This is a genomic window from Pseudomonas frigoris (assembly GCF_047758635.1).
GTDB lineage: Bacteria > Pseudomonadota > Gammaproteobacteria > Pseudomonadales > Pseudomonadaceae > Aquipseudomonas > Aquipseudomonas frigoris.
In genome coordinates this window covers 5,315,200-5,430,542 of the sequence record NZ_CP180479.1, presented here as the reverse complement: position 1 = coordinate 5,430,542, position 115,343 = coordinate 5,315,200, and the positions used below count along the sequence as shown (strand labels likewise).

General features: G+C 59.2%; 96 protein-coding genes and 1 pseudogene (1 of these 97 running past the window's edge). 52 read left to right on the top strand and 45 right to left on the bottom strand.

Going from position 1 to position 115,343, the window contains the following annotated elements:
* The first annotated feature begins 80 nt into the window (after positions 1 to 80).
* From ACMXYH_RS24915 to ACMXYH_RS24890, 6 genes are all read left to right on the top strand, one after another.
* A complete protein-coding gene (locus tag ACMXYH_RS24915; protein ID WP_415765272.1) occupies positions 81 to 1,463 on the top strand; it encodes a glutamine synthetase family protein in 1,383 nt (460 codons plus the stop codon).
* A gap of 179 nt (positions 1,464 to 1,642) precedes the next feature.
* Entirely contained in the window at positions 1,643 to 3,292 is a 1,650-nt protein-coding gene (locus tag ACMXYH_RS24910; RefSeq protein WP_415765271.1) for a phosphoethanolamine transferase, read from the top strand.
* 73 nt (positions 3,293 to 3,365) lie between these two features.
* On the top strand, positions 3,366 to 4,028 hold the full coding sequence (locus ACMXYH_RS24905; RefSeq protein ID WP_134418882.1) for a class I SAM-dependent methyltransferase: 663 nt from the start codon (positions 3,366 to 3,368) through the stop codon (positions 4,026 to 4,028).
* Positions 4,029 to 4,151: 123 nt separating this feature from the next.
* Entirely contained in the window at positions 4,152 to 5,285 is a 1,134-nt protein-coding gene (gene rnd, locus ACMXYH_RS24900; RefSeq protein WP_129441972.1) for a ribonuclease D, read from the top strand.
* Complete coding sequence (locus ACMXYH_RS24895; protein WP_415765269.1) at positions 5,282 to 5,575, top strand: YcgL domain-containing protein; 294 nt, start codon at positions 5,282 to 5,284, stop codon at positions 5,573 to 5,575. The genes rnd and ACMXYH_RS24895 overlap by 4 nt, the downstream gene beginning before the upstream one ends.
* 120 nt (positions 5,576 to 5,695) lie before the next feature.
* On the top strand, positions 5,696 to 6,628 hold the full coding sequence (locus ACMXYH_RS24890) for a D-2-hydroxyacid dehydrogenase (RefSeq protein ID WP_123366771.1): 933 nt from the start codon (positions 5,696 to 5,698) through the stop codon (positions 6,626 to 6,628).
* A 125-nt stretch (positions 6,629 to 6,753) separates the two neighbouring features.
* Here ACMXYH_RS24890 and ACMXYH_RS24885 read toward each other — a convergent pair whose 3' ends face one another.
* Positions 6,754 to 7,347, bottom strand: coding sequence for a nitroreductase family protein (locus ACMXYH_RS24885; RefSeq protein WP_033054040.1), 594 nt, complete (start codon positions 7,345 to 7,347; stop codon positions 6,754 to 6,756).
* A 166-nt stretch (positions 7,348 to 7,513) separates the two neighbouring features.
* On the opposite strand from ACMXYH_RS24885, the gene ACMXYH_RS24880 reads away from it, so the two are divergent.
* Both ACMXYH_RS24880 and ACMXYH_RS24875 read left to right on the top strand, forming a co-directional pair.
* Positions 7,514 to 7,963 (top strand): YcgN family cysteine cluster protein, encoded by a 450-nt coding sequence (locus ACMXYH_RS24880; RefSeq protein ID WP_007898698.1) that lies wholly within the window; start codon positions 7,514 to 7,516, stop codon positions 7,961 to 7,963.
* Positions 7,964 to 8,053: 90 nt separating this feature from the next.
* The gene (locus ACMXYH_RS24875; RefSeq protein ID WP_415765268.1) at positions 8,054 to 9,283 is read left to right on the top strand and encodes a hypothetical protein; all 1,230 of its coding nucleotides are present in this window, start codon (positions 8,054 to 8,056) and stop codon (positions 9,281 to 9,283) included.
* A gap of 101 nt (positions 9,284 to 9,384) precedes the next feature.
* Here the strand turns inward: ACMXYH_RS24875 and ACMXYH_RS24870 are convergent, their stop codons facing one another.
* The 4 genes from ACMXYH_RS24870 to ACMXYH_RS24855 form a co-directional block, all read right to left on the bottom strand.
* The gene (locus ACMXYH_RS24870) at positions 9,385 to 9,762 is read right to left on the bottom strand and encodes a YgaP family membrane protein (protein WP_134418884.1); all 378 of its coding nucleotides are present in this window, start codon (positions 9,760 to 9,762) and stop codon (positions 9,385 to 9,387) included.
* 90 nt (positions 9,763 to 9,852) lie between these two features.
* Positions 9,853 to 10,323, bottom strand: a complete 471-nt coding sequence (locus ACMXYH_RS24865) for an RNA methyltransferase (RefSeq protein WP_129441984.1) — start codon at positions 10,321 to 10,323, stop codon at positions 9,853 to 9,855.
* Positions 10,324 to 10,531: 208 nt separating this feature from the next.
* Positions 10,532 to 10,906, bottom strand: a complete 375-nt coding sequence (locus ACMXYH_RS24860) for a YajD family HNH nuclease (protein ID WP_056742523.1) — start codon at positions 10,904 to 10,906, stop codon at positions 10,532 to 10,534.
* 316 nt (positions 10,907 to 11,222) lie between these two features.
* The gene (locus tag ACMXYH_RS24855; protein ID WP_007898703.1) at positions 11,223 to 11,909 is read right to left on the bottom strand and encodes a spermidine synthase; all 687 of its coding nucleotides are present in this window, start codon (positions 11,907 to 11,909) and stop codon (positions 11,223 to 11,225) included.
* Positions 11,910 to 12,007: 98 nt separating this feature from the next.
* Here ACMXYH_RS24855 and ACMXYH_RS24850 point away from each other — a divergent pair, with 98 nt between their 5' ends.
* Positions 12,008 to 12,298 (top strand): hypothetical protein, encoded by a 291-nt coding sequence (locus ACMXYH_RS24850; protein ID WP_415765266.1) that lies wholly within the window; start codon positions 12,008 to 12,010, stop codon positions 12,296 to 12,298.
* Here the strand turns inward: ACMXYH_RS24850 and ACMXYH_RS24845 are convergent.
* Positions 12,295 to 12,768, bottom strand: coding sequence for a cyclic nucleotide-binding domain-containing protein (locus ACMXYH_RS24845; RefSeq protein WP_134418887.1), 474 nt, complete (start codon positions 12,766 to 12,768; stop codon positions 12,295 to 12,297). The two genes, ACMXYH_RS24850 and ACMXYH_RS24845, sit on opposite strands and share 4 nt — an antisense overlap.
* 210 nt (positions 12,769 to 12,978) lie before the next feature.
* Entirely contained in the window at positions 12,979 to 15,033 is a 2,055-nt protein-coding gene (locus tag ACMXYH_RS24840; protein ID WP_415765265.1) for a S9 family peptidase, read from the bottom strand.
* Positions 15,034 to 15,270: 237 nt separating this feature from the next.
* Here ACMXYH_RS24840 and ACMXYH_RS24835 point away from each other — a divergent pair, with 237 nt between their 5' ends.
* The 3 genes from ACMXYH_RS24835 to ACMXYH_RS24825 are packed head-to-tail and all read left to right on the top strand — an operon-like array spanning position 15,271 to position 17,132.
* On the top strand, positions 15,271 to 15,768 hold the full coding sequence (locus ACMXYH_RS24835; RefSeq protein ID WP_134422165.1) for an MFS transporter: 498 nt from the start codon (positions 15,271 to 15,273) through the stop codon (positions 15,766 to 15,768).
* Between the two features lie 32 nt (positions 15,769 to 15,800).
* Entirely contained in the window at positions 15,801 to 16,577 is a 777-nt protein-coding gene (locus ACMXYH_RS24830) for a class II glutamine amidotransferase (protein WP_415765264.1), read from the top strand.
* 12 nt (positions 16,578 to 16,589) lie between these two features.
* On the top strand, positions 16,590 to 17,132 hold the full coding sequence (locus ACMXYH_RS24825) for a DUF2937 family protein (protein WP_129441996.1): 543 nt from the start codon (positions 16,590 to 16,592) through the stop codon (positions 17,130 to 17,132).
* Positions 17,133 to 17,217: 85 nt separating this feature from the next.
* Here ACMXYH_RS24825 and ACMXYH_RS24820 read toward each other — a convergent pair whose 3' ends face one another.
* The gene (locus ACMXYH_RS24820) at positions 17,218 to 18,132 is read right to left on the bottom strand and encodes a LysR family transcriptional regulator (protein ID WP_415765263.1); all 915 of its coding nucleotides are present in this window, start codon (positions 18,130 to 18,132) and stop codon (positions 17,218 to 17,220) included.
* Positions 18,133 to 18,291: 159 nt separating this feature from the next.
* On the opposite strand from ACMXYH_RS24820, the gene ACMXYH_RS24815 reads away from it, so the two are divergent.
* The 4 genes from ACMXYH_RS24815 to ACMXYH_RS24800 all read left to right on the top strand — a co-directional run bounded on the left by ACMXYH_RS24815 (position 18,292) and on the right by ACMXYH_RS24800 (position 22,033).
* Entirely contained in the window at positions 18,292 to 19,578 is a 1,287-nt protein-coding gene (locus ACMXYH_RS24815; protein WP_415765262.1) for an MFS transporter, read from the top strand.
* Positions 19,579 to 19,656: 78 nt separating this feature from the next.
* Positions 19,657 to 20,409, top strand: a complete 753-nt coding sequence (locus tag ACMXYH_RS24810) for a 5-oxoprolinase subunit PxpA (protein ID WP_129442002.1) — start codon at positions 19,657 to 19,659, stop codon at positions 20,407 to 20,409.
* The gene (locus ACMXYH_RS24805) at positions 20,406 to 21,110 is read left to right on the top strand and encodes a 5-oxoprolinase subunit B family protein (protein ID WP_129442004.1); all 705 of its coding nucleotides are present in this window, start codon (positions 20,406 to 20,408) and stop codon (positions 21,108 to 21,110) included. The genes ACMXYH_RS24810 and ACMXYH_RS24805 overlap by 4 nt, the downstream gene beginning before the upstream one ends.
* Complete coding sequence (locus ACMXYH_RS24800; RefSeq protein WP_415765261.1) at positions 21,107 to 22,033, top strand: biotin-dependent carboxyltransferase family protein; 927 nt, start codon at positions 21,107 to 21,109, stop codon at positions 22,031 to 22,033. Before ACMXYH_RS24805 ends, ACMXYH_RS24800 begins: the two co-directional genes overlap by 4 nt.
* Before the next feature lie 131 nt (positions 22,034 to 22,164).
* On the opposite strand, the gene ACMXYH_RS24795 is transcribed toward ACMXYH_RS24800, so the two are convergent.
* Positions 22,165 to 23,343: a vWA domain-containing protein gene (locus ACMXYH_RS24795; protein WP_129442008.1), complete on the bottom strand. Its 1,179-nt coding sequence runs from the start codon at positions 23,341 to 23,343 to the stop codon at positions 22,165 to 22,167.
* A 33-nt stretch (positions 23,344 to 23,376) separates the two neighbouring features.
* Complete coding sequence (locus tag ACMXYH_RS24790) at positions 23,377 to 24,222, bottom strand: AAA family ATPase (RefSeq protein WP_415765260.1); 846 nt, start codon at positions 24,220 to 24,222, stop codon at positions 23,377 to 23,379.
* A 202-nt stretch (positions 24,223 to 24,424) separates the two neighbouring features.
* On the opposite strand from ACMXYH_RS24790, the gene ACMXYH_RS24785 reads away from it, so the two are divergent.
* Positions 24,425 to 24,655, top strand: a complete 231-nt coding sequence (locus ACMXYH_RS24785; RefSeq protein WP_076030093.1) for a DUF4160 domain-containing protein — start codon at positions 24,425 to 24,427, stop codon at positions 24,653 to 24,655.
* A complete protein-coding gene (locus tag ACMXYH_RS24780; RefSeq protein ID WP_134422157.1) occupies positions 24,643 to 25,146 on the top strand; it encodes a DUF2442 domain-containing protein in 504 nt (167 codons plus the stop codon). Before ACMXYH_RS24785 ends, ACMXYH_RS24780 begins: the two co-directional genes overlap by 13 nt.
* Here the strand turns inward: ACMXYH_RS24780 and ACMXYH_RS24775 are convergent.
* Entirely contained in the window at positions 25,143 to 26,219 is a 1,077-nt protein-coding gene (locus tag ACMXYH_RS24775) for a DUF748 domain-containing protein (protein ID WP_415765259.1), read from the bottom strand. The two genes, ACMXYH_RS24780 and ACMXYH_RS24775, sit on opposite strands and share 4 nt — an antisense overlap.
* 126 nt (positions 26,220 to 26,345) lie before the next feature.
* Here ACMXYH_RS24775 and cysK point away from each other — a divergent pair, with 126 nt between their 5' ends.
* The 4 genes from cysK to ACMXYH_RS24755 all read left to right on the top strand — a co-directional run bounded on the left by cysK (position 26,346) and on the right by ACMXYH_RS24755 (position 30,115).
* Positions 26,346 to 27,320, top strand: coding sequence for a cysteine synthase A (cysK, locus tag ACMXYH_RS24770; protein WP_283190170.1), 975 nt, complete (start codon positions 26,346 to 26,348; stop codon positions 27,318 to 27,320).
* A gap of 233 nt (positions 27,321 to 27,553) precedes the next feature.
* Positions 27,554 to 28,492 (top strand): aspartyl/asparaginyl beta-hydroxylase domain-containing protein, encoded by a 939-nt coding sequence (locus ACMXYH_RS24765; RefSeq protein WP_415765258.1) that lies wholly within the window; start codon positions 27,554 to 27,556, stop codon positions 28,490 to 28,492.
* A 483-nt stretch (positions 28,493 to 28,975) separates the two neighbouring features.
* Positions 28,976 to 29,140 carry a hypothetical protein gene (locus ACMXYH_RS24760; protein WP_165353262.1) on the top strand — a complete coding sequence of 55 codons (165 nt, stop codon included), beginning with the start codon at positions 28,976 to 28,978 and terminating at the stop codon, positions 29,138 to 29,140.
* Between the two features lie 111 nt (positions 29,141 to 29,251).
* A complete protein-coding gene (locus ACMXYH_RS24755; protein WP_415765257.1) occupies positions 29,252 to 30,115 on the top strand; it encodes a DMT family transporter in 864 nt (287 codons plus the stop codon).
* Positions 30,116 to 30,210: 95 nt separating this feature from the next.
* On the opposite strand, the gene ACMXYH_RS24750 is transcribed toward ACMXYH_RS24755, so the two are convergent.
* Positions 30,211 to 31,119: a DMT family transporter gene (locus ACMXYH_RS24750; protein ID WP_129442021.1), complete on the bottom strand. Its 909-nt coding sequence runs from the start codon at positions 31,117 to 31,119 to the stop codon at positions 30,211 to 30,213.
* A gap of 129 nt (positions 31,120 to 31,248) precedes the next feature.
* On the opposite strand from ACMXYH_RS24750, the gene aceK reads away from it, so the two are divergent.
* A complete protein-coding gene (gene aceK / locus ACMXYH_RS24745) occupies positions 31,249 to 32,967 on the top strand; it encodes a bifunctional isocitrate dehydrogenase kinase/phosphatase (RefSeq protein WP_149628922.1) in 1,719 nt (572 codons plus the stop codon).
* A gap of 363 nt (positions 32,968 to 33,330) precedes the next feature.
* Here the strand turns inward: aceK and ACMXYH_RS24740 are convergent, their stop codons facing one another.
* On the bottom strand, positions 33,331 to 34,356 hold the full coding sequence (locus ACMXYH_RS24740) for an IS110 family transposase (RefSeq protein ID WP_415764593.1): 1,026 nt from the start codon (positions 34,354 to 34,356) through the stop codon (positions 33,331 to 33,333).
* Positions 34,357 to 34,509: 153 nt separating this feature from the next.
* On the opposite strand from ACMXYH_RS24740, the gene hrpA reads away from it, so the two are divergent.
* Together hrpA and ACMXYH_RS24730 are read left to right on the top strand one after the other, a co-directional pair.
* Positions 34,510 to 38,421 (top strand): ATP-dependent RNA helicase HrpA, encoded by a 3,912-nt coding sequence (hrpA, locus tag ACMXYH_RS24735; RefSeq protein ID WP_415765256.1) that lies wholly within the window; start codon positions 34,510 to 34,512, stop codon positions 38,419 to 38,421.
* 357 nt (positions 38,422 to 38,778) lie between these two features.
* Positions 38,779 to 39,900 (top strand): beta-ketoacyl-ACP synthase III, encoded by a 1,122-nt coding sequence (locus tag ACMXYH_RS24730; RefSeq protein ID WP_415765255.1) that lies wholly within the window; start codon positions 38,779 to 38,781, stop codon positions 39,898 to 39,900.
* Positions 39,901 to 40,130: 230 nt separating this feature from the next.
* Here ACMXYH_RS24730 and ACMXYH_RS24725 read toward each other — a convergent pair whose 3' ends face one another.
* A complete protein-coding gene (locus ACMXYH_RS24725; RefSeq protein ID WP_415765254.1) occupies positions 40,131 to 41,462 on the bottom strand; it encodes a putative porin in 1,332 nt (443 codons plus the stop codon).
* A gap of 280 nt (positions 41,463 to 41,742) precedes the next feature.
* Here ACMXYH_RS24725 and ACMXYH_RS24720 point away from each other — a divergent pair, with 280 nt between their 5' ends.
* Positions 41,743 to 42,867: a GNAT family N-acetyltransferase gene (locus ACMXYH_RS24720; RefSeq protein WP_415765253.1), complete on the top strand. Its 1,125-nt coding sequence runs from the start codon at positions 41,743 to 41,745 to the stop codon at positions 42,865 to 42,867.
* Positions 42,868 to 43,003: 136 nt separating this feature from the next.
* Here ACMXYH_RS24720 and ACMXYH_RS24715 read toward each other — a convergent pair whose 3' ends face one another.
* The 4 genes and pseudogenes from ACMXYH_RS24715 to ACMXYH_RS24700 form a co-directional block, all read right to left on the bottom strand.
* A complete protein-coding gene (locus ACMXYH_RS24715) occupies positions 43,004 to 44,836 on the bottom strand; it encodes an ABC transporter ATP-binding protein (RefSeq protein WP_129442035.1) in 1,833 nt (610 codons plus the stop codon).
* Between the two features lie 82 nt (positions 44,837 to 44,918).
* Positions 44,919 to 45,476 carry a peptidylprolyl isomerase gene (locus ACMXYH_RS24710; RefSeq protein WP_415765251.1) on the bottom strand — a complete coding sequence of 186 codons (558 nt, stop codon included), beginning with the start codon at positions 45,474 to 45,476 and terminating at the stop codon, positions 44,919 to 44,921.
* Between the two features lie 3 nt (positions 45,477 to 45,479).
* A pseudogene (locus ACMXYH_RS24705) lies at positions 45,480 to 46,285 on the bottom strand (alpha/beta fold hydrolase).
* 14 nt (positions 46,286 to 46,299) lie between these two features.
* Positions 46,300 to 47,223 (bottom strand): LysR family transcriptional regulator, encoded by a 924-nt coding sequence (locus ACMXYH_RS24700; protein ID WP_129442037.1) that lies wholly within the window; start codon positions 47,221 to 47,223, stop codon positions 46,300 to 46,302.
* A 49-nt stretch (positions 47,224 to 47,272) separates the two neighbouring features.
* Here ACMXYH_RS24700 and ACMXYH_RS24695 point away from each other — a divergent pair, with 49 nt between their 5' ends.
* From ACMXYH_RS24695 to ACMXYH_RS24680, 4 genes are all read left to right on the top strand, one after another.
* Positions 47,273 to 47,587: a 3-phosphoglycerate kinase gene (locus ACMXYH_RS24695; protein WP_129442039.1), complete on the top strand. Its 315-nt coding sequence runs from the start codon at positions 47,273 to 47,275 to the stop codon at positions 47,585 to 47,587.
* Between the two features lie 259 nt (positions 47,588 to 47,846).
* Positions 47,847 to 48,446, top strand: a complete 600-nt coding sequence (locus tag ACMXYH_RS24690) for an FMN-dependent NADH-azoreductase (protein ID WP_134422147.1) — start codon at positions 47,847 to 47,849, stop codon at positions 48,444 to 48,446.
* A 365-nt stretch (positions 48,447 to 48,811) separates the two neighbouring features.
* A complete protein-coding gene (locus tag ACMXYH_RS24685) occupies positions 48,812 to 49,690 on the top strand; it encodes a carboxylate/amino acid/amine transporter (protein ID WP_415765250.1) in 879 nt (292 codons plus the stop codon).
* The gene (locus ACMXYH_RS24680) at positions 49,687 to 50,187 is read left to right on the top strand and encodes a MepB family protein (protein ID WP_415765249.1); all 501 of its coding nucleotides are present in this window, start codon (positions 49,687 to 49,689) and stop codon (positions 50,185 to 50,187) included. The genes ACMXYH_RS24685 and ACMXYH_RS24680 overlap by 4 nt, the downstream gene beginning before the upstream one ends.
* A 109-nt stretch (positions 50,188 to 50,296) precedes the next feature.
* Here the strand turns inward: ACMXYH_RS24680 and ACMXYH_RS24675 are convergent, their stop codons facing one another.
* A complete protein-coding gene (locus tag ACMXYH_RS24675) occupies positions 50,297 to 51,595 on the bottom strand; it encodes a mechanosensitive ion channel family protein (protein ID WP_415765248.1) in 1,299 nt (432 codons plus the stop codon).
* A 193-nt stretch (positions 51,596 to 51,788) separates the two neighbouring features.
* On the opposite strand from ACMXYH_RS24675, the gene ACMXYH_RS24670 reads away from it, so the two are divergent.
* Complete coding sequence (locus ACMXYH_RS24670) at positions 51,789 to 53,135, top strand: DEAD/DEAH box helicase (RefSeq protein WP_008153197.1); 1,347 nt, start codon at positions 51,789 to 51,791, stop codon at positions 53,133 to 53,135.
* 79 nt (positions 53,136 to 53,214) lie between these two features.
* Here the strand turns inward: ACMXYH_RS24670 and ACMXYH_RS24665 are convergent, their stop codons facing one another.
* Positions 53,215 to 53,490: a hypothetical protein gene (locus tag ACMXYH_RS24665; protein ID WP_415765247.1), complete on the bottom strand. Its 276-nt coding sequence runs from the start codon at positions 53,488 to 53,490 to the stop codon at positions 53,215 to 53,217.
* A 199-nt stretch (positions 53,491 to 53,689) separates the two neighbouring features.
* Between ACMXYH_RS24665 and ACMXYH_RS24660 the strand changes: the two genes are divergently transcribed.
* The 6 genes from ACMXYH_RS24660 (at position 53,690) to ACMXYH_RS24635 (ending at position 70,028) form a co-directional block, all read left to right on the top strand.
* Positions 53,690 to 55,396 carry a ShlB/FhaC/HecB family hemolysin secretion/activation protein gene (locus ACMXYH_RS24660; protein ID WP_415765246.1) on the top strand — a complete coding sequence of 569 codons (1,707 nt, stop codon included), beginning with the start codon at positions 53,690 to 53,692 and terminating at the stop codon, positions 55,394 to 55,396.
* 24 nt (positions 55,397 to 55,420) lie between these two features.
* Complete coding sequence (locus tag ACMXYH_RS24655) at positions 55,421 to 68,317, top strand: hemagglutinin repeat-containing protein (protein WP_415765245.1); 12,897 nt, start codon at positions 55,421 to 55,423, stop codon at positions 68,315 to 68,317.
* Between the two features lie 2 nt (positions 68,318 to 68,319).
* Positions 68,320 to 68,592 (top strand): hypothetical protein, encoded by a 273-nt coding sequence (locus ACMXYH_RS24650; RefSeq protein WP_415765244.1) that lies wholly within the window; start codon positions 68,320 to 68,322, stop codon positions 68,590 to 68,592.
* Between the two features lie 138 nt (positions 68,593 to 68,730).
* Complete coding sequence (locus ACMXYH_RS24645) at positions 68,731 to 68,994, top strand: hypothetical protein (RefSeq protein ID WP_415765243.1); 264 nt, start codon at positions 68,731 to 68,733, stop codon at positions 68,992 to 68,994.
* Entirely contained in the window at positions 68,991 to 69,221 is a 231-nt protein-coding gene (locus ACMXYH_RS24640; protein ID WP_415765242.1) for an Imm74 family immunity protein, read from the top strand. The genes ACMXYH_RS24645 and ACMXYH_RS24640 overlap by 4 nt, the downstream gene beginning before the upstream one ends.
* Positions 69,222 to 69,467: 246 nt before the next feature.
* Positions 69,468 to 70,028 carry a hypothetical protein gene (locus ACMXYH_RS24635; protein ID WP_415765241.1) on the top strand — a complete coding sequence of 187 codons (561 nt, stop codon included), beginning with the start codon at positions 69,468 to 69,470 and terminating at the stop codon, positions 70,026 to 70,028.
* 61 nt (positions 70,029 to 70,089) lie between these two features.
* Here the strand turns inward: ACMXYH_RS24635 and ACMXYH_RS24630 are convergent, their stop codons facing one another.
* Together ACMXYH_RS24630 and ACMXYH_RS24625 are read right to left on the bottom strand one after the other, a co-directional pair.
* Positions 70,090 to 70,362 (bottom strand): hypothetical protein, encoded by a 273-nt coding sequence (locus ACMXYH_RS24630; RefSeq protein ID WP_140684548.1) that lies wholly within the window; start codon positions 70,360 to 70,362, stop codon positions 70,090 to 70,092.
* Between the two features lie 340 nt (positions 70,363 to 70,702).
* The gene (locus tag ACMXYH_RS24625) at positions 70,703 to 71,437 is read right to left on the bottom strand and encodes a DUF899 domain-containing protein (protein ID WP_415765240.1); all 735 of its coding nucleotides are present in this window, start codon (positions 71,435 to 71,437) and stop codon (positions 70,703 to 70,705) included.
* Between the two features lie 177 nt (positions 71,438 to 71,614).
* On the opposite strand from ACMXYH_RS24625, the gene ACMXYH_RS24620 reads away from it, so the two are divergent.
* On the top strand, positions 71,615 to 72,007 hold the full coding sequence (locus ACMXYH_RS24620; RefSeq protein WP_415765239.1) for a transcriptional regulator: 393 nt from the start codon (positions 71,615 to 71,617) through the stop codon (positions 72,005 to 72,007).
* Positions 72,008 to 72,132: 125 nt separating this feature from the next.
* On the opposite strand, the gene ACMXYH_RS24615 is transcribed toward ACMXYH_RS24620, so the two are convergent.
* From ACMXYH_RS24615 to ACMXYH_RS24605, 3 genes are all read right to left on the bottom strand, one after another.
* Entirely contained in the window at positions 72,133 to 73,002 is an 870-nt protein-coding gene (locus tag ACMXYH_RS24615) for a DUF6279 family lipoprotein (protein WP_415765238.1), read from the bottom strand.
* A 79-nt stretch (positions 73,003 to 73,081) separates the two neighbouring features.
* Complete coding sequence (locus ACMXYH_RS24610) at positions 73,082 to 73,798, bottom strand: TorF family putative porin (protein ID WP_415765237.1); 717 nt, start codon at positions 73,796 to 73,798, stop codon at positions 73,082 to 73,084.
* Positions 73,799 to 74,016: 218 nt separating this feature from the next.
* Positions 74,017 to 74,205, bottom strand: a complete 189-nt coding sequence (locus ACMXYH_RS24605; RefSeq protein WP_017337097.1) for a hypothetical protein — start codon at positions 74,203 to 74,205, stop codon at positions 74,017 to 74,019.
* Positions 74,206 to 74,556: 351 nt separating this feature from the next.
* Between ACMXYH_RS24605 and ACMXYH_RS24600 the strand changes: the two genes are divergently transcribed.
* Complete coding sequence (locus ACMXYH_RS24600) at positions 74,557 to 75,393, top strand: CvfB family protein (protein ID WP_415765236.1); 837 nt, start codon at positions 74,557 to 74,559, stop codon at positions 75,391 to 75,393.
* 57 nt (positions 75,394 to 75,450) lie between these two features.
* On the top strand, positions 75,451 to 76,383 hold the full coding sequence (locus ACMXYH_RS24595) for a DMT family transporter (RefSeq protein ID WP_415765235.1): 933 nt from the start codon (positions 75,451 to 75,453) through the stop codon (positions 76,381 to 76,383).
* Here the strand turns inward: ACMXYH_RS24595 and ACMXYH_RS24590 are convergent.
* Positions 76,328 to 77,509, bottom strand: a complete 1,182-nt coding sequence (locus ACMXYH_RS24590; RefSeq protein WP_415765234.1) for an MFS transporter — start codon at positions 77,507 to 77,509, stop codon at positions 76,328 to 76,330. The genes ACMXYH_RS24595 and ACMXYH_RS24590 overlap by 56 nt on opposite strands.
* Before the next feature lie 103 nt (positions 77,510 to 77,612).
* Here ACMXYH_RS24590 and ptrR point away from each other — a divergent pair, with 103 nt between their 5' ends.
* Both ptrR and ACMXYH_RS24580 read left to right on the top strand, forming a co-directional pair.
* Positions 77,613 to 78,506 (top strand): putrescine utilization regulator PtrR, encoded by an 894-nt coding sequence (gene ptrR, locus ACMXYH_RS24585; protein WP_415765233.1) that lies wholly within the window; start codon positions 77,613 to 77,615, stop codon positions 78,504 to 78,506.
* 139 nt (positions 78,507 to 78,645) lie between these two features.
* Positions 78,646 to 78,774: a PA1414 family protein gene (locus ACMXYH_RS24580; protein WP_003184145.1), complete on the top strand. Its 129-nt coding sequence runs from the start codon at positions 78,646 to 78,648 to the stop codon at positions 78,772 to 78,774.
* 133 nt (positions 78,775 to 78,907) lie between these two features.
* On the opposite strand, the gene ACMXYH_RS24575 is transcribed toward ACMXYH_RS24580, so the two are convergent.
* From ACMXYH_RS24575 to speB, 6 genes are all read right to left on the bottom strand, one after another.
* On the bottom strand, positions 78,908 to 79,159 hold the full coding sequence (locus ACMXYH_RS24575) for an acyl carrier protein (RefSeq protein ID WP_415765232.1): 252 nt from the start codon (positions 79,157 to 79,159) through the stop codon (positions 78,908 to 78,910).
* A 54-nt stretch (positions 79,160 to 79,213) separates the two neighbouring features.
* On the bottom strand, positions 79,214 to 79,939 hold the full coding sequence (locus ACMXYH_RS24570; RefSeq protein WP_415765231.1) for an MBL fold metallo-hydrolase: 726 nt from the start codon (positions 79,937 to 79,939) through the stop codon (positions 79,214 to 79,216).
* Between the two features lie 85 nt (positions 79,940 to 80,024).
* Entirely contained in the window at positions 80,025 to 81,404 is a 1,380-nt protein-coding gene (locus ACMXYH_RS24565; RefSeq protein ID WP_415765230.1) for a sodium:solute symporter, read from the bottom strand.
* A gap of 164 nt (positions 81,405 to 81,568) precedes the next feature.
* A complete protein-coding gene (locus ACMXYH_RS24560) occupies positions 81,569 to 83,074 on the bottom strand; it encodes a purine-cytosine permease family protein (RefSeq protein ID WP_415765229.1) in 1,506 nt (501 codons plus the stop codon).
* Positions 83,075 to 83,128: 54 nt separating this feature from the next.
* Entirely contained in the window at positions 83,129 to 83,536 is a 408-nt protein-coding gene (locus ACMXYH_RS24555) for a YybH family protein (RefSeq protein ID WP_415765228.1), read from the bottom strand.
* Positions 83,537 to 83,545: 9 nt separating this feature from the next.
* Positions 83,546 to 84,496 (bottom strand): agmatinase, encoded by a 951-nt coding sequence (gene speB / locus ACMXYH_RS24550; RefSeq protein WP_149630953.1) that lies wholly within the window; start codon positions 84,494 to 84,496, stop codon positions 83,546 to 83,548.
* 367 nt (positions 84,497 to 84,863) lie between these two features.
* Here speB and ACMXYH_RS24545 point away from each other — a divergent pair, with 367 nt between their 5' ends.
* On the top strand, positions 84,864 to 85,757 hold the full coding sequence (locus tag ACMXYH_RS24545) for a LysR family transcriptional regulator (protein ID WP_007945995.1): 894 nt from the start codon (positions 84,864 to 84,866) through the stop codon (positions 85,755 to 85,757).
* A 4-nt stretch (positions 85,758 to 85,761) separates the two neighbouring features.
* Positions 85,762 to 86,358 carry a tRNA-uridine aminocarboxypropyltransferase gene (locus tag ACMXYH_RS24540; protein ID WP_134422128.1) on the top strand — a complete coding sequence of 199 codons (597 nt, stop codon included), beginning with the start codon at positions 85,762 to 85,764 and terminating at the stop codon, positions 86,356 to 86,358.
* 138 nt (positions 86,359 to 86,496) lie between these two features.
* On the opposite strand, the gene ACMXYH_RS24535 is transcribed toward ACMXYH_RS24540, so the two are convergent.
* From ACMXYH_RS24535 to ACMXYH_RS24525, 3 genes are all read right to left on the bottom strand, one after another.
* On the bottom strand, positions 86,497 to 87,876 hold the full coding sequence (locus ACMXYH_RS24535; RefSeq protein WP_415765227.1) for an HlyD family type I secretion periplasmic adaptor subunit: 1,380 nt from the start codon (positions 87,874 to 87,876) through the stop codon (positions 86,497 to 86,499).
* A gap of 9 nt (positions 87,877 to 87,885) precedes the next feature.
* On the bottom strand, positions 87,886 to 90,045 hold the full coding sequence (locus ACMXYH_RS24530) for a type I secretion system permease/ATPase (RefSeq protein ID WP_415765226.1): 2,160 nt from the start codon (positions 90,043 to 90,045) through the stop codon (positions 87,886 to 87,888).
* Positions 90,046 to 90,173: 128 nt separating this feature from the next.
* Complete coding sequence (locus ACMXYH_RS24525; RefSeq protein ID WP_415765225.1) at positions 90,174 to 91,532, bottom strand: TolC family outer membrane protein; 1,359 nt, start codon at positions 91,530 to 91,532, stop codon at positions 90,174 to 90,176.
* Between the two features lie 591 nt (positions 91,533 to 92,123).
* On the opposite strand from ACMXYH_RS24525, the gene ACMXYH_RS24520 reads away from it, so the two are divergent.
* On the top strand, positions 92,124 to 97,988 hold the full coding sequence (locus ACMXYH_RS24520) for a retention module-containing protein (protein WP_415765224.1): 5,865 nt from the start codon (positions 92,124 to 92,126) through the stop codon (positions 97,986 to 97,988).
* A gap of 171 nt (positions 97,989 to 98,159) precedes the next feature.
* Here ACMXYH_RS24520 and ACMXYH_RS24515 read toward each other — a convergent pair whose 3' ends face one another.
* The 5 genes from ACMXYH_RS24515 to ACMXYH_RS24495 form a co-directional block, all read right to left on the bottom strand.
* The gene (locus tag ACMXYH_RS24515; protein WP_415765223.1) at positions 98,160 to 98,519 is read right to left on the bottom strand and encodes a DUF6124 family protein; all 360 of its coding nucleotides are present in this window, start codon (positions 98,517 to 98,519) and stop codon (positions 98,160 to 98,162) included.
* Positions 98,520 to 99,239: 720 nt separating this feature from the next.
* Positions 99,240 to 101,180 (bottom strand): cyclic di-GMP receptor LapD, encoded by a 1,941-nt coding sequence (lapD, locus tag ACMXYH_RS24510; protein WP_415765222.1) that lies wholly within the window; start codon positions 101,178 to 101,180, stop codon positions 99,240 to 99,242.
* A gap of 22 nt (positions 101,181 to 101,202) precedes the next feature.
* A complete protein-coding gene (gene lapG / locus ACMXYH_RS24505) occupies positions 101,203 to 101,919 on the bottom strand; it encodes a cysteine protease LapG (protein ID WP_129442096.1) in 717 nt (238 codons plus the stop codon).
* 231 nt (positions 101,920 to 102,150) lie between these two features.
* Complete coding sequence (locus ACMXYH_RS24500; RefSeq protein WP_129442098.1) at positions 102,151 to 102,546, bottom strand: YbaN family protein; 396 nt, start codon at positions 102,544 to 102,546, stop codon at positions 102,151 to 102,153.
* A gap of 10 nt (positions 102,547 to 102,556) precedes the next feature.
* Complete coding sequence (locus ACMXYH_RS24495; RefSeq protein WP_008156162.1) at positions 102,557 to 103,144, bottom strand: YecA family protein; 588 nt, start codon at positions 103,142 to 103,144, stop codon at positions 102,557 to 102,559.
* Positions 103,145 to 103,557: 413 nt separating this feature from the next.
* Here ACMXYH_RS24495 and recQ point away from each other — a divergent pair, with 413 nt between their 5' ends.
* The 4 genes from recQ to ACMXYH_RS24475 all read left to right on the top strand — a co-directional run bounded on the left by recQ (position 103,558) and on the right by ACMXYH_RS24475 (position 108,477).
* A complete protein-coding gene (recQ, locus tag ACMXYH_RS24490; protein ID WP_129442100.1) occupies positions 103,558 to 105,684 on the top strand; it encodes a DNA helicase RecQ in 2,127 nt (708 codons plus the stop codon).
* Between the two features lie 119 nt (positions 105,685 to 105,803).
* Positions 105,804 to 106,238 (top strand): MarR family transcriptional regulator, encoded by a 435-nt coding sequence (locus ACMXYH_RS24485; RefSeq protein WP_129442102.1) that lies wholly within the window; start codon positions 105,804 to 105,806, stop codon positions 106,236 to 106,238.
* Positions 106,239 to 106,366: 128 nt separating this feature from the next.
* On the top strand, positions 106,367 to 108,157 hold the full coding sequence (locus ACMXYH_RS24480; protein ID WP_415765221.1) for a FimV/HubP family polar landmark protein: 1,791 nt from the start codon (positions 106,367 to 106,369) through the stop codon (positions 108,155 to 108,157).
* A gap of 32 nt (positions 108,158 to 108,189) precedes the next feature.
* The gene (locus ACMXYH_RS24475; RefSeq protein ID WP_076030130.1) at positions 108,190 to 108,477 is read left to right on the top strand and encodes a SelT/SelW/SelH family protein; all 288 of its coding nucleotides are present in this window, start codon (positions 108,190 to 108,192) and stop codon (positions 108,475 to 108,477) included.
* Here the strand turns inward: ACMXYH_RS24475 and ACMXYH_RS24470 are convergent.
* Positions 108,471 to 109,364 (bottom strand): DMT family transporter, encoded by an 894-nt coding sequence (locus ACMXYH_RS24470; RefSeq protein WP_415765220.1) that lies wholly within the window; start codon positions 109,362 to 109,364, stop codon positions 108,471 to 108,473. The genes ACMXYH_RS24475 and ACMXYH_RS24470 overlap by 7 nt on opposite strands.
* A 122-nt stretch (positions 109,365 to 109,486) precedes the next feature.
* On the opposite strand from ACMXYH_RS24470, the gene ACMXYH_RS24465 reads away from it, so the two are divergent.
* Entirely contained in the window at positions 109,487 to 110,512 is a 1,026-nt protein-coding gene (locus ACMXYH_RS24465; RefSeq protein WP_415764593.1) for an IS110 family transposase, read from the top strand.
* Positions 110,513 to 110,902: 390 nt separating this feature from the next.
* Here the strand turns inward: ACMXYH_RS24465 and ACMXYH_RS24460 are convergent, their stop codons facing one another.
* A complete protein-coding gene (locus tag ACMXYH_RS24460) occupies positions 110,903 to 111,667 on the bottom strand; it encodes a helix-turn-helix transcriptional regulator (protein WP_134421342.1) in 765 nt (254 codons plus the stop codon).
* A 136-nt stretch (positions 111,668 to 111,803) separates the two neighbouring features.
* Here ACMXYH_RS24460 and ACMXYH_RS24455 point away from each other — a divergent pair, with 136 nt between their 5' ends.
* Positions 111,804 to 112,619, top strand: a complete 816-nt coding sequence (locus tag ACMXYH_RS24455; protein WP_008156147.1) for a UDP-2,3-diacylglucosamine diphosphatase — start codon at positions 111,804 to 111,806, stop codon at positions 112,617 to 112,619.
* A 105-nt stretch (positions 112,620 to 112,724) separates the two neighbouring features.
* Here ACMXYH_RS24455 and ACMXYH_RS24450 read toward each other — a convergent pair whose 3' ends face one another.
* Complete coding sequence (locus ACMXYH_RS24450) at positions 112,725 to 113,315, bottom strand: HD domain-containing protein (protein WP_415765219.1); 591 nt, start codon at positions 113,313 to 113,315, stop codon at positions 112,725 to 112,727.
* A gap of 27 nt (positions 113,316 to 113,342) precedes the next feature.
* Positions 113,343 to 113,654, bottom strand: a complete 312-nt coding sequence (locus ACMXYH_RS24445) for a DUF962 domain-containing protein (protein WP_129442112.1) — start codon at positions 113,652 to 113,654, stop codon at positions 113,343 to 113,345.
* Between the two features lie 160 nt (positions 113,655 to 113,814).
* On the opposite strand from ACMXYH_RS24445, the gene ACMXYH_RS24440 reads away from it, so the two are divergent.
* Entirely contained in the window at positions 113,815 to 114,876 is a 1,062-nt protein-coding gene (locus ACMXYH_RS24440; RefSeq protein ID WP_218570135.1) for an AraC family transcriptional regulator, read from the top strand.
* Here ACMXYH_RS24440 and ACMXYH_RS24435 read toward each other — a convergent pair.
* Positions 114,833 to 115,343, bottom strand: the 3' end of a protein-coding gene (locus ACMXYH_RS24435; protein WP_415765218.1) for a TrkH family potassium uptake protein. 944 nt of this gene lie beyond the right edge of the window; 511 of the gene's 1,455 nt are visible here — the last part of the coding sequence; its start codon lies off the right edge, out of view; its stop codon occupies positions 114,833 to 114,835. The genes ACMXYH_RS24440 and ACMXYH_RS24435 overlap by 44 nt on opposite strands.

The window sequence follows — 115,343 nt, the reverse complement described above, 5'->3', positions numbered from 1 at the left end:
CTTACAGGTCCCGCGCTATACGCCGGGATCAAAGCGGCGACGCCTGTGCGTTTGCCTGACGCGGAAATAAGAGAATTCCCATGAGTGTTGCCACGACATCTTTCGCCTCCAAGCAAGAAGCCCTGACCTTTCTGGAACAGAACCCGGATATCGAGATGTTCGAGTTGTTCATCCTCGACAACAACGGTGTACCTCGGGGCAAGTTGCTGCACCGCGATGAATTGCTGGCGGTGTACGAAAGCGGGCGGCCATTGCCGAGCACCATTCTTGGCCTGACCATCAACGGCGATGACGTGGAAAACTCCGGCCTGGTCTGGGACGTTGGCGATATCGACTGCCGGGCGTACCCGATCAGCGGCAGTTTGACGCGCATGCCATGGCGGCTGATGCCTACGGCGGCGGTGCAGGTCAGCATGCACCCGAAGGAGGGTATGCCCGCGACGATTGCCGATCCACGGCATCTGCTGGCGAAAGTCATCGAAGGCTTGCAGGCCGACGGTTATTACCCGGTGATGGCGGCGGAGCTGGAGTTCTATCTGTTGGATCAGCAGCGCGACAGCAATGGTCGGCCGCAACCGGCGCGGGATGTCGATGGTGGACGACCGCGAGGCACTCAGGTTTATGGCTTGCGTGAGCTGGAGCAAATCGAACCATTTCTGGCCGATCTCTACAGCGCCTGCAAACTCCAGGGCATTCCGGCGCGCACGGCGATTTCCGAATACGCGCCGGGGCAAGTGGAAATCACCCTCGAACACCGCACCGGCGCCTTGCAGGCGATGGACGAAGCGGTGCGCTACAAACGACTGGTCAAGGGCGTGGCGCACAAGCACGGGATGACGGCGTGCTTCATGGCGAAACCGTTTGATGACTTGGCGGGTACAGGCATGCACATGCACGTCAGCCTGGCGGACAAGGAGGGCAACAACCTGTTCGCCAGCGAAGCCCCGGACGGCACGCCACTGCTCAAACAGGCGGTCGGCGGGATGCTCAGTACGTTGCTCGATTCATTGCTGCTGTTCTGTCCGAACGCCAACTCTTACCGTCGCTTCCAGACCAACAGCTATGCGCCGCTGGCGGCCACGTGGGGCGTGGACAATCGCACCGTGAGTTTGCGCGTGCCCGGCGGGCCGGCGTTCTCACGGCATATTGAGCACCGAATCTGTGGCGCCGACGCCAATCCATATCTGGCGGCTGCGGCGATTCTGGCCGGGATCCATCGCGGTATACGCGAACAACTCGATCCTGGTGTGCCGGTGGAGGGCAATGGCTACGCGCAGGCCACGGAACTGTTGCCGACTGACTGGTTGACTACGTTACGAGCGCTGGAAGGTTCGATCTGGGCTCGGGAAGCGTTCGGCGGTGAGTTCCTCGGCGTGTACCTGGCGGTAAAACGTGCCGAGTATCGACAGTTCATGGGGGAAGTCGGCGAGCAGGACTGGCGTTGGTATTTGAATCAAGCCTGAACAGAACCTGAAGCATTCTCAAATAAGTTGACCGTTTTTGCCTCGTGCCATGAGCCAACTAATCGTTGGCTTCTTTTTCACAAAAAATTGATGGTTGGCAGCCTACACTTAGTGATGTTACGGCCAATGAAATTTTCACATTTGGCGAAGGCACTTTTATTCAGGAACAGCCGATCATCATGTTGAAGATTAAAGCCGTGCGCCCCGAGTGGGTGACACTGATTTCCAGCGCCTTTCTATTGGCAGGATTCAATTTCGTTCTCTGGCAACACCTGTTTGAAATCACGGCCTCTGACGGTCAAGGCATCGTCATGCGTGTGGCATTCGGGGCGATGATCCTTGCTGCTTTCAACATTGTGCTGACCCTGCTGGCGTTCCGGCCGGTAATGAAGCCCGTTTTGACGCTGATCTTTATGGTCAGTGCCAGCGTCGCGTACTTCATGGGTCAATATGGCGTGCTGATTGACACCGGCATGTTGCGTAACTTTGCGCAAACTAATGCGACGGAAGTGCGTGACTTGCTGTCGTTGAAGTTGCTTGTTTATATCCTTGTGCTGGGTGTTTTGCCGTCGTTGTTGTTGTGGCAGATCCCGGTTAATTACCGCCGCTGGCACCGTGAGCTATTAAGTAAAGCACTGGTAACTGTCGCGTCGGTTGCCGTGATTGGTGGCGTTGCACTGGTTAACTATCAGGGCCTGTCTTCGTTGTTTCGCAATCATCATGAATTGCGCCTGATGGTCGTGCCAAGCAACTACATCGGTGCCTCTTTCGGCTTTCTGCGTGAACAGGTTGCCTCAGCACAACAGCCCTTTATGAAATTGGGTGAAGATGCCCAGCGAAATCCCGCCTGGCAAACCCATCAGCGCAAATCCCTGACCGTGCTGGTGGTGGGCGAAAGTGCCCGGGCCGAGAACTTCGGCATCCTGGGGTATAACCGTGACACCACACCCAAATTGAGTAAAGAGGCCGGCCTGATCGCGTTCACCGACGTGCATTCCTGCGGGACGGAAACAGCCGTGTCGGTGCCGTGCATGTTCTCCGACATGGGCCGCAAGAATTACAACGCCAGTAAGGCGAAGAACCAGGAAGGCCTGCTGGACGTACTCAAACGCGCGGGTCTCGACGTGATCTGGCGTGATAACCAATCGGGCTGTAAAGGCACTTGCGATAGGGTGACCGTCGACGACGTCAGTAACCTGAAAGACCCGGTGCTGTGTGCCAATAGTGAATGCCGCGATGAAATCCTGCTGCAGGGTTTGCAGCACTTCATCGATACCCTGGATAAAGACACGGTTCTGGTATTGCACCAGATGGGCAGTCACGGTCCGGAATACTTCAAGCGCTACCCGAAAGAGTACGAGCGCTTCACCCCGGTTTGTGAAAGTAACGCCCTGAATAATTGCAGTCGCGAAAGTATCGTCAATGGCTATGACAACACCCTGGTGTATACCGACCACGTGCTGTCGACCCTGATCGATTTGTTGCGCAACAATCAGGACAAAGTCGATACCGCGATGCTCTATTTGTCGGACCACGGCGAATCCCTGGGCGAGTACAACTTGTTCCTGCATGGCACGCCTTACATGCTGGCGCCGGAACAACAAAAGCATGTCGCGATGCTGGCCTGGTTTTCCGACAGCTATCAAAAGTCGTTCTCGGTGGACGCCAATTGCCTGCAACTGAGTCGCGACAAGCCCTTGAGTCAGGACAACCTGTTCCATTCGATGCTCGGTTTGCTGGAAGTCCAGAGCAAGGTGTACAAGCAGAATCTGGATATGTTTGCCGGATGTCGTGGTGCGGTGACCGACGGCGTGTTGGCCAAAAAGTGAGTACCTCAACCTTTTTTTCATGCCCCGGTCGCTAACTTGCGGCCGGCAGAGTTTCCCCCGAGAGCCATTGCACATGTCCGCTCAACCCCCATCTGCCATCGAGCTTGAGATCGCCCGGCGCTACGATCAGGAGCACGCCCGCGTCTGTCTTCAGCCGCGACCGCGTGGCTTGGCCGGGCGGTTGACGTTCTGGCGTGACGAGCAATTGGTGCGCAACGCGCTCAAGGCTGCCGGCGAACCGGGTCTGGTTCTTGATTTGGCTTGCGGTGTCGGGCGCTTCTGGCCAGTACTGGCCGAGCATGCAAACCGGGTGATCCTCGCGGCCGACCCGTCGCAGGACATACTCGATCATGCCCGCACTCACCATCCGCAGAGCCTGCTGAAACGGGTCAAGACCTTTCAGAGTTCAGCGTTCACCATCGGCTTGTCGGCGAATGCGGTTGACTGCATTTTTTGCATGCAGCTGTTTCAACACATCGCCTGCCCCGAGCATCGTTTGGCCATGCTTAAGGAGTTCCATCGGGTCAGTCGCGATACGGTGATTGTGGGGGTTCGGGTCGATGCTCATTTCAAAGGCCGGCGCACGGATGCACAGGGCGTTCCGGCCCGACCGTTGGCCAGCAAGGCCGACGTGGAAGCCGAGTTCAAGCTCGCAGGTTTGCGCGTGCTCAGTCATCAGGACTTCCTGCCCGGCTGTGCGCGGATGCGCGTCTACGTACTGCGTAAGGCCGGCTAGTCTCCGCTTGTCAGACATTTCTTGCTGTTTGGCAGGCATTTTCGCTAAAGCTCTTGTTCTGTGGAGGCGCGGAAAACGCCGGGGGCGATATATACTGCGCGCCATTCTTCAAGGGAGAGCCGTGTGGCCATCGATATTCACTGGATTCGCGACAACGATAGCCTCGGTCAGTTTTGCGCCGAGTGGCAGCAGCTGCCATTCGTTGCCCTCGACACCGAATTCATGCGGGTCGACACCTTTTATCCGATTGCAGGCCTGCTACAGATCGGCGATGGCGTACGCGCTTACCTGATTGACCCGCTGAGCATCGACAACTGGCAGCCTCTGGCCGCGTTGCTGGAAAACCCGGCCGTGGTCAAAGTCGTCCATGCGTGCAGCGAAGACCTCGAAGTCCTGCTGCGCCTGACCGGCAGCCTGCCGGCGCCGTTGTTCGACACTCAGTTGGCCGCCGCTTACCTGAACCTCGGTTTTTCCATGGGGTATTCGCGGTTGGTGCAGGAAGTGCTCGGCATCGACCTGCCCAAGGGCGAGACCCGTTCCGACTGGCTGCAACGTCCGCTTTCCGACACCCAAATCAGCTACGCCGCCGAAGATGCTTTGCACTTGGCGGAAGTTTTCGTACAGCTTCGTCCGAAGCTTTCTGACGACAAGTACGCCTGGGTCCTGGAAGACGGCGCCGAGCTGGTGGCCAACCTGCGCCGCGAAGTTGATCCGTATGAGGTCTATCGCGAAGCCAAGCTGGCCTGGAAGCTCTCCCGTGCCCAACTCGTCGTATTACGTGAACTGTGCGCCTGGCGCGAGCGCGAAGCCCGCGCCCGTGATCTGCCGCGCAACCGCATCGTGCGTGAGCACTCCCTGTGGCCGCTGGCGCGGACTCAGCCGGACAACCTCGGAGCGTTGGCGAAAATCGAAGACATGCACCCGCGTACCGTGCGTCAGGACGGCGAATTTCTGCTTGATCTGATCAAACGCTCTGGCAGTGTGTCGCCTGATCAATGGCCGCCTGCGGTGCCGGAGCCTTTGCCGGTGGACGCCGCCACGCTGGTCAAACAGCTGCGTGCGATCGGCCAGGCCGAAGCCGAGCGCCTGAACATTGCGCCGGAGCTGATGCTGCGCAAGAAAACCCTGGAAGCGCTGCTCAAGAGCGGCTATCCCAATGGTCCTTACCAATTGCCTGATTCGCTGCGTGGCTGGCGCCGCGAATTGATGGGCCAGGCGCTGCTCGACAGCCTGGCCACCGCCGGAGAACAGCCTTGAAACGTATTTGCTCCATTTATCGAAGCTTGAAGAAAAACGAGATGTACCTCTATGTGCTCAAAAGCGATGCACTGGAGCGCGTCCCGGAAAGTCTGATGGCCGCCTTCGGCAAACCGCATCACGCCTTCGACCTGGTGCTGACCCTCGAGCGTAAACTGTCGCGCGAGGACATCACCGTGGTGCTGGAAAACCTTGAGAAGCAGGGTTACCACTTGCAAATGCCGCCGGCCGAAGACGAATACATCGAACACTTGCCGGAAGAATTGCTGCGCCGCAACGACCCGATGTGACTGGCAGACAGGCTCTGTTCAGAGCCTTTATGAAACACTGGAATGATTTTGGCGAGGGCCAGGGCGATGGAGCGTTACTCCATCGGCGGCCGTCTGCACTGTTTTTGAAAGGTTTGAACCATGCGCGTTCTGATTGCTGAACACGACCACCCGGTGTACGCCCAGCTGTTGCGTCAAGCAGCGCCCGACCTGGAAGTGCTGACCAGCGGCGACTCCGCCGAACTGGCCAGCCAGGCCGCTGATTGTCCGATCTGGCTCGGTCAGCCGGACCTGCTGGCGACCTTGCTGCGTCAGGGCCACGAGCCACAATGGCTGCAATCGACCTGGGCGGGCATTACGCCGCTGCTGGCCGACGGCTTGCCTCGCCACTATCGCCTGACCCGGGCAGTGGGGATTTTCGGTCAAGTCATGGCCGAATACGTGCTGACCTACATGCTCGGCCACGAGCGCGAAGTGCTGCCGCGGCTGGTCAGCCAGGTCGAGCGCAAGTGGGACAGTCGCCAGGGCCAAAGCCTGGCCGGGCGTAAAGTGTTGATCGTCGGCACCGGTGACATCGGCCAGACCGTGGCGCAGTTCCTGGTGCCGTTTGGCGTCGAGTTGTACGGCATCGCCAGCGAAGCCCGTGAGCAGGCGCCGTTTGTCGAAGTCGGGGCGCTGGCTGATCTGCCGCGTCTGGTCGGTGAGGTGGATTACGTGATCAATCTGCTGCCGAATACGCCGAACACCCACGACCTGTACGACGCGGCGCTGTTCAAGCAATTCAAGCCGACCGGGTTGTTCATCAACGTCGGACGCGGCGTGGCAGTGGTCGATGCGGACCTGGTGGAAGCTTTGAAAGAAGGGCATCTGGCCGGTGCTGTGATCGACGTCTGTCGTCAGGAGCCGCTGCCGCAACGTCATCCGTTCTGGACCGCTTGGGGCCTGCTGCTCACTGGCCACAGCTCGGCACCGACCTCGCCATCGATGATGGTGAATCTGTTTGTCGAGAACCTGCGGGCGTATCAGGCGGGTGAGGCATTGCGCGGGGAAGTGGATTTCAATCGCGGTTATTGACTTCACCGCAATCAAAATGTGGGAGCGGGCTTGCTCGCGAAGAGGCCGGCACATCCAACATCAATGTTGACTGACAGACCGCTTTCGCGAGCAAGCCCGCTCCCACATTGGATCTTCATTGTTGGTTAGAGGGTGAAATCACCCTCGGCGGCCAACTCGCTCAGCGGACGACGCGGGCTCGGTTCTTCACGTGCTTGCAGGTAATCCGCCAGCGTCGCCTTGTCGCCCAGTTTGCCCACCGCTACCGCAGCGTGCAGCGCATAACCTTCTGGAATGTTCAGCTCCTTGCGGGTCAGGTCCTGGTCGAAACCGGCCATACCGTGGGTGTGCCAGCCGCTGATGCTCGCTTGCAGCGCCAGATGGCCCCAAGCGGAACCCGTGTCGAAGGTGTGCCACAAGGCCGGGGTCTCTTCGGTGGCGCCAGGCACCGCGAAGGTGGTTTTCGAGATAACGATTACCAGTGCCGAGGCGTGTTGCGCCCAGCTGCGGTTGAATTCGTTCAGCAGCCCCAGATAGCGCTCCCAGTTTGGCGTGTCGCGACGCGCATACAGAAACCGCCAAGGCTGCGAGTTGTAGGCCGATGGCGCCCAACGTGCAGCTTCGAAGAAGCTCAGCAGAGTTTCTTCGGAGATCGCTTCGCCGGTGAAGGCGCGGGGCGACCAGCGGTCGGTGAACTGAGGGTGGATGGCATAGTCGGCAACGCGTGGATTAGCACTCATCAGGAGATTCCTTGCTACGTTTGAAGGTGAGGGGCGACGCAAAACCCTACTGGGCGGCACAATAACTGACAAGCTCGTTTTTACCGGCAGTCGCCAACGCTTGGCCCACAAGGGCCTTGGCACTAGACTGGCGGCCTTTTCACCACCTGATGTTGATGCTTGAGCCATGGCCGCCAAAGTCGAACCGTTCTGGATACGCAAAACCCTCGATCAACTCGATCAAGAGGAATGGGAATCGCTGTGCGACGGCTGCGGTTTGTGCTGCCTGCAAAAGCTCGAAGATGAAGACGACAACAGCGTCTATTACACGCGTATCGCCTGCAAACTGCTGGACCTGAAAACCTGTCAGTGCACCGATTACCCGAACCGCCGCGATTTCGTCCCCGACTGCATCCAGCTCACACCGGGCAAGGCTGACGAGTTCAAATGGTTGCCGCCGACCTGCGGCTATCGACTGGTCAGCGAAGGCAAGGACCTGCCGCTTTGGCACCATCTGGTGTGCGGTGATCGCGATGCGGTGCACCACGAACGTATTTCCCAGTCCGGGCGCATGCTGGCCGAAGGCAGCGTGGCCGAAGACGATTGGGAAGACCATCTGATTTTCCGGGCGGGTTAATTCCCACTCAAAAAATCGGCAGTGATTACTAGAATTTGGGGCTGCTACGCAGCCCAGCGCGAGCAAGCTCGCTCGCCACAAGGAGTGTGTATGGCTGTGGGATTGCGGCTGGCGTTGACCTTTGGGCTTTTGGCTCTGAGTTCGCCCGTGTGGGCGGCGAAGAAGGTTGATCTGGATTACCACGTGCGCCTGTTGCCGCAAAGCGATCAGGCTGAAGTGCAGTTGACGCTCGCTCAGGGTTCGGCGGTACGCAGTCTGGATTTCGACCTGGGCGATGGTAGTCACTACAGCGATTTCAAGGCCGATGGCCAATGGCAGCTCACGCCGGGCAAGCAGGCCCGTGGTGTCTGGCGTCCGGCCGCCGACAAGGCCAGCCTGACCTACCGCGTACGCATCAGCCACGGGCGCAAGAGCGGCAGCTTCGATACGCGCATGACGCCAACTTGGGCGTTGATGCGCGGCGATGATCTGGTGCCGGCAGCCAAACTCGATCAGCAGGACGGCATTGAGCTGGTTTCACGCCTTGAATTCGAATTGCCCACCGGCTGGAAAAGCGTCGAAACCGCCTGGCCGCGAATCGGCAAGAACAAGTTCCGGATTGATAACGTCTCTCGATTGTTCGACCGGCCCACGGGCTGGATGCTAGCCGGCCACCTCGGCAGCCGTCGCACGCGGCTTGGGGAAACCGAGGTCACCGTCGCCTCACCTCTGGGCCAGGGCATGCGCCGCATGGATGTGCTGACGCTGCTGACCTTTGTCTGGCCGCAAGTGCAGGCGGTGTATCCCCGTCATCCCGTCAAACTGTTAATCGTCGGTGCCAACGACCCGATGTGGCGTGGCAGTCTGGGCGCGCGCGAATCGATCTATCTGAACACGCGTCTGCCGATGGTCAGCGAAAGCGGTACCAGTGCGCTGGTGCGGGAATTGGCGCAGGTGTTCGGACGGATCAACGATCACCAGCGCAGTGACTGGATCAGCGAAGGATTTGCCGAGTATTACGCCATCGAACTGGTGCGCCGCGCTGGCGGCATGAGTGATGAGCGGTATGAGAGTTTGCAGAAGAAGTTGGCCAAGGACAGCCAGAACGTCACGACCTTGCGCGCTGAGCAGGTCAGCCCGGCGCAGGTGTCCAAAGCGGTCGTGTTATTGCAGGAACTGGATCGCGAGATTCGCCTGAAGACCCGCAACAAGCGTTCGCTGGATGATGTGTTGCAGGGGGCGATGCATTTGGAGAGCGTGGATACCAAGGAATTTGTTCAGCTTGCCGAAAGCATCATTGGTGAATCGTCCAAGGTCCTCGATACCGAGTTACTTCAGTAATACCGCTATCGCGAGCAAGCTCGCTCCCACATTGGAATGCGGTCACCTGTGGGAGCGAGCTTGCTCGCGATGAGGCCCTTCGACTCACCACAATGTCTGGATCAAACCCCGGTTTTAGGCGACTTCAACGAATCATTACCGGTCACGGTAGCGGTATTGGTCGCCGCTTCAGCATTCGCCTTCAACCGGTTCAACTCTTCACCCGCCCGCTGAATCTTCGCCCGCACGTTGTTCATGTCCTGACGGCTTTTCTCCAGCAGGCTTTTCGCCGAACTGTGCCCGGTAATACCACGCGCCAGGGCCACACCGCCGATCGCCACTTGAATCAACCCGAACACGCCACCGCGACGCAGGCCCTTGCCGACCATCACCACACCGCCGGCCAGGGAAGCAATGCGTTCCCAACCCTCAACGTTTTGCTCAGTGTGAGTCTGGAACGGGGTGGATTCGATGCGTTCTACGCGATTGAGTTCGCTCATGATCTGTCTCCTGGCTGGAATGGCTTTCAAGAATAGATAATTAAGCTGACTGCCGAGGCGGGCGGCTTGTTCCATCGGATGTGCGTTGAATCAGCGAAACTTCGCCCCGGAGCGGGTGTTGAGTCCCTTGGACAGGCGGTCATAGAGCACGACGTTGACGGTGGCCGCCAGGTTCATGCAACCGGTGGTCGGGATGTAGACCACGTCTTCGCACCAGTCGCGAATCTCTTTATCCAGCGAGCCGTCTTCCGGGCCGAAGATGTACAGCGCGCGGTCCGGATGGGTGTATTCCGGCAGCGAACGGGCGCCGTCCACCAGTTCCACAGCGACCGGAACGCAGCCCAGCGGCAGGATTTTTTTCAGGTCGTCGATGCCGATCAGCGGAATGTCGTAGTGGACGCGCTTGGTGTCGGTGACGAAGTCGGCGGCGCGCTCATAACGTTTGCCGGTGTAGAACACGGACGCCACGCCATAACAGCCAGCGGCGCGCATCACCGAACCGACGTTCTCCGGTGATTTGGGGTTATACAAACCAATGCAGCTGTACCGTTTGTCTGCCACGAGCGGGTGCCTTCGGGGAAAAAACGGCGATTATACGGGGATTGGGGGAGGGGTGTTCGGTTTGGAGATTGGTGGTGTCTGGTCGGCCGTCTTCGCGAGCAAGCCCGCTCCCACATGGATCCTGAGTGTTCACAAATGTTGTGTTCACAGAAGATCCCCTGTGGGAGCGAGCTTGCTCGCGATGAGGCCAGGTCAGGCGCTGAAAATATTACTCGTCTTTCTTCATCAGGCCGGCCAACGCCGCAAACGGGTTATGCGTCGCCTTGGCGATTTTCGGCGAGCTCAGCGAGCCTTCACCAAAATACTGCTGGTCGGTGTACCGAGAGTGTTCATTGTCGTGGCAATACAGGCACAACAATTCCCAGTTCGAGCCGTCCTGCGGGTTGTTGTCGTGGTTGTGGTCGCGGTGGTGCACGGTCAATTCGCTCAGGCGCTTGCCGGAAAACTCACGAGCACAGCGGCCGCACACGTGCGGGTACATTTTCAGGGCTTTGTCGCGGTAACCCATTTCCTTGTCGCGCTGGTTGTCAGCAAGGATGCGGTCCAGTTTCGACGTGTTGGTCGGAGGCGTTGACGAACTCATGGGTTCACCTTTGTAAAAAGACTAATGACGGTTATGAGCCAAGTGTAGGGCCTGTCATCACTTATTTCCTAGGCCGCGCCGGGTCTGCTGTGGTGCAGGGCAAGGCGCGAGGAGTGTGGTTTGGTCATTCCAAACGAGCTCCGAGCAACGCAGCCCTGCACCACAGCAGGCCCGGCCCTTCGGGTTGTGTCTGAAAACGAGCCAGGCTGCGTTGCAGTCCTTGGCAAGGGAACGACCATTACCAGCGGACTGCGCCTTGCCTGGCACGTTTTCAGGCGCAACGCGGCCTAGGAAATAAGTGATGACAGGCCCACGCTCAGCCCTTGAGCTTCTCGGCAATCCAGATGGTGTGGCGGGTGCCTTTGTTGCCGTGGGCGAAGACCTGGACTTCCTCGGCCTTGAAGCCGGCCTTCTTCAGTTTGTCGGAAAACTGTCGGTCAGCGCTCGCGGACCAGACGGCCAGCACGCCTTTGGGCCGCAGGGCCTTGGCGCAGGCGCTCAGGCCGCCAGCGGAGTAGAGCCAGCTGTTGGCCTTCTGGGTCAGGCCTTCGGGGCCGTTGTCGACGTCGAGCATGATCGCGTCGAAACCTTGCGGCTCTGCCTGCAGGACTTTGGCCACGTCTTCCATGCGAATGACCGTGCGCGGGTCAAGCAGCGGGTTCCCGGCTTTCTCGCCCAACGGCCCACGGTTCCACTCCACCACCCCCGGCACCAGTTCGGCGACGACCACTTCAGCGGTCTTGCCCAGGTGCTTGAGGGCCGAGGCGAGGGTGAAGCCCATGCCCAGGCCGCCGATCAGCACGCGCGAATTCGGCCGGCCGGCCACTTTACGGCACGGGATCTCCGCAAGAGCGTCTTCCGATCCGTGCATGCGGGTGTTCATCAGTTGCCCGCCGTCGCCGCCCTGGATCTTGATGACGAAATCCTCACCGTATTCGAACAGGCACAAGGCACCGCCATTTTCAGGAATTGGAGTGGTGTCGAGCAGAACGAAACGTTTCATGGGACTCACTTGAGGAGAAATTGGCATAAGAGGGGGAAGGCAAACACGCGCAGTTGGGAGTAGCCTGCAAAAAGACAACAAGGCCAACGGAGCCATTGATGAAGCGCACCATTCTAACGGTCATTGCCTTGGCCGCGCTCTCGATAACTGCAGTGCAGGCCCAGCAGTTGCAAACCATTCCGATCAGCCCTGCGCCGCTGCCCGGTTCGCCCGGCACCGCGACCCCGACACCGTACCCGCAAATCACCCCGACCGCTGCGCCCAGAACCGGGCCCGGCAGTGGTGGCCCGCCGTTGGTGCCCATTGAAATGCCTAGCCCGCCCAGCAAGGACCAGCCACTGCCGGGGCTGGAGCAAAACCCGTCGAAAACCAAATCACCCGGCGGTTAAACCTGCTGCGAGAGCAGTTGTCCATCGGCCATGCGCAAGCGTTTGGAGAGGGAGACGGCGAGGGCGCGGATGATTTTGGCGGCGATTTTCGGCGCATCGTTGAGCATCTTTTCCAATGAATCCTTGCCCAGATTGAGCAACTGGCAATTGCTCGCAGCCACGCAACTGGCCGAGCGTCGTTCGCCGTCGAGTACGGCCATTTCGCCGAACGCCCGACCGCTGCGCAACGTTGCCATAGTCACCAGGTGCCCGTCGCTGTTGGTTTTCTGCACTGCCACCTGGCCGGTGTGGATGATGCACATGAAGCTGCCGGCATCACCCTCATGGAAAATATCTTCGCCCTGAGCAATGGTGCTGATGCTGAAGTAGCCCGAGGCCGTGGCGAAGTCCGCCGGCAGCAGTTGATCGAACAGGCCACAGTCCATCAGCCAGTCACGAATTTCGTTGTTCAGTAAGGTCGGTTCTGACATGTCGTCACGGTCTTTTTCTTGTGTCTGGTTCCGGTTTTCTGGACGTCCCCAATCCCCTGTGGGAGCGAGCTTGCTCGCGATGGCGGCGGCACATTCAACATCGATTGTGAATGTGATGCCCTCATCGCGAGCAAGCTCGCTCCCACAGGGTGGATGTGTTGTACCGGGTTCGGTGTTCGGTGTTAAGACCGGCACACCGGGCCAAGTTCCTCAGGCGATGCCCAAAACCTTGAAAACAAATGCGTATTCGAGTGCTACGTCACGCAATCCCTGATAACGACCGCTCATCCCGCCGTGCCCGGCACCCAATTCGGTCTTGAGCAGCAGGGGATTGGTGTCGGTTTTGGTTGCGCGTAATTTCGCCACCCACTTGGCTGCTTCCCAGTACTGCACGCGACTGTCGTTGTAGCCGGCGATCACCAGAGTCGCCGGATAAGCTTGTGCGGTGACGTTTTCGTACGGGGCGTAGGCCTTGATCCGCTCATAGACGTCCGGTTCTTCAGGATTGCCCCACTCGTCGTACTCGGTGACGGTCAACGGCAGATCCGGGTCGAGCATGGTGTTCAGCACGTCGACGAACGGCACTTCGGCAATCGCAGCAGCAAACAACTCCGGCCGCTGATTGAGCACCGCGCCGATCAGCAGACCACCGGCGCTGCCGCCGCTGATCGCCAATTGCGATGGCGTGGTGAAGCCATCGGCGATCAGGTGTTCGGCGCAGGCGATGAAGTCGCTGAAGGTGTTGTGTTTGTGTTCCTGCTTGCCAGCGCGATACCAGGCTTCACCCAGTTCACCGCCGCCACGCACGTGAGCGATGGCGAACGCCACGCCACGGTCGAGCAGACTCAAACGGGCGTGGGAGAACCACGGGTCGAGGCTTTCACCGTAGGCGCCATATCCGTACAGATAAAGCGGCGTCGGCTTGCCGAGTGCTTCGCGTTTGACGACGAGGCTGATCGGCACTTTCGTACCGTCAGGTGCCGTCGCCCACAAACGCTGACTGACGTAGGCATCGGCGTCGAACGGGCCGAGCACCGGGGTTTCCTTGAGGACTTTCTGCTCGCCGTTGCCCAATACCAGTTGGCGGATTTGCGCCGGACGGTTCAGCGCTTCGTAGCGCAGGCGGATCCTGTCGCTGACGAATTCCAGGCTGTTCTGCACGTGCAGGCTGTAGGCCGCATCCGGTAATTGCACACGGTAGCTCGGCAGGTCTTGCGGATGAACTTCGATGATCGGCAAGCCACCCTCACGCAAGCTCAGGGTCACGGCCCCGGCGTTCAGGCTCATGCCTTCGATCATCACCGTGTCGCTGTGGGGGATCAGGTTCAGCCAGTCGGCCTCGGTCGGCGCCACGCCGGTGTCTACGGCGTGGTACAGGGCAAAGTTGATGCCGTCGCGATTGGTGCGAATGAACCAGGTCCATTGACCGTCGAGCGCGCCGTGGTCGACGTCGTACTCATGGTCTTCAACCCTCGGTGCGATGCAGGTAAAAGCCTGCTGCGGCTGGAACGCGTCAAGCACCCAGACTTCGCTGGTGGTCTTGCTGCCGAGGGACAGCAGCAATTGCTGTTCGGAACTGGAGCGGTAGCAATGCATGAAGAATCGACCGTCCGGCTCATGGAACACTTCTTCGGCCGCCGTACCGTCCAGCCGATAGCGGAACAGTTTGTGCGGGCGATGGGTCTCGTCCAGCTCGCCGAAGAACACCGTCAGGCTGTCATTGGCCCAGGTCATGCTGCCGTCGCAATCCTGGAATTCCAGTTCGCTGACACGGCCGTTGGACAATTCCTTCACGAACAGCGTGTAAATCTCATCGCCCGTGGCGTCGATGCTGTAGGCCAGACGCTGGTGATCCGGGCTGATACTGAACGCGCCCAAGGAAAAGAAACCGCCTTTGGCCAGTTTGTTCGGGTCCAGCAGCAGCTGTTCCTGGCTTTCGTCGAGCTGCAGGCTGTCATCGGCAGGGCGCGGGCAGCGGTAGTGACGGGCATATTCATCACCGGCCGTGGTGCGCGTGTAATACAGGTACGGACCCCAAGGGGAGGGCAAGGACAGGTCGGTTTCGAGAATCCGGGCCTTGATCTCTTCGAACAGGGTTTCACGCAACCCGGCCTGATCGGCGGTTTGCGCCTCTTGGTAGCGGTTTTCCGCTTTCAGGTAGTCGAGCACCGCGTCGGTGTCGCGCTCCTGCAACCAGGCATACGGGTCAGAACCGGCAGCTTTGTGGGCGATCGGGGCGCTGGAGACGTTGGCGGTTAAGGGCATGAAGGGCTCTCGGACGATGTACGGAATAAGGGTTTTTCAGGTCTTGATGCCGCTGCAGACCCCTGTGGGAGCGGGCTTGCTCGCGAAAGCGGTGTATCAGACAACAATGATGTCGACTGACACTCCCTCTTCGCGAGCAAGCCCGCTCCCACAGGGGTTAGGCATAACGGCCCGGCATTGGGGCAAGCCTGACGTGCGAAAAGTCGTTACTATAAGCGCCTCTTTGCCTGCCTTGCCATGGACACCATGACCGAGAACGACTATCTGATCGCTTGGGGCCTCTACGCCTTCGCCGCTTTGGGCTGCCTGCTGGTGTGGATGCGCCTGACCCGCTGGATGTGGCGCTGGCTGCGTGAGCCATTACGGCTATTGGTTGCCGTGTTGCTGTTCAGCCCGACCATCATTGATCCGGTGAAGGAAAAGGTCGCTCCGGCCATCGCCATTACTGCCCTTGATCTATTGTTCAAGGTCGGCAACAACGCCTGGCGGGCGGTTTCCGACCTGTTCATGTACGGCATGATCGCCTTCGGCATTTACCTGGTATTCGTGGCGATCCGTTTCCCTATAGAACGTGCGTCCAACGCTCGCAAGGAACAGGCTGCTGCTGCCAAGGCTGCGGCCCGGGCCGATGACCCTGAAGAGGATCATCCTTTCGGCGGTGCAGGCGATGATCGTTACGGTCGTCCACCGGTGCCGAGCAACCCTCAGCGATTGCGGGTCGAACCGCGTCTGTAACCTTGCCCCTGCCTTTCAGCGAGAATCCGAGCATGTGTGAGTTATTGGGCATGAGCGCCAATGTGCCGACCGATATCGTGTTCAGCTTCACCGGGCTGATGCAGCGCGGCGGCCGCACCGGTCCGCACCGTGACGGCTGGGGCATCGCTTTTTACGAGGGCCGTGGCCTGCGCCTGTTTCAGGACCCGGCGGCGAGCTGCGAATCCGAAGTCGCGAACCTGGTGCAACGCTATCCGATCAAGAGCGAAGTGGTGATCGGGCACATCCGCCAGGCCAACGTCGGCCAGGTCTGCCTGTCCAATACCCATCCATTCGTGCGCGAGCTGTGGGGCCGTAACTGGTGTTTCGCCCATAACGGCCAGCTCGCGGAGTTTCAACCGATCAAGAGTTTTTACCGCCCAGTCGGCGATACCGACAGCGAAGCGGCGTTCTGCGATTTGCTCAACCGCGTGCGCGCAGCGTTCCCGGAACCGGTAGAGGTCGAAGAACTGCTGCCAGACCTGGTGGCCGCCTGCGCCGAATACCGTAGCAAAGGCGTGTTCAACTGCCTGCTCAGCGATGGCGATTGGTTGTTCTGTTATTGCTCGACCAAATTGGCGCAAATCACCCGTCGCGCGCCATTCGGCCCGGCGCGCTTGAAGGATGTCGATGTGATCGTCGATTTCCAGGCCGAAACCACGCCCAACGACGTGGTCACGGTGATCGCCACCGAACCCTTGACCGAAAACGAAACCTGGACCCGCTACGAACCGGGCCAATGGAGCCTCTGGCGACGCGGTGAATGCGTCAGCCAGGGCAAGACCGAATAAGGATTTCCCTTCATGTTGCTCAGTTATCTACGGCTGGTGTTGTTTGCAGCGGGCTTGTTGATCGGTGTCCAGGTGCCGGGGTTCATCAGCGATTACGCCAAACGGGTCGAAGCGCATCTGATTGAGGCGCAGACCAGTCTGAGCGGTTTTCAGGGCACGGCGAATCAGTTCTTCAAGGGCGACATGCAGGCGTTGGTGGCCCATTACCGCGGCAGCGAAGACCCGATTTTTCGCAGCGATGCTGACAGCCTGAGCACCTTGCTAACCCGTCAGCTGGCGCTCGATAAACAGTTCCAGGCCATGCAGGGCCCGTGGTACATCCGCTTCCTGCAAGTGGCATTGGCCGCCGATCCGGATATTCGCAAGGAAACCTGGAACGGCTACAGCTACCAGATCCTGCTGACGCCGGAAGCGATGATCTGGGGCATGAGCGGGGCGTTGCTGTTGTCGTTCGGCATTGAATGCCTGTTCCGTCTGATCGACTGGGTGGTACTGGGCGGCAAACGCCTGCGCCAGAGCCGGCCGATCGAAGATCGGGATGTGCGGGGGTTGTAACAGCAAAAGATCGCAGCCTTCGGCAGCTCCTACATTGGAATGCGTTCCCCTGTAGGAGCTGCCGAAGGCTGCGATCTTTTGCTCTTCAACGACTCAAAGTGATGTAATCCTCACCCACCTTCTTCGCATACCCGTCCAGCACCTGCTGACACAACGAAACAATCTCCTCGACCCATTCCACGCCAACCCGCCACGACACCACCACCTGCAAATTCGGTGGACGTTGATCGATGGCCAGCAAGGTCAATTCCCCCCGCGCCAGTTCCTCGGCTACCAGCACTGGTGGCAGCGCGCCAATACCGAAACCGTCCCGCAGCAACCGGGTGATCGCCGATACCGAGTTCACGCAGTTCAACCGTGGCGTCATGATGCCGTTGGCCTGCATCAGGGCGAGAATCTCCTGATGCGGATGGGAGTTTTTCGAATAGGTAATGATCCGTTCCCGCGCCAGGTCGGCAATGCCTGAATACTCGCGGTTGTAGATCGAATTCGTAGCCACAATCCAGCCCATCGGGTGACTGGCCAGCTCAAGGCTGCGCACACTTTCCTGACGCAACAGGTCGGTTTGCAGGATCAGATCGAGAAAGCCTTTTTGCAGCTGATCGCAGAGGTTGAGCGCGGTATCGGCCACCAACTCGATTTCCACCAGCGGATAGTGATCCATCATGTGCGCCACCAACGGGCTCAGCCAGGTATGGATGACCGTGTCCATCACGCCGATGCGAACCCGTCCGACCTTGCTCGAGCGGGTTTCGATCGACTGCTTGAGGGCTTGCATGGTGTCCATCATTTGCTCGGCGTACTCGAGCACTTTCAAGCCTTCGGGCGTCAGGCTCACGCCACGTGAATCGCGCAGGAACAGCTTCACCCCGAGCTCGCCTTCGAGCACGGCAATGCGGCTGGAAATCGACGCCTGGGTGGTGAAGAGCTTGTCTGCCGTCAGGCGAAAACTCTTGAGTCGGGCGACCCAGACAAAGGTCTCGAGAAACTTCAGGTTCATGGGGTCTGCTCGGGGATAAAGAATTCTTATGTCTAGGGCGGGGTTTTATTAGTTGGACGTAGCAGGGCAAGGCGCCCAAAAATCGGGCCATCCGGTTCCCACGATAGGCGTCGTCGGGGCTCAGAACAATACCAATAAAAATTAGCGCGGAGATTTGCCATGAGTGCGCCCGACACGCTCGACATCCCCAAAGCCACGGTTCGTCCTGGACCTTTCGACTGGTACCGCAACATCAACAAGCAGGAACGCCGCACCTTCTGGAGCTGCAAGATCGGCTATGGCCTGGACGGCATGGACACGCAGATGCTCAGCTTCGTGGTGCCGACCCTGATTGCGATGTGGGGCATCACCACCGGCGAGGCCGGGTTGATTCACACCAGCACCCTGATCGCCTCGGCTATCGGCGGTTGGGTGGCGGGGATTCTGTCCGACCGAATCGGTCGCGTACGCACCTTGCAACTCACCGTGCTGTGGTTCGCCTTTTTCACCTTCCTCTGCGGCTTTGCCCAAAACTACGAACAACTGCTGATCAGCCGCACGCTGATGGGCTTCGGTTTCGGCGGCGAATGGACCGCTGGCGCGGTGCTGATGGGTGAAGTGATTCGCGCCAAGGACCGCGGCAAGGCTGTTGGCATGGTCCAATCCGGCTGGGCATTGGGTTGGGGACTGACTGCGATTTTGTATGCGCTGCTGTTCTCGGTGCTGCCACCGGAAGACGCCTGGCGCGCCCTGTTCATCCTTGGCATCGTGCCGGCGATTTTTGTGATCTTCGTCCGCCGACTGGTCAAGGACCCGGAAATCTATCGCGAAGCCAAGGCTAAGCAAGAACCCAGCAATCCAGCAAAATTCTACGAGATATTCGCTCCCGGCATCTTTTTCACCACGATTCGCGCGTCGGTGCTGACCACCGGTGCTCTGGGCGGTTACTACGCGATCACCTCCTGGTTGCCGACGTTTCTGAAGAACGAACGCGGTTTGAGCGTACTCGGTACGGGCGGTTATCTGGCGATGGTGATCGTCGGTTCCTACGTCGGTTACGTCATCAGTGCGTATTTGACTGACATCCTCGGGCGTAAAAAGAACTTCATTCTGTTCGCGGTCGGCTCGTTCACCATTGTGCTGCTCTACACCCAATTGCCGGTGAGCAATGGCGTGATGCTCTGGCTAGGCTTTCCTCTGGGCTTCTTCGCCTCGGGGATCTTCAGCGGCATGGGCGCGTTTTTGACCGAGCTGTTTCCAACACGGATTCGCGGTTCGGGTCAGGGCTTTTGCTACAACATTGGTCGGGCGCTGGCGGCGTTGTTCCCGCTGTTGATCGGCTTGATGAGCCAGAAGGTGCCATTGAGCGTGGGAATCGGTGCTTTTGCGGCAGTGTCCTACGGGGTGGTGATCCTAGCGGCCCTGAGTCTGCCGGAAACCCGTGGCAAGCAACTCGAAGCCCAATAACTTAATGCCCAGCAACTGATAATCTGCGGGCAAATGCCTTACAGATAGAAAAGAATAAAACTTACAGGAGTGTTCACCGTGAGCCGCCTGCTATTGAACTGCGACATCGGCGAGAGTTTCGGCAACTGGACCATGGGTCTGGACGCCGAGGTCATGCCCTTCATCGATTGCGCCAACATTGCCTGCGGCTTCCATGCCGGCGATCCGAGCATCATGCGCAAGACCGTCAGTCTGGCCTTGAGCAACGGGGTGCAGATCGGTGCTCATCCGGCTTATCAGGATCTGGTCGGCTTCGGCCGCCGTTCCATGGCCTACACCGCCCAGGAACTTCAGGACATTGTGCATTACCAGATCGGCGCCCTCGACGGCATTTGCCGGGCTCAGGGTGGGCGGGTGAGTTACGTCAAACCGCACGGCGCGATGTACAACGACATGATGGCCAACCCGGCGCAATTGCGCGCAGTGCTTCAGGCTGTGGCGTCCTATGATCGTGAGTTACCGCTGATGTTGATGGCCACTCGCGACAACAGCGCAGCCCAGCAGTTGGGCGATGAATACGGCGTAACCCTGTGGTTCGAAGCCTTCGCCGATCGCGCTTACGACAGTGCGGGAATGCTGGTCTCGCGGCAACTGCCGGGCGCGGTGCATCACGATCCCGAAACAATCATCGAGCAGGCGCTGACCATTGCCCGCGGCGGCAACCTCACGGCCAGCGATGGCAGTGCCTTGCACTTGCAGGCCAACACCCTTTGCGTACACGGCGACAATGCCAGTTCGGTAGCCGCCGTGCGGCGTATTCGCGAAGCACTTGATCAGCAGAGCGCGCCATGAAAATCCGGGTCGAAGTGGTGGCGCTGGATTGCTTGATGGTCCGTCTGTTTGATGAGATCAGCGAGGCCAACATGCCGTGGATGCTCGCCGCCAGTGAAAGTCTGCGGGCTGCATTCGCCGGGCATCTGATCGATCTGGTGCCGTCCTATACGACGTTGATGGTGCATTACGATCTGACCGCGTTGAGTCCGGCCCAGGCTCGGGAGCTGATCGCCGAGGCCTTGATCGATCTGTCGCCCAACGCCTGCACCCGCGGCAAATGTCATGTGTTGCCGGTCTGGTATGACTTGAGCGTTGGCCCGGAGTTGAGCCTGTTGTCCCTGCGCAGCGGATTGGCCGTGGATGAAGTGATCCGTCGCCACAGCGAGCGCGAGTATCAGGTATTCGCCTTGGGTTTCGCGCCGGGTTTCGCCTTCATGGGGCTGGTGGAAGAAGCGCTGGCGGCGCCGCGTCTGAACACTCCGCGTAAAAAGGTGGCCGCCGGCAGTGTCGGCATCGCCGAACGCCAAACGGCCGCTTACCCGGTGGTGTCCCCCGGTGGCTGGAATCTGATCGGTCGCACCCCGGCCAAATTGTTCGACCGCGAACGCGACGGCTACAGCCTGATGCAACCAGGCGACACGGTGCGCTTCGAAGCCGTCAGCCATGCCGAATTCATCAATCTGGGCGGTGATGACACGCCGTTGGAGGCGCAGGCATGAGCCGTCTATCAATAGAAGCGAGTACACCGCTGTGCCTGTTGCAGGACGCTGGCCGTTTCGGCGTGCGGCATTTGGGCGTGACCCAGGGCGGGGCGGCGGACTGGCGATCGATGTCGTGGGCTAATTGGTTGCTGGGCAATGGCCTGGATGCACCGGTGATTGAAATCACCCTGGGTGGGTTCACCGTCGTTGCCGAAGAGGATTGCGTACTGGCCTTGGCCGGAGCGGATCTGGGGGCACAGGTGGATGGCGAGGCGTTGGCACCGTGGCGCAGTTTCAGGCTGAACAAAGGTCAGCAATTGCAATTCACTCAGCCGCTGCTTGGGGCTCGGGCATATTTGGCGGCCCCGGGCGGATTTGATGCGCCAAAGGTGTTGGGCAGCAGCGCAACGGTGGTCCGTGAGGAGCTTGGCGGGCTGGATGGCATGGGCCGGGCGTTGGCCAAAGATGCGCAGTTGAGCTACTCCGGGAGCTCGCTACTACTGCTGCGGGAATTGGCGCGCGAACAGGTGCCGGATTTCAAACTCAACGCGCCGCTGGACCTGGTGCTCGGTGCCCAGATCGGCGAGTTCAGTGGGCAGAGTTCGTTCGACGCGTTCAACAGCGTCTGGACCCTCGACAGCCGTGCCGACCGGATGGGCATACGCTTGCTGGGAACGGCGTTGCAGTATCAGGGTAAGCCGATGATTTCCGAAGGCATCCCGCTGGGTGCGGTTCAGGTGCCGCCGGACGGGCAGCCGATTGTGTTGCTCAATGATCGGCAGACCATTGGTGGTTATCCGCGATTGGGGGCGTTGACGCCGTTGGCGCTGGCGCGACTGGCGCAGTGTCTGCCGGGGACGCAGGTGCGGTTGAAACCGGTGGTGCAGGAAGTCGCGCATCGGGAGCAGGTCGAGTACCTACGCCGGTTTGTGAACCGCTAAAAGCATCGTCGGAACGCCGCCCGGAGCAAGCTGGCTCCCACATTGGATCGTTGTTGCCCACACATTTTGTGAACGACACATTCCCCTGTGGGAGCGAGCTTGCTCGCGATGGCGTCCGGTCAGGCACCGAGTTATTTGGAAAGAAACCGCATCCCTTCTTCCAACCCCCGCAATGTCAGCGGGTACATCTGGTCGTTAATCAAGTCCCGCACGATGTTGGTCGACGACGTATAACCCCACGTATCTTTCGGATACGGGTTGATCCAGATGACCTTCTTGTACTTCTCCATGAACCGCTGCATCCACACATAACCCGCTTCTTCGTTCCAGTGCTCGACGCTGCCGCCGGCCTGGGTGATTTCATACGGCGCCATGGCGGCGTCACCGATGAAGATCACTTTGTAGTCTGCGCCGTATTTGTGCAGCAGATCCTGGGTCGAGGTGCGCTCGGAAGTGCGGCGCATGTTGTTCTTCCACACCGATTCATAAATGAAGTTGTGGAAGTAGAAATACTCCAGGTGCTTGAACTCGGTCTTGCAGGCCGAAAACAGCTCTTCGCAGATCTTCACGTGGGCGTCCATCGAGCCGCCGATGTCGAACAGCAGCAACAACTTGACGGTGTTGCGCCGCTCCGGACGCATCTGGATGTTCAGCAGCCCGGCATCGCGCGCGGTGTGGTCGATGGTGCCATCGATGTCCAGTTCTTCCGCCGCACCCTGGCGCGCGAATTTGCGCAACCGACGCAGGGCGACCTTGATGTTGCGGGTGCCCAATTCGACCGAATCGTCGAGGTTCTTGTACTCGCGCTGATCCCAGACCTTGACCGCTTTGCCCTGACGCTTGCCGGCATCGCCGACCCGAATGCCTTCCGGGTTGAAGCCCCCGGAGCCAAACGGACTGGTGCCGCCAGTGCCGATCCACTTGTTACCGCCGGCATGACGTTCTTTCTGTTCTTCGAGGCGTTTCTTGAACTCTTCGATCAGCTTGTCCAGGCCGCCGAGAGACTGGATCGCCGCCCGCTCTTCTTCGGTCAGCGAACGCTCGAACTCCTTGCGCAGCCAGTCTTCCGGGATCAATGCCTGAAGGTGATCGTCAAGTTTTTCCAGGCCGTTGAAGTAGGCACCGAACGCGCGGTCGAATTTGTCGAAATGCTTTTCGTCCTTCACCAGAATCGCCCGGGACAGGTAATAAAACTCGTCCATGTCGGCGAAGGTCACGCGCTGCTTCAGCGCGTTGATCAGGTCCAGCAGCTCCCGTACCGAGACCGGCACTTTGGCTGCGCGCATTTCATTGAACAGGTTGAGCAGCATGGCTATCGCCCTCTATCTTGTTAAAAAGAGGGATCAGCGAGTGCCGCGACGGCTCATGAACGCCAGACGCTCAAGCAACTGCACGTCCTGTTCGTTCTTCACCAAAGCACCGGCCAGCGGCGGAATAGCCTTGGTCGGATCGCGCTCGCGCAGTACCGCTTCGCCGATGTTGTCGGCCATCAGCAGCTTCAGCCAGTCCACCAGTTCGGAGGTCGATGGCTTCTTCTTCAGGCCCGGCACTTTGCGCACGTCGAAGAACACGTCCAGCGCTTCGCTGACCAAGTCTTTCTTGATGTTCGGGTAGTGCACGTCGACGATCCTCTGCATCGTGACGCGGTCGGGAAAAGCGATGTAATGGAAGAAGCAGCGGCGCAGGAAGGCGTCCGGCAGCTCTTTCTCGTTGTTGGAAGTAATGATGATGATCGGGCGTTTCTTGGCCTTGATGGTCTCGTTGATCTCGTAAACGTAGAACTCCATCTTGTCGAGTTCTTGCAGCAAGTCGTTCGGGAACTCGATGTCGGCCTTGTCGATTTCGTCGATCAGCAGGATCACCCGCTCTTCGGATTCGAAGGCTTCCCAGAGCTTGCCCTTTTTCAGGTAGTTGCGAACGTCGTGGACCTTTTCGGTGCCCAGCTGCGAGTCACGGAGACGGCTGACCGCGTCGTACTCGTACAGGCCTTGATGCGCCTTTGTGGTGGATTTGATGTGCCAAGTGATCAGTTTGGCGCCGAAGGACTCGGCCAGTTGCTCGGCGAGCATGGTTTTACCAGTGCCTGGCTCGCCCTTGACCAGCAGCGGGCGCTCCAGAGTGATGGCGGCGTTGACCGCCAGCTTCAGGTCATCGGTGGCGACGTAGGCCGGGGTGCCTTCGAACTTCATCTGCTAATCCTCGAACGGTAATGCCGACCTGAACGAGGCAGGGCGGGGCGCAATAATTGTAGTACCCGACTATAACGCGGTGCCCGGTCGACTGTGAACGCAGACGGCTTATTCAGTCTCTGAATGGGGCGTCACATCTTGACTCAGTCTCGGCTGCTGGCCAGTATTGAGCTATCGCCATTTTGGCGATAGCTTGCGGGGCATGTCTACTAAATACCGATTTCGCGATACGTACCGCATTCAGTTGCGCGAGAAGGATCATCCGCCGCCCCATGTCCACCTGACCGGTGGCGGGCTGGACGTCATGCTCAGCCTTGAAACCGTCGAAGTGATGGTGGGCAAGGCGCCGCCGCTGATTATCAAGGAAGCGCTGGCGTGGGTCAGGGCCCATCAGGTGCAATTGCTGGAGGATTGGAAACGATGTTACCCATGAAACGACCACGGCTGTCGGCCGTGCAGGCGTTGCCGGATCACCGCCTGACGCTGACCTTTATCGACGGTCAGCAACTGAACCTCGATTTGAGTCGGGACCTGCGCGCCTACCCTGGGTTGCAGCCATTGCTGGAGGTTGGCGCTTTCGAAGGGGCAACCTTGGGTGATGAAGGCTGGAGCGTTGAGTGGCCCGAACTGGACATCCAGATCGGCGCAGACACTCTTTATCTGGATGCGCTCGCGCAAAACGCATTGGACGAAAACACGCGGATCTTCATCGACTGGCGCGCTCGTACCGGGCTGCCACTCAATCAGGCGGCCGAAGCGTTGGGGGTCAGTGCTCGCAGCATCACGCGCTACAGCAGTGGGCGTGAAGCCGTACCGCGATCGCTGGCACTGGCCTGCCTGGGCTGGGACTTCTTGCAGCAGCAATCGAACCCGGCGCGGGCGGCCGAAGAAACCGGTCGCTACATCGTCACCCGAAACCCTTAGCCCGCATCCGGCTTGGGCCGTTCGTATTGGGCATTGAACGCCTGGATGAAGCCGTTGCGTAAAATCTGCAAAAAAGCCTCGAATGCGCTGATATCTCGGCGATGCACGTTGCCGCTCAGTTCCACGCGAGTCGCAAACTGGTTTTTGCCCTGGTTTTTCAGCACCGTTTCGGAGCCGCCGACGATGGCCTCCCAAATGGAGCGGAAAATCCCTTTGTCCTTGTTCTCGACGTCCTGATGCCAATTGAACACGTCGACGTCCTTTAGCAGCGGTTTGATGTAACCCGTTAATTGAGCTTTTTTAGCCTGCGCTTCAATGACCACATCACCGTGACCTGCATTGAAGTCGAACTTGCCATAGGCGGAGGCAAAGTCGTTCATGCGTTTGAGCTCGATGTGTTTGGCCCGCAGGCGGAACTCGAAATCTTCAAAGTTGCTTAAGGGGTCGAAGGTGGCGGTGGTTTCCAGTGGTGCGTGCCCGAGCAGCAGCGCCTTGCCTTCGAAGCGAGCATCGCGCTTGCCTTTGGTGTCGACCACGTTGGTCAGGTTATAGATGCTGGCGTTGACCTGAGTGGCGTTCATGTTCACGGGGGGCTTGGAATTGAAGTTGCGGAAACTGATCTTGCCATCGCTGATCCGCACTTCGTTCAGGGTGATGGGGGCCAGTTTGCTCAACTGCGCACGCCAGTCGGTGCCCTGACCGGTCTGGGAGTTTTGCTTGTTGGCGCCGCCGTCGACGAAGTTCACCTCAGGGTTGAAGAACTTCACCTCGGCCACAACGGCGCGGTCGTACCAGAGCGAGTGCCAACTGACGGAAAGATCGATCAGCGGCGCGTTGACGAAAGGCACCGGAACCTTGCCCTCGACCTTGACGATTTTCAGTCCGTTGATTTTGTACGCTCCGCGCCACAGGGCCAGGTCCACATCAGTGATCTGGCCACGGTAGTCGCCCATGTTCGCCAGCTTGTCATTCAGGTAGTCTCGCACCATGTAGGGCAGGGCGATGTGCAGGGCAATCAGCAGCACAACGAGGCCAGCGAGGATCCACAGGGGCCAACTGTATCTGCGTTTCATGATGACAAATCTCTGGCGATGTATAGCCATTGACTGCTGTGGTTACGGGACGTTCGACTGACTGGACGACCAAGGGCAACAGGCATACCTTGGAGAGCTTATTTAACGCTGTATAAGGACCCAGCCATGAGCCGTATCTACGCTGACAACGCTCATTCCATCGGCAATACGCCGCTGGTGCAGATCAACCGTATCGCCCCGCGCGGCGTGACCATCCTGGCCAAGATCGAAGGGCGTAACCCCGGTTACTCGGTCAAGTGCCGGATCGGTGCGAGCATGATCTGGGACGCCGAAAGCACCGGCAAACTCAAGCCTGGAATGACCATCGTCGAACCGACCTCGGGCAATACCGGTATCGGCCTGGCATTCGTTGCCGCGGCCCGCGGTTACAAGCTGATGCTGACCATGCCGGCGTCCATGAGTATCGAGCGACGCAAAGTGCTAAAGGCACTGGGGGCCGAACTGGTACTGACCGAACCGGCCAAGGGCATGAAAGGAGCGATCGAAAAGGCTGCTGAAATTGTCGCCAGCGACCCGGCTGCCTACTTCATGCCGTCGCAGTTTGAGAACCCGGCCAACCCGGCCATCCACGAAAAAACGACTGGTCCGGAAATCTGGAACGACACCGACGGTGCAGTCGACGTACTGGTGGCAGGCGTCGGAACGGGTGGAACCATTACCGGCGTTTCGCGGTATATCAAGAATACCCAGGGCAAACCGATTATTTCGGTGGCGGTGGAGCCAGCGGTGTCGCCAGTCATCACCCAGGCAATGGCCGGTGAAGAGATCAAGCCGAGCCCTCACAAGATCCAGGGTATTGGTGCCGGTTTTGTGCCGAAGAATCTTGATCTGTCGATGGTCGATCGGGTTGAGTTGGTCAGCGATGAAGAATCCAAGGCCATGGCCTTGCGACTGATGCAGGAAGAAGGGATTTTGAGCGGCATTTCCTGTGGCGCCGCCATGGCCGTGGCCGTCCGTCTGGCGGAAACCCCGGAAATGCAGGGCAAGACCATCGTGGTGATCCTGCCGGACTCCGGTGAACGCTACCTGTCGAGCATGCTGTTCAGTGATCTGTTTACCGAGCAGGAGAATCAGCAGTAGGAGCTGCCGCAGGCTGCGATCTTTTGATCTTGTTTTTGAACTTGTGTAAGGGGGGTGATTCAAGTCAGCCCCCGTTCAGAAGCTTTATGTTAAGAAGTGCTTTATTGCGCAATCTTTAACACTGAATGTTCAGTTACACGGGTTTTTCCCGAGGCCGGTAGTGTTTATCATGGCCGGCTGCCAGGTCGGTTAAATGGCGTTGCGCAGAGTTGTCTACTATCAAGGAGTTGTTGATGACCTTTTCCCTTGCCGCGAAAGCGTCGCTGTTGCTGCTGTTCCTCGGCAGCACTCTCTATGTGCATTTGCGCGGCAAGGCACGATTGCCGGTCCTGCGTCAGTTCGTCAACCATTCAGCGTTGTTCGCGCCCTATAACGCTTTGATGTACCTGTTCTCCGGTGTGCCGTCCAAACCCTATCTGGACCGCAGCAAGTTCCCGGAACTGGACGTGCTCAAGGACAACTGGGAAGTCATCCGCGACGAAGCGATGCACCTCTTCGACGAGGGCTACATTCGCGCCGCCGAAAGGAACAACGACGCCGGTTTCGGATCGTTCTTCAAAAAAGGCTGGAAGCGTTTCTACCTCAAGTGGTACGACAAACCGCTTCCCTCAGCTGAAGCCTTGTGCCCGAAAACCGTGGCCTTGGTCAGCAGCATTCCCAACGTCAAAGGCGCCATGTTCGCGTTGCTGCCAGGCGGCAGCCACCTCAACCCGCATCGCGATCCGTTCGCCGGTTCCCTGCGTTATCACCTGGGGCTGTCGACGCCGAACTCCGACGATTGCCGGATCTTCGTCGACGGTCAGGTCTATGCCTGGCGTGATGGTGAAGACGTGATGTTCGACGAAACCTATGTGCATTGGGTCAAGAACGAAACCGACAAGACGCGGGTCATCCTCTTTTGCGACATCGAACGACCGTTGAGCAACCGCCTGATGACCCGCATCAACCGCTGGATCAGTGGCTTTTTGGGTCGCGCCACTGCACCGCAGAATCTTGATGATGAACGTGTTGGCGGGATTAACCAGGCTTACGCGTGGAGCAAGAACTCCAGCGACAAATTCAGTGGTGTGATCAAAAAGTGGAAGCGTCGCAATCCCAAGGCCTACCGCGTGCTGCGACCGGTGTTGGCGGTGGTGGTGCTGACATTGTTGGGGTATTGGTTGTTTGGCTGATACCGATTCCTGAAGAAAAAAACCGCTCCTTGGGAGTAATGTCAGTCAGTTAAGCAATTTCACCAGCAACGCATACCTTGTAGCAGCTGGCGAAGCCTGCGTTCGGCTCGGGCCGCGATCGGACGCAGCAGTCGTGAAATCAGGCAGTGCGGTGTTTCAGATAAACCTCGCACACAGGTTTTACGACTGCTGCGTCCGATCGCGGCCCGAGCCGAACGCAGCCTCGCAAGCTCGCAAGCTCGACAGCTGCTACAGCGCCGAACGCAGGCTTCGCCAGCTGCTAAGGATCGCGTTATGGCTTAACTGATCGGCATTACTCCTTGGGAGCGTTTTTTTATGCACCTGTTCGCCACTGGGGTTGGTGTAAGACTCTTGCTTATTGGTTCTTCCAGCTTAGTCATTGCAATCCATCTCACACGCTGGTTATAGTCGGCGCTCGATGTTTTCCAACCCAGCTTTCTACCCTTCAAAAAAGATCAGCCCATGCCAGCTTCCCTCATCAACGCGGTAGTCGATTCAGCGGTCAACGCTGGCGTCGTGCCGTGCGGGAATCAGCAGCCTGCGCAGATCAGTCATTACCCTCCACCTGTCAGTAGCACGCCGGTGTGCGCAGTCGTATCACCGCCAGGCGTTGGCTTCTCGGGCTGATCAGCTTTTTTCTGCTGTTTCCATGCCCGTTTAAAAGTGCCCGCCTGAAAAAACTACTGAATTTCAGCTTCGGCTGAGTTGGCTTTTTTTGCCTGACTACAGGTGGTATTCATGTTTGTCCTTTCGAAAAACACCGCGCTCGCGGCGGCGTCCACGAGCCTGTTCGTTCTGCTGTGGAGCAGCGGGGCGATCTTCTCCAAATGGGGCTTGGCCCACGCGTCACCCTTTGCTTTTCTGTTGATTCGCTTCGCTATCGCAATCTGCGGATTGGTGCTGCTGGTGCCGTTGCTCAAGCTGAAACTGCCCAAGGGCGGCAAGCCGATGGTGTATGCGATGGCCACCGGCGTGGTGTTGCTGGGGGCTTATCAGATTTTCTATCTGCTGGCCCTGGACCTCAAAGTCACACCGGGCGTCATGGCAACGATCATGGGCGTGCAGCCCATTCTTACGGTGGTGATCATGGAGCGTCAGCGATCAGCCAGCAGAATGTTTGGTTTGGCACTGGGTTTGGCCGGGTTGATCATGGTGGTGTATCAAGGCATCGGTCTGGCCGGCATGTCGTTCGCCGGAATGCTCTTCGGTTTGCTGGCGCTGGCGAGCATGACGTTCGGCTCGATCATGCAGAAACGCATCACCGAAAATCCCCTCGGCACGCTGCCAGTGCAGTACCTGGCGGGGCTGTTGCTCTGCGGGATCTTCGTACCGTTCCAGCCCTTTCATTTCGACCACAGCACCGGTTTCATCGTGCCGGTGTTGTGGATGGGATTGGTCGTGTCGGTGCTGGCGACCTTGTTGCTGTATCGGCTGATTGCACGGGGCAATCTGGTGAATGTCACCAGTCTGTTTTACCTGGTGCCGGCGGTGACGGCGGTGATGGACTACCTGATTTTCGGCAACCGGCTGGCGGCGTTGAGCATGCTTGGCATGTTGCTGATCATCATCGGTCTGGTGTTCGTATTCCGTAAAAACGCTTGAAACAAAACAAGGCCTGGGGCATGAGTTCCAGGCCTTTTTTATTTGGCCAGCGCATGCTCGGCCCGCACCGAATTCACATTGGCCGCACCACAAAACTACCTGGCAACCACCTCTTTCGACTTCACCACCGTCGTCTTCAACACCAACCACAACGCCGCCGCAATCAACACCCCGCCATAGATATGCGCCATCGACAACGGCTCATCCAGCAACAGCGCTCCCCACAACACCCCGAACGGCGGAATCAGAAAGGTCGTGGTCATCGACTTCACCGGCCCGACCGAGCTGAGCAACCGGAAGTAAATAATGTACGCAAGCGCCGTACACACCAGCCCCAAACCCAGCAATGACAACCAGACACTCCAGCCGCCCCAGCTCTCCGGTGGCTGGCTGATCACGCTGTAACCGAACAGCGGCAACAGAAACAATGTCGCACCCAGCATGCTGCCCACCGCCGATAGGCGACTGTCGAGACCACCGGCCTGATCAAGCCAGCGGCGCGCGAGGAACCCGGCGAAACCGTAGCAGGTCGTGGCGAGCAGGCAGGCGAGGGCGCCCATCATCAGTTCCATGTCGAACGCCACCGGACCGGCTCGGGTCAGGATGCCCACGCCCAACAGCCCGAGGAACACGCCGCCAAGTTTGGCGGCGGTGAGTTTTTCATGGAAGAACAGACCGCCGATCAGCACGCCCATCAATGGCGTGGTGGCGTTGAAAATCGCCGAGTAACCGGCCGGCAGCACCTGGGCGGCTACCGAGTACAGGGTCGCCGGAATCCCGGAGTTGATCACTCCAAGCAGCATCACGGTTTTGAGTTTGCCTTTGAAATCCCAGCTGATGCGCATCAGCCCCAGGATCACCAACAGGCCGACCGCGGCAATCGACACGCGGAAAAAGGCAGTGGGGATTGTGCCAATCACCGGGGCAATGATGCGCATGAACAGAAAGCTAGCGCCCCAAATGGCGGCGAGCGACAACAAACGCAGAGTATCGACGGGGTTCACAGCACGTTCCTTCCTTGATTAGCGCGCAAGTGTCGCGCCAGTCAGGACGCAAGGCAATGGTTGCGTTGCGTAACAAAGGGCCACTAAGCTCATGCCCCACGATAAGAATCAGCCGCCGAGGTTTTACCTATGCCGCAGCAATGGCCAGCCGCCGACATCGCCCGAATGATCCTCGATGGCTTTGACGATTACCGCGAGCATTTCCGCCAGATCACCGACGGCGCCCGGGCTCGCTTCGAGCAGGCCAAGTGGCAGGAGACGCAAACGGCGTCGGCCGCGCGGATCAATCTCTACGAAGAAAAAGTCAGCGAAACGGTGGGGCGGCTGCACATCGCTTTCGACGCTGACACGCTGGATGTCAGTTGCTGGCCGCTGGTCAAAAGCGCTTACATCACGCTGATCGACCTGCGCTTCGACGATGAACTGTCCGAAACCTGGTACAACTCGATTTTCTGCGGGCTGTTCAGCCACGACCTGATCAGCGACGGCTGCATGTTCATTCACACCACCCGGCCGAGCCTGCGCCGGGCCCGTGCTGCACAAACCCGCACGTACAAGCCCCAGGGCCAGTTGTCCGGGATGCTCGCGAGCATTTTTGCCGACTACCGCTTCAGCGAGGATTACGCCAACCTGGCGGGCGACCTGAGTCGTCTCGAAGGGCAATTGCGCGAGAACCTGCCGGACTGGGTCTGCAAGGACCCGGAGCTGAGTGTCGAACTGTTTTCCTCGGTGCTTTACCGCAACAAAGGCGCGTACCTGGTCGGGCGCATCTATACCCAGGACGAACAATGGCCGCTGGTGATTCCGCTGCTGCACCGCGAAGGTCGCGGGATTCAGATCGATGCGCTGATCACCGATGAAGCGGACGTATCGATCATCTTCTCGTTCACCCGTTCGTATTTCATGGTCGACGTGCCGGTACCGGCGGAGTTCATCGGTTTCCTCAAGCGCATTTTGCCGGGCAAGCACATCGCCGAGCTGTACACCTCGATCGGTTTCTACAAACACGGAAAATCCGAGTTCTACCGGGCGCTGATCAATCACCTGGCCAACACCGACGACCAGTTCATCATGGCCCCGGGCGTGCGTGGCATGGTGATGAGCGTGTTTACCCTGCCGGGCTTCAACACCGTATTCAAAATCATCAAGGACCGCTTCTCGCCGTCAAAGAACGTCGACCGCGCCACGGTGATCGAGAAGTACCGTTTGGTGAAAAGCGTCGACCGGGTCGGGCGCCTGGCTGACACCCAGGAATTTGCCGACTTCCGCTTCCCGTTGAGCAAGTTCGACCCGGCCTGTCTGGAAGAATTGCTCGAAGTGGCCGCGTCCACCGTGTCGGTAGAGGACGACACCGTGCTGATCCGCCACTGCTGGACCGAACGGCGGATGACGCCGTTGAACCTGTATCTGGAGAACGCCAACGACGCTCAGGTCCGCGAGGCGCTGGAAGATTACGGGCTGGCGATCAAGCAACTGGCGGCGGCGAACATCTTTCCCGGCGACATGCTGCTGAAGAATTTTGGCGTCACTCGTCACGGGCGGGTGGTGTTTTATGACTATGACGAGATCTGTTTCCTGACTGAAGCCAACTTCCGGCATATCCCGCAACCGCGTACGCCGGAAGACGAGATGGCGTCGGAACCGTGGTATTCGATTGGGCCGCTGGATGTGTTTCCTGAAGAGTTTCCGCCGTTTTTGTTTGCCGATTCGGGGCAGCGCAAGTTGTTTGATCAGTTGCATGGTGAGCTTTACAACGCCGATTACTGGAAAAGCCTTCAGGAAGCCATTCGCGCCGGGAAGGTGATTGATGTGTTTCCGTATCGCCGCAAGGGCCTGGATAACGAATAACACCACGCTACCTGTAGGAGCTGTCGAGAGAAACGAGGCTGCGATCTTTTGATCTTGTTTTTTAAAATCTAAAATCAAAAGATCGCAGCCTCGTTTCACTCGACAGCTCCTACATCTATGGTTACCCCCTTTTCTGCAATACTGTTTTTGATGCGTGTTTGGCTTGCTTTCATCTATCCGGCGTCTGAGTGGGGGTTGTGGTCCCCGCGCCTCGATGAGAATCGATGCCCGACGATCCTAATTAGTGGAACGGCCTTTCAGCCGTGTAGGAGCTCAGGGTTGTCGTCAGGCCGGTTGGCCGTTCACGTCATCTGTTATCCAGCATCGCAAAACCAGGTGGGTGGTGCTCGGGTGACAGCAGGGTCAGGCGTTCATCTTGGCTGGCCCTGCATCGAATTCAGTGTGGTGTGCTGCGATTGCCCAGGCGATCCTCGCCAGCTTGTTGGCCAGCGCACAGACCACGAGATTGGAGTGATGGTGGGACGCTAATAACTGGCGGACCCAGTCCGCCAAAGCGCCTTTCTGTCGCTCCAGCTGGATCAGGTAGACACGGGCGCACTGGATGAGCAGGCGCCTCTGGTTTCGATCACCGCGCTTGCTGATGCCCAACAGGACGGTCTTGTCGCCCGTGGAATGCTGTTTGGGCACCAGCCCGATGGAGGCTGAATAGCCTCGGCCGCATTTGAATTGTTTGCCATCGCCCAACTCGGCAGCCAGGACGGTGGAGGTGATCGGGCCTAAGCACGGTATTGTCATCAAGCGCGATGCCAGATCATCTTCAGCGGCCTGGCATTGCACTCGCTTATCCAGTGTCTTGATCCGCTCAGTCAGGTAGTTGAAGTGCTCATGCAGCATCGTCAGATTTAGTTTGATGGCCTCAGAGAATGAACTCGTCTCAAGCAGCCCCGGCAGTTCATTGATCGACTTGAAGCCGGGGGCCAGGCTGACGCCAACCTCCAGAAGGGCGGCGTGAATCCGATTGACGGTTGCGGTGCGGTCTTTGATGAACGCATCGCGGGTGGAGTTGAGCATGGCCAGCGCCTGTTGGGCCTGGGTTTTGGGCGGCACAAAGCGCATGGTGGGGCGAGTCGCCGCCTCGCAGATCGCCTCGGCATCGGCGAAGTCGTTCTTGTTGCTTTTCACGTAAGGACGCACGAGATGAGGGGCGATGAGCTTGGGCGTATGGCCCAGCTTGGCGACCTGTTGTGCCATGAAGTGGGCGCCGCCACAGGCTTCCATCACGACGGTGCAGGGTTCGAGATTCGCCAGATGTTGGATGAGCGTCATTCGAGTGAATTTTTTGCGGTAGAGCTCATTCCCGCGCTCATCTTGTGCATGCAGATGGAAGGTACGTTTTCCTAAGTCGATGGCGGCAATAGCTACTTTCATGGCAACGGTCTCCGATGAGCCCCCTGTGAAAGCTTAGTGGGCGATCACGGGCGGCGGCGGGGGTAGCCATTTCATTAGTAGAACCCCCCGCAATCCCTGCCAAATCTGCGACAATCCGCCCCCTGCGCCACTAGACGACTTATTGCGTACCTGATGACTGACGAATCGCCCTCCATCGACAAACTGCTGAAAAACCTCGATCACGCCATGCTCGCCGACCGCCACCGGCTGCGGCGGCAGTTGCTTGAGCTGCGCAAAAAACCTGACGAGGCCAAACTGGCCCAGTGGGTGACGCGCACGCAGGCGTCCTGTGATCAGGTGTTGGCGCGGCGGGCCAGCCTGCCGGTGATTCGTTACGACGACAGCCTGCCGATCGCCGCCAAGCGCGACGAAATCAAAGCAGCGCTGCTCAAGCATCAGGTGCTGATCATTGCCGGTGAAACCGGTTCGGGTAAAACCACCCAGTTGCCGAAGATCTGCCTGGAAATCGGTCGCGGTCAGCATGGCCTGATCGGCCACACCCAACCCCGTCGAATCGCCGCCCGCAGCGTGGCGAGCCGGGTCGCCGAAGAACTGGCGACACCCTTGGGTGCGCTGGTCGGCTATCAGGTGCGGTTCGAGGATCAGAGCGATTCCAACACCCTGATCAAACTGATGACCGACGGCATCCTGCTGGCGGAAACCCAGAACGACCGTTACCTCGAACGCTACGACACGATCATCGTCGACGAAGCCCACGAACGCAGCCTCAACATCGACTTCCTGCTCGGTTACCTGAAAACCCTGCTGCCGCGTCGCCCGGACCTGAAAGTCATCATCACCTCGGCGACCATCGACCTGGAGCGTTTCTCCAAGCATTTCGATGACGCGCCGATTGTTGAAGTCTCGGGCCGCACCTTCCCGGTAGAAACCTGGTACCGCCCGCTGACCCTGGAGCAGGACGAAGAGGGCAACCGCGTCGAGGATGACCTGACCGTGGATCAGGCGATCCTCGCCACCCTCGACGAAATCGCCGCGTTCGAACGCAGCGAGCGCAAGAGCCCCGGCGATGTGCTGGTGTTCCTGCCCGGCGAGCGCGAGATTCGCGACGCCGCGGACATGCTGCGCAAGGCTCAGCTCAAGCACACTGAAATTCTGCCGTTGTACGCGCGATTGTCGCCGGCCGAACAGCAGCGGATTTTCCAGTCGCACCCAGGCCGTCGCGTGGTGTTGGCGACCAACGTCGCGGAAACCTCGCTGACCGTGCCGGGCATTCGTTACGTGATCGACAGCGGCACCGCGCGCATCAGCCGCTACAGCTACCGCGCCAAGGTTCAGCGCTTGCCCATCGAAGCGATTTCCCAGGCCAGCGCCAACCAGCGTAAAGGTCGCTGCGGACGGGTCGAGCCGGGCATTTGCATCCGCCTCTATGGCGAAGAAGATTTCATTGGCCGACCGGAATTTACCGACCCGGAAATTCTGCGGACCAACCTCGCGGCGGTGATTTTGCAGATGCTGCATCTGCGCCTAGGCGAGATCACTGATTTCCCGTTTATCGAGCCGCCGGATGGCAAAGCCATCAGCGACGGTTTTAACCTGCTGCAAGAACTCTCGGCGGTCGACCGCAACAGCCAGCTGACGCCCCTCGGTCGCCAGTTGGCGCGCTTGCCAGTGGACCCGCGCATGGGCCGCATGCTGCTGGAAGCGGCGAAACTCGGCAGCTTGCAGGAAGTGCTGATCGTCGCCAGCGCCATGTCGATTCAGGACCCGCGCGAGCGTCCGCCGGAACGTCAGCAAGCGGCGGATCAGGCGCACGCACAATGGAAAGACGTGGACTCGGACTTTGCCGGCCTGGTCAATTTGTGGCGTGGTTTCGAAGAACAGCGCCAGGCGTTGACTGCCAGCCCGCTGCGCAATTGGTGCCGCAAGAACTTCCTGAATTACCTGCGTCTGCGCGAATGGCGCGACTCCCATCGGCAGTTGAGCCTGATCTGCCGCGACATGCAGTTGAGCCTCAATAAAGAGCCGGCGGATTATCCGAAACTGCACAAAGCCGTGCTCTCGGGGCTGCTCAGCCAGATCGGCCAGAAAACCGAAGACGGCGACTACCTCGGCGCCCGTCAGCGGCGCTTCTGGATTCACCCGTCATCGGGCCTCGGTAAAAAGCGTCCGCAATGGCTGATGGCCGCCGAACTGGTGGAAACCACCAAGCTCTACGCGCGCATGGTCGCCAAGATCGACGCCGACTGGATCGAGCCCTTGGCCGGGCACCTGATCAAGAAAAACCACTTCGAACCCCATTGGGAGAAGAAGCGCGGTCAGGTCGTGGCCTTCGAGCAAATCACCTTGTTCGGGCTGATCGTGGTCGGTCGCCGGCCGGTGCATTACGGGCCGATCGACCCTGTGGTGTCTCGTGAGTTTTTCATTCGTGAAGGCCTGGTGCGCGGCGAGATTCAGTCCAAGGCCAAGTGCCTGACGGCCAATGCGCAACTGCTGGAACAGCTCGACGAACTGGAAGCCAAGGCTCGCCGTCGCGACATTCTGGCGGACGAAGAAACCCTGTTCGCCTTCTACGATGCGCGACTGCCGGCGGAGATCCACCAGACCGCGACCTTCGACAGCTGGTATCGGGTCAACAGCCAGAAAGACCCGCAGCTGCTGATCATGCGCGAAGAAGACGTACTGGCTCGCGAGGCCAGTGAAGTCACCGCGCTGCATTACCCGGACACCTTGCACATCGGTGATCTGGAGTTGGCGCTGAGCTACCACTTCGAACCGAACCACCCGCGTGACGGCGTGACCCTGCGTGTGCCGGCGCCGTTGTTGCCGATGCTGCCGCCGGAGCGCCTGGAATGGCTGGTGCCGGGCGTGATCGAGGCCAAGTGCATCGCGCTGGTGCGCAACCTGCCCAAAGCCCTGCGCAAGAATTTCGTACCGGTGCCGGACTTCGTCAAAGCCGCATTGCAGCGCGTGACTTTCGCCGAGGGCTCGTTGCCTCAAGCGCTGGGCCGTGAACTGTTGCGCATGACCGGTGCGCGGGTCAGCGATGAAGCCTGGGCCGAAGCGTCGCAGCAGGTCGACAGTCATTTGCGGATGAGTCTGGAAATCGTCGACGGCCAGGGTAAGTTCCTTGGCGAAGGGCGTGATCTGGCGGAACTGACCGCACGCTTTGCCGAAGCCAGTCAGGCCGCGTTGGCCGTGCCGCAAACCGCGAAAAACCAGCAACCGGTGGAGCCGAAAGTGTTTGCCGCCGTCGCCGAGAAAACCCAGCAGAAGATCGCCGGGCTGTCGATGACGGTGTACCCGGCGCTGGTGGAAGAGAGTGGCACGGTCAAGGAAGGACGTTTCTCGACACCGGCCGAAGCCGAGTTTCAACATCGCCGCGCCTTGCAGCGTTTGCTGATGCAGCAACTGGCCGAACCGGCGAAGTTCCTGCGCAGCAAGTTGCCGGGGCTGACCGAGCTGGGGCTGATGTACCGCGACATGGGTCGCATCGACAGTCTGGTCGAAGACATCCTGCTGGCCAGCCTCGACAGCTGCATTCTCGACGGCGAAGACCCGCTGCCACGGGATGGCGCCGGGTTGGCATCGCTGGCCGAACGCAAACGCGGCGGCTGGACCGAGCACGCCGAGCGTCTGGCCAAGCTGACGCTGGAAATCCTCAAGCTCTGGCACGGCCTGCAAAAACGCTTCAAGGGCAAGATTGATCTGGCGCAAGCCGTGGCCCTGAACGACATCAAGCAGCAGCTCAGTCATCTGGTGTATCCGGGCTTCGTTCGTGAAACCCCGATGCAGTGGCTCAAGGAGTTGCCGCGTTATCTGAAAGCGGTCGAGCAACGCTTCGAGAAAATCGGCGCTCAGGTGCAGAGGGATCGGGTCTGGAGTGGCGAGTTGTCTGGCCTGTGGACGCAATATCAAACCCGCGCCAACAAACATGCCCAAGAAGGTAAACGCGATCCGCAGCTGGAGCTCTATCGCTGGTGGCTGGAGGAATACCGGGTTTCCCTGTTCGCCCAACAATTGGGGACCAAGGTGCCGATCTCCGACAAGCGCCTGAACAAGCAGTGGACCCAGGTCGAACCCTGAACCCGATACCCTGCGATCACCGCGATCCACTGTAGGGGCTGTCGAGTGAAACGAGGCTGCGATCTTTTGATTTTAGATTTTTAAAAACAAGATCAAAAGATCGCAGCCTCGTTTCACTCGACAGCTCCTACAGTCCTACAAGTAGTGTGCGCTTTATCCAGCAAAAGGCGCCAAACCCCAATGTTTATGGCAAACTTCGCGCCTATAAACGCCGGTCCCGCGGTTTTGAGCCTTCACAGGTCTGGGCGGATTGGAATAAAGCGATGCCAGGTTTGCTCCCCCTGACGGGAGCAGATCCTTTGTGTGTTGGTACGTCGGTGCCAACACTTTCTGCCTGAACAGATTAGAGAAACGACCATGCATAACGTCGTCATCAGCGGCACCGGCCTGTACACCCCGGCCAACAGCATCTCCAACGAAGAGCTGGTGCAGTCTTTCAACGCTTACGTCGCGCAATTCAACGCCGACAATGCCGACGCCATCGCGCGCGGCGAAATCGAAGCGTTGACCGAGTCCAGCGCGGCGTTTATCGAAAAAGCCTCTGGTATCAAAAGCCGTTTTGTCATGGATAAGGACGGCATTCTCGACCCGCAACGCATGGCGCCACGCCTGCCGGAACGCTCGAATGACGAGTGGTCGGTGCTTTGCCAAATGGCCATCGGCGCCGCCGAGCAGGCCTTGCAGCGTGCCGGCAAAACCGCCGCGGACATCGATGGCGTGATCGTCGCCTGCTCCAACCTGCAACGTGCCTACCCGGCCATCGCCATCGAAGTCCAGGAAGCCTTGGGTATCCAGGGTTTCGGTTACGACATGAACGTCGCCTGCTCCTCGGCGACCTTCGGCATTCAGGCTGCGGCCAACAGCGTGCAACTGGGCCAGGCCCGGGCGATCCTGATGGTCAACCCGGAAGTCTGCACCGGTCACCTGAACTTCCGCGACCGCGACAGCCACTTCATCTTCGGCGACGCCGCTACCGCGGTGATCATCGAACGTGCTGACCTGGCAACGTCCAAGTACCAGTTCGATATCGTCAGCACCAAGCTGCTGACCAAGTTCTCCAATAACATCCGCAACAACTTCGGCTTCCTCAACCGCGCGGCGGAAGAGGGCATCGGTGCCAAGGACAAACTGTTCGTGCAGGAAGGCCGCAAGGTGTTCCGCGATGTCTGCCCGATGGTCGCTGAGCTGATCGCTACGCACCTGGAAGAGAACACGCTCAACATCAGCGACGTGAAACGCTTCTGGCTGCATCAGGCCAACCTCAGCATGAACCACCTGATCGTCAAGAAGCTGCTGGGCCGCGAAGCCACCGAAGAAGAAGCCCCGGTGATTCTCGACACCTACGCCAACACCAGCTCCGCCGGTTCCGTGATTGCGTTTCACAAGAACCAGGACGATCTGGCCGCCGGTTCGCTGGCAGTGCTCAGCTCGTTCGGCGCCGGTTACTCGATTGGCAGCGTGATTCTGCGCAAGCGCTGAGTTCGCCTTAAAAGATCGCAGCCTGCGGCAGCTCCTACACGGGATTGGATTTCAACGCGATATCGCGGTTGGAATACGGTCGGTGTAGGAGCTGCCGCAGGCTGCGATCTTTTTTTGCGCCAACAAAAAAACTCGCGCTGCAGTATTGGACGGATGATGGGGACCGATACCACAACGCGAGTTTGTAAAAGCGGCTCAGGCTTCCTTGCCCGAGTCGTGTAGCGGGGGAATCAGAACTTCGCTTCGGCATCCAGTTGCAGGGTGTTGATGTCGGAGTCTTTCTTGTTGATGCTGGCGTTGGTTTGGTCAGATGTAGCCATGAAGTACGTCGCGCCGAGGTTGAAGTTCTTGTCCAACTCGTAGCTCACTTTCAACTTGCTGCCGCGCGAACCGGTGAAACCGTTGGCGAAGTCGGAGTCGGTGAAGGCGCCGACAACCGCGTTACGCTGTACATCGCGGTAGTTGTAGTCCACTGCGAAGCCGTAGATCTTGGACTTCACACCGGCCAACCAACCAGTGTCCTGATCGTTGCTCGCGTCTTTGTTGTTGACGTACTGACCGTACAACGAGAGCGGTACTGGCAGGTTGCTGAAGTCGAGCTGACCAAAGCCTTCGTACAGTTTGAAGGTTTCGTTCGGGCTGTTGCCGTTGACGGCGAGTGCGCATGGCGCGGTGACGGTGCCGGTGGTAGGGCAGGCGCTGTTCTTGTCGTTGTCGTACGAGTAGATACTGCCGCCCAAGGTCATTTTCATGCTGTCGGTGATGGCGAAGCGCGCACCCAACTGGCCAGCGTACAGACGCAGGTCGTGTTTGAACTGCACACCCTCGCCGTCGACGTTGTCCTTGAGGGTGTAGTGACCGGCGCTACCGAACAGCTCGGTGCTGCCGCCCAGCGGGTATTTGTAAGTCGCTGCCAGGCCTTCCGGGTTGATGTCGCTATCCCAGATGATGTCGCCCATGCTCACCCATTGTTGCGGCATCTTGCCGCCGACGAGGTGCAGGTTCTTGATCGCGTCGGGGTGGTAGTCGACGTAGCCCTGGTCCAGCCAGATCGACTTCTTGTCGAAGTAGTTGTTCAGGTCCTGGTTGGTGGACCGGGCGTCGTCGTTGCTGCCGGTGGCGATACGAATACCGGTGTCGACCTGAGGGTTGATTTCGCTGTAGGCACCCAGACGGGCACGAATGCGCTGACGATCCTGGTCTTTGCTGTTTGGAACGCCATCGTTGTGGACGTTTTCCTGACGGAAACGCACGTCACCCTTGAACTGGGTCTTGGCGGCCCACGCCAGTTTCTGGTCGAAGGTACTCAGTTCATTGGTTTTCTTCGCGGTCGCTGCGATCTGTTCGTTGGTCTCTTGTTGAGCCTGACGAGCAATCTGCTGGTCCTTTTGATCCCTGGTCAGCTCGGCTTGCAGTTCGCTGTACTGCGCGTTGGTAATCGAGCCGTTTGCCTTAAGCATGTCGAGCAGTTTGGCGTCGACTGCGGCACTGGCCGGAACGCTCATGGCCAGCAACAGCCCGCCACACAGGGCTGCCGCAGTTTTCGTGGAAGCAAGACGCATATCAATCTCCGAAGATGAGAGGGGATGACTGAGCCATCCAGGACACAACCGACCCTTACGGGCGGAAAACAGTGGCCGGGCTAGAACCCGACGCTCTAAAAACAGGCGCCAGTATCGCGATGGTTTATGACAGAGCAGTGGCAATGTGATGGCGTCTCGATGACGATACAAATATGGCGTAAAGCCTTATCCAGAGCCCTGTCGGCGGATTGCTCGTGTGGATTTTTTGGCGATGGGCGATACTCGCCGGGCTTTCACGCAAAGAAGTAGGGAAGAACTGATGCCGCTGCAACGTCTGGAAAGTCTGTCCGAAATCGCGTCGCAGACGTGGGATGCCCTGGTGCCCGAGAATCAGCCCTTTCTGCGCCACGCCTTTCTCCGCGCGCTGGAAGACAGCGGCAGCGTCGGCCCTCATTCCGGCTGGCAACCCGAGCATTTGTTGCACATCGAAGGCGATCGCCTGATTGCCGCGCTGCCCAGTTATCGCAAATGGCATTCTTACGGCGAGTACGTGTTCGATCACGCCTGGGCCGATGCCTGTGAGCGTGCCGGTATCGATTACTACCCCAAGCTGCTGACGGCTGTGCCGTTCAGTCCGGTCAGCGGCCCGCGTTTGCTGGCGGCCACGCTCGAGGACGGTTTCGAACTGTTGAAAAGCCTGCCGGGCTACCTTGAAATCGAACAACTCTCCAGTGCCCACATCAACTTCACCGACCCGTTCACTGACGCGGCCTTGGCCGAGCAGCCGGGCTGGTTGCAGCGTATCGGCTGTCAGTACCACTGGCAGAATCGCGGGTATCGGGATTTTCAGGATTTCCTAGACGTCCTCAGTTCGCGCAAGCGCAAGCAGATGCGCAAGGAGCGCGAACAAGTGGCGGGGCAGGGCATTGATTTCGAATGGCTTGAAGGTAGGCAACTCGATCAGGCGCAGTGGGATTTTGTCTATGCCTGCTACGCCAATACCTACGCAGTGCGTCGGCAAGCGCCCTATCTGACGCGGGAGTTTTTCAGTTTGCTGGCCGAGCGCATGCCAGAGTCGATTCGTGTGGTGTTGGCCAAGCAAGGCTCACGGCCGGTGGCCATGGCCTTCAGTCTGGTGGGTGGCGACAGCTTTTACGGTCGTTACTGGGGCTGTCTGGCGGAGTTCGACCGTCTCCACTTCGAGACCTGTTTCTACCAGGGCATGGACTACGCAATTGCCAACGGCTTCCAGCGTTTCGATGCCGGTGCCCAGGGCGAGCACAAGTTGATTCGCGGGTTCGAACCCGTGATCACTCATTCATGGCACTACTTGCGTCATCCCGGCCTGAAAGCTGCCGTCAAAGACTTCCTGCAGCAAGAGCGCGTTGGTGTGTTGGCGTATGCCGAGGAAGCGAGGACGGCCTTGCCTTACCGGCAGGATTGATCCTGGGGGGATCACACTCACTATTGTGGGAGCGGGCTTGCTCGCGAAGGCGGAGTGTCAGTCGACATAATTGTTGCCTGACACTCCGCCTTCGCGAGCAAGCCCGCTCCCACAGGATTATTGTCGATCAGAAGATTTAGTCGATGCCGACAAATCCACCCGTCTGGTGCTGCCACAACCGCGCATACAACCCGCCATGGGCCAGCAGTTCGGCGTGGCTGCCGGTTTCGGCGATTTTGCCTTTTTCCAGCACCACCAGCCGGTCCATGCGGGCGATGGTCGAGAGCCGGTGGGCGATGGCGATTACGGTTTTACCTTGCATCAGGGTTTCCAGGCTTTCCTGGATCGCCGCTTCAACTTCCGAATCCAGCGCCGAGGTGGCCTCGTCCATGATCAGGATCGGCGCGTCCTTGAGCAGCACGCGAGCAATCGCAATCCGCTGACGCTGGCCGCCGGAGAGTTTCACCCCGCGCTCACCGACGTGGGCATCAAAACCGGTGCGGCCTTCGGAGTCCGACAACAACGGAATGAACTCGTCGGCGCGGGCCTTGTGCACCGCCTCCCAGAGTTCGGCGTCGGTGGCGTCGGGTTTGCCGTACAGCAAATTGTCGCGGATCGAGCGATGCAGCAAGGACGTGTCCTGGGTGATCATGCCAATGCGTTCCCGCAGGCTTTCCTGGCCGACTTCGGCGATGTTCTGGCCGTCGATGAGGATGCGTCCGCCCTCCACGTCATAGAGGCGCAGCAGCAGGTTGACCAGTGTCGACTTGCCTGCGCCGGATGGACCGATCAGGCCGATTTTCTCGCCAGGCTTGATGGTCAGGTTGAGGTCGCCAATGATCCCGCTCTTCTTGCCATAGTGGAAATCCACGTGCTCGAAACGCACTTCGCCACAGGTTACCAGCAACGGTTTGGCCTGCTCACGATCAGTGACGCTGACCGGTTGAGAAATGGTCTGCAAACCGTCCTGAACCATGCCGATGTTTTCGAAAATGCCGGTGACCACCCACATGATCCAGCCGGACATGTTGACGATGCGGATCACCAGGCCGGTGGCCAGGGCAATCGCGCCTACGGTGATCAGCGACTGCGTCCACAGCCACAAGGCCAGGCCGGTGGTGCCGACGATCAGCAAGCCGTTCATGCTGGTGATGACCACGTCCATGCTGGTGACCACCCGGCCGGCCAGTTGGGCTTTTTCGGTTTGTTCCTTGATCGCTTCGCGAGCGTATTGCTGCTCGAAATTGGTGTGGGCGAACAGCTTCAGGGTAGTGATGTTGGTATAGCCATCGACAATTCGCCCCATGAGTTTGGAGCGCGCATCGGAGGACACCACCGAGCGTTCCTTGACCCGTGGCACGAAGTAGTAAAGGGCACTGATGAAGGCGACGATCCAGGTCAGTAGCGGGATCATCAGGCGCCAGTCGGCTTCGGCGAACAGCACCAGCGAGCTGATCGCGTAGATCAGCACGTGCCACAGCGCGTCCACGGCTTGCACGGCTGAATCGCGCAGTGAGTTGCCGGTTTGCATGATGCGTTGGGCGATGCGTCCGGCGAAGTCGTTCTGGAAAAAATTCAGGCTCTGTTTGAGCACATAACTGTGGTTCTGCCAGCGGATCAGACTGGTCATGCTGGGGCTCAGGGTCTGGTGCACCAGCAGGTCATGCAGGCCAACAAAAATCGGCCGAAAAACCAGGGCTACCACCGCCATCCAGGCCAGTTCGATGCCGTGTTCCTTGAAGAAGTCAACGTTAGGCGTGCCTTGGGTCAGGTCGATGATGCGACTCAGGTAACTGAACAGCGCCACTTCGATCAGCGCACCGATCAGACCGACGAACAGCAGGACGGCGAAACTCGGCCAGACCTGCTTCAGATAATAGGTATAAAAAGGGAGAACCCGATCCGGCGGAGCGGCCGTCGGGGCCTCGCGGAAAATGTCGATCAGTTTCTCGAAACGGCGATAAAGCATCAGTTCTCCGCCCGCGCACGGGCTCTCCTTTGAACAGTGTGAGCGGCGCACTCCGGCGGCCGCTCAAGACTTCCTGTGTAGCTTAGTCGATGACTTTGGCTGACTTGATGAACACAGGGTCGGCTGGCACATCTTTCATGCCGCCACGGGTGGTGGTTTGCGAGTTGACGATGACGTCCACCACGTCCATGCCTTTCACGACTTTACCGAAGACCGCATAGCCGTCACCGCTGTCGAGGAAGTCATTGTCCTTGACGTTCACGAAGAACTGGCTAGTGGCCGAATCAGGATTAGAGGTGCGGGCCATGGACAGCGTGCTACGGACGTTATGCAGACCGTTTTTGGACTCGTTCTTGATCGGTGCCTTGGTTTCTTTCTGCTGCATTTGTTGGGTGAAACCGCCGCCCTGGATCATGAACCCTGGAATTACACGGTGAAAAATCGTGTTGTTGTAGAAGCCGCTGTTGACGTAATCAAGGAAGTTCTTGGTACTGATCGGCGCTTTGATCGGGTCCAGTTCGATCTCGATCTGGCCGTTGGTGGTTTCCAGCAGCACGTGCGGCGCCTTGGCGGGCGTTGCGGCCATCAGGTTGGCGGCAAACAGAACGGAGCCAGCGACGAGGGCGATTTTTTTCAGCATGGGTCAGTGATCCTGAGTGAGGTGGTGTCGACTGCGGTGAGAAACTCGAGCAGCGTTTGGTTGAACATTTCGGGTTGATCCAGCGGGGTGGCGTGGCGCGAATCGGCAATCACCACCAGCCGCGCATCGGGCAGCAGTTTTACGTAGGTCTCTTTCAGCGAAACCGGTGTGTAGTCACGGTCGGCGCTGACGATGAGGGTTGGACAGGAGACCCTCGAAAGTCGTTCCTGAACCCCCCAGCCAACGATTGCATCGAAGCTGGCGAGATAAGCATGTTTGTCGTTTTTTGCCCAGCGCTCGGCCATTTTTTGTCGCAAGTCACCCTGTTCGGGCTTCGGGAACAGCTTGCCGCCCAAGGCCGTGCCGATGGCGCCCAGACTGAGGACGCGCATCAGGCTCCAGCGCTTGAACCACTGCCAGTAATCGTCGCGGTTGCGCAGTTTTACCTCGGGCGCGCTGTTGACGATGCACAGGCTTTTGAGCAATTGCGGCTGATCCACGGCCAGTTGAAAACCGATCATGCCGCCCATGGACAGGCCCACGTAATGAGTGGGGCCGAGGTTCAGGTGTTCAATGAGGGCGATCAGGTCGGCGCTGAACCCGGCGATGCTGTAGCGCTCGCGGGGTTTGTCGGAGCGACCGTGGCCGCGTACATCCGGGACGATCACCCGGTAGTGGGCCGACAGCGCCGGGATCTGCTTTTCCCAGTCCAGGGTGCTGGAACCCAGCCCGTGGACCAGCAGCAACGGCGTGCCGTGGCCATATTCCTCATAGTGCAGGTTGCAACCTTCGTGTTCGAAATAGGCCATGCGTACACTCCGTGTCAGGCTTGTTCAGGGGCGGCGAAAGGTGCATCCAGCGGCGCAGTGTCGAAAGTGCGCAGCAGTTCGATGAGAATCTGCGTGGCCGGCCCCAAGGGTTTGTCCTTGTTCGAGTACAGGTAGAAGCTCGGGTTGCGGCTGCCACCCTGGTCCAACGGTAGCAGCTTGAGCAGACCTTCCTTGAGTTCTCGTTCGATCATGTGCCGAGGTAACCAGGCGAAACCCAGGCCGCTGCTGACAAAAGTCGCCGCGGTGGCCAGGCTGCCGACGGTCCAGCGCTGTTCCGCGCCGAGCCAGCCAACGTCCCGTGGCTGCTGGCGGCCGGAGTCGCGAATGACCACTTGCATCTGAGATTCCAGATCCTGGAAGTTCAGTTCGCGGTTCAGACGATGCAGCGCATGTTCCGGATGGGCAACGGCGACGAATTCAACATCGCTCAATTCCGCGCCCAAATAACCGGGAATGCTGAACCCGGTGATCGCCAGGTCCGCCACGCCTTCCAGCAACACTTCTTCGACACCCGACAACACCTCTTCGCGCAGACGCACCCGGCAGCCACGGCTCTGCGGCATGAACGCGGTCAAGGCGCGGACGAGGCGGGCGCTCGGATACGCGGCGTCGACCACCAGTCGCACTTCCGCTTCCCAGCCTTGTTCCATGTGATGGGCCAGGTCTTCCAGCTGACTGGCCTGTTTCACCAGTTGCCGCGAACGACGCAGCAGCACGCCGCCGGCTTCGGTCAGCACCGCTTTGCGGCCGTCGATGCGCAACAGCGGCACGCCGAGCTGGTCCTGCATGCGCGCCACGGTGTAGCTCACCGATGATTGCGAGCGGTGCAGCGCTTCGGCGGCCTGGGCGAAACCGCCATGGTCGACCACGGCCTGTAACGTTCGCCATTGATCAAGGGTCACGCGGGGCGCTTTCATGAATAGCTCCTCTTGTCCTAAGCTGGCAGTCCTTATTGGAGACTGCTGAATGAAAAAATTCTGTTGCGTGCTGTTGGCAATGCTGCCGCTGACGGCGTTTGCCTATCCGATCGACGTTGAAAAACAGCTGAACGGCTTGAGCATCGACTACAACGCGTATGACACGGATAGCGACATCGCCTCCATTCAGGTGAACAACTACGGCACCACCGATGCGGCCTGTAAGGTAGTTTTCAACAATGGCCCGGAAGCGCCACGCACCCGCAATATCGAAGTGGCCGCTGGTAAACACAAAAATGCCACCGCCAAGTTCAACCGGAGCATCATCAAGATGCGTATCAAACTGACCTGCACCCCCAAATGACCTTACAACCCTGTGGGAGCGGCGGTGCGGCGATCCGACTTGCTCGCGAAAGCGGTATGTCAGTCAACATTGATGTCGACTGACACGGCCTCTTCGCGAGCAAGTCGGATCGCCGCACCGCCGCTCCCACAAGGCATGCTCCGCTTATAAACGAATTTATTGATGGTTTATAGCAGTTATTTGCGCTTTTTCATCGATTTAACTCTGTTTAACCTTCACTCCATCGACCTACAGCATTCTCAGATGGAGGCTACATCCCATGTCCCGCGTTCTGATCATCGAAAGCAGCGCTCGTCAGCAAGACTCGGTTTCGCGTCAACTGACCCAGACCTTCATCAGCCAGTGGCAAACCGCGCACCCGAACGACCAGATCACCGTTCGTGACCTGGCCGTCAACCCGGTACCGCATCTGGACATCAACCTGCTGGGCGGCTGGATGAAAGCTGCCGAACAGCGCAACGACATCGAACAGGTTTCCCTGGAACGCTCCAACCAGTTGACCGACGAACTGCTGGCCGCCGATGTGCTGGTCATGGCCGCTCCGATGTACAACTTCGCCATCCCGAGCACCCTCAAAGCCTGGCTCGACCATGTGCTGCGTGCCGGCGTGACCTTCAAATACACCGACACTGGCCCGCAAGGCTTACTCAGCGGCAAGCGTGCCTACGTGCTGACTGCGCGCGGCGGGATCTACGCCGGCAGCCCGGCGGATCACCAGGAACCCTACCTGCGTCAGGTCATGGGCTTCATCGGGATTCACGACGTGACGTTCATTCACGCCGAAGGCATGAACCTGGGCGGTGACTTCCAGGAGAAAGGCCTGAGCCAGGCCAACGCCAAGCTTTCCCTCGTCGCCTGAGGCTTTAATCGCCAGATAATCCCTTGATGTTCAAGTGACCTGGCGCAACCTCTTCAAGGCTTTACGCGCATCGAACCTCCCTTTGCACTTGTTGCTCCTGAGTGCTGTAGCCCGATTGAACGCTTTAGCGAGATCGGGCTTTTTTTTGCCCGGGATTCGGGAGCGTGCACATAACCCCTGTGGGAGCGGGCTTGCTCGCGAATGCGGTGTGTCATTCAACATTGATACCGACTGGCACGCCCTCTTCGCGAGCAAGTCGAATCGTCGCACCGCCGCTCCCACATTAGTGGATTTGTGTGTTGCCTGACGATTCGCAGAGAAGAGTAAAAACCGCTATCGTCGCCGCCATTCGAAACGAGGCGAGCATGGGCTATCTACTTTTTGTCACGCTGATTCAGGCGTTTTCCTTCAGCTTGATCGGCGAATACCTGGCCGGTCATGTCGACAGTTACTTTGCGGTGCTGGTGCGAGTGGTACTGGCGGGGCTGGTGTTCATTCCGTTGACCCGCTGGCGTTCGGTTGAACCGGCGTTCATGCGCGGCATGCTGCTGATCGGCGCGTTGCAGTTCGGCGTGACCTACGTCTGTCTGTACCTGAGCTTTCGGGTGCTGACAGTGCCGGAGGTGTTGCTGTTCACCATCCTCACACCGCTGCACGTGACCTTGATCGAAGACGCGCTGAACCGGCGCTTCAATCCGTGGGCATTGGTCGCGGCACTGGTGGCGGTGATGGGCGCGGCGGTGATTCGCTACGACCGGATCAATCCCGATTTCTTCATGGGCTTCCTGCTGCTGCAACTGGCCAACTTCACCTATGCCGCCGGGCAGGTCCTGTACAAACATCTGGTGGCGCGCCATCCGAGCGATCTGCCGCATTATCGGCGCTTTGGTTACTTCTACCTGGGGGCATTGGCGGTGGCGTTGCCGGCGTTTCTGTTGTTCGGCAAACAGAACTTCCTGCCCGAAGCACCGCTGCAATGGGGTGTGCTGGTGTTCCTCGGGCTGGTCTCGACGGCGCTCGGGTTGTACTGGTGGAACAAAGGGGCGTGCCTGGTGAATGGCGGGACGCTCGCGGTGATGAACAACCTGCATGTGCCGGTGGGGTTGTTGATCAATCTGCTGATCTGGAATCAGCATGAAGCGCTGGGACGGTTGTTCCTGGGTGGGGCGGTGATTTTGATGGCAGTGTGGATCAGTCGGTTGGGCGTCAGGCGAGAAGTACTGCCGTTGCGGGAACGGCCATGACGGACCTGATCGACGCCATCGAGCAGATCTACAAGCCCGCAGGCATGACATTAACGGATGAAGCTCGGCGCGAGGAGGAGAGTGCCGACTACGGCGCCTGTCGCTTTGGCCTCGATGGCCAGGCGATGGTCTTCCGCGTAGCGAAAACCACGCCGACCAAGATTGGCCAATTCGTCACGCTCTGGAAGCGGCCAACGCCTGCCAGCGAGATTGCACCGCTCGACACCGGCGATGGCGTCGCCTTTGTGGTGGTGAGCGTTGCTGATGAAACCCATCGCGGGCAGTTTGTGTTTGACCGGGAGATATTGGCAGCCAAAGGGGTCATGTCGATTGATGGCGAAGGTGGCAAGCGGGCGATTCGTGTCTATCCGCCATGGTCCAGACCCGTCGCTAAACAAGCTATGAAGACGCAGCAGTGGCAGTTGACGTATTTCCTCGCGCTTGACCAAAGCGGTAATGCCGACCTCGTTCAGGTGCGCCGACTCTTTGGGCGCTAAGCCCGTGTGGGAGCGAGCTTGCTCGCGATGGCGGTGTGACAGGCAACATAGATGTCGCCTGACACTCAGCCATCGCGAGCAAGCTCGCTCCCACAAGGGATCTGCAGTGTTACATGACGTGTTTTTCGGCCTCGGGAATGTGGCTTGCGCCCAACATTGCCGGTAACAACCCAGCCCGCAAATCACCGCCACTGGGCTGCTGATAAAGGCTCAAGCCAAACTCCGGCAACACCGCCAGCAGGTAATCGAAAATATCCCCCTGAATCCGCTCGTAATCCGCCCACACGGTGGTGCGGGTGAAACAGTAGATCTCCAGCGGAATCCCCTGAGCGGTGGTCTGCATCTGCCGAACCATGCAGGTCATGTTCGGTTGAATTTCCGGGTGACTCTTCAAATACGCCAATGCATACGCGCGGAAGGTCCCGATATTGGTCATCCGCCGACGGTTAGCCGACATCGCCGCCACATTGCCCTGCGCTTCGTTCCAGGCCTTGAGTTCGGCCTGCTTGCGGCTGATGTAGTCGGTCAGCAGGTGAACCTGGGACAGCTTCTGCTCTTCGTCATCGCGGATGAATCGCACGCCACTGGCGTCGATGAACAGGCTGCGCTTGATCCGTCGTCCACCGGATTGCTGCATGCCGCGCCAGTTCTTGAACGACTCGGACATCAGGCGCCAGGTCGGAATCGAAACAATCGTTTTATCGAAATTCTGCACCTTGACCGTATGCAGCGTGATGTCGACCACGTCACCGTCGGCGCCGACTTGCGGCATCTCGATCCAGTCGCCGACCCGCAGCATGTCATTGCTGGTCAGCTGCACGCTGGCGACGAACGACAGCAGGGTGTCCTTGTAGACCAACAGAATCACCGCCGACATGGCGCCCAGACCCGACAGCAGCAACAGCGGCGAGCGGTCGATCAGCGTGGCGACAATGATGATTGCGCCAAGCACGTACAAAACCATTTTCGTCAGCTGCACATAGCCTTTGATCGAGCGGGTACGGGCATGTTCGGTGCGCGCGTAGATGTCGAGCAGAGCGCTGAGCAGGGCACTGACCGCCAACAGCAGGAACAGAATGGTGAATGCCAACGCGACGTTTCCGAGGAAGATCAGACTGGTCTTGCCCAACTCCGGCACCAGGTGCAAGCCGAACTGGATCACCAGCGAGGGGGTGATCTGCGCCAGACGATGAAAGACTTTGTTATGCCGAAAGTCGTTGATCCAGTGCAATGCCGGCTGGCGACCGAGCATTTTGGTCACATGCAGAATGAGGTAGCGCGCCACTCGTCCGAGGACCAGCGCAACCACCAGCAATACCACCAATGCCAGGCTGGAATGCAGAAGCGGGTGCTGATCGAGGGCTCCCCAAAGGTCTTGGACGTTGAGCCAGAGCTGTTTGATATCCATGGGCAAAAACGGTTCTTCTGTAGGACGCGACGGGGCGATTAGAGCATTTAAGGCGCTTTGGATGACGTTTGAGGACAAAAGACGCAACAAAAAAACCACTGTTTAGCGCCGTTTGTATAAAGAAACTCGGCCTTAGCGCTCGAAACCGTTACCCTATGCAGCTGTTTTTTTGTATTTCTTCGAGGTAGCACCCGTGTTTTCCCAATTCGCCCTGCACGAACGCCTGCTCAAAGCCGTGGCCGAGCTTAAATTTGTCGAGCCAACGCCTGTGCAAGCAGCGGCTATTCCGCTGGCGCTCCAAGGGCGTGACCTGCGGGTGACAGCGCAAACCGGCAGCGGCAAAACCGCTGCCTTCGTTTTGCCGATCCTCAACCGTCTGATCGGCCCGGCTAAAGTCCGCGTCAGCATCAAGACCCTGATCCTGCTGCCGACCCGCGAGCTGGCCCAGCAGACCATCAAGGAAGTTGAGCGTTTCGCTCAGTTCACCTTCATCAAGTCCGGCCTGATCACCGGCGGTGAAGACTTCAAGGTCCAGGCCGCCATGCTGCGCAAGGTGCCGGACATCCTGATCGGTACGCCGGGCCGGATGATCGAGCAACTGAACGCCGGCAACCTCGACCTCAAGGAAGTCGAAGTACTGGTTCTCGACGAAGCCGACCGCATGCTCGACATGGGCTTTGCCGAAGACGTCCAGCGTCTGGTGGAAGAGTGCACCAACCGCCAGCAGACCATGCTGTTCTCTGCCACCACCGGTGGTTCGGGCCTGCGCGAGATGGTCGCCAAGGTGCTGAACAACCCTGAGCACCTGCAGCTCAACAACGTCAGCGATCTGAATGCGACCACCCGTCAGCAGATCATCACCGCTGACCACAACCAGCACAAAGAACAGATCGTGAACTGGCTGCTGGCCAACGAGACCTACCAGAAGGCCATCGTGTTCACCAACACCCGGGCCATGGCCGACCGTATCTACGGCCGCCTGGTGGCGCAGGAATACAAAGCGTTCGTCCTGCACGGTGACAAAGACCAGAAAGACCGCAAGCTGGCCATCGACCGTCTGAAGCAGGGCGGTGTGAAAATCCTCGTCGCCACCGACGTCGCCGCTCGCGGCCTCGACGTGGAAGGCCTGGACCTGGTGATCAACTTCGACATGCCGCGCAGCGGCGACGAATACGTTCACCGCATCGGTCGTACCGGTCGCGCCGGCAACGATGGCCTGGCCATCTCGCTGATCTGCCACGGCGACTGGAACCTGATGTCGAGCGTCGAGCGCTACCTCAAGCAGAGCTTCGAGCGCCGCACCATCAAGGAAGTCAAAGGCACCTACGGCGGACCGAAAAAGGTCAAGGCCTCGGGCAAAGCCGTTGGCGTGAAGAAGAAAAAGGTCGACGCCAAGGGCGACAAGAAGAAAACCGGCGCCAAGGCACCGACCAAACGCAAAATCGCCAACCGCCCGAAGACCGACGCCCTGTCGCTGGTCAGCAAGGACGGCATGGCGCCGCTCAAGCGCCGCAAGCCGGAAGCGCCGGCTGCTGAATAAAGCAGCGTCGTGATCCCATAAAAAAAAAAAAAACCGGACCCATGTCCGGTTTTTTTATGCCTGGGATTCCTGAGCCGGATCAGCCCTCGGTTTTCTTCTCCGCCGAGTCTAGCTCCTTCAATCGCTGATCGATCAACTGGCACTTGTCCGGCAGATCCTTACTTGCCGTCCCCAAATCCATTTTCTGTAACTCATCGTTGATCTCCTTGGCCTTGACCGGATTTTGCTCGGTGAGCTTGGTCACTTCCTTGGCCAATTGTTCGCGTTTGGCGGTGGCTTCCTCGGGCGTGCAGGCCCAAGCGGGAAGGGCGCAGGTGAGGGTGGCGGCGAGGGTGAGTTTCAGCAGGGTTTTCATTGGGTGGGCCTCGGTTCCGTGTCGGGCGGTTAATCGGTTGAGGCCGCGAGGTTGTGAAAGTTCACTCGTGATCAGCCGGTTTAGGTGGTGCCCCTCGTCGATTACGCCTTCTGGATCCAATCAATTATTGACGCCAGAATAGTGGCCATCTAATATCGCGCCACTATTGTGCTACCACTCTCCATTCGAGGGATCGAACATGTACCCACCCGCCCTCGTGGCGAGGTTGTGCCTGGCTTTGCTGTGCCTTTCTCCGCTGAATCTTGCTCACTCCGCCCCCACCCCCGGTGAAACCGATCTGATCCGCGAACGTCAGGATCGCTTGCTCGAAGAGCAGCGTCGGCGTCTCGAAGAACTCAAGGAATTACCCGGCAAGGAAGCCAAACCCACGCAACCGGCGGCCCCTGCCGACACGCGTTGCTTCCCGATCAAAGACATCGAACTCAAAGGCGCCGACAGTCTCTCCGAGAGCGAGAAAAATCGTCTGCTCAAGCCTTACATCGGCCAATGCCTGGGCGTCACTCAGCTCAACGAACTGCTGAAAGTCATCACCGACCACTACATCGAAAAAGGCCTGGTCACCAGTCGTGCTTACTTGCCGCAGCAGGATTTGTCCGGCGGGCATCTGAAGGTGCTGGTGGTCGAAGGCAAGCTCGAAGGGTTGAAAGGCGCGGAGGGCAGCAAGCTGTCGGACCGCGAGTTGGGCATGGCTTTTCCTGGCAAGACTGGCGAGTTGGTCAATCTGCGGGAAATCGAGCAGTTGGTCGATCAGCTGAACCGTTTGCCATCGAATCAGGCGCAGATGGAGTTGGCTCCGGGCAAGAACGTCGGCGGCAGTGAAGTGTTGGTCAAGAACACCCCGCAAAAGCCGTGGCGTGCCGGGTTGTCCCGCAGCAACGACGGCCAGCGCAGCACCGGCGAGCAGCAGTGGGGCACGACGTTTGATTGGGACAGCCCGCTGGGTTTGGCGGATCAGTTGATGTTGCGCGGCGGTCACGATGCGATGACCGATCACCAACACACCTCCAACAACGCGATGCTCAATTACAACCTGCCGTGGGGCTGGTGGAACTTCAGTTACACCTACAGCCAGAGCGAGTACCGCTCGCAAGCTCAAGCCAATGGCTTCAATTTCAAGCAGACCGGCGACAGCGAAAACCATCAGCTGCGCGCCGAACGGGTGATCCATCGTGATGCTGTGAGCAAGACTTCCCTCAGTACCGGCCTCTCGTACCTGCGCACCAACAACTTCATCGAAGACAGCAAGCTCAAACTGAGCAGCAACCGTCTCAGCGAAGCGCAATTCGGCATCAACCACGGTCGACGAGTCGGCAGTGCGTTCGTCAACATTGACCTCGGCATGCAGCAAGGTATCGGTGCGTTCGATGCACAGGGCAACGGTCACCCGGGCCCCGGCGAACCGAACGCGCGCTACCGCAAATACACCGCAACGGCGAGCTACCTGCAACCGTTCAAGGTGTGGGGCGAGTCATTCAGTTTCAGCAGCCTGATGACCGGCCAGCGCAGTGAAGACGTGCTGTTCAGCCCGCAGCGCACCAGCCTTGGCGGGCAATCGTCTATCCGTGGTTACAAGGACCAGTCCTTGTCCGGCGACAGCGGCGGTTACTGGCGCAACGACCTGCGTTGGAGCCGTCCGGTGACGCTGGAATGGCTGCGCCCGGCGTTCGCCGAATACGGCACCAGCCTCGGTTACGACCAGGGCGTGATTCGTGGCGATCGCTACAACGGCGATCAGCACGGACGCATGTCCAGCAACTCGGTGGAGCTGTTTGCTCGCGGTCAGCACCTGGCCGCCAGCGTGACTTTTGCCCATTCCCTCGAACGTCCGGACACCCTGACCGAGCGCGAAGCGCCGATCTATTTCCGCGTGGATTTCTTTCTCTAATTTCGCCCCATCGAGACCTTCAACATGGACGTTCGCCTGTACGCTTTTCTCGCTCGTCAGCCTTCTGCTGCCGTGAAGACCCGCGAGTACTTCTGGGGCATGCCCAAGCGCGGATTGGCGTTCCTATTGGCCAACGTGATGTTCTGGCAACCGATGTGGGCGCAAGCCGAGGGGATCGTTGTGGCCACGCCGGGCACCAGTCTCGGCCAGGCGGGCAACGGTGTACCCATTATCCAAATCGCCACGCCTAACGGTAGCGGCCTCTCGCATAACCAGTTTCACGATTACAACGTCGGCACCCAGGGCGTCATCCTCAACAACGTCGCCAACCAGACCGGCGCGACGCAGTTGGGCGGCATCATCGTCGGCAACCCCAACCTGACCAACCGGATCGCGGCGCAAACCATCCTCAACGAAGTCATCGGCGGCAGCCCCAGCCAGTTGCGCGGTTACACCGAAGTGGCGGGGCAGTCGGCCCGCGTGATCGTCGCCAACCCCTACGGAATCAGCTGCAACGGTTGCGGCTTCATCAACACGCCGCGCGTGACCCTGACCACCGGCAAACCGGTGCTGGACAACGGTCGACTGGATCGCTTTCAGGTGGATCAGGGCAGCGTTTCCATCGACGGCGCCGGGCTGAACGCCAACAACGTCGACAGCTTCGAAATCATTACCCGCAGCGCGAAGATCAATGCCGAGATTCAGGCGAAGAACCTGACGATTGTCGCCGGTCGCAACGACGTCAACGCACAGACGCTCAACGCTACCGCGCGCGCCGATGACGGCAGCGCTAAACCGCAATTGGCCATCGACAGCTCGGCCTTGGGCGGCATGTATGCCGGGGCGATCAAACTGGTGGGCACCGAAGCCGGGGTCGGGGTGAAACTCGACGGCAACCTGGCGGCCAGTGGCGGTGATATCCAGCTCGATGCCAATGGGCATCTCAGCCTCGCACAGACATCTGCTACGGGGGCAGTGAACGTCAAAGCCGCCAGTCTCGACGCTCAGGGACCGGTCTACGCCGGCACCGCCGTCAACATTCAAACCCAAGGCAACCTGACCAACCAACAAACCCTCGCGGCCCGGGACAACATCACCCTGAGCGCCGGTGGTCAGCTGACCAACAACGGCATCATTGAAGCCGGGGTCAACGCCGACGGCAGCCGCAACGCCAACGGCGATGTGAGCCTGAGTGCGCAGAACCTCACCAACACTGGCAAAAGCGTTATCGCCAGCCGCAACCTGACAGTCAATACCGCGCAGACGTTGAATAACCAGGGCGGCACCTTAAGCGGGCAGCAAAAAAACAGCATCACTGCCACTACGCTAGACAACCGGAACACCGGCCGGGTGCTCGGCAGCGGCGCTCTGGAGCTGAAAGCCACGCAGGTACTCAACACCCAAGGGGTGATCACCAGCAATGGCAGCCTCACGGCGAATCTCGGCCACCTGAACAACCACGATGGCGAAGTCTCCAGCGCAGGCAACACTACTATCACCGCCACGACGCTGGACAACAGTGACGGCCAAGTGACCGGTGATGTTGCCCTGAACATCGGTTTGATTGGCGCCCTGAATAACCAGAACGGTGCGCTGGGTTCCGGCCAGAGCGTGAGCATCAGCGCCGCCAGCCTGGATAACAGCCATGACGGTAGCCTGGTCAGCGACGGCAGCTTCACCGCGCGCATCAGTGGCCTGTTCGACAACCAGAATGGCGACCTGAGCGCCAAAGGCGTGATCGACCTGCAGACCGGCAGCCTCGACAACCGCAATGGCAACCTGACCGGCAAGGATCGGCTGACCCTGCGCAGCGATTCGCTGGACAACCGCACCGGCAAAGTACGCGCTGGCAAAGACCTGCTACTGACCGTCGGACAACTCGATAACCGTCAGCAAGGTTTGCTCAACAGCCAGGCCGCCATCAACTTCAATGGCACTCATCTGGATAACCGCGGCGGCTTGCTCAGCGCGGCGGGTCCGGTGCAACTGGAGGCGGCCAGCGTCGACAACAGCGGCGGCCGTATCTCCAGCAAAACCGATCTGACGGCCAAGGTTGCGCAGTTCACCAACCAGGGTGGCGAACTGGTCGCCCAAGGGATGTTGACCCTCAATGGCAAAGGGCTCGATAACCGCAACGGCGGACTGGTAGGCGCGACAAAAGCGCTGAAACTCAACGTCGATGAGGTGGACAATCGCGGCGGCGAAATCTCCAGCGCCGTTGATGTGACCATCGAAGGCCAAAGCCTGAACAACAGTGACAACGGCAAGATCCTGGCCGGCACCGAGCTGGGCCTGAAAGTGGCGCAGATCATCAACCAGGCCAAGGGACTGTTGTTCGGCAAGGGCGCCACGACGGTGACGGGCCAGAGTCTGGACAACAGCGGTGGCAGCCTTGTCGCTCAGCTTGGGCTGGATATTCGTCTCGATAGTGCCTTGAGCAACATTGAAGGCCTGATCAGCAGTGAAGGGATGCTGACGGTCAACGCGGCCAGTCTCGATAGTATTCGCGGCAGCTTGTCGAGCGCCGGCGCGTTGGCGCTGACAACGACGGGAGTGCTGAACAATCAGGGCGGTTCGATCACCACCGACAGCGGCCTGACCCTCAACAGCCAAAGCCTGAACAACAGCCAGAACGGCCTTATCAGTGGCAAGAACGCGACCACCGTCACCACCGGTACGTTCGACAACACTCAGGGCGGCCAATTGATCAGCGGCGATACCCTCGACCTGACCGCGACCCAAGTCAGCAACGGTGTTGCCAGCCGAATCGCCAGCGATAAGGCCCTGACTGCCAGTGTCACCGGTTTCGATCAGCAGGGCGGTCAGCTGTTCAGCAAAACCGCCCTGAGCCTGGACTTGAATCAGGGCCAACTGAACAACCAGAGCGGGCTGATCAACGCGCCGTTGCTGATGTTGAAAAACCTCAAGGACGTCAACAACCAGAACGGTGAAATCTCCAGCGCCCAGGCCTTCACTCTGACCGCGCAGAACCTGGATAACAGCAACGGAAAACTGATCAGCAATCAGGCTTTGACGCTGCACATCGATCAACTGCTCGCCAGCATCAAGGGCCTGATTTCCGCTCAGACTCTGGAGGTGCACAGCGCCCGTCTGGACAACACCGGCGGCATGATCAGTAGTCGCGGCACCCTAGGGGTGACGGTAGACGGTCAACTCGTCAATCAAGACGGTACGTTCATCGCTGACGGTGACGTGCACGTCAGCGCCGATAGCCTGGACAACACCCGTGGCCAGATCGCCGGTAAAACCGATGTTACGGCCAGCGTCGCGACCCTGAACAACCAGGGCGGTCAGTTGATCGCAACCGGTGGGCTCACCCTGACGGGCATCAGCCTCGATAACCGGTTTGGCGGCCTGGTCGGGGCGACCAACGCCCTGCAACTGAATGTCGAAGTAGTCGACAACCGCGGTGGCGAGTTGTCGAGCAAGTCAGATGTGACCCTGGTGGGCAACCGTCTGGACAACAGCGATGGCGGCCAGGTATTCGCCGAAGGCGCACTGGCGCTGACGGTTAATCAGGTGATCAACCGCGCCAAGGGCCTGCTCTCGGGCAAGGCCGATCTGACACTGACCGGCCGCGATCTCGACAACAGTGGTGGCTCGCTGTTGAGTCAGAAAACCCTGTCGCTCGACCTCACAGGTGACCTGAATAACAGCCAGGGTTTGCTCAGCGCTGAAGGTACGCTCGGGGTCACAGCCGCCAGCCTGACCAACACCTTGGGCAGCGTTTCTGCTGCGGGGCCGCTGACGTTGACCACCACTGGCGCCGTGCTCAATCAGGGCGGCGAAATCGTTACCGACGCCGGCATCACACTCAACAGCGCCAGCCTCGACAACCGCAACAAAGGCAGCATCAGCGGCAAAGGCGCGGTGATCGTCAACACCGGTGCACTGGATAACAGCCACACCGGTCGCTTGAACAGCGGCGCCAGCCTGGACCTGACGGCCACCCAACTGACTAACCAGGACGGCGGTCGCATCGCCAGTGTCGGTGCGCTGACTGCCAGTGTCACCGGCCTGGATCAGCAAGGCGGGCAACTGTTCAGCAACACGTCCCTGGTGCTGGATCTGAACAAAGGTCAGCTGAACAACCAGAATGGCCTGATCAGCGCGCCATTGCTGATGCTCAAGAACCTCACCGACATCAACAACGACGGCGGTGAGATTTCCAGCGCCGCGGCCTTCACACTCACCGCCCGCAGCCTGGACAACAGCAATGGCAAACTGTTGAGCAATCAGGCCCTGACCCTGCGTATCGATCAGGCACTGACCAACCTCAAAGGCCTGATCGCCGCCGCGGCACTCGACGTCAAAGCCGCCAGTCTGAACAACAGCGGCGGCACGTTGACCAGTCGTGCCAATCTGGACCTGAACCTCGACGGACTGCTGAATAACCAGAACCTGGGCCTGATCAACGCCACCGACGGCCTGACTATCAACAGCAGTGGCCTCAATAACCAGAACGGTTCTTTGCTGGGCAGCGCCATTGCCATCGACTTCGGGGCGGCCACCGGGGACCTGAACAACAGTGGCGGTCTGATCACCACCGCCGGCTTGTTGAGCCTCCAGCACCTGCGCGACCTGAACAATCGGAACGGCGAAATCTCCAGCAGCCAAAGCCTCAACCTGACATCCCGCGCCCTGGACAACAGCGGCGGCAAACTCATCAGCAACAACCTGCTGACGGTCAACGCCGACACGGTACTCAACCAGGGCGGTCTGATCTCCGGCTGGAAAGGCCTGAGTCTGACCAGCAACAGCCTGGACAATCGCAACAAAGGCACGCTGTCGAGTCACGACGCCGATGTGGCCGTCGGTGTCAGCGGCGCCATTCTCAACAGCGGCGAAGGCGCGCTGGTTAGCCAGAAAACCCTGAGCGTCAATGCGGCAAGCCTGGACAACAGCAACGGCGGCATCCTCTCCAGTGGTGGCGCCCAGACCCTGACCCTCAGCGGTCTGCTCAACAACGCTCAGGGCGGCTTGATCGACAGCGGCGCGACCCTGGCCATGCAGGCCATGACCCTGGGTAATGCCGGCGGCACGGTCAACGCAAAACAGGACCTCAGTTTCACCGGCACCACACTGGATAACACCGGCGGCAATCTGATCGGCAACGCTGCCGTCACCCTCGACCTGCTCGGCGCCTTGACCAACACCAACGGCAAACTGGCCAGTGCTGGCCCGCTGCGGGTGCAACGCACCACACACATCAATAACCAGGGCGGCCAACTCGCCAGCCAAGGCTTGATGACCCTGCTCACCGGTGGCCTGGACAACCGCAATCTCGGCACTATCGCGGCCAATGATCTACTGACCATCACCACGGGCGGTACGCTGCAGAACAGCGCCGACGGCCAGATCTACAGCCAGAATGGCGACCTGCAAATCCAGGCCGCCAGCCTCGCCAACGCCAAGGGCACCCTGCAAAGCCAAGGGGCTTTGAACCTCACCATCGGCGGCGATATCGACAACCAGAGTGGCCGCATTGTCGCCAAGGACGGTGACCTTTCGATCAAGGCCGGCAACCTCGATAACCGCGGCGGCGTGCTCGCCAGCCTGCAAGCCGCGTTCACGGCCAACCTGACCGGCGTGTTGAAAAACGGCTATGACCTGAACAACAACCGCCGCAGCGGCGTCACCCAGGCCCAGCGCCTGAACCTGACCGCTCTGGCCGGCATCGACAACTATGGCGGCCGTATCGCTGCGCAAAGCGGCGACGCGATCATCGCCACCGGCAACTTCGACAACCGCAACGGCGGCCTCTACGCCAAAGGCAAGGTCAACGTCACCGGCAACAACTTTGACAACAGCGGCGACAATGACGGCCAGATCGCCGGTCAACAGATCGACCTCAACCTCAGCGGCGCCCTGAACAATCGACTGGGCATCATCGAGAGCGACAGCATCTTATCGATCAAGGCGGCCAGCCTCGATAACCAGACCGGTCAACTGCGTGCACTTGGCACCAGTGGCAAAACCAACTTCCAGATCGGCGGCCTGTTCGACAACCGCAATGGCACCCTGGAAAGCGCAAACACCGACCTGACAATGGCGGTGGGCGGCTTCCTCAACGGCGGCGGCAGTCTGCTGCACGTGGGCAACGGCACCTTCGACATTTCCACCGCCAACGTCACCGGCGCCGGTGGTTCGATCGTCACCCGCGGCGGCTTGACCCTCAACGCCGACAGCTGGAGCAACAGCAACGTCATCCAGGCCGGACGCCTGAACGTCAACGTCAATAACTTCAGCCAGACCGCCAGCGGCCAACTGCTCGCTTCCACCAGCCTCGTCGGTACCGGCGGCAATTGGTACAACGACGGACTGATCGCCAGTGACGGCAGCCTGAGCCTTAACCTCGGCGGCACGTATTCGGGCAACGGCCGGGTCAGCAGCCTTGGTACGCTCGGTTTGAGCGTTGCGCAACTGAATCTCAACGCAGCCTCCAGCATTGCCGGTGGGGGTGACACCACCGTGTCGGTGGGTGGCCAACTGAACAATGCCGGTCGCCTGACTTCGGCTGCCAACCTGACCGTCAACGCGGGGGGTATTTACAACCAGGGCACGCTGGGCAGCGGTCAAGCGCTGACCGTGACCACCGGTTCGCTGGTCAATGATCGCGGGCTGATCTTCAGCGGCGGCAACATGAGCCTGCGGGTCAATGCGCTGAACAACAGCTATGCCAACATCTACAGCCTGGGCAATCTCACGATTGACCGTAATGGGCAAGGCGCCCAGGCCGACAGCATCGTCAACAGTTCGGCGTCGATTCAAAGCGACGGCAGCATGAGCCTGGCGGCGAGCACGATACAAAACATCCGTGCGCTGTTGACCATCAGTAATGGCGGTATCTACACCGCCAGGATTGATGAGGGTGCGTGCAACCGGCCGCATTACCACAATGACTGCGGCGGTGGCACGGTAACTCATACCTGGGATATCACCCAGCGTGAAAAACTGGAAGTGACCGCCGCCAGTGCGGCGTCCAGCATCACCGCTGGCGGTAATCTGAACATCAACGGCGGCGACTTGTTCAACCAGAGCAGCACCATCGCCACCAGCGGCAACCTCACCGCTACGCTGAACAACCTGACCAACACCGGCGTAGAGACCAACGATACCGAAACGGTGCGGGCGTACCGCAGCAAACGGGAAGACGACGCCAGCAGCTGGCTTGATGCCGCCAGCGCCTTCACCAATCAGTACTGGTTTGCCAGCAGCGGTTATGACGCCAACCACCTCACCGGCCTGGAAGCGGCAATGGCCGACTTCATCGGCACCACCGAAGTCGAGATGCCCGAGTTCCGCCAGGTCACCCAGTTGGCCACCGGCGATCAGAGCTATGCCGCCATTATCCAGGCCGCCGGTGCGGTCAACATCAACGCCCAGAACAACATCGACAACAGCGTCGTACGCCCTGGCTACAGCTACGTGGGCAGTGGTCCCCGTACGGGCACCGGAGCTTCGGGCAGCCAATTCTCCACGCGCATTACCGTCAATCAGCAACTGCCGCCCAACCTGGCCCAGCAGCAAGTCAATCCACTGACCTTGCCCGGCTTCGCTCTGCCCACCGGGCAAAACGGCTTGTTCCGCCTGAGCGGACAAGACAGCAGCACGCCAGTGGCCAGTGCTCCGCAAAGCTGGACCATGGGCGGCGGCAGCGTCACCCCGACCCAGCGTCAACAATCGCTGCCCAGCACCCAGCCACGGAACATTCTACTGGGCAGCAACACTCAGGCCTCGGCCAGCAGCGTTGATCTGAACCCGGCGGATCATCAGGCGTCGAACGTGGGCGTCGGTGCCAGCGCGATCGACGTCAGCACACCGACGGCCAATTCAACCGGCTCGGCACTGCCGGGTCGTTCCACAGCCTTTACCGTCAATCGTGTCCAAGGGTTGCCGGCCAGCAGCGGCCAGTCCAAACCCCAGAAATACCTGATCGAAACCAATCCCGTACTCACCAACCTCAAGCAGTTCATGAGCTCGGATTACCTGTTGTCGAACCTGGGTTATGACCCCGACCAAAGTGCCAAGCGCCTGGGCGATGGCCTTTATGAACAACGCCTGATCCAGCAGGCGGTAGTGGCTCGTACCGGCCAGAGTTTCATCGATGGCCAGACCTCGGACGCCGCGCTGTTCAAATACCTGATGAACAACGCCATCGCCAGCAAGACGGAGCTCAACCTGTCGCTCGGCGTCAGCCTGACCTCCGAGCAAGTCGCGGCCCTGACCCACGACATTGTCTGGATGGAAAACGCCGAAGTGAACGGCGAACAAGTGCTGGTGCCGGTGCTGTACCTGGCCAACGCCAACAATCGCTTGGCCGCCAACGGAGCCTTGATCCAGGGCAGCGACGTGACCCTGATCGCCGGCAAGGACCTGAACAACGCCGGTACCTTGCGCGCCTCCAACAACCTGTCGGCCACCGCCACCAACGACCTGGTCAACAGCGGCCTGGTGGAAGCCGGCAATCGCCTCGACCTGCAGGCAGGCAACAACATAGTCAACAAAGCCGGCGGCATCATCGCCGGTCGTGACGTCACGCTGACCGCCACCCGTGGCGACGTGATCAACGAACGCACCGTCACCACTCACGAAAGCGGCAGCGGCTATCGCAACGAACGCACCGACTTCATCGACAACGCCGCCCGCATCGAAGCGGCCAACAACCTGACCATCAACGCCGGACGCGATATCAACAACGTTGGCGGCGTGCTGAAAAGCGGTGCTGATACCACCATCAACGCCGGTCGTGACGTCAACCTCACATCAGCCGAACAGGTCGTCAGCGGCGAACGTGGCCTGCACCGCGATCAGACCATCACCCAATATGGCTCAGACGTGGGTGTGGGGCAGGACCTGAAGGTCAATGCCGGACGGGATATCACCGTCATTGCCAGCCAGATCGACGCCAAACGCGATGTGAGCATGAGCGCCGTCGGCGACTTGACCCTGGCTTCGGCGGCGGATGAACAGCATTCGTATAGCAAGAGCAAGAAGGTCACCAGTCAGGAAGACCATGTCAGTCAGGTGTCTAGCTCGGTCAATGCGGGGGGCAGCATTACCCTCAGTGCGGGCAAGGATCTGGACCTGATTGCCAGTCGGGTGAGTGCGGGGGATGAAGCTTATCTGTTTGCGGCCAATAACCTGACGCTCCAGTCTGCCGAAGATACCGATTACAGCTTCTACAGCAAAACCAAGAAAAGCTCCTCGGGCAAGAAGAGTCGACTCGATGAGGTGGCCAGCACCACCAACATCGCAAGCGCAGTAACTTCCGGCGGCAACAGTACGCTGCTGGCCGGCAATGACATGCTGATAAAAGGCAGCGAGATCGCGGCCGATAAAGGCGGTGTGCAACTGGTGGCTGGCAATGACGTGCAGATCGTTGCGGTCACTGATTCGAACAGTGCCCGCCATGAGAGCAGCTCAAGCAAAAGTAGTTGGGGGGGCTTGAAGTCGAGCAAGGTCAAGGATCAGCTTTCTGAGACGCAAACCACTGCTGTCGGTAGCGTGATCTCGGGTAACACGGTGAATGTGGTGGCCAATCGTGACGCCACGATCACCGGCTCATCCCTGGTCAGTACCCAGGATCTGACCGTACAGGCCGGTCGCGACCTGACGATCAATGCGGCGGAAAACACCTTCACTCGCGACGAATTTCATAAGGAAAAAAATCGTGATCTGAGCGGCGTACTGACGGCCAATAACCTGGGTGTTGATGACATCACCGGCAACCAGCACCTGTCGGTCAGCAGTCAGAATCACACCGGTAAGTCTGCGCAAACCACGCTGACGGGCAGCACCATCGGCTCCAGTGAGGGCAACGTCAGTCTCACCAGTGGCCGTGAACTGAGCGTAATCGCCAGCGACCTCGTCAGCACCAAGAACATGAGCCTGATCGGTTCCAAGGTGACCATCGCTGCCGGCATGGAAAGCGCGAGCCAGAGCAGTACCGACAAGAGCAGCAGTTTGGCTGTAGGTCGGGTAGTTGGCGGCGTGATCGTGGACACGGTCAATACGATTCGAAGCTCAGTAGAAGCGGCTAATAACGCCGACGATCCGCGACTCAAAGCGGTGAAGCTGGCTCAGGCGGCAATGGCGTTCAACGATCTGGGAGGTATGGGCGGCGACGCCGAAGGCGCTGGTTCGGATTATGGAAAAAAACAGGGCTCTGCCAGCAACGGCTCCATGATCAAGATTGGTACGGAACTGGCGAACACTCATAGCAAAAGCACAAGTGAGTACACCAGCCAAACCGCCAAGCAAAGCACGCTCAATGCTGGCAAAGGCTTACTGATCATTGCCGATGGCGGTGCGCCGGGAGCGGCGGGTGATATTCACGTCATTGGCAGCAGCTTGAAAGCCGCCGACACCGTATTAATTGCAAAAAACAACATCACCCTGGAAAGCGCGCAAAACACTGCCAACTGGGCCAATAACAACAGCAACAACAAAACCGCCATAGGTGCCAGCTTCAACCTCGGCGAGCAGAATGGGTTCACCCTCGACCTGGGAGCGTCCATCGCCAAGAGCATGGGGACCGGTAGCTCCGTTACCCAAGTCAACACGACCCTGGATACCGGTTCTCTATCCCTTCACAGTGGGCAGGACACCACCCTGGCTGGCGCGCAGGTACGGGCCGACAGCATCAACGCGTTGATTGACGGCAACCTCACCATCACCTCGCGCCAGGACACCGAGACCCAGAAGAGCAAACAGGGCAGTGCCGGTTTCGGTGGCAGCATCTGTATTCCGCCGTTCTGCTACGGCTCAACCGTGGCCGTGTCTGGAAGCCTGGCCGCTGGCAACATGAATAGCGAGTACAAGGCTGTAACAGACCAGAGCGGTCTGTTCGCCGGCACGGGCGGTTACGACATCACCGTCGGTAAAAACACCACCTTGCAAGGTGCGGTAATTGCCAGTGAGGCGTCTGCCGACAAGAACCTGCTCAGCACTGATCGTCTGATCGTCAGCGACATCAAAAATACCAGCGATATCAGCGCCCAGTCGGCAGGTTTTTCGGCCTCTTATGGCAGCAATGCCGGCTCAAGTGTGGGCGGCAGCGTTCCACTGTCACTGAACGATTCGGACCACAGCAGCACCCGCAGCGCTGTCAGCGAAGGCACCATCATCGTTCGCAACGCCGCGGGTGCGAATGATCTGGTTGGGCTGAATCGCGATACCGCAAACGCCAATCAGACGCTGGATAAGCCTGATGAAAAAGCGATTCAGGAGCGGATTGATCTGATCCAGAGCACGGTCGCGCTGTCCAAAAACATCATCAATAAAGTAGCCAACGCCCAGCAGCAAGCGGCCAGCGACAAAGCCAAATCGGCGACGACCGAGAAGGAACGCCAGGCAGCGCTTAATGATTACAACAGCTGGGGTGTGGGTGGCGACAAACGAATCATGGCGGATGTTGCGACGGGCTTGATTGCTGTGGGCCTGGGAGGGGTTGGCGGTACTACCGCAATCGGTATCGTCGCCAATACCACCTCTAGCGATACCTTCAAAAAAATTGGGGATTACGCCGACAAGCAAGCACACGACGCCACCGACAGCGCAACTCGAGCGGCTTGGGCCGAAGGCGGGGCTGCACGAGTAATGCTGCATGCATTGGCTGGCGCAGCAATGGGATTGTCGAGCGGTAGTGCCGCAAGCGGAGCGTTGGGGGCAGGGATCTCCGCGGCTCTGATGCCAACTATTGCTGATGCACTGCGCAATAGCGGGCTGACGAACGCCCAGCAGAATGACTTGGGCACCTTGATCGCGTCCGGTCTGGGAGCGATGGCGGGATCTGGAGGTGGTACATCCGGTGCTATTACAGCGGTGAACAGTGCGGCTGGCGTTGACATGTTTAACCGCCAGTTGCACAAGCATCAGGAAATTCCACTGCTGAAGAAAAAGGCTGAGGAGCTTGAGAAAACGCAAGGACAACCAGAATCGAGCGCCCGATGGGAAGATCTGCTGCTGATCGCCAGCGGCGCCGAAGTGGATGCCGTCGACTTGGCGCGTTTGACAAGTATTATGAAGCAAGCCATTGGTAATGATCCTGAGTCTGCCGCCTTTGTTCGAGACATGGGGGTTGCATATGAAGCAGTTGCCCAGTTATCGGCTCAAAAAATCCCGCTGACCTGGAGCGATGGTCGACAGATCGTCGCGAATGGCGCGCCGGTATACGCGTTCAATGCCACAAAGGAACAATTCAACGACTCCACCTTGTTCAATGCTGCTGGGACCTATGGCCCCGGTGCTGTCTATGAGCAGTGGAGGCAATTTGGCCCAACCCAGACAAGTCAGTATTCCAATGAGTTATCGAATATCTCGACTTACGATTCCGGCGTGGCTGACGCCGCTGAGCGATTGTCTGCATTGGCGGGCAAAGGCGTGCTGTCGGTCAGTATTATTGATGATGCGATCCTTTCGCTGACAGGGCTTCGAAGCGGTAAGGTAGTTGTCGACGCAGTTTTGGAAGTGCTTACGAAGAGGGAGGCGGCGAAGAAAGCGGCTGCGGATGGTGCAAAAGCAATCGATGATTCTGCTGCCTATACAAAGTGGTGGGACAATGTTGCTCAACCTAAGAATCTAACTGATAGAGAGGCCAGGGCTTGGTATTTATCTAAAGAGGCAGAAATCCCAAGTCGAATTGATACCGGATTACCTCTGGAAGATCAAGCTAAACAGGCATTTGCCATGAGAAATGATTTAAGGTCTACAGCTAGAGAATTAATGTCTAACAGAAATTTGGCCGATTCTTTGAATAAGAGCGATCCAAATAGGACATGGTCGGAGATCGTTAATAAATACTCGTCACAAGGTCTTTCTGAGGATGGTTTGTGGCGCAAGATTATCGAAAAATCTCAGTCGTCTAGAACAAGTGTTAATGATGGGTTGGGGATGTGAATATGAATCGTTTTTCTGAGTCTAGTTCAGATTTTAGTTATTTTGTTTTTTTTCATGAATATGAAGAGGAAAGCTTTGAGGAGTTTGTTGGTGTTGTTTTAAAAACTCTAAATGCAGAAGAGATAAAGCGTGAGCAAGGTCCTTACTCAATTCTGGTTACTGCTGAATATGCAGGGCATAGACTTGTTTTGACAAGTGGTTCATTCGAAGGGTGCTTCATATCTATAGATAAAAGTGAGGCATGGCTGGCGAAGGAAATAATAGAAGCTTTCTGAATTAGCTAGTTGGTGCAAAAGGCGTATCGACTAATCCAGGTGAGGCGTTTTTTGGTCTGGCCGAACGGATGGGGTTGGCGGTGCAGATATAGCCCAGCAGATTGCGATGCAACAGGAGGGACAACCCTCGAAGCATTGATGGCTCAACGTGGCATACAAATGCCTGCATGGGACGCGACAAATCCGGCCGTTGTGAAGGCATGGCAAGACATCTCTGCTGAGTATGCAAGTGGGGTCTCTGGAACGGTGCGTGCAGTAATCGGACAGAGTTTGCGACCTGGAAATGTTTGGGAAACAGCAGAGTTGCCTGCGTTGATAAAAAATCCTAACGTAGATAAGATCATTGCTATTGATCCTGTAACAATGAGAGAGAAAGCTATTTTTGTAAGGGGAGCTATATGATTCTTGAGGTTTCTCGAGGTAATATCCGAGTGAAAATTGGAGGTAGAGTTGCGACTGCTCAAGGTGAGATGTTCTTTCCTGGTAACGATAAAATTGGCTTTGTGTTGTATAGGGGGTCTTTGAAGTTTTGGGATGCACCTGACCAAAATCAGATTATGACTGTCGATGATGTCGATATGGTTGTTGCTGATATTCAGGCTGATTTCTCCAAGGGGGGCATACCTTAGAAGTTGAGAATTAATAGCGGCAAAGGGTGAAGTAAAAAATGGCCTTAGTGGGGGCAAAGAGACTGTTTCAGGTGCCCTCGACAACCGTGAGTCGGGAGAATAGACGGGAAATTGACTAAGGGAACCAATAGATCTGTTTTCCTTTGTTCAAAAAGGTCAGCCCATGCCGAGTTAAGCGTTTAGAGTGCACCGCCTTAGTGCAAGTTTTCTATTAGTCCAGTCATTCCCATAAAGGGACATTTACACGTGAAGAAAAACATACTGTCGTTGCTGACCCTGTTTCTCACACTACCAGGCTGCCATTCCAACGTCAGAGACTCTTCCCCCAGCCTGCTGAAAGACGGTATCCAGTTGCGCCAGAACACGGTGACAGTCGATGCGCAGCACGCCAAAGTCATCATGAAAGCGTCGGGTTACACATTTCCAGTAGAGTTTTCGGTCAGGCGTGCCGCAGATCCTGACCAACGTATGGAGGTGCTTGGAACTGTGGTTGATTCAGGCCAGGGCAAGGTGTTCGGTTGGATCGCCAAACTCAACGAAGTGGCCAACAGCTCCACGGTTAAACGCTTCCCGCAGTTGGAAGTACAGGCCGATGCCGACAAGCCTTTCGAGGTGTCGGGATATTCGAATGGCAGGGGCACTGGGGATACCTATAGCTGCGGTCCGCTGAAAAGCACCTTTACGCCAGAACGAAGCAAGGTCTATCTGGTGGAGTTCCAGTTTGTGGGTGAGCGCTGTGAGCAGCATGTTTACGATGTCACCCAGCCTCAGCAGCGTATTCCCGTGGCGAGCGTACCTGCTGTGTGAAAGGGGTTTTTCTATTGCTCACTACATAAAACGGGCGACCCAAAAGGTCGCCCGTTTTCATTCACTCCGCAACCTGCGCCCGCAACCGCCGACCGATCACATCCATCAAATCACAACCATCGCGCAACGGGATGGCGAGCAATTTTGAGAAGTCGGATAGCACCACCGTGTCGCAGCCGATTTCTGCGCGAAAGGCGATGTTTTCCAGAACTTGGGTGACGGTGCGAATGCGGTAATCCGCCATGGCTTGCAGGACGTCTAGTGGGGCTTGGGTGTCGATGAGCAGGGAGGCCGGGATCAAGTCGATTCCGGTGAGGGGCATATATCTATCCATAGTTGGAGTCTCTCGTAATTAAAAAGGACTCTCTGTGATCAGGTCGCCAAACCCGGTCGCCTATTGGGCGACGGTTTGACTATAAGGATCAGCGTCCCAGCGGTACAGAGCGCCGATTCTGAATTTGATGTAGGGGAAATGTCCTGGTGCGGTCGGATAACCTCAGGGAATTTGCTGATGACTAAACACTGCCAGCATCTGTGGGAGCGAGCTTGCTTGCGATATCGGTGTATCAGTCGATAGCAGTGTTGAGTGTTTGTCAGTCATCGCGAGCAAGCTCGCTCCCACAGTGGATTTGCGGTGTTTGGAGATACTGTGTTCGGCACATGTGCTCTGTGATCTACCCCCCATGGCAGCAACTGGCCCCTGCCTTGTCCTCATACCGGTCGTGATGCCGCACCCACTCCATGATTTCCTCTTCATTGCGCCCCTTGGGCATGAGGTCGAGGTAGTTATAGGCCCCGACCAACATGTCCAGGCCGCGGGCATAAGTGGAATAGGTATGAAAAATCTCTCCAGCTTCATTGCGATAAAACACGCTGAGGCCGGGGAGTTCTTCTTCGGCGCCGTCAGATTTTTCGTAGTTGTAGGTGGCTTTACCGGCGGCGACGTCTTCTGCTCGGGCCGAGACGCCGAAGTCGTAATTGAAGTCGCAGCCTTCTGACGACACCCAATCGAATTTCCAGCCCATGCGCCGTTTAAAAGCCTGGAATTCGGCGAACGGTGCGTGGGAAACCGCCACCACGGCGACGTCATGATGGGCCAGGTGTTGGTTGGCGCCGTCGATGTGGTCGGACAGGAACGAGCAGCCGGAACAGCCCTCATCCCAGTCTTTGCCAAACATGAAGTGGTAGATGACCAACTGGCTGCGGCCGCCGAACAGGTCAGCCAGTTTCAGTTCGCCGTTCGGGCCCTGGAAACAGTAGTCGTTGTCGATTTTCACCCAGGGCAGGGCGCGGCGTTCGGCGCTGAGTTTGTCTCGTTCTTTGGTGAAGGCTTTTTCGTGGGCCAGGTGTTGCTTGCGGGCGGCGAGCCATTCTTCTCGGGAGACGACGGGATGATTCTGAATGTTCATTGGGTTTCTCCTGCGGGTTGCTGGGAGGTGACTTACACAGCCTAGTCGTTTGGCCTATGCGCAATTCGACATACCGCCGGTCGGTACAGGCAAAAACCTCGGCTGAACGGCTACGAGCCGCGCCGGTCACACCCTATGAAGGCCATCTCACTCGCGGGCACTGGAGGTTGAATCAGGATGACGACTTATAACTGGGATTTGATTGAACGCTTGCTGCACGAGGCGCAGAACAGCGCCGGCCATAGCTTCACGCCACGGCCCTACGCCGAGCAGTACGCGGCGGAAAAAGCGGCGGAGGGCGAGACGATTGAGAACCTGGATCACCTGAAAGCAGTGGCTGGTGAGTATGAAAAGTTACTGTTGGCGCGCGGCTATATTGAGCCTCGGCCTGAGGATCAAGGTGGTAACGGTTCGAACTACATTTTGACGCCTCGGGGCTCGAGTTTATTGAGCCTGATCGACAGCAGTATTCCGGGCAATGACCATCCGCGGCAGGTGTTGGATGAGCAGGAAGATGCGCTGGATGAGGTGACGTTTGATGAGGTGGCGTCGAAGGCGCAGATTGCCTGAAGATCGCATCAAACCCCTGTGGGAGCGAGCTTGCTCGCGATGAGGGAATCACATTCAACATTGATGCTGAATGTTAGGCCGCTATCGCGAGCAAGCTCGCTCCCACATTTTATTTTGTGTTGCGCCTAACCCTCCTGCACCGCCTTCAGGCACTTCAAATCATTGAAGTCCTTGCGTACCCCTTCTATTTTCTTCAACAACCGCTGGCGCTGTTCCGGCGTGCTTTCGGCCATCAAATCTACAAAAAGGCCCCGTGCCTGGGCTTCGGTGCTGGCGTAGGCCTGGCGATAAGCGGGCGTCCACAAGCTCTCTCGATTCACCAGAAGCGTCTCGATGCGCTGTGGGAATTCTGGACTCTGGCGCTGCGCAACCGCCGCGCTGAACTGCTTCTGCCAGTGGGCGCGGTTAGCGATCCATTGCGTATTCTGGTCACCCAAGGCGTTGGACCACGCAACCACGCGTAGCTGCTGGGTTGCGCTGAGCGGGCCGAGCCAATCGTTCAGGCGTTTTTCCATACGCTGGCTGCGCGCCTTGATCTGTTGATCGAGAGACGGTTTGAGGTATTGCTCCTGGCGTTTGCGCTGGTCCTTGGCGAAGGCGTCGTTCATCTCCGCGACTTGCTGGTCATCCAGCCCCTGTAACAGCTCAATGGCCGACGGAGTAATTTCCCGGGCGGTCTGGGCGATGGCCTGTTTGGCTTCCTGGATGCGGGCTTGCAGCGCGGCGTCGGTGACCTGGTTGGTCTCGACCATGACCTGCAAGCGATCCAGCCAATCGAGGTAGCCCGGCAGTTGCGTGGTGCAGTGCCAGCTCAGGTGTTCCTTGAGGCGCTCGTTGAGCCAGCCTTTCTGCTCGCCGTTCATGTCCAGGTAGTCGCTGAGCGTCCACGGAATGATCACGTCGAGGTTGCGATAGGCCAGGCCCACGCGACTGCACGCACCGAGGGCGAGACTGAGGGTGATAACGACGAGGAGACACTTCAACCAGCGCGACATGGGCGAATCCTTTGCGAAGGCCTGGTTTTTTAATGGGCTTCTTTATGTGAACGCAGGATGAGCCTCGCAGTTCAGCCGATCAATAAAAGGCGCGTTCGGCCTTGAGGGTGAGTAGCCCGTCGCATTGGCTGTTGTGCCCGGAATAGATGGAGCAGCTGTTGCCGCTCAGGCTAGAGTCACTGTAGATCAGGTCCAGATCGACGCCCATGAACGGGCGGGAAAGTTGCACGGACCAGTCGGTGAAACTGCCTACATACCCACCGTCGACGGACACCGGCGTGTTGAGCTGGTGGGTGGTGTATTTCATGCTGATCCCGATGCCGAACGGCTGATTGCCGCCCAGGTCGGCGAACACGGTGCTGTTCTGTTTGTCTGGGTCGTTGCTGAACGCTGCGCCGAAACGGCTGCCCAGAAAGGTCAGGCCACCGAAAAGCTCCTGGCTGTCGAGGGTGTCCACTTTCGGATAGCTGTATCGGATCATGCCGACTTCGTACCCGAGGGTATTGTCGAAAGGCTGTTTGAACCCCATGTAGGAATCGACTTCAAGGTTGGCCCCTGGCGTTAAACCCATGCTCGGTGCCCATTGGCCCACGTAAAAACCGCTGTCGTGACTCAGGTCGAGACCACCGTGGAACGAGCCGGTGCTGGAAGGTTTGACCAGCCCTTGGGCCATGCTGCGGCTGGGGGTGGTGCCGAGTTTGAGATCGAAGTCGCCCAGTTCACGCTGAAAGGTTTGCGCATTGGCGATCGAGCACGACAGCAGGGTGCCGAGCAATAGATAGGAGGGTTTGAGCATGCGTCACTCCATGACAGCGAGGTGCAGGCACTAAAAACCTACTGAAACGCTTGATCTAGACGTGTGCAAGCATACCGGCGAATGCTCGGCATCGAGGGCCGTTCGTCTATTTTTGAAATATTGATGTGTTTGGCGGGGTGTTGCGAGGAGGTTCCAGTCCAAGCGCTTCGAAGCTCAAAGCGCTTAGGGACCAGGTGACGCGGCGGATCTTGGGGAAGTTACTTCTTGCCCAGAGTGATCTGCTTGGACGGGCCGAACGTCTGGCCGCTGACGCCTTTGGCAATTTGCTGGATCTCGCCGCCGGACTTGAGGAACGCAGCAATCTGGTTGTTGATCGATTCGCTGGTTTCAACGGCTGGAGCTGGCTTTGCTTTGCTGTTGGATGCTTTTACACGCATGGCGGCCATTAACCTATAGAAAATTAACTTGGCCAGGCATCGTACAGGAAATACTTGACAATTGCTTGGTAAATATCCCCCCGAAATACACGGGGCAGATGAAGAATTAATCACAAGTTATTATTCTTAATAGGCCTCTAAGCTGCTGTTTTAACTAAGAACGATCGTGAAAAAATACAGTTTTCTGCTGGGCGCACAGATGCGCAAATCGCCAGAACGGCCTGACGAGCGGCCAGGCGGGTGCGGTAAAACCCAGGAAAATTAAGCCCTTCAGAGGATTTTCTTGCGCCACCGGGCTGGCCAGCGAACGCGGCCCGCAAAACCGGGTAGAATGCCGCCCACGCAATGAGGGTATTGGAAATGGCTTTAGTCGGGCGCTACAACAGTTTGCAAGTGGTTAAACACACTAATTTCGGTTTATATCTGGACGGTGGCGCGGATGGCGAAATCCTCCTGCCCAATCGTTATATTCCCAAAGATATTCCCAGCGAAGATGAAGATTGGCTCAACGTTTTTATTTATTTGGACAGCGATGACAAACTCATCGCAACTACCGAAAAGCCGAAAGTTCAGGTCGGTGAATTCGCCAGTTTAAAAGTCGTTGAAGTCAACAGCATCGGTGTTTTCCTGGATTGGGGTTTGCCGAAGGATCTGTTGCTGCCGTACTCCGAAGAAAAGCGTCAGATGACCGCCGGCGAATATGTCGTGGTGCATGTCTACCTCGACAAGCACACCCGCCGCATCACCGCGACGGCGCGTCTGGACCGCTACCTCGACAAGACCCCGGCCAACTACACCCCTGGCCAGGAAGTTGATTTGTTGGTTGCCGAAGCCACCGATATGGGCTTCAAGGCGATCATCAACAACAAGCACTGGGGTCTGATCCACAAGAACGAAATCTTCAAGTTCATGCGCGCCGGTAAAGAAGAGAGGGGCTTTATCAAAGAAGTCCGTGCCGACGGCAAGATCAGCCTGAGCCTGCAACCGGTGGGCGAAGAAGCCGCCACCAGTCTGAACTCGAAGATTCTCGCCAAGTTGCGCGACAACAATGGCAGCCTGCCGGTCAGCGACAAGAGCGACCCGACGGTGATCAGCAGTATGTTTGGCGTGAGCAAAGGTAACTTCAAAAAGGCCATTGGTGCGTTGTACAAGAACGGCCAGATCGTCATTCATGCCGATCGCATTGAACTGAGCTGATCTCGCGCCGGCCCCTGTTGCGAGTACTGCCATGTTTTGTGTTGTCGAGGTGTTCCGGTGAGCGCCACCCGGCGCAGCGCCGATGGGTTTGCCCTGCAAGTGATGATCGGGTTGTGCCTGATCTGGGGTATTCAGCAAGTGATGATCAAGTGGGCGGCGCCAGACATCGCGCCGGTCATGCAGGCCGCTGGGCGCTCGGGTATTTCCGCGTTGCTCGTAGGAATGTTGATCTGCTGGAAGGGCGGCTGGGATCAAGTGGGCAACACCTGGCGCGGTGGATTACTGGCGGGCGCGCTCTTTGGCCTGGAGTTCTTCTTCATTTCCGAAGGCCTGCAACTGACCACGGCTGCGCACATGTCGGTATTCCTTTACACCGCGCCGATCTTCACCGCATTGGGCGTTCATTGGCTGTTGCCGAGTGAGCGTTTAAGGCCGGTCCAGTGGCTGGGTATTTTCCTCGCCTTCGTCGGGATCGCCATCGCCTTTGCCGGTGGAGTGTCCTGGGACAACCTCGATCACCGCATGTTGATGGGCGATGCGCTGGGCGTACTGGCTGGCGCGTCATGGGGGGCAACCACAGTGGTGGTGCGCGCTTCGCGCCTGTCGGAAGCGCCGGTGACGCTGACGCTGTTCTATCAATTGATCGTCGGTTTCGTTGGCCTGTTGCTGATCGCGATCCTCAGCGGCCAGGTCACCCACGTCAGCCTGACCACCGTGGCGGTGGCCAGTGTGTTGTTCCAGGGATTGGTGGTGTCGTTCTTCAGTTACCTGACCTGGTTCTGGCTGTTGCGCCGTTATCTGGCGGCGAACCTGGCCGTGTTTTCGTTCATGACGCCGCTATTCGGCGTCACGTTCGGCGTGGTGCTGCTGGGCGAAGAGCTGAGCTTCAACTTCGTTGTCGGCGCGGTGCTGGTGTTGTTGGGCATCACGTTTGTCAGCGCTGAGCAGTGGGTGCGCCGTCGCTTGCGCAAAGCCCTTGGGCAGAACTGACCGGACGCAGTAACAGACCGCCGGCGACAATCAAACCGGTGGCGGCGAAAACCAGCGCGGGCTGCAGACCACCGCTGAAGTGGCTGCTCAACGCCGCCAGCAACGGCCCGCTGAGCTGACCCACGGCAAAGCACGCCGTCAGCAGCCCGGCGTTGCGCTGGGTGGCGTGGGGCGCCAGCTCCCGGGAGCGTTGCATCACCAATTGCATGCAGGCCAGGAACGGCGTACCGCAGAGGATGACGCCCAAGACCAGGCCTGGACCGCTGCCCAACAAGCAGGCGAAGACCCCGGCGGCTTGCAGCCACAACGTCGCCATCAGCCAATAACGAGTGCCATACGGGTGTTGTCGACGCAGACTCACCAGCACCACCCCGATGGCCGAAGCAAGACCGAAGCAAGGCCAGAACAGATCGGCCTGCCATTGGCCATGGAACTGCGCGTTGGCCATTTGCGAGAGGAAAGTGGCCGGAATGATGTAGCCCAAACCGTACAGCCCATAGACGACGCCTAAACGGCCGATGTCATGATTTCCCGAGCCAGCGACGCTGGGGACGGAGGCCACGGTCGTGGCCGGTTGTGGCAGGAACGGCAGAATCCCCAGCAGCATTGCCAGCCCGACACCGGCATACACCAGCCACAAGGCTGCAGACGTCTGCCCCAGCAGGTTCGACCCCAAGGCCAACAAACCCGTCAGAAAAATCCCCAGGCCCGGTCCGGCAAATACCAGTGCGCCGAGTCGTGGACGACCGGCTGCCGCGGCCAGTGGCTGGCTCAACGCGGTGATCATCACCAGCACCCAAGCACTGGCCACACCGGTGCCGAACCGCAGCACCAGATGGGACCAAAATCCATTGGCCCAGAACGATGCCAGGGTCAGCAGTACACAGAGCCACAAACCACCCAGCAGCCGCCGCCGAACTTGATCGGGACGGCGATAGAACATCGCGTCCACCGCGCCAACGAAGTAGCCGAGGTAGTTGGCCGCAGCAATCAGACCGGCGGCGGTCAGGTCGATCTGACCTTCGCTGAGCAGGTGCGGCAACTGAGGCGTGAGGGCGAAACGCCCGATGCCCATGGCCATCATCAGGGCGATGAAACTGGCGAGTAAGCGAATCAGTGGAGACATAGTCTGAATTCCAGCAGAGGATCAATGACCGTCAGGCTAGGACTGATTGACTTTCTTTTAAAATGAATAATAGTGAGTAACTTGTTCTGATTTGGAGAATGGCGTGGAATTCAGCCAATTGCGGATTTTCCAGGCTGTGGCGCAGGAAGGCTCGATCACTCGGGCGGCTGAACGCCTGCACCGGGTGCCGTCGAACCTGTCGACCCGGCTCAAACAACTGGAAGAGCAACTCGGCGTAGAACTTTTCGTGCGTGAACGTCAGCGTTTGCAGTTGTCGCCTGCGGGAAAAGTCCTGCTGGACTACACCGCCAAGTTGTTCAATCTGCGCGACGAAGCTCAAGCGGCGGTGCAGGGCGGGCAACCGGCCGGGGACTTCGTACTCGGCACGATGTACAGCACGGCGGCGATTCATCTGCCGGGGTTGTTGGCGCGTTATCACCGCACTTACCCGGCGGTGAACCTGCAAGTGCAGTCCGGGCCAAGCGGTGAGTTGCTTGAAGGTTTGCTCACCGGTCGTCTCGATGCGGCGTTGGTGGACGGTCCGCTGGAACTGGCCGGGCTCGACGGCGTGCCGTTGTGCGACGAACGGCTGGTGCTGATCAGCGAGGCCGATCATCCGCCGATCCTCAGCGCGCTGGATGTGGAAGGGCGCTCGGTGTTCACCTTTCGGCAAGGTTGCTCCTACCGCATGCGCCTGGAAGCCTGGTTCTCCCATTACCACGCGGCCATGGGCCGGGCGATGGAAATCGAGTCTTATCCGGGGATGCTTGCCTGCGTGATCGCCGGCTCAGGCGTGGCGCTGATGTCGGAGTCGATGCTCGCCAGCCTGCCGGGCCGCGAAAGCGTGGCGGTGCATCCGTTGGCCGAGCCATTTGCCAGTGCCACCACGTGGCTGATGTGGCGCAAAGGCATGGTCGGGGCGAACCTGAACGCCTGGCTTGAGCAGCAACAATTGGTCTATCCCTCGGCGCCGAGTCAGGCTCGGGCGATAGCTTGAACTATCGGTCAGGTATTTTGATCAATTCAGTAACAGATCATTGCGACTTTGGGCGAGCATTGCGTAGGACTTCGGACTATTATCAGTGCGAAGTGGCTACAGAATTTTGGCCACTCGGCACTACCCTGAAGGGGGCACCATGAAAGAGAAAATCCAAAACTGGCTGCACGACCTGGGTGTTGCACTCGGTTTGATCGAACCGCCTCTGCAACCTGTGCCTATTCGCACTGACGACGAACAACGCCGACGCCAGCCGCGTCGCAGGTAACGCGTCAAGGCCTAAAAGATCGCAGCCTTCGGCAGCTCCTACAGGGAGCAGTGCGAATGCTGCGATTGTCCATATACCTGTAGGAGCTGCCGAAGGCTCGGGCCGCGTTCGGACGATCTTGGCGCTCTACAGGTCAATGCCGCCCGATCTCCATCAAAAACCGGCTCAAGTCATTCGCCGTCCTGGCGGTCTTGAGTATCTGATCTTCCTCTGCCGTAAATGCCGTCAAACCCAGCTCATCTTCCAGATGGAAGATCAGCTCTTCGATATCTTCTTTATCCAATCCCAATTGCGCCAGGCTCGCGTTGTCGTCGAAGTCATCATGACCCTCCAGCAGGCGGCTGATGAAACGATGCACGACAGCACGAACGGCAGCTCTTTTCATGGTGGTTCTTCGAGGGCGTTATTGTTGTTATCCCTGGGCTGAGTACAGCAGGCTTCAGGCGTGCAAGCGCTGCCACTCGTCAATCATCGTGCGCAAATGTTCCCCGGAAAAACTCCCGAAATGCCCGCCATGCACCGTGCGGATCGGTAACTCGCGCAAGCGCTTCAGGCTGCGGGCGTAGTCGTCGAGGTTGGAATGGTAGGCGTCTTCGATCAGCGGCCCGTCGTAGATGATGTCGCCGCTGAACAGCGTCTCGGTCGCCGCTTCGTACAGGCTGATGCCGCCCGGTGAATGCCCCGGCGTATGCAGCACTTGCAGCGTGCGGTTGCCCAGATCCAGCACGTCGCCTTCTTCGATCAGGCCGGTGGCTGGAGCAGCTTTGACCCGGTATTCGGCGTAGCACAACGGGCAGTCGGGATGCGCTTCGAACATCTCGTCGCCGACAAACGCTGTACTCAGTGTGTTCTCGCCGTCCGGTGACGCGAGGATCTGCGCTTCAGCCGGATGCACCAGCCGTTCAGGAAATTCGTGATGCCCGGCGATGTGGTCGAAATGGCAATGACTGGCCACGGCTACCAGCGGCCGTTCGGTGATCCACGGCAGTTGCTCGCGCAGGCTGACCAGCCCGGAACCGCTGTCCAGCAGCAAGTCCTTGTCGCGACCCTGGATGTGCCAGAGGTTGCAGCGACAGAAGGGGCGGATGTAAGGCTCGTGAATCAGGCGAATGCCGTCACTGAGCTGTTTCACCTCGAACCATTGATCGCGGCTGACGATCTTCATAAACGATTTTCTCCAGACGAAAAAAAACGGGTGTGGCAACCGACGCCACACCCGTCGAAGAAAGCATCAAGTCGTTATGTTCAGCTTAGGCAGGGCTGGCCACTGCTGCCGGACGAGGGGACAGCAAACTGACCAGCACGAAGCTCACCAGACCAACACCGAGGCTGTAGTAGATCGGGGTGTTGGCATCCAGACCATCCTTGAACATGAACACCAGCGCCGTGGCGAAGCCCACGCCCATGCTGGCGATAGCGCCGGCGGTGGTTGCGCGTTTCCAGAAAATCGCACCGATCAGCGGGATCAGCATGCCGCCCACCAGCAGGTTGTACGCCAGGGTCAGGGCGCTGATCACGTCATTCACGACCAGAGCGATGCCGAGTACAACGATGCCGGTCAACAGGGTGAACAGGCGGTTGATGCCCAGAGTCGACTGTTTGCCGCCGCGCAGTTTCGGCAGCAGGTCTTCGGTGAGGGTGGTGGCGGCGGCGAGCAGGCCGGCGCTGGCGGTGGACATCATGGCGGCCAGGGCAGCGGCGATCACCAGACCACGGATACCGTCCGGCAGGGACAGTTTTACGATGGCGGCGAAGGCGTTGTTGACGTTGTCCAGGTCCGGGATCAGCACATGTGCGGCCATGCCGATCAGGGCACAGGCCAGTCCGTAAAGGATGCAGTAGAAGCCTGCGAATGTACCGGCGACCTGAGCCACTTTGGCGCTCTTGACGGTGAACACACGCTGCCAGATGTCCTGACCGATCAGGATCCCGAAGAAGTAGATCATGAAGTAGGTGATGATGGTGTCCCAGCCAATCGTGGTGAAGCTGAAGGCGGTGGCCGGCAGTTTCAACACCAACTCATCCCAGCCGCCGACGCGGTACAGGCAGATTGGCAACAGGATGAACATCAGGCCCACGGTCTTGATCACGAACTGGACGATGTCGGTCAGGGTCAGGGACCACATGCCGCCGATCGCCGAGTAAATCACCACCACGCCACCGCCGACCAATACCGACAGCCAGAACGGCAGGTCGAACAGCACTTGCAGCACGGTGCCAATGGCCAGGATCGAGACCACGCCGATCATCAGCGCATACGCCAGCATGATCACCGCGCTCGCGGAGCGGGCCATCGGGTTGTAGCGTTTTTCCAATACCTGGGTAACGGTGTAGATCTTCAGTTTCAGCAGCGGTTTGGCGAGGAACAGGTTCAGTGCCACGATCCCGCAACCGAGGGCCGCACAGAGCCAGAAACCGGAGATGCCATGGACGTAGCCCAGGCGCACGGTGCCGACGGTGGACGCGCCGCCCAGAACGGTGGCGGCCATGGTGCCCATGTACAGGCTCGGGCCGAGGTTACGACCGGCGACCAAAAAGTCTTCGTTGGTCTTGGCCTTGCGCATGCCGTAGTAGCCGAGTATCAGCATCGCGGCGGCGTAGATGAGTACGACGAATAAATCCAAAGCCATGATGGCGTGTCTCCGATTGTCTTTTTTATGTTGGAACAAAGATGATTCAGTGGTGTAGCTCTTTGTGGGAGCGAGCTTGCTCGCGATGACGGCGGCACATTCAAGAGTGATGTGGCTGATCGATCGCTATCGCGAGCAAGCTCGCTCCCACAGGTTTCTTGGTGTCAGGCTGCTTGGCGCAAATCCACCTCAGGGGCGATGACACCCTTGCTGCGTGCATCGTTTGGACCGAACACCGCGGCCGATTCCGGGAACAGGCTCAACAGCGCCAGGTACACCAGCGACGCCAGGCCAAGGGTGACCGGCAAGCTGATGTCGATGCCGCCGGCCAGTTCACCGAGCGGACCCACGAACTGCCCAGGCAGGTTCACAAAGCACAAGCCCACCGCAGCGCTCGGGATCCAGGCCCCCAGCCCACGCCAGTTCCAGCCATGCGTGAACCAGTAGCGGCCACCTTTCTCGCCGCGGGTGAACACTTGCAGGTCATCCGGGCAGTAGAAGCCGCGGCGCACCAGCAGGCCGATGATCATGATCACCATCCACGGTGTGGTGCAGGTGATGATCAGCACGGCGAAGGTCGACACGCTCTGCACCAGATTCGCTGCAAAGCGGCCGATGAAGATGAAGGCAATCGACATCACGCCGATCAGCAACGTTGCCTTGACCCGCGACAGCACACGAGGGAACACGCTGGACATGTCCAGCCCGGTGCCATAGAGCGAAGTGGTGCCGGTGGACATGCCGCCGATCACCGCGATCAGGCACACCGGCAGGAAGAACCAGCTCGGCGAAACGGCCAGCAGGCCGCCGACGTAGTTGTTGGCGGCGATGTAGTCCGGCGCCTTGATCGCTACGATGGTGGCAGTGGCGAGGCCGAACAGGAACGGGATGAAGGTCGCGATCTGCGAGATCACCACCGCCGCCATGATCCGACGCTTGGAGGTGTCACGCGGGATGTAACGCGACCAGTCACCGAGGAACGCGCCGAAGGAAATCGGGTTGCTCATCGCCACCAGCGCCGCGCCGATGAAGGCGGCCCAGAAACCCGGTTGACCCATGCTGACGGTGCCGGCGTAGTTCACATCGAACGGACCGACGAAGGCGAAGATGCCCAGCAGGAACAACAGACTGGCGCTCCACACCGCGATCTTGTTGACCCACAGCAGGAAGCGGAAGCCGTAGATGCAAACGGTCAGCACCAGGATCGCGAACAGACCGTAGGCCAGGCCCAGGGTCAGGTCGGTTTCCGGAAGTCCGATCAGGCGTTTGGCGCCACCGATCAGCGCATCACCCGAACTCCACACCGAAAGCGAGAAGAAGGCGATGGCGGTCAACAGCGACAGAAACGAACCGACAATGCGCCCGTGCACACCAAAGTGCGCACCGGAAGACACGGCGTTGTTGGTGCCATTGATAGGCCCGAACAGGCCCATTGGCGCAAGGATCAGCGAGCCCAGCAACACACCGAGCACAATCGCCCAGACGCCCGCCTGGAAAGACAAGCCGAACAGTACCGGGAAACTACCGAGCACGGCGGTGGCAAAGGTGTTGGAACCCCCAAAGATCATCCGGAACAAATCCGTCGGGCCTGCGGTGCGTTCACTGTCCGGGATCTGTTCGACCCCGTAGGTTTCGATGTGCGTAAGGCTTTGGTCTTTGTTGTTATTCATGATCAGCTCCGATCATAAAGGCGCGCTCATCGTGTGCGAGCGTCACCTGTTTGGCTAAGGGGTTGGCAGCCCTTCCGGCGTCGCGGACAAATGTTCGTGGCAGGCCAGCCATAGGCCTTGTTGTTGTCGGCGAAACACAATCGTCTCGCGCTCCTGGCTGAAGTGTTGCTCCCCTTGCATGCGCAGCTCGGTGGCCACGTCATGGATGAAAATCGCCACGTCGCCCTGCAGGCTGACGAAAGCGTTGCTCGAGGTGCACGAAAGCACCTCGAAGCCATCCTCCGAGCGCCAGGTGTCCCACAACGCCTGATAGGCATCGCGCGACAGCAGGGGCTGTTCGAGGGTGTAGAACACGAAGCTGGCGTCGGTGCTGAACGCACCGAAATAGGCTTCGCGATCATTACGGGCGAAGGCGGCTACCAGATCGGCAGCGGCCTGGAGTACCTGATCACGTTCGTTCACGACCAATCCTCAGCGGTGGACTACGCCAGGCAGTACGCAGAGCATTTCGTACAGCAGGTTGGCGGCCAGCAGCGAGGTGTTGCCGGTGGTGTCGTAAGCGGGCGAGACTTCTACCAGATCGCAACCGACCAGGTCGAGGCCTTGGCAGCCGCGAACGATTTCAATCGCCTGAATGGTCGTCAGACCACCGATTTCCGGGGTGCCGGTACCTGGCGCCCACGCTGGATCGATACCGTCGATGTCGAAACTCAGGTACACCGGACCGCCGCCAACTTTCTCGCGAACTTCGGCCATTAGCGGTGCCAGGGATTTGTGCCAGCACTCTTCGGCCTGAACCACACGGAAACCCTGGTTGCGGCTCCAGTTGAAGTCGTCAGCGGTGTAGCCCTGAGCGCGCAGGCCGATTTGCACCACGCGGTCCGGATCCAGAAGGCCTTCTTCGACAGCGCGACGGAAGGTGGTGCCGTGGGCGATTTTCTCGCCGAACATGTGGTCGTTCACATCGGCGTGAGCGTCGATGTGCACCAGGCCGACCTTGCCGTGCTTCTTATGGATCGCACGCAGGATTGGCAGGGTGATGGTGTGGTCGCCGCCGAGGGTCAGGGGGATCACATTGTGTTCGAGGATTTTGTGGTAGGACTCTTCGATGATCCGTACCGCGTCCAGCAGGTTGAACGTGTTGATCGCCACGTCACCGATGTCGGCAACCGACAGCGAGTCGAACGGGGCAGCGCCGGTGGCCATGTTGTACGGGCGGATCATTACCGATTCAGCGCGGATTTCGCGAGGTCCGAAACGGGTGCCGGGGCGCAGCGAGGTGCCGATGTCCAGCGGGACGCCAACGAAGGCAGCATCCAGACCGGCAGCGGTTGGCAAATGGGGGAGTCGCATCATGGTGGCGATGCCGCCGAAGCGCGGCATTTCATTGCCGCCCAGTGGTTGGTGAAGAGTCTTGTCCACGGGTAGGGCCTCATCGTCGTTGTTTTATTTATGTCGGTTGACCGGTCGGAGAGACACGGGCACCGCTGTGGGCCGATTCTGCGAAATGTAGTGGCCGGGAAGAATCGCTACGGGCAAATACTTAGTTCAGATTTTTCTAAACTAATGGAGACGACGACGATAGACTTGATGCCATGCGCGAGTTCCTTGATGCCTGGCAGTCGGGTATTGAACACTGCAACCCATGTGGGAGCGAGCTTGCTCGCGATAGCGGTGGGTCAGTCAATATCGATGTTGACTGTGCGGCCCTCATCGCGAGCAAGCTCGCTCCCACAGTGATCCGTGTCTCTCAAAAGTATTGCGTGTTTCGTTGTAATTGGAGTGTCTGATGGCCAACGCTTTACCCGACCTGAAACTTTTGCGCATCTTCGTCAGCGTGGTTCGCCATCAGGGGTTTGCCAACGCCCAGCAAGAGCTCAACCTCTCGACCTCGGCCATCAGCACTTACATGAGCCAGCTCGAAGCCGCCCTCGGCCTGGTCCTCTGCCATCGCGGCCGGGGTGGTTTCAGCCTGACCAGCAAAGGCGAACTGTTCCATCAGGAAACCTTGCGTCTGCTCGGCGAACTCGAAGGCTTCGAGCAATACGCCGCGGCGCTCAAGGGCGAACTGCGCGGCACCTTGAACCTCGGTGTCATCGACTCCACTGTCAGCGACAAGGCCTTGCCCTTCGCCGAAGCCATTGGCGCTTACAGCCAGGAACACCCGGCCGTGCATTTGCACCTCTCGGTGATGAGCCCTTACGAACTGCAACTCGGCGTGCAGGATAACCGTCTCGACCTGGCCATCGGCGCGTTCTCCACGCGCATGAGCGGTCTGGTCTACATGCCGCTGTACCGCGAACAACACTGGTTGTATTGCAGCAGTCGTCATCCACTGTTCACCGAGCGGCGCATTCCCGAGCAAGTCATCACTCAGCAGCGCATGGTTGGCCGCGGCTACTGGAGCCAGGCGGAACTGGCACGCCACGGTTTCAAACACAGCGCGGCGACGGTGGAAAGTATGGAGGCGCAGCTGATTCTAGTGCTGTCTGGTGCCTACATCGGTTACCTGCCGGAGCACTACGCCCAGGCTTGGGCTGACAAGGGCGATTTGCGGGTGCTGCTGCCGGCGACCTTCGGCTATCAGGCGCCGTTCTCGATGATCGTGCGTCGTGGCCGCAGCCGCGAGCCGCTGATCCAGACCTTTCGCGATTTGCTTAAAGCACAACTGAATCAGGCTTGAAAAAATGTCCAGAATCCAATGTCCGCGCTGCCTGCGCCCACAAACCCATTGTCTGTGCCCACTGATTCCGAACCTCGACAGCCGCACCCGGGTGTTGCTGCTGCAACATCCCAGCGAAGTGAACCATGCGCTGAACACCGCACGTTTGGCGGCGTTGGGGTTGCAGAATGCCGAGTTGATTGTGGGCGAGGTGTTCGAAGATTTGCCGGCATTGTTGAATCAGCCGGGTTATCAGGCGCGGCTGCTGTTTCCTGCCGATGATGCGCAGCCGTTGCAGGCTTACACGGCAACTGATCAACCATTATTGCTGGTCGTCCCGGACGGCACCTGGCGCAAGGCGCGCAAGATGCTGCACCTCAACCCGCTGCTGGCAGCGTTGCCGAGGGTGACGTTGGCGCAGGGCGGGGTGTCGAGATATCGATTGCGCAAGGCTCCGGGGCCGGGCGCGTTGTCGACGGTGGAGGCGATTGTTCAGGCGTTGCAGACCCTCGAAGCGCCGACCACTTTTGAGCCGTTGCTACGGCCGTTCGAAGCCTTGATCGAGGGGCAAATTGCGGCGATGGGGGAGGCGGTTTTTCAGCGTAATCATGGGCCGAAATAGTCGTTGTGATTCAGGGCCTCTTCGCGAGCAAGCCCGCTCCCACATTTGATCGCATTTCTCCTGAGGAACTCGGTCGAATGTGGGAGCGGGCTTGCTCGCGAAGACGGTAGAACAATCACAGAAAATCCCAGCCAGAGACTAACGTTCGCGCATCGCCTCGGTCCGGGCTTTAAGCACCGGTTTGAGCAAGTAATCCAGCACACTTTTCTCCCCGGTGATGATATCCACCGTCGCCACCATCCCCGGAATGATCAGCAACGGTTTCACATCCCCGCCCAAGTGATTCTTATCCGTCCTCACCTGAATCAGGTAGAAGCTGTTGCCCTTGTCATCCGTAATCGTGTCCGCCCCAATCAACTCCAGCTTCGCACTCAACCCTCCATAAATCGTGTAGTCATAAGCACTGAACTTGACCATCGCTTTCTGCCCCGGGTGCAGAAACGCCACGTCCTGCGGCCGGACTTTGGCTTCGATCAGCAAGTTGTCTTCCAGCGGCACAATTTCCACCATGTCGCTGCCCGGCTGGACCACGCCGCCGATGGTGTTGACCTTCAACACTTTGATAATCCCGTGAACCGGCGACACCACCGTGGTGCGGGTTACGCGGTCATCGATAGCAATGCTCGATGCCGTGATCTTCGACAGGTCGGTGCGTTTTTCATTCAGCTCTTTCGCCGCGTCGGAGCGGAAGGATTGTTCGGACTCATCAATCTTGCTTTTGATCTCATTGATCGCCGATTCCGCACGGGGAATCGCCAGGGTCGTGGCATTCAATGAGCCGCGAATCTCCACCGCGCTGCGTTTGAGTCGCAAGATTTCCACCGGCGAAACCGCCCCGGTGCCTACCAGCGGGGCGGACATGTTCATCTCTTGTTGCAGTAATGCCAGGCTTGAACTGAATTGGCCCTGTTTGGAGCGGAACTCCGCCAGTTCCTGGGTTTTTTGCCGAAGTTGTTCACTCAGGGTGCGCTGTTCGCTGGCCAGTCGACGTTGCCGTTGCTCGTACAGCGAGCGTTCGTCCTCAGCCACTTGCGGCGCCTTGGCGATCACTTCCGGGGACAGCTTGAATGGCCTGCCTTCCGCTTCTGCCGACAGCCGTTCGACCTGCGCGATCAACGCATAACGATCCGCTTCGCTTTCGCCCTTGTTCGATAGGAATCGAGTGTCATCGAGGCGCAGCAAGGTGTCGCCCTTGTTCACCATTTGCCCTTCGCGAACGAAGATCTCAGTGACGATGCCGCCCTCCAGGTTCTGGATCACTTGAACCTTGCTCGACGGAATCGCCTTGCCTTCGCCCATGGTCACTTCCTGCAGCACCGCAAACTTGGCCCAGACCACCGCGGTGATAATCAGCGCAGCCGCCAGCCATACGGTGATCCGCGACCAGCGTGGGGAATCCTGTAACGAGGCGCCGGCGGTTTCCGGCATGAATTCGCTTTCGGCGCTTTTGCTGAAACTGCCAAAGTATCCGCGTGGCTTCGAATTAGAGCGCGACGCGTCGGATGATGAACGGGCCATGGCTAGCTCCTAGACAGCCGCAGAGCCGACACGGCCCTTGCGCAGTGCATCGATGACCACTTCTTTCGGACCGTCGGCGACGATCCGCCCGTTGTCCAGCACCACTAGGCGATCCACCAGGCTGAGCATCGAGGTGCGGTGGGTCACCAGCAGCAGGGTTTTGCCCTGGACCCAGCGGTGGAGTTTTTGCCGCAGAACGTCTTCGCTGCTGTTGTCCATGGCGCTGGTGGGTTCGTCGAGCAACATGATCGGCGGATCCAGCAACAAGGCGCGGGCCAGCAACACCGCCTGACGTTGCCCGCCGGACAGCAGTTGTCCGCGTTCACCCACTGGGCGGTCGAAACCTTGCGGATGTTGACGGGCCAGCTCGGTGACGCCGGTCAGTTCGGCGACTTCGAGCATCCGTGAATCGCTGATGTAGCGGGCGCCGAGGGTCAGGTTGTCGCGCAGGCTGCCGGCCAACAGTGGCAGGTCATGGGCGACGTAACCGATTTGCTGGCGCAGGTCGGCGACGTCCAGTTGCCGCAGGTCGAGGCCATCGAGCAGCAGTTGGCCTTCTTCCGGTGCGTAGAAACCCATCACCAGCCGCGCCAACGTACTTTTGCCCGAGCCGCTGCGGCCGATGATGCCGATCCGCTCGCCGGGTTTCACGCTGAAGCTGATGTTGGCCAGGGCCGGAGCGTTCTGGCCGTTGTAGTGGAACGTCACGCTACTGACGTCTATCGCGCCTTGCAGTTGCGTGCGTTCCAGCGGCCGTTGTTTGGCGTCGCGTTCCTGCGGCAAAGACATCAGCGCATCGGTGCTTTTCATGGTCAGTTGCGCTTGCTGGTAGCGGGTGATCAAACCGGCAATCTGCCCCAGCGGCGCGAGCACCCGGCTGCCGAGCATGTAGGTCGCCACCAGCGCGCCCACGCTGAGGTTGCCGGCGATGATGCTGTAGACCCCGGCGACGATGGTCGCCATGCCGGAGAATTGCTGGATGAACAGCGTGCCGTTGGTGGCCAGTGCCGAGAGGTTGCGCGCATGGCTGTCGAGGCGGGTGAGGGCGCCGTGGGTGCTTTCCCATTTGTGCTGGCGTTCGCTTTCGGCGCTGCAGGCCTTGAGGGTTTCCAGGCCGCCGAGGGTTTCGATCAGCAGCGCCTGGCGTTCGGCGCCCAGGGTCAGGCTTTTCTGTACGGTGTCGCGCAGGCGCACCTGGATCACCATTGCGAAGATGATCGTGATCGGAAACGCCAGTAACGGAATCACCACCAGCCAGCCACCGAGCAGGCCGATCACCACCAGCATCAGCACGGCAAAGGGCAGGTCGATCAGGCTCGTCAGCGTCACGGCGGTGAGGAATTCCCGCAGGCCCTGGAAGTCGTGAATGCTTTGGGCGAAACCACCAATGGTCGCCGGTCGCGCTTTCATCGCCATGCCGGTGATGCGTTCGAACAACGTGGCCGAAAGGATCACGTCGGTTTTCTTCCCGGCGGTGTCCAGCAGGTGCGCGCGGACCACCCGCAACACCAGTTCGAAACCGGTGCCGATCAGCAAGCCGATGGACAGCACCCACAGCGTCGACGTGGCCTGGTTCGGCACCACCCGATCGTAGGTCTGCATCACGAACAGCGGCACCATCATCCCCAGCAGGTTGATCAAGAAACTCGCCAGAATCGCATCGCTGTACAGCCATTTCGACAGCTTCAACGTGTCGCGAAACCACGCCTCAACCCGTGGCACCAGCGGCGAACGCAAGTCTTCGAGTTCATGCCGTGGCCGCGCGAACAAGGCCTGGCCGCTGTAATTCTCGGCCAGTTCGTCCGTGCTGACCCATTGTTCACCGCCGTCGGATTCGCTCGGCAAAATCAGCAACTGCCCGTCATCGCCGAAGCGTCGTAGAACGGCAGTACGGCCGTTGTTGAGGATCAGCATCACAGGCAGGTTGAGGGCGTAAATATCCGCCAGTTCACGACGCAGCAATCGCGCCTGCAAACTGGCCCGGGCCGCTGCGCGAGGCAGCAGGTCCAGGCTCAAGCGTTGCTTGTTCAGGGGGAGCCCGGCACTCAGGCTGGCGCGGCTGACCGTCGCGCCGTGAAGTCTGCAGAGGATCAACAGACCGTCCAGAAGCGGGTCATCGAAGCTCAGGCGCGGATCGACACTGATGTTACCGGGTTCCATGCTGGTCACATTGATCGCTCCAGTTGGCATAGGTATCGACACATATCCCTGTAGGAGCTGCCGAAGGCTGCGATCTTTTGACTTTGCTTTTAAACATCAAGATCAAAAGATCGCAGCCTTCGGCAGCTCCTACCGGGTTACCTCAGTTCAGGCAAACGGGCTTCGTTTTTTACTTCCGTGGAGGCGATCGCATCGGCGGGCAACACCACCCGTTGTTTGCTCAGCAACTGACCCATGTTCGCCAACACGCGGTACATCGAGAACTCCTCGGTGTAGCGCACTTCGGTGTAGCGGCGGTTGGCGTTGTAGAGCTCGTTTTCACTGTCCAGCAGGTCGAGCAGGGTGCGTTGGCCGAGGCCGAACTGGTCCTGATACGCCACGCGCACGCGTCGGCTGGTGTCCGCGTACTCGCGGGCGGTCGGGGTTTGTTTCTTGGCGTTGACCATGGCGTTCCAGGCCAGGTGAATGTTCTCGTTGAGTTGGCGCAGGGCATTGTTGCGGATGTCCATTGCCTGGTTGATCTGGTGCGCATCGGAGGCCAGGCGAGCCTTGTCACTGCCACCGCGGAACAGGTTGTAGTTCATCACCACGCCGACTCGCCATTCGTTGTCGTGGCCTTCATCGCCCTGCACGTTGTTGTTCGCACCCACGGCGGCTTCGGCGTCGAAGCGAGGGTAGAACGGTGATTTGGCAACTTCGTACTGGCTCTCGGCCGATTGCACATCGGCCTGAGCGGATTTCAGGTACGGGTTGTTTTCCACCATGCTTTGCTGGGCTTCCTGCAGGGTGGCGGGAAGTTCGCCGCGAGTCGAGGGCGGGGCTTCGAGTTCATCGGGCAGACGCCCCACGACGGCGTAGAAGTTCGACTCGGCATCCGCCAGATCGACTTCAGCGGTATCGAGGTTGTTTTGCGCCAGTGCCCGGCGAGCGACGGACTGGTCGGAGTCGGCGTTGCTGCCGATACCACGCTGGGTACGCAGACCGATCTGATCGTTGACCCGCATGTGAGCTTGCAGATTGTTCGTGGCCAAGGTCACCAGTTCGCGGCGCTTGAGCACTTCGAGGTAGACCTCGATGGTGCGCAGGGCCAGATCCTGAGCGGTGCCCTGAGCGTAATAGGCCCGGGAATTGACCACGCCTTTGGTGCGCTGGACTTCGTTGGCGGTATTGAAGCCATCGAAGAGCATCTGCCGCAGGCGCAATTCCGATTGGGTGTAGGTCAGGATTTCGGTGTGGTGATTGCCTAATGCCCGGGTGCTGGTGTTATCGCTGTACCCGCGCCCGTAGGCGGCATTCAGATCAACCGAAGGATAAAATCCTCCCTTGGCGACTTTCACTTGCTCATCGGCAGAGAGGCGGCTGTCTACACGCGACGCCAACTCCGGGTGGGTCGCGATGGTGCTCTGGATTGCCTCCGTCAATGACATGGCTTGAGCCTGAGAAGTGCAGGCCATGGCCAGAAGAATTGCGCTGCAGAGGGGGGTTAATACGCGCATGGGTGCCTCTCCCTGATTCCTAATGGTGCTTATTAGTCGCCAAATATTTGACGATATTTATAGTGAAACCGTTTCATGCTTGTAACAACAGAGCTAAGAACATTCTGGAGAGAACCATAGAAGAATTTTTCATAAGGCTTATGCCAAAAAAAACTTATGCGCTCCGCAAAATCCAGCACATTGTTCACTCCGAAAGCCCTTGATTTATGAGCGTTAGGGCGCTCAGCGGGGCTTGAGGAAAGTTCCAAATCACATATCGACATAGGGCGGGGAAGTGCTGGAGGGGAGGGAAGCGGACGGTTTTGAGGTGACGGTTTTTTGTCACCTTAGTGGATCAAAACCGTTACGCATCGCTCAAAGGGTGACTTGTTGCGCAAGTGGATCCCGATGCCATTGATTGCAGAGGGTTTTTATCCCGCAGCAGACACGTCGCCCGCGAGCGGCACGCTTGGCGAGAACGGCGCCAGGGCAGCGGCTTACTTCAGGTAACCGCTGCCAGCAGGCGATTGCGCCAGGCAACCCGTTGGAGCCATGAGCACGTTCTTCGCAAAAACAGGATGCCGACAGCGGTTGGCAGCGGAGGAAGTGCACATGGCTACGCTCATCGGTATTGTCAGTAAGGTCATTGGTCAGGTGTTCGCGGTTGCGAGCGATGGCACCCGACGCGCGCTGGTCGAGGGGGACCGGTTATTCGCCGGCGATCAACTGGTCACCGGGGCCCAAGGCGCGGTGGCGGTTCATCTGCAGAATGGCCAGGAACTGACACTTGGGCGTGGCAGCAGTATGGAGATGACGCCCCAGTTACTTGCGCATCAGGCACCCCATGTAGACAACGCTGAAGCGGTGACGCCGACTCAGGCGCAACTGACCGATGTCGAGCAACTGCAAAAAGCGATCGTTGCCGGCGACGACCCGACCCAGACCGCTGAAGCCACGGCGGCCGGACCGGGTTCGACCGGTGCACCTGGTGCACTGGGTGGCGGCCACACGTTCGTCATGCTTGAAGAGGTGGGCGGGCGGGTCGATCCGACCATTGGTTTTCCTACCGCAGGTTTCAACGGCATTCCCGAGTTTCCCCTGGAGCGGCTGGCCGGAAACCCGGACAACGGTGACAACGGCGACAATGGTGCAGGTGGTTCAGGTGGTTCAGGTGGTGCAGGTGGTGCAGGTGGCTCAGAAGGATCAGGAGGATCAGGAGGTTCAGGCGTTGTTCCTGTAACACCGGTTGTTCCTGATGTGCCGAACAATCCGGTGACCCTCACCGGCCTGTCGGTGGCAGGGGGCGAACTGACCCTCAATGAGGCCAACCTGGCCGACGGTTCGGCCCCCAACCCTGGGGCACTGACCAAGACCGGCACGTTCAGCGTGTCTGCTCCTGACGGGCTGACCAGCCTGAGCATCGGAGGGATCAACGTGATCAGCGGTGGTGTTGCCGCAGGCTTCCCGCAATCGATCACCACCCCGTTGGGCAACACCCTGACCGTCACCGGCTACAACCCGGCCACGGGGGTTGTGAGTTACAGCTACACCCTCATCGACAATGAAACTCATCCGGCCGGTGACGGCGCCAACAGCATCACCGAGAATTTCGACGTCGTCGCCACCGATACGGACGGCAGTACGGCGACCGGGCAAATCAACGTCAACATCGTCGATGACCTGCCGACCGCTCATGCCGACACGACGTCGGTCGCCGAAGGCGGCATCGTCAGCGGCAACGTGCTGTGGAACGATGTCACCGGTGCCGATGGCCCCGCCGCAGGGGGCGCGGTGGTCGGCGTGCGTGCCGGTTCAGACACCTCGACCTCAGCCGTTGGCGGCCTCAACACTCAGATCAATGGCACCTACGGTTACCTGACGCTGGACGCCAACGGCAACGCGGTCTACCACAGCAACCCGAACGCCGTGAGCGGTCCCGGGGCGACCGACGTGTTCACCTACACCGTGCGCGATGCCGACGGTGACCAAAGCACCACCACCATCACCATCGATGTGCACAACAGCAGCATCCAAGCGGTCAGCGACAGCGACGTGACCGTCTACGAAAAAGCCCTCGACCTGAACCAGGACGGCCAGGATCTGGCGCCCGGCACCGTTACCGGGAGCCTGCCGGGCAACACGGGCGAAACCGCCAGTGGCACCCTGGTCGGTTCGGTCAGCGGCGCGACCGGCGCGATCACCTACACCCTGGTCGGCAGCGCCACTGGCACTTACGGGCAAATCCTGCTCAATCCTGATGGCTCCTACACCTACACCCTGACGTCGGCGCCAAGCACCACGCCGAACGCCAACGACGGGCCGAACACCGTCAGCGAAAGTTTCACCTACCAAGCCACCGACGCCCTGGGCAACAGCACCACCAGCACCATCGTGGTCAAGATCGTCGATGACCTGCCGACTGCTCATGCCGACGAGACTTCGGTCGCCGAAGGCGGCACCGTCAGTGGCAACGTGTTGTGGAACGACGTCGGCGGCGCCGATGGCCTCGCTGCAGGAGGCGCGGTGCTCGGCGTGCGTGCCGGTTCAGACACCTCGACCTCGGCCGTTGGCGGCCTGAATACTCAGATCAATGGCACCTACGGTTACCTGACGCTGGATGCCAACGGCAACGCGGTCTACCACAGCAACCCGAACGCCGTGAGCGGTCCCGGGGCGACCGACGTGTTCACCTACACCGTGCGCGATGCCGACGGTGACCAAAGCACCACCACCATCACCATCGACGTGATCAACAGCTGCATCCGAGCGGTCAGTGACAGCGACGTGACCGTCTACGAAAAAGCCCTGGACCTGAATCAGGACGGCCAGGATCTGGCGCCCGGCACCGTTACCGGGAGCCTGCCGGGCAACACGGGCGAAACCGCCAGTGGCACCCTGGTCGGTTCGGTCAGCGGCGCGACCGGCGCGATCACCTACACCCTGGTCGGCAGCGCCACTGGCACTTACGGGCAAATCCTGCTCAATCCTGATGGCTCCTACACCTACACCCTGACGTCGGCGCCAAGCACCACGCCGAACGCCAACGACGGGCCGAACACCGTCAGCGAAAGTTTCACCTACCAAGCCACCGACGCCCTGGGCAACAGCACCACCAGCACCATCGTGGTCAAGATCGTCGATGACCTGCCGACGGCCCATGCCGACGAGACTTCGGTCGCCGAAGGCGGCACCGTCAGTGGCAACGTGCTGTGGAACGACGTCGGCGGCGCCGATGGCCTCGCCGCAGGGGGCGCGGTGGTCGGCGTGCGTGCCGGTTCCGACACTTCGACCTCAGCCGTTGGCGGCCTGAATACTCAGATCAATGGCACCTACGGTTACCTGACGCTGGATGCCAACGGCAACGCCGTGTACCACAGCAACCCGAACGCCGTGAGCGGTCCCGGGGCGACCGACGTGTTCACCTACACCGTGCGCGATGCCGACGGTGACCAAAGCACCACCACCATCACCATCGACGTGATCAACAGCTGCATCCGAGCGGTCAGTGACAGCGACGTGACCGTCTATGAAAAAGCCCTCGACCTGAACCAGGACGGCCAGGATCTGGCGCCCGGCACCGTTACCGGGAGCCTGCCGGGCAACACGGGCGAAACCGCCAGTGGCACGCTGGTCGGTTCGGTCAGCGGCGCGGTCGGTGCGATCACCTACACCTTGGTCGGCAGCGCCACCGGCACCTACGGCCAAATCCTGCTCAATCCCGATGGCTCCTACACCTACACCCTGACCTCGCCGCCAAGCACCACGCCGCATGCGAACGACGGCGCCAACACCTTGAGTGAAACCTTCACCTATCAAGCCACCGACGCCCTGGGCAACAGCACCTCCAGCACCATCGTGGTCAAGATCGTCGATGACCTGCCGACGGCCCATGCCGACGAGACTTCGGTCGCCGAAGGCGGCACCGTCAGTGGCAACGTGTTGTGGAACGACGTCGGCGGCGCCGATGGCCTCGCCGCAGGGGGCGCGGTGGTCGGCGTGCGTGCCGGCTCAGACACCTCGACCTCGGCCGTTGGCGGCCTCAACACTCAGATCAATGGCACCTACGGTTACCTGACGCTGGATGCCAACGGCAACGCCGTGTACCACAGCAACCCGAACGCCGTGAGCGGTCCCGGGGCGACCGACGTGTTCACCTACACCGTGCGCGATGCCGACGGTGACCAAAGCACCACCACCATCACCATCGACGTGATCAACAGCTGCATCCGAGCGGTCAGTGACAGCGACGTGACCGTCTATGAAAAAGCCCTCGACCTGAACCAGGATGGCCAGGATCTGGCGCCCGGCACAGTCACCGGGAGTCAGCCGGGTCTCACGGCTGAAACCGCCAGTGGCACCCTGGTCGGCTCCGTCACCGGTGCCAGCGGTGCGATCACTTACACACTGGTCGGCAGCGCCACTGGCACCTACGGCCAAATCCTGCTCAATCCCGACGGCACCTACACCTACACGCTGACGTCGGCGCCAAGCACCACGCCGCACGCCGACGATGGCGCGAATACCCTCAGCGAAAGTTTCACTTACAAAGCCACCGACGCTCTGGGCCATTCAACCACCAGCACCATCGTGGTCAAAATCGTCGATGACCTGCCGACCGCCAACCCCGACGCGGCCTCGGTAGCGGAGGGCGGCATCGTCAGTGGCAACGTGCTGGCGAACGACTTCAGCGATGCCGATGGGATTGGGGCGGTCGGCGTGCGTGCCGGTTCAGACACCTCGACGTCGGCCATCGGCGGCCTGAACAGCCAGATCAATGGCACCTACGGTTACCTGACGCTGGATGCCGCGGGCAACGCCGTCTACCACAGCAACCCGGACGCCGTGAACGGTCCCGGTGCGACCGACGTGTTCACCTACACCTTGCGCGATGGCGATGGCGACGAGAGGACCACCACCATCACCATCGACGTGAACAATAGCTGCATCAGCGACAACGACCAGGCCAGCTCGGTGTTGACGGTCATTGCGAACGCGCCACCGGTGGCGGTTGATGATCACATCATCACCAACGTGCTGTCGGGCAGCATTGTGGTGCCGGGCGAGTTGCTGCTGGCCAATGACACCGATCCGAATGGCGATCCGCTGACTGCTTCGCCGACCACCATCAGCACCGGTTGGATTGCCAAAGGCGCGGACTTCACCGGCACCAATCAAAACTTCAGCTTCACCGGCGGTAACGCGCAGGCGGTGACCCTCGCCCGCAGTGCATTCGTCGCCAACACGACAGCCATGACGGCGGTGTTGGTAGTCAGCGGGGCGCTGGGAGCGGTCAACAACCCCCACGATGAGGACCGCATCACCGTCGACCTCAAACAGGGTGAAACCCTCAACCTGGATCACAATCTGGCGGCCGGTCATGTCGCCATGGAGTACTCAATCAACGGCGGCGCATGGATCGCCCTCGGGGACGGGCAAACCCTCACCGCAACGTCGGACAGCACCTACCAGATCCACATCACCAACATCGACAACGGTGGTCCGGGCAACAGCGGGAAGGGGGCGGAAAACTACCAGCTGACCATGACCGTCAACTACGCCGGTGCCCACGACATCACGCCAGATGCCCACGGCACCTACGCCGCCAACGACAACCATGGCGGCAGCGACAACGCCGCCGTGACCATCACCTATCAGGACGGCCACACCCTCACCGGCACGGCGGGCGATGATGTACTGGTGGCGGGCGCCGGTAACAACGTGATCAATGCCGGCGACGGCAACGACGTGCTCACCGCCGGTTCCGGCAACAACGAAATGCACGGCGGCGCCGGCAATGACTTGCTGTACAGCGGAGCGGGCAACGACCTGCTCGACGGTGGCACCGGCGTCGACACCGCGAGCTATGCCCACGCCACCGCCGGGGTCACGGTCAATCTGGGCGTGCTCGGTGCGCAGAACACCGTGGGCGCCGGCACCGACACTCTGACCGCGATCGAAAACCTCACCGGTTCCAACTTCAACGACGCCCTCACCGGCGACAACCACAGCAACATCATCAACGGCGGCCTGGGTAACGACATGCTCAACGGTGGGGGCGGCGACGACTTCCTGATTGGCGGTCTGGGCAACAATAGCTTCACCGGCGGCAGCGGCGCCGACACCTTCCAGTGGCTCAAAGGCAACAGCGGCCACGACGTGGTCACCGACTTCACGCCGGGCATCGACAAACTCGACCTGTCGCAACTGCTGCAAGGGGAAAACAGCACCGCGGCGTCGCTGGATGACTACCTGCACTTCAAAGTCACCGGCAGTGGAGATTCACTGGTCACCAGCATCGACGTCAGCGCCATGGCTGGCGCCGCGCCGAACCAGACCATCGACCTGGCGGGTGTGAACTTGGCCAGCCATTACGGCGTGACGCCGGGGGCGGGTGGGGTGATTGCTGGTGGGCACGATACGGCGACCATCATCAATGGCATGTTGAATGATCATTCGTTGAAGGTGGATACGGTTTGATCGGCTTTTGATTCGAGCCTGAAACGACAAAACCCGCCGCCCGATCAAACGGTGCGGCGGGTTTTTTCTGTCTGAAGAGATGTGTTGTCGGTGAGTCAGCCTTTGCGGGCTTGCTCGCGAAGGGGCCAGAATGGCCACCGAATCAATCAGTAAGTGTTCCTCAGGTCTTGGTCAGCCCGGCAACTCCAGATTATCCAGCACTCGATTTACCGCCAGCTCTCCCAGCATGATCAACTGCACGATCCCCAACACCGTCCGGCGCTGCGGCCCCGGCAACTGGCCGGCGAAGTCCTGGGCGATGGTCTTTGCCGAAGCGAGTGTTTCGCAGGCATCGGTCAACAGTTCCTCGTTTTTTGTGTCCGCGGTCACGGCATACATCCCGCGGGTTTTACGTGGGGGCGGCGTGGAGCCGGGCGGGCAGAGGTAGTGGTCGAGCGCGCGGTCAGCGGCTTCGTGGAGTTTTTTCGAATCGAGGGATTCGTAGGGGGAGGTGGGAGCGGTTTCGGGCGGGTTGGGTGTGGGTTTGAACATGGATGAATCTCCAAATCATAGAAAAGGAGCCATCATCTTTCGCTACCAAACGAAGGGGTGGTGGCCATACGAAGGTTGGTAGACCGGTGACTTGGAAAACCGGCGCGCCCGAAGACGCCCTGCGCATGACCACCATAAATACACAGCCCCGGAAGGGCCTGTATCGGGTGACGCTATGCGCCAAGTCTAAGCCGGGCTACCAAACCCGATCGCTGATTCGTCAGCGACCGGACCACAATAGAACCCACCCCCAAGGCGCACAAGCCGGCGGATTCTGGCGTAGCTGTAGGCAATGGCGCAAGGATGTGTAGCCTGGGAGGCGTGTCCGGAAGTGTTTTTAAACGCCATAGTTTAAAAGCAAAAGATCACAGCCCCCGGCAACTCCAGCAGGATCAAATGCAATCCGCTGTATGAGCTGTCGCAGGCTGCGATCTTTTTAAACGCTCAATATTAAATAGATCCGTCCCCTTATCCTTTTGGTAGGGAGGGACGACTGCCAGAACGCCGATGCCGCGATCGGGCGGAAATACAACGACTTGTCCACTGGACGCGGGGGCAGCGTTTGTCACAGGGCTGTTCATGAGTACGTACCTTCCATAGAGGCGCCCGGCTTCCCGAATGAGCGGCACCGATAGGGACGGATTAGATAGTCGGCGTGAGTGTTTGCCTACTGTCATATTTGACAGGTACACACAGGTTTAAGACGAGCGGTCGCCCCCCTTACATAGGCTCCGGCGGCCCAATCAACCGGCCCATCACCCCAAACAATCCCAACTCCCGGATCACCTCCAGCTCCCCTTTGGTCTCCACCATCTCCGCAATCAACGGCAAATCAATGCTGTTAGTCGCTCGAAAAATCGCCTCGATGAACAACCGTTTATCACTCTGCTCATCAATGTGACGGATGTACGCACCGTCGATTTTCAAATAGGCCAGCCCCAGTTGAGTCAGGTTGCCGATCTGGCCGAAGCTGCCGCCGAAATGCTGCAGACCGATGCGGTAACCGGTGTTGAGCAGGCTGTGGCTCAGGTGTTGCAGTTCTTCCTGAGGTGGCAGTTGGCGTTCGTCGATTTCCAGAATCAGCAACGGCGCGAGTTCGGGCAGCGATTCGAGCATGTCGAGGATGTGTTGCAGTTGCGCTGGATCGCGCAGGGTGCTGCCGGACAGGCTTAACGCCAGGGGCCAACGATTGACGATGAGGTAGTCGAGGGTCGCTTCGAGCATCGCCAGGTCGAACCGCGCCGACCAGCCGAGACGCTCGATCCACGGCAGGAAATGCCCGGCGGCTATCGCCTCGCCCTGAGGGTCGATCAGGCGCGCGAGGACTTTGTGATGCAGCACCTGGCTGGTGTCGGCGCATTGCACCACCGGCTGGAAATACAGTTGCATCTTGCCGTGGGTCAGGGCGTCGTCGATCCAGGTTTGCCAGTCGTTTGGGGACGGGTTCGGCTCGGTGATGGAATCGGCCAAGTGAACCCACGGGCGCTCGGGATGTTGCCGGGCTTCGGTCAACGCCTGATCCAGTCGCAGCAGCACGTCACTGGCCGGCTCTCCGGGGTGGTAAGGGACGATCCCCAAATGCGCCACCGGCATCGAGTCACTGGCGCCGGTCAGGCGCAGGTTTTCCAGGGTGGCGCTGATTTCGCAGGCCAGGCGTGCGGCGTCGGTGCTGTCCAGGCCTGGCGTCAGCAGGCTGAATTCACCGCCACGATTGCGCGCTGCAAGCCAGGTGCGACGTTCCGGTGGCTGGGTCAGGCGCTTGAGTAATTCACCGACGGCGCTGATCAGCGCATCGGTGCGCTGGCCACCCAAGCGTTGGTTGAGACCGACCAGATCGTTGATCCGCAGCATCAGCAAATGGCCGTCGCTGCTCTGCTCGGAGACCAGCAACTCGTCGGCCAACTCTTCATCCAGCAAGCGTCGATTGGCCAGGCCTGTAAGGTTGTCCTGATAGGACTCGACCCGCAGTTTTTCACTGCGTGCGACCTCTTCGGCGAACAGCGCCTTGAGCTTCTCGACCATCTGGTTCATGGCCAATACCACGCGTTTCAACTCCGGTGTGCGCGGCAGTTTCGGCAGGCTGAGGAACTCGCGTTTGCTGATGGCTTCGGCTTGTTTGACCATCGTGTCGAGTGGACGAAATTGCCGGCGCAGCAACCAGCCACCAAACACGGCACTGAGCAGGCCGCACACAAGTAACCAGATCAGGCTGCCGAGGGTGCTGTCCCAGAGTTTGGCCAGGGCGAACTGCGGATTGCTCAACACTTCGACCCGTGCCGCCTGTGCCCAGCCGCGCATGATCAGCGCTTCGCCACCGGGTGGGTGCAGGTTGACCAGGTTCACAAACCAGGCGGGAACGCCCTCGATTTGCCCCGGCGCACTGCGCTCCACCAGCACCTGCGCATCCTCGATGTTGATGATTCGAATGCTGCTGAAATAACCGCTGTCGAAAATCGAGCTGACCATCAATTCGATCATGGCCGGGTCATCGATTTGCGCCGTCAACGACAAACCCAACGCGGTGGCGGCGTCCTGGGCGTGGGAGCGCAACTGGCCGAGCATCTGGTCGCGAGAGCTTTCCAGGCTGACAAAAAAACTGCCGCTGAACGCCACCAGCAAGAACAGGCAGATGGCGAGAAACAACTGTTTACGCAGTGACATAAATCGCTCCTTGCTCAGGTGGCTAGCCGTCGCCCACGGCGAACCCTTCGGCCTGCATCTTTTTTAGTACGTCCTGCCAGCGCGACAGTTTTTTCGAGTCGCTGCTGCGTTTGCCGCCATTGGCTCCCGGCAAGTACAGGCCTTCTGCGTTGAAGGCGTACACCGGCAGCAAGTCTTTGCGTTGGGAGGCGGGGCGGACCTCGCCGATCAAGTTGTCCAGCACCAGCGGATCGGCCGTGGGGCTGTTGTAGAAAGTCAGCACCATGTGCGCCTGGTTCTGGGTCAGGGCTTTGACGTAGGTGATGCGTAGTTTTTCGCTGGGAATCCCCAGGTAGCGCAGGCTGAAATATTTCGCCAGTGCGTAGTCCTCGCAATCAGCGGAACCCTTGATCAGGGATTCGACGGGCGTGGCCCAGTAATCGGTCTGATGCCAGATGCGGGTGTCGTCCAGAAAGCTCAGTTGCTGATTGAAGAAGCGATTGACCGCGTTCAGTTGCTCGCGCTCGGGCGCGTTGACTTCGCTTTGCAGCATCTGACTCCAGGCCTCGATCCTTCCCCGTCCCGGGCCGAGGGTGCCGTAGCGATCTTCGGCGGTATGCAGAATCTGCGTAAAACTCCAGTTGGCCCAGACACTGCCCAGCCCGGCCAACAGAAAAGTGATCAGCAACAGCCATCCGCCGAGCCGAAGTCGGAGCGTTGACCATCCGGGACTACGCGGACTACGCGGACTGCGGGACATGTCTGGCCGCTCGGGTGCAGATGCCTGAAGTCTAGGCGGTGTTTTTGGGGAGGCAGGACAAATCGTCGGTTGGTACGCGGACTTGTAGCAGCTGGCGGAGCCTGCGTTCGGCTGCGAAGCAGTCGTAAATCCTGAATCCCGGGTTTAACTGGAAGACCGCGTTGCCTGATTTCACGACTGCTTCGCAGCCGAACGCAGCCTTCGGCAGCTGCTACAGGGAGCGTGGTGAATTCAGGATTTGTGCAGGGTTTTCTGTTTGAGGATGTAGACGGTCACCAGAACGGCGCTGGTCAGCATGAACCCCCGCGCCCACGGCAGGGGCACCAGATAGCAGGAGAGCAGGATGCTCGCCCACATCAGGCCGATGGCGTAGACCTTGCCTTTGAGCGGGATGCCGTTGCCGCTCAGGTAATCGCGAACCCACGGCCCAAGCCGCGGATGTTCAACCAGCCAATGATAGAAACGCGGCGAACTGCGGGCGAAGCAGGCGGCCGCCAGCAGCAGGAAGGGCGTGGTGGGTAACACTGGCAGGAAAATCCCGATCACCCCCAGCGCTACGCTCAGCCAGCCAATGGCCAGCAGCACGTAACGCAACATCAGGGAGCGGTTGCCTATGGGGTTGTCCATAGGCAAAACCTTAGTGGTGACGAGGCTTGAGGATCGCCGGTTTTTCGTCTGGCGCCTGGCATAGCAGGTACAGCGCGGTCAGGGCTTCCGGGATCTGCACGATCATGTCGTCCATCAGGTTGGCGTCTTTGGCGATGTCTTCGAACTCAGGCTGTTCGTCGAACAGACCCGAACCGACCATGATCGGCAGCAGCATTTCGCTGACTTCGTCTTCGGCGGTTTCGAACCAGGCCGCTTCGCGCAGGAACACGCCTTCCATGAAACCGATGCACCAGCCGCGCAGGTCGGAGTCATCCGGCTCTTCGCCCAGGTCCAGGTCGCAGGGCAGCTCGAACTCTTCATCGGATGCCAGTTGGCGAGCGATGTGAGCCTTGAGGGCCAACAGGGTGGATTCGATCGCTTCACGCTCGGTGTCGTCGGCGTAATGCGGCTCTTCGGCGAAGAGGGCGTCGATCCATTCACGGTCGGGAACGGTTTCGGAACAGATCGACAGCGCAGTGAGGTAGCCGTGGGCGGCCACGTAGTCCAGCGCCTCGTCATGCAGTTCGTCGGCGTCGAGGAAGACTTGCAGGCGGGTTAGTTGCTCAGCGAAGGACATTAAAGGGCTACCTTGGGAATTAAACAGATGCGGGAATTCTAGGCCTTCTTGAGCGCTTGGGCCAGCCGCGCGGCATATTTGCCCCATCGCGGCCCCGCGAAACACCGCAATCCCTGTGGGAGCGGGCTTGCTCGCGAAAGCGGTGTTTCAGTCAACGCAAATGTTGAACGTTAAGCCGCCTTCGCGAGCAAGCCCGCTCCCACAGGGATTGCGCCAGATTGACTTTCGTATGTCTTCTCAGTGGCACCCTTTGCCGGACATCGCTCGGGTATACTCGCGCGTTTTGTGATGCCCTGCCGGCGTCGCGGCTGGAATGTGAAGCGTCATGCAATGCGCACTTACGATTTGTCGGTGCAGCCTTCGTGGTTCTGAACCAGCCTTGCAGGGATGTTTTTGTGATTTTTGGAGTTTCTATGCTCGAACAGGCTCAACGCGTCCTCAAGGACATCTTCGGCTACGACAGTTTCCGTGGCCGTCAGGGTGCAATCATTGAGCGCGTGGCCAGTGGCGGCGACGCCCTGGTGCTGATGCCTACCGGTGGCGGCAAGTCCTTGTGCTTCCAGGTGCCGGCGCTGTTGCGCGAAGGCCTGGCGGTGGTGGTGTCGCCGCTGATCGCACTGATGGATGACCAGGTCGCCACCCTCGAAGAGCTGGGCGTCGCGGCGGCGGCATTGAATTCCACGCTAAGCGCCGAGCAGCAGCGCGATCTGGCGGCACGGATCAAGCGCGGTGAAGTGAAAATGCTTTATCTCGCGCCCGAGCGTCTGGTTCAGCCACGGATGCTGGCTTTCCTGCAAAGTCTTGAAATTGCCCTGTTCGCCATCGATGAAGCCCACTGCGTGTCCCAATGGGGCCACGACTTCCGCCGCGAATACCTGCAATTGGGCCAGTTGGCGGAACTGTTCCCCAACGTCCCGCGTATCGCCCTGACCGCCACCGCCGACAAGCGTACCCGGGAAGAAATCGTCGACCGCCTTCATCTTCAGGATGCCGAGCGCTTTCTGTCGAGTTTCGACCGTCCCAACATTTTCTATCGCATCGTGCCCAAAGAGCAGCCGCGCAAGCAGTTGCTGGCGTTCCTCGCCGAACGGCGCAGCGATGCCGGCATTGTCTATTGCCTGTCGCGCAAGAAAGTCGACGAAGTGGCGGTGTTCCTCAGCGAGCAAGGCTTCCCGGCACTGCCGTACCACGCCGGCCTGCCCAACGATACCCGGGCTCACCACCAGAAGCGCTTCCTTAATGAGGAAGGCCTGATCATGGTCGCCACCGTGGCGTTCGGCATGGGCATCGACAAGCCCAACGTGCGCTTTGTCGCTCACCTCGATTTGCCAAAATCCCTTGAGGCTTACTACCAGGAAACCGGTCGCGGCGGCCGTGACGGTCTGCCGGCAGACGCCTGGATGGCTTACGGCCTGCAAGACGTGGTGATGCTCAAGCAGATGTTGCAGAACTCCGAGGGCGACGAGCGCCACAAACGTCTGGAGCAGCACAAGCTCGACGCCATGCTCTCGCTCTGCGAAGAAACCCGCTGCCGTCGCCAGACGCTGCTGGCCTATTTCGACGAAGACATGCCTGAGCCGTGCGGCCATTGCGACAACTGCGTCGATGGCGTGCAGACCTGGGACGCCACCGAGCCGGCCCGTCAGGCGCTTTCGGCGATCTACCGCACCGGCCAGCGCTACGGTGTCGGGCATTTGGTCGATGTATTGCTGGGCAAGGACAACGAAAAGGTTCGCAGCTTCGGCCATCAACATCTGTCGGTGTATGGCGTTGGCAAAGCAATGGGCGAGAGCGAATGGCGCTCTTTGTTCCGTCAGCTGGTTGCCCGCGGTCTGGCGGACATCGACCTGGAAGGCTACGGCGGCCTGCGTCTGAGTGACACCTGTCGTCCGCTGCTCAAGGGCGAAGTGACCCTGGAGCTGCGTCGCGACCTCAAGCCGCAAACCACGGCCAAAAGCAGCAAGAGCCAGGCGAGCCAGCTGGTTCGCGGCGAAGAGCGCGAACAGTGGGAAGCCTTGCGCGCCCTGCGTCGCAAACTCGCCGAAGAGCATGGTGTGCCGCCGTACGTCATCTTCCCCGACTCGACACTGCTGGAAATGCTCCGCAGCCAGCCGACCTCGCTGTCGGAAATGGCCACGGTCAGCGGCGTTGGCGCGCGCAAGCTGGAGCGTTACGGCGAGGCCTTCCTCGAAGTCCTCGGCGGGCAAGTCGAGGCGCCGAAAGTGGTGGCCGACCTGCGCCACGAACTGATCACCCTGGCTCGCGCCGGCATGACACCGTTGCAGATCGCCGGTCAGCTGCAATGCTCGGAAAAGAACGTCTACACCCTGCTCGCCGAAGCGATTGGCAAGCAGCAGTTGTCGCTGGAGCAAGCGCTGGATCTGCCCGAAGAGTTGATGGGCGAAATCCAGGACGCGTTCCTCGACGGCGAGGGCGAATTGCCGCCCGTGTCGGAGATTGCCGCACTGTTCGCCGGGAGAGTGCCGGAAGGGGTTTTGTACTGTGTTCGGGCGGCGCTGCAATCCGAATTCGAGATTTAGGTGACCTGCCACATAGATGTAACGATTCAGTACAGAGCAAGCCTTGCCTCCAGCCAAGGGTCATGCTTAGCTGACTAATAATTAGTTTTTCTTTATTTCAGTCTAATCATGAGTGTTTTATGCCGTTAACCGACCAACACCGTTTTGGCATGCAACTGGCCCAGATGTCGCGCGGCTGGCGTGCCGAACTGGACCGCCGTCTGGCTGGCCTGGGACTGTCCCAGGCGCGCTGGCTGGTGCTGCTGCACCTGGCGCGTTTTGACGATGCCCCGACCCAGCGTGAACTGGCGCAAAGCGTCGGCGTTGAAGGGCCGACCCTGGCTCGTCTGCTCGACAGCCTCGAAAACCAGGGACTGGTGCAACGTCAATCGGTGCTGGAAGACCGCCGGGCGAAGAAAATCGTCCTCTGTGCCCCGGCCCTTCCCTTGATCGAACAAATTGAAACCATTGCCACCCAACTGCGCCACGAATTGTTCGACGGCGTCGATGAGGCGGACTTGAAGGTCTGCATGCGTGTCCACGGGCACATTCTGGCGAACCTGGAAAAGTCTTGAGGCATAAACGCACCCAGGACTTTTGAGATACCCCGTTGGGCAGACTATAAAGAACTACTTGGCAATATCGTGTTCGTACCGGATGTGCGAACGCGTACAAGATGGTTCTGGTTATCTAAGGGATGCTCATGCTCGAGAGTTGGCACATGGTTTTGCGGTGTTGCGCCAGGCTGCTTCTGGTCGGTGGTGCTGTCACTTACTCGGCATTGGCGCCCGCGTTGGGCTTGGGTGATATAACCCTGCATTCGGCGCTGAATCAGCCGTTTCGCGCCGACATCGCACTGGAAGATGCCGCAGGTCTGGAGGAGGGTGAGCTCTCGGTCAGCCTCGCGACAGCGGACGAGTTCAGCCGCGCCGGCATCGATCGGGTGTTCTTCCTCAATAATCTGAAATTCACGCCGATCCTGCGCGGCAACCGCAGCCTGATCCGGGTGAGCTCCAGCAAACCGGTCACTGAACCTTTCCTGAATTTCCTGGTGCAGCTCAATCAGCCCAACGGGCGTGTGCTGCGCGAGTACACGGTCCTGATCGATCCGCCGGGTTCGCCGGGGATTGTTCCCGTCACTGACGAACCGTTGACCGACGTTCAGTCCTCTGGATTCCCGACGGTTGAGCCGGCCGTTGCGCAGCCACCTGCGGCGAAGGGCAAAAAGCCCCCGGCTCCTCGCGTCGATCAACCTGCCGCAGCGCCTGTGAGTGATCCCGTTGCCGAACAACTGGCCGCCAGCGTGCTGCAAAACCAGCAGCTGCAAGCAACCATCGATGAATTGACTGCGAAGCTTCAGGCCCAGGAGGAGCAGGTCGCCGGTCAGAAAAAGCAGGTGACTGAACTGCAAACCCAATTGGCGGAAATCAATACCGCAGCGGCAGAGCCGGTTGCACCCGTCGTTGTGGCTCCCGCGCCGGCCATTGTTGAAGAGCCTGAGGCTACCAACTGGGGGCTGATTGTCGGGTTACTGGCGGTGGTGGCTCTGGTGTTGCTGGGGTTGTTCGTTCGGCGTCAACGACAACAGGTTCAGGCGTTGCCCGACGCTTTACCTGTTTTGCCATCACCGCATGAACCGGTGCTCAATCGCACGGCAGAACCGGTTGCCCAATCTTCAGAGTTGCAACCGGCAACTGAATCGGGTGAAGAGACGCCCGCAGGCGATGTACTCGAAGGGGTCGGAATCTATCTGGCGTATGGCCGTTTTTCCGAAGCGGCCGGTTTGTTGCGAGAGGCGCTGATCAAGGCGCCGCAACGCACGGATCTAGCCGTTCAGCTGTTGGAAGTCTTGGGTAAACAGGGTGACGTACCCGCCTATGAAGCACAGGAAAACAACCTGCGTGACGCCGGATACGACCTGCAAGAACTTAAGAATATTCGCGCCCGACACCCGAAATTGAGCAGTGCGGTAGCGTTGACCGTCGCAGCTTCAATCATTCCCCCCAAGGTTGCGATTGCCGAAGCAGCACCCAACGATGAGTTCCAGTTGAACCTGGATGACCTGTCGATGGATTCGAGTTGGGACTTGATCAGCCCTTTTGAGGACTCGCCTTCCGCCGCGAAGCCATCGAGCGAATCCGCGTCGGTCGAGCCGCCGTTTGTCTCGAACCTGCACGTCTTGCCCGAGGTGTTTGAAATGCCCGACGACTCGACGCTGGACGAGCCCGAACTTGAATGGGTCGCCGAGCCTGATTCGCAGTCTCTGGATGACACCTTTCTCAACGAGTTCGGCGACCCCGGCCAGTCGCTGGAACTGGAACCGCTGAACCTGGAACCGGCCGAGCCGAGCAGCGCCGATAAACTGGAACAAGCCCAGACCTGCATTGATGACGGCGATCTGGACTGCGCCATCGAACTGCTTAACGAGTTGCTCAAGGAAGGTAACGAGCCGCTTAAGCAGACCGCCCGGAACCTGCTCGCCGGGCTATCATAGCGGCGCCCTCTGGCTCAGGAGTTTCGCCGATCATGACTGCACGCAAACCGGAAATCATCATCACGTATTGCACGCAATGCCAGTGGCTGTTGCGTGCTGCCTGGCTGGCCCAGGAGCTGCTCAGCACCTTCGGTGACGATCTGGGCAAAGTGTCGCTGGTGCCCGGCACCGGTGGGGTATTTCACATTTTCTGTGACGATGTGCAGATCTGGGAGCGCAAGGTCGATGGCGGTTTCCCGGAGGCCAAAGTGCTGAAGCAGCGGGTCCGCGATCAAATTGATCCGGACCGCGACCTGGGGCACAACGACCGCACTCAGTGAGAGGCGGCTTCTGCCGCAACGGTCTTCTTGCTTGAACCGCCCGAGAGTCGGCTGGAGACCACGATCGCCACGATGATCAGCGCGCCACCGATCAGCATGCGCAGTGTCGGGTTTTCATCAAACAGCAGCCAGGCCACAGTGATGCCGTAAACCGGCTCCAGGGCGAACACCACAGCCGCGGTCCGCGCCTTGATCACTGCCAGGCTGGCGACAAAAAGACTGTGAGCGACGCCAGTGCAGAACACCCCTAGCAGACCGATCCACAACCAGTCGATGGCGCGCACTTCGCTCAACTGCGGTGCCGCCACCGGCAACAGGCACAACGCGACCACCACGTTCTGACACAGCGCAGCCTGCACCGCCGGGATTCGCCCGGAGCTGGCGCGGTTGGTCAGCGATAGCAGAGAGAACAGCAAGCCTGAACCCACCGCCCACAGCAGACCAATTGTGGCGCCGCTGGCCAGATCGAAATCAGGGGTGACGAGCACCAGCCCGACACTGACCAGCACCACCAGCAGGATTTCGTTGGCGCGAATTCGCTCGCGGAAAATCAACCCTTCAAGGATCACGGTAAACGCCGGGAAGCTGGCGAAACCCAGGGTCGCGATTGCCACGCCTGCGACCTTCACTGCAATGAAAAAACTCACCCAGTGTCCGGCCAGCAGTAAGCCGCTGAGCAACAGTCGGCGCCAGTCCACAGCCTCGAGTTTCTGCCAGCGAGTAGTACTGGCGAACCGCGCAAAAACGGCTAACGCCAGCACGGCGAACGCGGCACGACCAAAAACGATAATGGCGGGGGAAGCCGCAGCAAGTTTGCCGAACACACCGGTCAAGCCGAACATCAGTGCGCCGATATGCAGGGCGCCAAGGGCGGTACGGGGAGTCATTGCAATCCTTGATATTGAACCGGGCCAACAGACACCGCCGGCCACTAATGAAATGGCTACCCCCGCCGCCGCCCGTGATCGCCCACTAAGCTTTCACAGGGGGCTCATCGGAGACCGTTGCCATGAAAGTAGCTATTGCCGCCATCGACTTAGGAAAACGTACCTTCCATCTGCATGCACAAGATGAGCGCGGGAATGAGCTCTACCGCAAAAAATTCACTCGAATGACGCTCATCCAACATCTGGCGAATCTCGAACCCTGCACCGTCGTGATGGAAGCCTGTGGCGGCGCCCACTTCATGGCACAACAGGTCGCCAAGCTGGGCCATACGCCCAAGCTCATCGCCCCTCATCTCGTGCGTCCTTACGTGAAAAGCAACAAGAACGACTTCGCCGATGCCGAGGCGATCTGCGAGGCGGCGACTCGCCCCACCATGCGCTTTGTGCCGCCCAAAACCCAGGCCCAACAGGCGCTGGCCATGCTCAACTCCACCCGCGATGCGTTCATCAAAGACCGCACCGCAACCGTCAATCGGATTCACGCCGCCCTTCTGGAGGTTGGCGTCAGCCTGGCCCCCGGCTTCAAGTCGATCAATGAACTGCCGGGGCTGCTTGAGACGAGTTCATTCTCTGAGGCCATCAAACTAAATCTGACGATGCTGCATGAGCACTTCAACTACCTGACTGAGCGGATCAAGACACTGGATAAGCGAGTGCAATGCCAGGCCGCTGAAGATGATCTGGCATCGCGCTTGATGACAATACCGTGCTTAGGCCCGATCACCTCCACCGTCCTGGCTGCCGAGTTGGGCGATGGCAAACAATTCAAATGCGGCCGAGGCTATTCAGCCTCCATCGGGCTGGTGCCCAAACAGCATTCCACGGGCGACAAGACCGTCCTGTTGGGCATCAGCAAGCGCGGTGATCGAAACCAGAGGCGCCTGCTCATCCAGTGCGCCCGTGTCTACCTGATCCAGCTGGAGCGACAGAAAGGCGCTTTGGCGGACTGGGTCCGCCAGTTATTAGCGTCCCACCATCACTCCAATCTCGTGGTCTGTGCGCTGGCCAACAAGCTGGCGAGGATCGCCTGGGCAATCGCAGCACACCACACTGAATTCGATGCAGGGCCAGCCAAGATGAACGCCTGACCCTGCTGTCACCCGAGCACCACCCACCTGGTTTTGCGATGCTGGATAACAGATGACGTGAACGGCCAACCGGCCTGACGACAACCCTGAGCTCCTACACGGCTGAAAGGCCGTTCCACTAATTAGGATCGTCGGGCATCGATTCTCATCGAGGCGCGGGGACCACAACCCCCACTCAGACGCCGGATAGATGAAAGCAAGCCAAACACGCATCAAAAACAGTATTGCAGAAAAGGGGGTAACCATAGATGTAGGAGCTGGCGAAGCCTGCGATCTTTTGATCTTGATCTTAAGCGATCCCGAAAAAGATCCAGAATCAAGATCAAAAGATCGCAGCCTTCGGCAGCTCCTACATTGAACCGTGTGAAGCCAGTTGTGTCTGTCGGCAAACTATTGCCTTTTGTCGCAAACCTCGCGCCGCAATTTGCCGGGTGAGGCACCGAACTCCCGCAACACCGCCGCCGCGAAGGCGCTCTGTGAACTGTAACCGACCCGACTGGCAATCTCGCCGATCGGCAGCGCCGAATCCCGCAACAAGCCCACGGCCATGTGCAAACGTCGACTGCGGATGTAATCCATCGGCGTCTGCCCGCATTCAGCAACGAACCGTGCATGCAGCCGAGCGCTGGACAGACCGGCGACGCGCGCCAGATCGGCGACTTGAAGTGGATAGGCAGCGTACTGATCGATGTGCGCATTCAGCGCGGCATAAGGCAGGCGCCGACCGCCGACGATCTCGGGTTTGGCGTTGTTGAGGCTGGCCAGCAACAACACCGCGCCTTGTTGCGCGATCAGTGGATCGCTGACCTGACTGCCTGCCAACCAGCTGACTAATTGGCTTTGCCCGGCATCCAGCGACAGGCGACCGGCGTTGTCGAGTAAACGACGACTGGCTTCGGCGTGATCACCCAGGGACTGAGAAACCCATTGGTCGCTGGGCACATCCAGTACCAGGCAACGGCTGCCATTGGCGCTACCGCAGGCGTGATGGAAACCGGATGGCACCACCACGAAACTCTGCTGGACCACCTGGCTGCCACGCCCGTCGACCTCGAAATCCAGCGCACCCGACAGCCCGAACACCAGCTGCGCGTGGTCGTGGCTATGGACGATCAGGTCATGAGTGTATTGGCGTAGCGTGAGGATCGGTCTCATCGCAGGTCTCCAGGGCAAGGCGGCCAGTCTACACCGAGGGCAATCGTGGGGCGCTGTCACAGGACTGACTCGCCACTGTCATGGGCAATTAACCCGACCGGCGCAAAGTTGCAAAAACTTTTGCAGAGGGTTGCCCATGACCAGCGCCGAGCTCGCCAAACCCAGTCGTAAACAACGTGTGCGGACCTTGTGGATTTCCGACGTGCATCTGGGTACCCGGGATTGCCAGGCCGAACACCTGTCGCAGTTTCTCAAGGGCTATCACGCGGACAAGATCTACCTGGTCGGCGACATCATCGATGGCTGGAAGCTGCGCGGCGGCATGTACTGGCCTCAGGCGCACACGAATGTGATCCGTCGCCTGCTGACCATGAGCAAGCGCGGCACCGAGGTGATCTACGTCACCGGCAACCACGACGAATTCCTGCGCCGCTACTCGAAGCTGATTCTGGGCAATATCCAACTGGTGGATGAAGCCGTGCACGTGACCGCCGATGGTCGCCATCTTCTGGTCATTCATGGCGACCAGTTTGACGTGATCACGAGGTATCACCGCTGGCTGGCCTTTCTCGGCGACTCGGCCTACGAATTCACCCTGACCCTCAACCGCTGGCTCAACCATTGGCGCGCACGCTATGGCTACGGTTACTGGTCGCTGTCGGCGTATCTCAAACACAAGGTCAAAACTGCGGTCAGCTTCATCAGCGATTTCGAAGAAGCCATCGCTCACGAATGCGTCAAGCGCGAGTTGCACGGGGTGGTGTGCGGGCACATTCACCATGCCGAGATTCGCAAGGTCGGCGGGGTGGATTACCTCAATTGCGGGGATTGGGTGGAGTCGTGCACCGCGCTGATCGAGCATTGGGATGGCTCGATCGAGTTGTACCGATTGGCGGATGCCCAGGCGCGGGAGGCTGAGTTGAAGGCCATCAAAATCGCAGAGCCGGCATAGGCCGCAAAAGCAAAGATCGTCCGAACGCGGCCCGAACCTTCGGCAGCTCCTACATGGAAACGCGACCCCTTGTAGGAGCTGCCGAAGGCTGCGATCTTTTGATTTTCAGGCTGGCGAATGTTCTTCCATCGCCGCCTTGTAAATTGAATGCCTGGGCTGCGCAAACAACCGTTCCATCATCGGTTCAAAGAAGCTCAGCGGCAGCGTGTCATACGCTGGATCGAACGCCGCAGCGTCATATTTGGCACAGAACTCAATAGTCGCCTGATACTGCGGATGCCCGCTGAATTGCTCGCGTAGATGCCGGTCCATCCCTAGATGATGGAAGAAGTAATACCCCTGGAAAATCCCGTGCTTCTCGACCATCCACAGGTTCTCGGCGCTGACGAACGGCTTGAGGATTGCCGCAGCGATGTCCGGGTGGTTGTAGGAACCCAAGGTGTCGCCAATGTCGTGAAGCAGCGCGCAGACTACGTATTCTTCATCGCGGCCATCACGCCAGGCACGGCTGGCGGTTTGCAGGGAATGGGTCAGACGATCCACCGGGAAGCCGCCAAAGTCCCCCTCCAGTAATTTCAGATGCGCCACAATCCGTGTCGGCAATTGCCTAGCATAGGCACTGAAATATGCGGCGATGATCGCCCAGTCTTCCTGCGTGCCGTCCTGCATGTGGGTGAAACGGGCGTTGGCATTCATCGGCTGTCCTCCTGTGGTTCATTGCGCCTAGAACGGCACGCGACCCAGAATCATGTCTCGGTACATGACGAAATCGCCGAGCAGGCTGTAAAACGGATGTTGAAAGGTCGCAGGACGATTCCTCTCGAAGAAGAAATGCCCGGCCCAGGCGAAGCTGTAACCCGCCAGCGGTAGAGCCAACAACAGCATCCAGGCGCCTTTGCCGATGGTCAGGGCCAGGATGAAAATAACCAGCGTCGTGCCGATAAAGTGCAGTCGTCGGCACGTACTGTTGCTGTGTTCGCTGAGGTAATACGGGTAGAACTCAGCGAAGCTGTTGAAACGTTTGATGTTTTCCACGACTGCGATCTCTGTGGTTATTGTTCTGACTGCAAGTTGTTCTGCGGGTAGCTTATTTGAGTCTAGAGTGATCATAGGCATCAGCCAGTGACAATAGGCGCCACTTTAGTATCCTTCGGAAATTGGCCGTAGCATGCGGCTCATCATGTAAGTGGACGACATGAGCGAACGAACGACTTCTGCAAGCTGGGCGATGGGGATTGTCAAAGCACTGGAGATGGACGGCCTGGATTGCCGGGTTCTGTTCAAGCAGTTGGGGCTCGACTACGCGGCACTGGATGATCCGGACGCGCGCTTCCCGCAAGATTCCATGACACGACTGTGGCAGCGCGCGGTTGAGCTGTCCGGCAACCCGGCGATTGGCCTGAACATGGGCAAGGTGGTGCGACCGGCCTCCTTCCATGTGGCGGGCTACGCCTTGATGTCAAGTCAGACCCTGGCTGAAGGCTTTCGACGGCTGGTGCGTTATCAGCGGATCATTGCGGAAAGTGCCGACCTGAGTTTCCGATTGTTGGAAGAAGGCTACGCGCTGATTCTGACGGTCCACGGCGACCACCTGCCACCGACCCGGCAGAGTGCCGAAGCGTCACTGGCCTGTGCCCTGGCGCTGTGCGGCTGGCTGACCGGACGCACCCTGCAGCCGCGCAAGGTGCTGGTGCAGGGTGATCAGCCCGTCGATCTCGAACCCTATAAACAAGCCTTCCACGCACCTTTGGTGTTCAACGCGCCGTATGACGCCTTGATCTTCGAACGCGCTGACATGGAGGCACCGCTGCCTACCGCCAATGAGGCGATGGCGCTGTTGCATGACCGGTTTGCCGGTGAGTACCTGGCGCGGTTTTCCGAGAGTCGCGTGACCCACAAGGCGCGGCAGGTGCTGTGCCGTTTGCTGCCCCAGGGCGAACCCAAGCGCGATACCGTGGCGCAGACGCTGCATCTGTCGCAACGCACCTTGCAGCGACGCTTGCAGGAAGAGGGCACGAGTTTTCAGACGTTGCTGGACGACACGCGACGTGAGCTGGCCGAGCAATACCTGGCGCAGCCGACCATGACCCTGCTGGAAATTGCCTACCTGCTGGGGTTCGCCGATCCGAGCAACTTCTTCCGCGCTTTCCGCCGCTGGTTTGACGCCACCCCCGGCGAGTACCGGACGCGCCTGATGGGCGCACCTGCTCCTGTCAGTGACGCCAGAACGCCGGAATACACAGAACAAACACCGTAATGATCTCGAGTCGGCCCAGTAGCATGCCGAACGAGAGAATCCACTTGGCAACGTCCGGCAGGGTGGCGAAGTTGCCCGCCGGGCCAATGGTCTCGCCCAGTCCTGGGCCAACGCCGGACACCGTGCTGGCTGCGCCGGTAAGGGCGGTCATCCAGTCCACGCCGAGCAGCGACAACAGCAGCGCGATCACGCAGATGGTGATGGCGAAGAAGAACGAAAAGGTCAGAATCGAACGCACGATCTCTTCGTCGAGGCGGTGACCGTTGTACTTCTGCTTGATTACAGCGCGCGGGTGAATCAACTGGTTAAGGTTGGCCTTGAGCAGGATGTAAGCAACCTGGAAGCGGAAAATCTTGATCCCGCCAGCGGTCGAGCCCGAGCACCCGCCGACAAAACCCAGATAGAAGAACAGCATCAGCGAGAAGTTACCCCACAGGCTGTAGTCCCCGAGTGCGAAACCGGTGGTC

What these genes read in the sequence shown, in the direction of transcription:
- ACMXYH_RS24760 (WP_165353262.1), top strand. Translation starts at nt 28,976, where the DNA reads ATGCCAGCTTCCCTCATCAACGCGGTAGTCGATTCAGCGGTCAACGCT.
- ACMXYH_RS24660 (WP_415765246.1), top strand. Translation starts at nt 53,690, where the DNA reads ATGTACCCACCCGCCCTCGTGGCGAGGTTGTGCCTGGCTTTGCTGTGC.
- ACMXYH_RS24570 (WP_415765231.1), bottom strand. Translation starts at nt 79,939, where the DNA reads ATGAAGATCGTCAGCCGCGATCAATGGTTCGAGGTGAAACAGCTCAGT.
- ACMXYH_RS24615 (WP_415765238.1), bottom strand. Translation starts at nt 73,002, where the DNA reads ATGTCGCGCTGGTTGAAGTGTCTCCTCGTCGTTATCACCCTCAGTCTC.
- ACMXYH_RS24465 (WP_415764593.1), top strand. Translation starts at nt 109,487, where the DNA reads ATGAAAGTAGCTATTGCCGCCATCGACTTAGGAAAACGTACCTTCCAT.
- ACMXYH_RS24715 (WP_129442035.1), bottom strand. Translation starts at nt 44,836, where the DNA reads ATGCTTTATCGCCGTTTCGAGAAACTGATCGACATTTTCCGCGAGGCC.
- ACMXYH_RS24480 (WP_415765221.1), top strand. Translation starts at nt 106,367, where the DNA reads ATGCTCGAGAGTTGGCACATGGTTTTGCGGTGTTGCGCCAGGCTGCTT.
- lapG (WP_129442096.1), bottom strand. Translation starts at nt 101,919, where the DNA reads ATGTCCCGCAGTCCGCGTAGTCCGCGTAGTCCCGGATGGTCAACGCTC.
- ACMXYH_RS24765 (WP_415765258.1), top strand. Translation starts at nt 27,554, where the DNA reads ATGACCTTTTCCCTTGCCGCGAAAGCGTCGCTGTTGCTGCTGTTCCTC.
- cysK (WP_283190170.1), top strand. Translation starts at nt 26,346, where the DNA reads ATGAGCCGTATCTACGCTGACAACGCTCATTCCATCGGCAATACGCCG.
- ACMXYH_RS24710 (WP_415765251.1), bottom strand. Translation starts at nt 45,476, where the DNA reads ATGCTGAAAAAAATCGCCCTCGTCGCTGGCTCCGTTCTGTTTGCCGCC.
- ACMXYH_RS24800 (WP_415765261.1), top strand. Translation starts at nt 21,107, where the DNA reads ATGAGCCGTCTATCAATAGAAGCGAGTACACCGCTGTGCCTGTTGCAG.
- ACMXYH_RS24640 (WP_415765242.1), top strand. Translation starts at nt 68,991, where the DNA reads ATGATTCTTGAGGTTTCTCGAGGTAATATCCGAGTGAAAATTGGAGGT.
- ACMXYH_RS24590 (WP_415765234.1), bottom strand. Translation starts at nt 77,509, where the DNA reads ATGTCTCCACTGATTCGCTTACTCGCCAGTTTCATCGCCCTGATGATG.
- ACMXYH_RS24835 (WP_134422165.1), top strand. Translation starts at nt 15,271, where the DNA reads ATGGACACCATGACCGAGAACGACTATCTGATCGCTTGGGGCCTCTAC.
- ACMXYH_RS24875 (WP_415765268.1), top strand. Translation starts at nt 8,054, where the DNA reads ATGGCTGTGGGATTGCGGCTGGCGTTGACCTTTGGGCTTTTGGCTCTG.
- ACMXYH_RS24675 (WP_415765248.1), bottom strand. Translation starts at nt 51,595, where the DNA reads ATGGATATCAAACAGCTCTGGCTCAACGTCCAAGACCTTTGGGGAGCC.
- ACMXYH_RS24815 (WP_415765262.1), top strand. Translation starts at nt 18,292, where the DNA reads ATGAGTGCGCCCGACACGCTCGACATCCCCAAAGCCACGGTTCGTCCT.
- ACMXYH_RS24600 (WP_415765236.1), top strand. Translation starts at nt 74,557, where the DNA reads ATGGCTTTAGTCGGGCGCTACAACAGTTTGCAAGTGGTTAAACACACT.
- ACMXYH_RS24910 (WP_415765271.1), top strand. Translation starts at nt 1,643, where the DNA reads ATGTTGAAGATTAAAGCCGTGCGCCCCGAGTGGGTGACACTGATTTCC.
- hrpA (WP_415765256.1), top strand. Translation starts at nt 34,510, where the DNA reads ATGACTGACGAATCGCCCTCCATCGACAAACTGCTGAAAAACCTCGAT.
- ACMXYH_RS24440 (WP_218570135.1), top strand. Translation starts at nt 113,815, where the DNA reads ATGAGCGAACGAACGACTTCTGCAAGCTGGGCGATGGGGATTGTCAAA.
- ACMXYH_RS24525 (WP_415765225.1), bottom strand. Translation starts at nt 91,532, where the DNA reads ATGCGCGTATTAACCCCCCTCTGCAGCGCAATTCTTCTGGCCATGGCC.
- ACMXYH_RS24665 (WP_415765247.1), bottom strand. Translation starts at nt 53,490, where the DNA reads ATGAAAACCCTGCTGAAACTCACCCTCGCCGCCACCCTCACCTGCGCC.
- lapD (WP_415765222.1), bottom strand. Translation starts at nt 101,180, where the DNA reads ATGTCACTGCGTAAACAGTTGTTTCTCGCCATCTGCCTGTTCTTGCTG.
- ACMXYH_RS24890 (WP_123366771.1), top strand. Translation starts at nt 5,696, where the DNA reads ATGCGCGTTCTGATTGCTGAACACGACCACCCGGTGTACGCCCAGCTG.
- ACMXYH_RS24630 (WP_140684548.1), bottom strand. Translation starts at nt 70,362, where the DNA reads ATGGATAGATATATGCCCCTCACCGGAATCGACTTGATCCCGGCCTCC.
- ACMXYH_RS24495 (WP_008156162.1), bottom strand. Translation starts at nt 103,144, where the DNA reads ATGTCCTTCGCTGAGCAACTAACCCGCCTGCAAGTCTTCCTCGACGCC.
- ACMXYH_RS24450 (WP_415765219.1), bottom strand. Translation starts at nt 113,315, where the DNA reads ATGAATGCCAACGCCCGTTTCACCCACATGCAGGACGGCACGCAGGAA.
- ACMXYH_RS24845 (WP_134418887.1), bottom strand. Translation starts at nt 12,768, where the DNA reads ATGTCAGAACCGACCTTACTGAACAACGAAATTCGTGACTGGCTGATG.
- ACMXYH_RS24475 (WP_076030130.1), top strand. Translation starts at nt 108,190, where the DNA reads ATGACTGCACGCAAACCGGAAATCATCATCACGTATTGCACGCAATGC.
- ACMXYH_RS24535 (WP_415765227.1), bottom strand. Translation starts at nt 87,876, where the DNA reads ATGGCCCGTTCATCATCCGACGCGTCGCGCTCTAATTCGAAGCCACGC.
- ACMXYH_RS24905 (WP_134418882.1), top strand. Translation starts at nt 3,366, where the DNA reads ATGTCCGCTCAACCCCCATCTGCCATCGAGCTTGAGATCGCCCGGCGC.
- ACMXYH_RS24700 (WP_129442037.1), bottom strand. Translation starts at nt 47,223, where the DNA reads ATGAAAGCGCCCCGCGTGACCCTTGATCAATGGCGAACGTTACAGGCC.
- ACMXYH_RS24500 (WP_129442098.1), bottom strand. Translation starts at nt 102,546, where the DNA reads ATGGACAACCCCATAGGCAACCGCTCCCTGATGTTGCGTTACGTGCTG.
- ACMXYH_RS24575 (WP_415765232.1), bottom strand. Translation starts at nt 79,159, where the DNA reads ATGAAAAGAGCTGCCGTTCGTGCTGTCGTGCATCGTTTCATCAGCCGC.
- ACMXYH_RS24840 (WP_415765265.1), bottom strand. Translation starts at nt 15,033, where the DNA reads ATGCCCTTAACCGCCAACGTCTCCAGCGCCCCGATCGCCCACAAAGCT.
- ACMXYH_RS24695 (WP_129442039.1), top strand. Translation starts at nt 47,273, where the DNA reads ATGAAAAAATTCTGTTGCGTGCTGTTGGCAATGCTGCCGCTGACGGCG.
- ACMXYH_RS24805 (WP_129442004.1), top strand. Translation starts at nt 20,406, where the DNA reads ATGAAAATCCGGGTCGAAGTGGTGGCGCTGGATTGCTTGATGGTCCGT.
- ACMXYH_RS24870 (WP_134418884.1), bottom strand. Translation starts at nt 9,762, where the DNA reads ATGAGCGAACTCAATCGCGTAGAACGCATCGAATCCACCCCGTTCCAG.
- ACMXYH_RS24915 (WP_415765272.1), top strand. Translation starts at nt 81, where the DNA reads ATGAGTGTTGCCACGACATCTTTCGCCTCCAAGCAAGAAGCCCTGACC.
- ACMXYH_RS24580 (WP_003184145.1), top strand. Translation starts at nt 78,646, where the DNA reads ATGAAAGAGAAAATCCAAAACTGGCTGCACGACCTGGGTGTTGCACTC.
- recQ (WP_129442100.1), top strand. Translation starts at nt 103,558, where the DNA reads ATGCTCGAACAGGCTCAACGCGTCCTCAAGGACATCTTCGGCTACGAC.
- ACMXYH_RS24830 (WP_415765264.1), top strand. Translation starts at nt 15,801, where the DNA reads ATGTGTGAGTTATTGGGCATGAGCGCCAATGTGCCGACCGATATCGTG.
- ACMXYH_RS24620 (WP_415765239.1), top strand. Translation starts at nt 71,615, where the DNA reads ATGACGACTTATAACTGGGATTTGATTGAACGCTTGCTGCACGAGGCG.
- ACMXYH_RS24520 (WP_415765224.1), top strand. Translation starts at nt 92,124, where the DNA reads ATGGCTACGCTCATCGGTATTGTCAGTAAGGTCATTGGTCAGGTGTTC.
- ACMXYH_RS24775 (WP_415765259.1), bottom strand. Translation starts at nt 26,219, where the DNA reads ATGAAACGCAGATACAGTTGGCCCCTGTGGATCCTCGCTGGCCTCGTT.
- ACMXYH_RS24740 (WP_415764593.1), bottom strand. Translation starts at nt 34,356, where the DNA reads ATGAAAGTAGCTATTGCCGCCATCGACTTAGGAAAACGTACCTTCCAT.
- ACMXYH_RS24820 (WP_415765263.1), bottom strand. Translation starts at nt 18,132, where the DNA reads ATGAACCTGAAGTTTCTCGAGACCTTTGTCTGGGTCGCCCGACTCAAG.
- ACMXYH_RS24795 (WP_129442008.1), bottom strand. Translation starts at nt 23,343, where the DNA reads ATGCTGCTCAACCTGTTCAATGAAATGCGCGCAGCCAAAGTGCCGGTC.
- ACMXYH_RS24785 (WP_076030093.1), top strand. Translation starts at nt 24,425, where the DNA reads ATGTCTACTAAATACCGATTTCGCGATACGTACCGCATTCAGTTGCGC.
- ACMXYH_RS24850 (WP_415765266.1), top strand. Translation starts at nt 12,008, where the DNA reads ATGAAGCGCACCATTCTAACGGTCATTGCCTTGGCCGCGCTCTCGATA.
- ACMXYH_RS24515 (WP_415765223.1), bottom strand. Translation starts at nt 98,519, where the DNA reads ATGTTCAAACCCACACCCAACCCGCCCGAAACCGCTCCCACCTCCCCC.
- ACMXYH_RS24485 (WP_129442102.1), top strand. Translation starts at nt 105,804, where the DNA reads ATGCCGTTAACCGACCAACACCGTTTTGGCATGCAACTGGCCCAGATG.
- aceK (WP_149628922.1), top strand. Translation starts at nt 31,249, where the DNA reads ATGCCGCAGCAATGGCCAGCCGCCGACATCGCCCGAATGATCCTCGAT.
- ACMXYH_RS24790 (WP_415765260.1), bottom strand. Translation starts at nt 24,222, where the DNA reads ATGAAGTTCGAAGGCACCCCGGCCTACGTCGCCACCGATGACCTGAAG.
- ACMXYH_RS24655 (WP_415765245.1), top strand. Translation starts at nt 55,421, where the DNA reads ATGGACGTTCGCCTGTACGCTTTTCTCGCTCGTCAGCCTTCTGCTGCC.
- ACMXYH_RS24460 (WP_134421342.1), bottom strand. Translation starts at nt 111,667, where the DNA reads ATGAGACCGATCCTCACGCTACGCCAATACACTCATGACCTGATCGTC.
- ACMXYH_RS24690 (WP_134422147.1), top strand. Translation starts at nt 47,847, where the DNA reads ATGTCCCGCGTTCTGATCATCGAAAGCAGCGCTCGTCAGCAAGACTCG.
- ACMXYH_RS24725 (WP_415765254.1), bottom strand. Translation starts at nt 41,462, where the DNA reads ATGCGTCTTGCTTCCACGAAAACTGCGGCAGCCCTGTGTGGCGGGCTG.
- ACMXYH_RS24560 (WP_415765229.1), bottom strand. Translation starts at nt 83,074, where the DNA reads ATGAATAACAACAAAGACCAAAGCCTTACGCACATCGAAACCTACGGG.
- ACMXYH_RS24885 (WP_033054040.1), bottom strand. Translation starts at nt 7,347, where the DNA reads ATGAGTGCTAATCCACGCGTTGCCGACTATGCCATCCACCCTCAGTTC.
- ACMXYH_RS24860 (WP_056742523.1), bottom strand. Translation starts at nt 10,906, where the DNA reads ATGAGTTCGTCAACGCCTCCGACCAACACGTCGAAACTGGACCGCATC.
- ACMXYH_RS24455 (WP_008156147.1), top strand. Translation starts at nt 111,804, where the DNA reads ATGACCAGCGCCGAGCTCGCCAAACCCAGTCGTAAACAACGTGTGCGG.
- ACMXYH_RS24685 (WP_415765250.1), top strand. Translation starts at nt 48,812, where the DNA reads ATGGGCTATCTACTTTTTGTCACGCTGATTCAGGCGTTTTCCTTCAGC.
- ACMXYH_RS24565 (WP_415765230.1), bottom strand. Translation starts at nt 81,404, where the DNA reads ATGGCTTTGGATTTATTCGTCGTACTCATCTACGCCGCCGCGATGCTG.
- ACMXYH_RS24650 (WP_415765244.1), top strand. Translation starts at nt 68,320, where the DNA reads ATGAATCGTTTTTCTGAGTCTAGTTCAGATTTTAGTTATTTTGTTTTT.
- ACMXYH_RS24720 (WP_415765253.1), top strand. Translation starts at nt 41,743, where the DNA reads ATGCCGCTGCAACGTCTGGAAAGTCTGTCCGAAATCGCGTCGCAGACG.
- ACMXYH_RS24625 (WP_415765240.1), bottom strand. Translation starts at nt 71,437, where the DNA reads ATGAACATTCAGAATCATCCCGTCGTCTCCCGAGAAGAATGGCTCGCC.
- ACMXYH_RS24825 (WP_129441996.1), top strand. Translation starts at nt 16,590, where the DNA reads ATGTTGCTCAGTTATCTACGGCTGGTGTTGTTTGCAGCGGGCTTGTTG.
- ACMXYH_RS24880 (WP_007898698.1), top strand. Translation starts at nt 7,514, where the DNA reads ATGGCCGCCAAAGTCGAACCGTTCTGGATACGCAAAACCCTCGATCAA.
- ACMXYH_RS24780 (WP_134422157.1), top strand. Translation starts at nt 24,643, where the DNA reads ATGTTACCCATGAAACGACCACGGCTGTCGGCCGTGCAGGCGTTGCCG.
- ACMXYH_RS24470 (WP_415765220.1), bottom strand. Translation starts at nt 109,364, where the DNA reads ATGACTCCCCGTACCGCCCTTGGCGCCCTGCATATCGGCGCACTGATG.
- ACMXYH_RS24545 (WP_007945995.1), top strand. Translation starts at nt 84,864, where the DNA reads ATGGCCAACGCTTTACCCGACCTGAAACTTTTGCGCATCTTCGTCAGC.
- ACMXYH_RS24540 (WP_134422128.1), top strand. Translation starts at nt 85,762, where the DNA reads ATGTCCAGAATCCAATGTCCGCGCTGCCTGCGCCCACAAACCCATTGT.
- ACMXYH_RS24730 (WP_415765255.1), top strand. Translation starts at nt 38,779, where the DNA reads ATGCATAACGTCGTCATCAGCGGCACCGGCCTGTACACCCCGGCCAAC.
- ACMXYH_RS24610 (WP_415765237.1), bottom strand. Translation starts at nt 73,798, where the DNA reads ATGCTCAAACCCTCCTATCTATTGCTCGGCACCCTGCTGTCGTGCTCG.
- ACMXYH_RS24855 (WP_007898703.1), bottom strand. Translation starts at nt 11,909, where the DNA reads ATGAAACGTTTCGTTCTGCTCGACACCACTCCAATTCCTGAAAATGGC.
- ACMXYH_RS24755 (WP_415765257.1), top strand. Translation starts at nt 29,252, where the DNA reads ATGTTTGTCCTTTCGAAAAACACCGCGCTCGCGGCGGCGTCCACGAGC.
- ACMXYH_RS24645 (WP_415765243.1), top strand. Translation starts at nt 68,731, where the DNA reads ATGGCTCAACGTGGCATACAAATGCCTGCATGGGACGCGACAAATCCG.
- ACMXYH_RS24680 (WP_415765249.1), top strand. Translation starts at nt 49,687, where the DNA reads ATGACGGACCTGATCGACGCCATCGAGCAGATCTACAAGCCCGCAGGC.
- ACMXYH_RS24605 (WP_017337097.1), bottom strand. Translation starts at nt 74,205, where the DNA reads ATGGCCGCCATGCGTGTAAAAGCATCCAACAGCAAAGCAAAGCCAGCT.